This is a genomic window from Fulvimarina thalattae, from assembly GCF_040239565.1.
Lineage (GTDB): Bacteria > Pseudomonadota > Alphaproteobacteria > Rhizobiales > Rhizobiaceae > Fulvimarina.
On the sequence record NZ_JBEHWS010000003.1, the window covers coordinates 229,639 to 339,285 of the forward strand.

The 109,647-nt window shown below is 62.0% G+C and carries 105 protein-coding genes, 1 tRNA gene, 1 rRNA gene, 1 other RNA gene and 1 pseudogene (1 of these 109 only partly in view); 40 read left to right on the forward strand and 69 right to left on the reverse strand.

The genetic code is table 11. From position 1 onward, the window contains the following. Both ABRA89_RS05810 and ABRA89_RS05815 read right to left on the reverse strand, forming a co-directional pair. A protein-coding gene (locus ABRA89_RS05810; protein ID WP_349940503.1) for a sodium:solute symporter family protein crosses the window boundary here: on the reverse strand, nucleotides 1-381 show its 5' end (the start). The gene continues 1,386 nt to the left of window position 1, outside the view; 381 of the gene's 1,767 nt are visible here — the first part of the coding sequence; the start codon lies at nucleotides 379-381; its stop codon lies beyond the left edge, outside the window. 24 nt (nucleotides 382-405) lie between these two features. Beyond that, nucleotides 406-690, reverse strand: coding sequence for a DUF4212 domain-containing protein (locus ABRA89_RS05815; RefSeq protein WP_349940504.1), 285 nt, complete (start codon nucleotides 688-690; stop codon nucleotides 406-408). 462 nt (nucleotides 691-1,152) lie between these two features. On the opposite strand from ABRA89_RS05815, the gene ABRA89_RS05820 reads away from it, so the two are divergent. Further along, nucleotides 1,153-1,659: a GNAT family N-acetyltransferase gene (locus tag ABRA89_RS05820; RefSeq protein WP_349940505.1), complete on the forward strand. Its 507-nt coding sequence runs from the start codon at nucleotides 1,153-1,155 to the stop codon at nucleotides 1,657-1,659. A gap of 33 nt (nucleotides 1,660-1,692) precedes the next feature. Continuing rightward, nucleotides 1,693-2,625 (forward strand): alpha/beta hydrolase, encoded by a 933-nt coding sequence (locus ABRA89_RS05825; RefSeq protein ID WP_349940506.1) that lies wholly within the window; start codon nucleotides 1,693-1,695, stop codon nucleotides 2,623-2,625. 21 nt (nucleotides 2,626-2,646) lie between these two features. Here the strand turns inward: ABRA89_RS05825 and cobT are convergent, their stop codons facing one another. From cobT to choX, 12 genes are all read right to left on the reverse strand, one after another. Further along, nucleotides 2,647-3,666, reverse strand: a complete 1,020-nt coding sequence (gene cobT / locus ABRA89_RS05830; protein ID WP_349940507.1) for a nicotinate-nucleotide--dimethylbenzimidazole phosphoribosyltransferase — start codon at nucleotides 3,664-3,666, stop codon at nucleotides 2,647-2,649. 65 nt (nucleotides 3,667-3,731) lie between these two features. Further along, the gene (cobD, locus tag ABRA89_RS05835; RefSeq protein WP_349940508.1) at nucleotides 3,732-4,790 is read right to left on the reverse strand and encodes a threonine-phosphate decarboxylase CobD; all 1,059 of its coding nucleotides are present in this window, start codon (nucleotides 4,788-4,790) and stop codon (nucleotides 3,732-3,734) included. Next, a complete protein-coding gene (locus tag ABRA89_RS05840; protein WP_349940509.1) occupies nucleotides 4,787-6,085 on the reverse strand; it encodes a cobyrinate a,c-diamide synthase in 1,299 nt (432 codons plus the stop codon). The genes cobD and ABRA89_RS05840 overlap by 4 nt, the downstream gene beginning before the upstream one ends. A gap of 8 nt (nucleotides 6,086-6,093) precedes the next feature. Further along, a complete protein-coding gene (cobM, locus tag ABRA89_RS05845) occupies nucleotides 6,094-6,870 on the reverse strand; it encodes a precorrin-4 C(11)-methyltransferase (RefSeq protein WP_349940510.1) in 777 nt (258 codons plus the stop codon). 23 nt (nucleotides 6,871-6,893) lie between these two features. Then, nucleotides 6,894-7,259: an HVO_A0114 family putative DNA-binding protein gene (locus ABRA89_RS05850; protein ID WP_349940511.1), complete on the reverse strand. Its 366-nt coding sequence runs from the start codon at nucleotides 7,257-7,259 to the stop codon at nucleotides 6,894-6,896. Then, the gene (locus ABRA89_RS05855) at nucleotides 7,222-7,539 is read right to left on the reverse strand and encodes a toxin-antitoxin system TumE family protein (RefSeq protein ID WP_349940512.1); all 318 of its coding nucleotides are present in this window, start codon (nucleotides 7,537-7,539) and stop codon (nucleotides 7,222-7,224) included. The genes ABRA89_RS05850 and ABRA89_RS05855 overlap by 38 nt, the downstream gene beginning before the upstream one ends. Beyond that, entirely contained in the window at nucleotides 7,536-9,365 is a 1,830-nt protein-coding gene (cobJ, locus tag ABRA89_RS05860) for a precorrin-3B C(17)-methyltransferase (RefSeq protein WP_349940513.1), read from the reverse strand. The genes ABRA89_RS05855 and cobJ overlap by 4 nt, the downstream gene beginning before the upstream one ends. After that, complete coding sequence (cobI, locus tag ABRA89_RS05865) at nucleotides 9,362-10,138, reverse strand: precorrin-2 C(20)-methyltransferase (RefSeq protein WP_349940514.1); 777 nt, start codon at nucleotides 10,136-10,138, stop codon at nucleotides 9,362-9,364. Before cobI ends, cobJ begins: the two co-directional genes overlap by 4 nt. An 11-nt stretch (nucleotides 10,139-10,149) precedes the next feature. Continuing rightward, entirely contained in the window at nucleotides 10,150-11,307 is a 1,158-nt protein-coding gene (locus ABRA89_RS05870; RefSeq protein WP_349940515.1) for a sirohydrochlorin chelatase, read from the reverse strand. 265 nt (nucleotides 11,308-11,572) lie between these two features. Further along, on the reverse strand, nucleotides 11,573-12,622 hold the full coding sequence (gene choV / locus ABRA89_RS05875) for a choline ABC transporter ATP-binding protein (RefSeq protein ID WP_349940516.1): 1,050 nt from the start codon (nucleotides 12,620-12,622) through the stop codon (nucleotides 11,573-11,575). Next, nucleotides 12,619-13,461 (reverse strand): choline ABC transporter permease subunit, encoded by an 843-nt coding sequence (gene choW, locus ABRA89_RS05880; RefSeq protein WP_349940517.1) that lies wholly within the window; start codon nucleotides 13,459-13,461, stop codon nucleotides 12,619-12,621. Before choW ends, choV begins: the two co-directional genes overlap by 4 nt. An 88-nt stretch (nucleotides 13,462-13,549) precedes the next feature. Next, a complete protein-coding gene (gene choX / locus ABRA89_RS05885) occupies nucleotides 13,550-14,488 on the reverse strand; it encodes a choline ABC transporter substrate-binding protein (protein WP_349940518.1) in 939 nt (312 codons plus the stop codon). A gap of 138 nt (nucleotides 14,489-14,626) precedes the next feature. Between choX and betI the strand changes: the two genes are divergently transcribed. From betI to betA, 5 genes are read left to right on the forward strand one after another with little or no spacing between them, the layout of a single operon-like run. Then, a complete protein-coding gene (betI, locus tag ABRA89_RS05890; RefSeq protein WP_349940519.1) occupies nucleotides 14,627-15,217 on the forward strand; it encodes a transcriptional regulator BetI in 591 nt (196 codons plus the stop codon). Next, nucleotides 15,214-16,731: a choline-sulfatase gene (gene betC, locus ABRA89_RS05895; protein WP_349940520.1), complete on the forward strand. Its 1,518-nt coding sequence runs from the start codon at nucleotides 15,214-15,216 to the stop codon at nucleotides 16,729-16,731. Before betI ends, betC begins: the two co-directional genes overlap by 4 nt. Before the next feature lie 2 nt (nucleotides 16,732-16,733). After that, nucleotides 16,734-17,381: a glutathione S-transferase family protein gene (locus tag ABRA89_RS05900; protein ID WP_349940521.1), complete on the forward strand. Its 648-nt coding sequence runs from the start codon at nucleotides 16,734-16,736 to the stop codon at nucleotides 17,379-17,381. Further along, nucleotides 17,378-18,841 carry a betaine-aldehyde dehydrogenase gene (gene betB, locus ABRA89_RS05905; protein WP_349940522.1) on the forward strand — a complete coding sequence of 488 codons (1,464 nt, stop codon included), beginning with the start codon at nucleotides 17,378-17,380 and terminating at the stop codon, nucleotides 18,839-18,841. Before ABRA89_RS05900 ends, betB begins: the two co-directional genes overlap by 4 nt. A gap of 3 nt (nucleotides 18,842-18,844) precedes the next feature. Next, on the forward strand, nucleotides 18,845-20,527 hold the full coding sequence (gene betA / locus ABRA89_RS05910; RefSeq protein WP_349940523.1) for a choline dehydrogenase: 1,683 nt from the start codon (nucleotides 18,845-18,847) through the stop codon (nucleotides 20,525-20,527). A gap of 21 nt (nucleotides 20,528-20,548) precedes the next feature. Here the strand turns inward: betA and ABRA89_RS05915 are convergent, their stop codons facing one another. The 19 genes from ABRA89_RS05915 to ABRA89_RS06005 form a co-directional block, all read right to left on the reverse strand. Beyond that, complete coding sequence (locus ABRA89_RS05915) at nucleotides 20,549-21,865, reverse strand: TRAP transporter large permease (RefSeq protein WP_349940524.1); 1,317 nt, start codon at nucleotides 21,863-21,865, stop codon at nucleotides 20,549-20,551. Then, on the reverse strand, nucleotides 21,858-22,460 hold the full coding sequence (locus ABRA89_RS05920; protein WP_349940525.1) for a TRAP transporter small permease subunit: 603 nt from the start codon (nucleotides 22,458-22,460) through the stop codon (nucleotides 21,858-21,860). Before ABRA89_RS05920 ends, ABRA89_RS05915 begins: the two co-directional genes overlap by 8 nt. Before the next feature lie 63 nt (nucleotides 22,461-22,523). Continuing rightward, nucleotides 22,524-23,537 carry a TRAP transporter substrate-binding protein gene (locus tag ABRA89_RS05925; RefSeq protein WP_349940526.1) on the reverse strand — a complete coding sequence of 338 codons (1,014 nt, stop codon included), beginning with the start codon at nucleotides 23,535-23,537 and terminating at the stop codon, nucleotides 22,524-22,526. A 143-nt stretch (nucleotides 23,538-23,680) separates the two neighbouring features. Beyond that, nucleotides 23,681-25,195 carry an aldehyde dehydrogenase (NADP(+)) gene (locus tag ABRA89_RS05930; protein ID WP_349940527.1) on the reverse strand — a complete coding sequence of 505 codons (1,515 nt, stop codon included), beginning with the start codon at nucleotides 25,193-25,195 and terminating at the stop codon, nucleotides 23,681-23,683. Nucleotides 25,196-25,261: 66 nt separating this feature from the next. Beyond that, nucleotides 25,262-26,197: a dihydrodipicolinate synthase family protein gene (locus ABRA89_RS05935; protein ID WP_349940528.1), complete on the reverse strand. Its 936-nt coding sequence runs from the start codon at nucleotides 26,195-26,197 to the stop codon at nucleotides 25,262-25,264. Then, nucleotides 26,197-28,002, reverse strand: a complete 1,806-nt coding sequence (locus ABRA89_RS05940; RefSeq protein ID WP_349940529.1) for an IlvD/Edd family dehydratase — start codon at nucleotides 28,000-28,002, stop codon at nucleotides 26,197-26,199. Before ABRA89_RS05940 ends, ABRA89_RS05935 begins: the two co-directional genes overlap by 1 nt. Nucleotides 28,003-28,089: 87 nt before the next feature. Then, on the reverse strand, nucleotides 28,090-29,025 hold the full coding sequence (locus ABRA89_RS05945) for a Gfo/Idh/MocA family protein (RefSeq protein ID WP_349940530.1): 936 nt from the start codon (nucleotides 29,023-29,025) through the stop codon (nucleotides 28,090-28,092). Continuing rightward, entirely contained in the window at nucleotides 29,022-30,152 is a 1,131-nt protein-coding gene (gene mmsB / locus ABRA89_RS05950) for a multiple monosaccharide ABC transporter permease (protein ID WP_349940614.1), read from the reverse strand. The genes ABRA89_RS05945 and mmsB overlap by 4 nt, the downstream gene beginning before the upstream one ends. Before the next feature lie 133 nt (nucleotides 30,153-30,285). Beyond that, on the reverse strand, nucleotides 30,286-31,821 hold the full coding sequence (gene mmsA / locus ABRA89_RS05955; protein WP_349940531.1) for a multiple monosaccharide ABC transporter ATP-binding protein: 1,536 nt from the start codon (nucleotides 31,819-31,821) through the stop codon (nucleotides 30,286-30,288). A gap of 96 nt (nucleotides 31,822-31,917) precedes the next feature. Further along, nucleotides 31,918-32,994, reverse strand: a complete 1,077-nt coding sequence (chvE, locus tag ABRA89_RS05960) for a multiple monosaccharide ABC transporter substrate-binding protein (protein ID WP_463671254.1) — start codon at nucleotides 32,992-32,994, stop codon at nucleotides 31,918-31,920. A 25-nt stretch (nucleotides 32,995-33,019) separates the two neighbouring features. Beyond that, nucleotides 33,020-33,814, reverse strand: coding sequence for a FadR/GntR family transcriptional regulator (locus ABRA89_RS05965; protein WP_349940532.1), 795 nt, complete (start codon nucleotides 33,812-33,814; stop codon nucleotides 33,020-33,022). Nucleotides 33,815-33,915: 101 nt separating this feature from the next. Continuing rightward, a complete protein-coding gene (locus tag ABRA89_RS05970) occupies nucleotides 33,916-34,521 on the reverse strand; it encodes a 2-dehydro-3-deoxy-6-phosphogalactonate aldolase (protein ID WP_349940533.1) in 606 nt (201 codons plus the stop codon). 11 nt (nucleotides 34,522-34,532) lie between these two features. Beyond that, a complete protein-coding gene (locus tag ABRA89_RS05975; RefSeq protein WP_349940534.1) occupies nucleotides 34,533-35,465 on the reverse strand; it encodes a 2-dehydro-3-deoxygalactonokinase in 933 nt (310 codons plus the stop codon). A gap of 140 nt (nucleotides 35,466-35,605) precedes the next feature. Continuing rightward, nucleotides 35,606-36,523: a hydroxymethylglutaryl-CoA lyase gene (locus ABRA89_RS05980; protein WP_349940535.1), complete on the reverse strand. Its 918-nt coding sequence runs from the start codon at nucleotides 36,521-36,523 to the stop codon at nucleotides 35,606-35,608. Further along, on the reverse strand, nucleotides 36,520-38,475 hold the full coding sequence (locus tag ABRA89_RS05985; protein ID WP_349940536.1) for an aconitate hydratase: 1,956 nt from the start codon (nucleotides 38,473-38,475) through the stop codon (nucleotides 36,520-36,522). Before ABRA89_RS05985 ends, ABRA89_RS05980 begins: the two co-directional genes overlap by 4 nt. Continuing rightward, nucleotides 38,468-38,977: a TRAP transporter small permease gene (locus tag ABRA89_RS05990; protein WP_349940537.1), complete on the reverse strand. Its 510-nt coding sequence runs from the start codon at nucleotides 38,975-38,977 to the stop codon at nucleotides 38,468-38,470. Before ABRA89_RS05990 ends, ABRA89_RS05985 begins: the two co-directional genes overlap by 8 nt. Before the next feature lie 205 nt (nucleotides 38,978-39,182). Continuing rightward, a complete protein-coding gene (locus ABRA89_RS05995; protein ID WP_349940538.1) occupies nucleotides 39,183-40,220 on the reverse strand; it encodes a TRAP transporter substrate-binding protein in 1,038 nt (345 codons plus the stop codon). A gap of 21 nt (nucleotides 40,221-40,241) precedes the next feature. After that, a complete protein-coding gene (locus ABRA89_RS06000) occupies nucleotides 40,242-41,540 on the reverse strand; it encodes a TRAP transporter large permease (RefSeq protein ID WP_349940539.1) in 1,299 nt (432 codons plus the stop codon). Nucleotides 41,541-41,591: 51 nt separating this feature from the next. Then, nucleotides 41,592-42,797, reverse strand: a complete 1,206-nt coding sequence (locus tag ABRA89_RS06005; protein WP_349940540.1) for a CaiB/BaiF CoA transferase family protein — start codon at nucleotides 42,795-42,797, stop codon at nucleotides 41,592-41,594. A 161-nt stretch (nucleotides 42,798-42,958) separates the two neighbouring features. Between ABRA89_RS06005 and ABRA89_RS06010 the strand changes: the two genes are divergently transcribed. Further along, nucleotides 42,959-43,657, forward strand: a complete 699-nt coding sequence (locus ABRA89_RS06010) for a GntR family transcriptional regulator (protein ID WP_349940541.1) — start codon at nucleotides 42,959-42,961, stop codon at nucleotides 43,655-43,657. Between the two features lie 16 nt (nucleotides 43,658-43,673). On the opposite strand, the gene ABRA89_RS06015 is transcribed toward ABRA89_RS06010, so the two are convergent. Continuing rightward, the gene (locus tag ABRA89_RS06015) at nucleotides 43,674-45,740 is read right to left on the reverse strand and encodes a M3 family metallopeptidase (protein ID WP_349940542.1); all 2,067 of its coding nucleotides are present in this window, start codon (nucleotides 45,738-45,740) and stop codon (nucleotides 43,674-43,676) included. A gap of 158 nt (nucleotides 45,741-45,898) precedes the next feature. Between ABRA89_RS06015 and ABRA89_RS06020 the strand changes: the two genes are divergently transcribed. The 3 genes from ABRA89_RS06020 to ABRA89_RS06030 all read left to right on the forward strand — a co-directional run bounded on the left by ABRA89_RS06020 (nucleotide 45,899) and on the right by ABRA89_RS06030 (nucleotide 49,147). Further along, nucleotides 45,899-46,387 carry a MarR family winged helix-turn-helix transcriptional regulator gene (locus ABRA89_RS06020; RefSeq protein ID WP_349940543.1) on the forward strand — a complete coding sequence of 163 codons (489 nt, stop codon included), beginning with the start codon at nucleotides 45,899-45,901 and terminating at the stop codon, nucleotides 46,385-46,387. A 520-nt stretch (nucleotides 46,388-46,907) separates the two neighbouring features. Further along, nucleotides 46,908-48,413 (forward strand): Ppx/GppA phosphatase family protein, encoded by a 1,506-nt coding sequence (locus tag ABRA89_RS06025; RefSeq protein ID WP_463671255.1) that lies wholly within the window; start codon nucleotides 46,908-46,910, stop codon nucleotides 48,411-48,413. Continuing rightward, on the forward strand, nucleotides 48,413-49,147 hold the full coding sequence (locus ABRA89_RS06030; protein WP_349940545.1) for an RlmE family RNA methyltransferase: 735 nt from the start codon (nucleotides 48,413-48,415) through the stop codon (nucleotides 49,145-49,147). The genes ABRA89_RS06025 and ABRA89_RS06030 overlap by 1 nt, the downstream gene beginning before the upstream one ends. A gap of 12 nt (nucleotides 49,148-49,159) precedes the next feature. Here ABRA89_RS06030 and ABRA89_RS06035 read toward each other — a convergent pair whose 3' ends face one another. Then, a complete protein-coding gene (locus ABRA89_RS06035) occupies nucleotides 49,160-50,548 on the reverse strand; it encodes an MFS transporter (protein ID WP_349940546.1) in 1,389 nt (462 codons plus the stop codon). 243 nt (nucleotides 50,549-50,791) lie between these two features. On the opposite strand from ABRA89_RS06035, the gene ABRA89_RS06040 reads away from it, so the two are divergent. The 3 genes from ABRA89_RS06040 to ABRA89_RS06050 are packed head-to-tail and all read left to right on the forward strand — an operon-like array spanning nucleotide 50,792 to nucleotide 53,185. Then, complete coding sequence (locus ABRA89_RS06040; RefSeq protein ID WP_349940547.1) at nucleotides 50,792-51,847, forward strand: MBL fold metallo-hydrolase; 1,056 nt, start codon at nucleotides 50,792-50,794, stop codon at nucleotides 51,845-51,847. Nucleotides 51,848-51,899: 52 nt separating this feature from the next. Next, nucleotides 51,900-52,382 (forward strand): low molecular weight protein-tyrosine-phosphatase, encoded by a 483-nt coding sequence (locus tag ABRA89_RS06045; protein WP_349940548.1) that lies wholly within the window; start codon nucleotides 51,900-51,902, stop codon nucleotides 52,380-52,382. Beyond that, a complete protein-coding gene (locus ABRA89_RS06050) occupies nucleotides 52,379-53,185 on the forward strand; it encodes a fructosamine kinase family protein (RefSeq protein WP_349940549.1) in 807 nt (268 codons plus the stop codon). Before ABRA89_RS06045 ends, ABRA89_RS06050 begins: the two co-directional genes overlap by 4 nt. On the opposite strand, the gene ABRA89_RS06055 is transcribed toward ABRA89_RS06050, so the two are convergent. Then, on the reverse strand, nucleotides 53,186-53,776 hold the full coding sequence (locus ABRA89_RS06055) for a phosphatase (RefSeq protein WP_349940550.1): 591 nt from the start codon (nucleotides 53,774-53,776) through the stop codon (nucleotides 53,186-53,188). A gap of 455 nt (nucleotides 53,777-54,231) precedes the next feature. Here ABRA89_RS06055 and ABRA89_RS06060 point away from each other — a divergent pair, with 455 nt between their 5' ends. Continuing rightward, nucleotides 54,232-55,113 carry a DMT family transporter gene (locus ABRA89_RS06060; protein WP_349940551.1) on the forward strand — a complete coding sequence of 294 codons (882 nt, stop codon included), beginning with the start codon at nucleotides 54,232-54,234 and terminating at the stop codon, nucleotides 55,111-55,113. A 182-nt stretch (nucleotides 55,114-55,295) separates the two neighbouring features. Here ABRA89_RS06060 and ABRA89_RS06065 read toward each other — a convergent pair whose 3' ends face one another. The 8 genes from ABRA89_RS06065 to trpS all read right to left on the reverse strand — a co-directional run bounded on the left by ABRA89_RS06065 (nucleotide 55,296) and on the right by trpS (nucleotide 62,515). Then, on the reverse strand, nucleotides 55,296-56,288 hold the full coding sequence (locus ABRA89_RS06065) for a PhoH family protein (RefSeq protein WP_349940616.1): 993 nt from the start codon (nucleotides 56,286-56,288) through the stop codon (nucleotides 55,296-55,298). Nucleotides 56,289-56,329: 41 nt separating this feature from the next. Further along, complete coding sequence (gene miaB, locus ABRA89_RS06070; RefSeq protein WP_349940552.1) at nucleotides 56,330-57,808, reverse strand: tRNA (N6-isopentenyl adenosine(37)-C2)-methylthiotransferase MiaB; 1,479 nt, start codon at nucleotides 57,806-57,808, stop codon at nucleotides 56,330-56,332. A 153-nt stretch (nucleotides 57,809-57,961) separates the two neighbouring features. Then, nucleotides 57,962-58,768: a lyso-ornithine lipid O-acyltransferase gene (gene olsA / locus ABRA89_RS06075; RefSeq protein WP_349940553.1), complete on the reverse strand. Its 807-nt coding sequence runs from the start codon at nucleotides 58,766-58,768 to the stop codon at nucleotides 57,962-57,964. 40 nt (nucleotides 58,769-58,808) lie between these two features. After that, nucleotides 58,809-59,333, reverse strand: a complete 525-nt coding sequence (locus tag ABRA89_RS06080) for a GNAT family N-acetyltransferase (protein ID WP_349940554.1) — start codon at nucleotides 59,331-59,333, stop codon at nucleotides 58,809-58,811. Between the two features lie 149 nt (nucleotides 59,334-59,482). After that, a complete protein-coding gene (gene tsaB, locus ABRA89_RS06085; protein WP_349940555.1) occupies nucleotides 59,483-60,181 on the reverse strand; it encodes a tRNA (adenosine(37)-N6)-threonylcarbamoyltransferase complex dimerization subunit type 1 TsaB in 699 nt (232 codons plus the stop codon). Between the two features lie 24 nt (nucleotides 60,182-60,205). Continuing rightward, the gene (locus ABRA89_RS06090; protein WP_349940556.1) at nucleotides 60,206-60,769 is read right to left on the reverse strand and encodes a NifU family protein; all 564 of its coding nucleotides are present in this window, start codon (nucleotides 60,767-60,769) and stop codon (nucleotides 60,206-60,208) included. A gap of 125 nt (nucleotides 60,770-60,894) precedes the next feature. Beyond that, nucleotides 60,895-61,389, reverse strand: a complete 495-nt coding sequence (locus ABRA89_RS06095; protein ID WP_349940557.1) for a universal stress protein — start codon at nucleotides 61,387-61,389, stop codon at nucleotides 60,895-60,897. 58 nt (nucleotides 61,390-61,447) lie between these two features. Continuing rightward, nucleotides 61,448-62,515 carry a tryptophan--tRNA ligase gene (trpS, locus tag ABRA89_RS06100; protein WP_349940558.1) on the reverse strand — a complete coding sequence of 356 codons (1,068 nt, stop codon included), beginning with the start codon at nucleotides 62,513-62,515 and terminating at the stop codon, nucleotides 61,448-61,450. Nucleotides 62,516-62,830: 315 nt separating this feature from the next. Between trpS and ABRA89_RS06105 the strand changes: the two genes are divergently transcribed. Further along, nucleotides 62,831-63,139 carry a hypothetical protein gene (locus tag ABRA89_RS06105; RefSeq protein ID WP_349940559.1) on the forward strand — a complete coding sequence of 103 codons (309 nt, stop codon included), beginning with the start codon at nucleotides 62,831-62,833 and terminating at the stop codon, nucleotides 63,137-63,139. Here ABRA89_RS06105 and ABRA89_RS06110 read toward each other — a convergent pair. Further along, nucleotides 63,129-64,007 (reverse strand): aldose 1-epimerase family protein, encoded by an 879-nt coding sequence (locus ABRA89_RS06110; RefSeq protein ID WP_349940560.1) that lies wholly within the window; start codon nucleotides 64,005-64,007, stop codon nucleotides 63,129-63,131. The genes ABRA89_RS06105 and ABRA89_RS06110 overlap by 11 nt on opposite strands. A 23-nt stretch (nucleotides 64,008-64,030) precedes the next feature. Next, nucleotides 64,031-64,648: a LysE/ArgO family amino acid transporter gene (locus tag ABRA89_RS06115; protein WP_349940561.1), complete on the reverse strand. Its 618-nt coding sequence runs from the start codon at nucleotides 64,646-64,648 to the stop codon at nucleotides 64,031-64,033. 244 nt (nucleotides 64,649-64,892) lie between these two features. On the opposite strand from ABRA89_RS06115, the gene ABRA89_RS06120 reads away from it, so the two are divergent. The 3 genes from ABRA89_RS06120 to ABRA89_RS06130 all read left to right on the forward strand — a co-directional run bounded on the left by ABRA89_RS06120 (nucleotide 64,893) and on the right by ABRA89_RS06130 (nucleotide 66,097). Further along, nucleotides 64,893-65,315: an NUDIX hydrolase gene (locus ABRA89_RS06120; RefSeq protein WP_349940562.1), complete on the forward strand. Its 423-nt coding sequence runs from the start codon at nucleotides 64,893-64,895 to the stop codon at nucleotides 65,313-65,315. A gap of 136 nt (nucleotides 65,316-65,451) precedes the next feature. Continuing rightward, nucleotides 65,452-65,733, forward strand: a complete 282-nt coding sequence (locus ABRA89_RS06125; RefSeq protein ID WP_349940563.1) for a type II toxin-antitoxin system RelE/ParE family toxin — start codon at nucleotides 65,452-65,454, stop codon at nucleotides 65,731-65,733. 49 nt (nucleotides 65,734-65,782) lie between these two features. Then, entirely contained in the window at nucleotides 65,783-66,097 is a 315-nt protein-coding gene (locus tag ABRA89_RS06130; protein ID WP_349940564.1) for a HigA family addiction module antitoxin, read from the forward strand. Nucleotides 66,098-66,160: 63 nt separating this feature from the next. Here ABRA89_RS06130 and ABRA89_RS06135 read toward each other — a convergent pair whose 3' ends face one another. The 4 genes from ABRA89_RS06135 to ABRA89_RS06150 form a co-directional block, all read right to left on the reverse strand. Next, on the reverse strand, nucleotides 66,161-69,169 hold the full coding sequence (locus ABRA89_RS06135; RefSeq protein WP_349940565.1) for a bifunctional [glutamine synthetase] adenylyltransferase/[glutamine synthetase]-adenylyl-L-tyrosine phosphorylase: 3,009 nt from the start codon (nucleotides 69,167-69,169) through the stop codon (nucleotides 66,161-66,163). After that, nucleotides 69,150-70,568, reverse strand: coding sequence for a sensor histidine kinase (locus tag ABRA89_RS06140; protein ID WP_349940617.1), 1,419 nt, complete (start codon nucleotides 70,566-70,568; stop codon nucleotides 69,150-69,152). The genes ABRA89_RS06135 and ABRA89_RS06140 overlap by 20 nt, the downstream gene beginning before the upstream one ends. 4 nt (nucleotides 70,569-70,572) lie before the next feature. Then, nucleotides 70,573-71,250: a response regulator transcription factor gene (locus ABRA89_RS06145; RefSeq protein ID WP_007068853.1), complete on the reverse strand. Its 678-nt coding sequence runs from the start codon at nucleotides 71,248-71,250 to the stop codon at nucleotides 70,573-70,575. Between the two features lie 430 nt (nucleotides 71,251-71,680). Next, nucleotides 71,681-73,204: a Do family serine endopeptidase gene (locus ABRA89_RS06150; protein ID WP_349940566.1), complete on the reverse strand. Its 1,524-nt coding sequence runs from the start codon at nucleotides 73,202-73,204 to the stop codon at nucleotides 71,681-71,683. Between the two features lie 347 nt (nucleotides 73,205-73,551). On the opposite strand from ABRA89_RS06150, the gene ABRA89_RS06155 reads away from it, so the two are divergent. The 4 genes from ABRA89_RS06155 to ABRA89_RS06170 all read left to right on the forward strand — a co-directional run bounded on the left by ABRA89_RS06155 (nucleotide 73,552) and on the right by ABRA89_RS06170 (nucleotide 78,062). Then, nucleotides 73,552-74,649 carry a TraB/GumN family protein gene (locus ABRA89_RS06155; protein WP_349940567.1) on the forward strand — a complete coding sequence of 366 codons (1,098 nt, stop codon included), beginning with the start codon at nucleotides 73,552-73,554 and terminating at the stop codon, nucleotides 74,647-74,649. A 177-nt stretch (nucleotides 74,650-74,826) separates the two neighbouring features. Beyond that, entirely contained in the window at nucleotides 74,827-75,990 is a 1,164-nt protein-coding gene (locus ABRA89_RS06160) for a D-alanyl-D-alanine carboxypeptidase family protein (protein ID WP_349940568.1), read from the forward strand. Between the two features lie 254 nt (nucleotides 75,991-76,244). Further along, nucleotides 76,245-77,612, forward strand: a complete 1,368-nt coding sequence (locus ABRA89_RS06165; protein WP_349940618.1) for a DEAD/DEAH box helicase — start codon at nucleotides 76,245-76,247, stop codon at nucleotides 77,610-77,612. A gap of 138 nt (nucleotides 77,613-77,750) precedes the next feature. Then, nucleotides 77,751-78,062 (forward strand): polyhydroxyalkanoic acid system family protein, encoded by a 312-nt coding sequence (locus ABRA89_RS06170; protein ID WP_349940569.1) that lies wholly within the window; start codon nucleotides 77,751-77,753, stop codon nucleotides 78,060-78,062. 47 nt (nucleotides 78,063-78,109) lie between these two features. Here the strand turns inward: ABRA89_RS06170 and ABRA89_RS06175 are convergent, their stop codons facing one another. Then, complete coding sequence (locus ABRA89_RS06175; protein WP_349940570.1) at nucleotides 78,110-78,607, reverse strand: hypothetical protein; 498 nt, start codon at nucleotides 78,605-78,607, stop codon at nucleotides 78,110-78,112. A 743-nt stretch (nucleotides 78,608-79,350) separates the two neighbouring features. Between ABRA89_RS06175 and ABRA89_RS06180 the strand changes: the two genes are divergently transcribed. Further along, nucleotides 79,351-79,683 (forward strand): response regulator, encoded by a 333-nt coding sequence (locus ABRA89_RS06180; RefSeq protein ID WP_349940571.1) that lies wholly within the window; start codon nucleotides 79,351-79,353, stop codon nucleotides 79,681-79,683. Nucleotides 79,684-79,851: 168 nt separating this feature from the next. Beyond that, a complete protein-coding gene (locus ABRA89_RS06185; protein ID WP_463671259.1) occupies nucleotides 79,852-80,937 on the forward strand; it encodes a serine hydrolase domain-containing protein in 1,086 nt (361 codons plus the stop codon). On the opposite strand, the gene ABRA89_RS20415 is transcribed toward ABRA89_RS06185, so the two are convergent. Next, nucleotides 80,890-81,432, reverse strand: coding sequence for a cell wall hydrolase (locus tag ABRA89_RS20415; protein ID WP_463671256.1), 543 nt, complete (start codon nucleotides 81,430-81,432; stop codon nucleotides 80,890-80,892). The two genes, ABRA89_RS06185 and ABRA89_RS20415, sit on opposite strands and share 48 nt — an antisense overlap. A 195-nt stretch (nucleotides 81,433-81,627) precedes the next feature. Here ABRA89_RS20415 and ABRA89_RS06195 point away from each other — a divergent pair, with 195 nt between their 5' ends. After that, a complete protein-coding gene (locus tag ABRA89_RS06195) occupies nucleotides 81,628-82,221 on the forward strand; it encodes a Uma2 family endonuclease (RefSeq protein ID WP_349940573.1) in 594 nt (197 codons plus the stop codon). A gap of 76 nt (nucleotides 82,222-82,297) precedes the next feature. Here ABRA89_RS06195 and ABRA89_RS06200 read toward each other — a convergent pair whose 3' ends face one another. Then, a complete protein-coding gene (locus ABRA89_RS06200; protein ID WP_349940574.1) occupies nucleotides 82,298-83,047 on the reverse strand; it encodes a YebC/PmpR family DNA-binding transcriptional regulator in 750 nt (249 codons plus the stop codon). Nucleotides 83,048-83,164: 117 nt separating this feature from the next. Between ABRA89_RS06200 and ABRA89_RS06205 the strand changes: the two genes are divergently transcribed. Further along, nucleotides 83,165-83,671 (forward strand): GFA family protein, encoded by a 507-nt coding sequence (locus tag ABRA89_RS06205; protein ID WP_349940575.1) that lies wholly within the window; start codon nucleotides 83,165-83,167, stop codon nucleotides 83,669-83,671. On the opposite strand, the gene ABRA89_RS06210 is transcribed toward ABRA89_RS06205, so the two are convergent. Both ABRA89_RS06210 and ABRA89_RS06215 read right to left on the reverse strand, forming a co-directional pair. Then, nucleotides 83,672-84,154: an OsmC family protein gene (locus tag ABRA89_RS06210; RefSeq protein ID WP_349940576.1), complete on the reverse strand. Its 483-nt coding sequence runs from the start codon at nucleotides 84,152-84,154 to the stop codon at nucleotides 83,672-83,674. 1 nt (nucleotide 84,155) lies between these two features. Further along, complete coding sequence (locus ABRA89_RS06215) at nucleotides 84,156-84,593, reverse strand: BLUF domain-containing protein (protein WP_349940577.1); 438 nt, start codon at nucleotides 84,591-84,593, stop codon at nucleotides 84,156-84,158. A 259-nt stretch (nucleotides 84,594-84,852) separates the two neighbouring features. Between ABRA89_RS06215 and ABRA89_RS06220 the strand changes: the two genes are divergently transcribed. Beyond that, nucleotides 84,853-85,707, forward strand: coding sequence for an MBL fold metallo-hydrolase (locus ABRA89_RS06220; RefSeq protein ID WP_349940578.1), 855 nt, complete (start codon nucleotides 84,853-84,855; stop codon nucleotides 85,705-85,707). 92 nt (nucleotides 85,708-85,799) lie between these two features. Here the strand turns inward: ABRA89_RS06220 and ABRA89_RS06225 are convergent, their stop codons facing one another. The 7 genes and pseudogenes from ABRA89_RS06225 to ABRA89_RS06255 all read right to left on the reverse strand — a co-directional run bounded on the left by ABRA89_RS06225 (nucleotide 85,800) and on the right by ABRA89_RS06255 (nucleotide 93,089). Continuing rightward, nucleotides 85,800-86,684, reverse strand: coding sequence for an SMP-30/gluconolactonase/LRE family protein (locus ABRA89_RS06225; RefSeq protein ID WP_349940579.1), 885 nt, complete (start codon nucleotides 86,682-86,684; stop codon nucleotides 85,800-85,802). A 200-nt stretch (nucleotides 86,685-86,884) separates the two neighbouring features. After that, on the reverse strand, nucleotides 86,885-88,744 hold the full coding sequence (locus tag ABRA89_RS06230; RefSeq protein ID WP_349940580.1) for a Do family serine endopeptidase: 1,860 nt from the start codon (nucleotides 88,742-88,744) through the stop codon (nucleotides 86,885-86,887). A 207-nt stretch (nucleotides 88,745-88,951) separates the two neighbouring features. Then, nucleotides 88,952-89,137 carry a DUF2065 domain-containing protein gene (locus tag ABRA89_RS06235; protein WP_349940581.1) on the reverse strand — a complete coding sequence of 62 codons (186 nt, stop codon included), beginning with the start codon at nucleotides 89,135-89,137 and terminating at the stop codon, nucleotides 88,952-88,954. A 341-nt stretch (nucleotides 89,138-89,478) separates the two neighbouring features. Next, nucleotides 89,479-90,339, reverse strand: a pseudogene (gene hflC / locus ABRA89_RS06240) (protease modulator HflC); the annotation flags it as partial. Continuing rightward, nucleotides 90,339-91,535 (reverse strand): FtsH protease activity modulator HflK, encoded by a 1,197-nt coding sequence (gene hflK, locus ABRA89_RS06245; protein WP_349940582.1) that lies wholly within the window; start codon nucleotides 91,533-91,535, stop codon nucleotides 90,339-90,341. The gene hflK and the pseudogene hflC, both read right to left, overlap by 1 nt. 223 nt (nucleotides 91,536-91,758) lie before the next feature. Further along, on the reverse strand, nucleotides 91,759-92,298 hold the full coding sequence (locus tag ABRA89_RS06250; protein ID WP_349940583.1) for a dihydrofolate reductase: 540 nt from the start codon (nucleotides 92,296-92,298) through the stop codon (nucleotides 91,759-91,761). Then, nucleotides 92,295-93,089 carry a thymidylate synthase gene (locus ABRA89_RS06255; RefSeq protein ID WP_349940584.1) on the reverse strand — a complete coding sequence of 265 codons (795 nt, stop codon included), beginning with the start codon at nucleotides 93,087-93,089 and terminating at the stop codon, nucleotides 92,295-92,297. The genes ABRA89_RS06250 and ABRA89_RS06255 overlap by 4 nt, the downstream gene beginning before the upstream one ends. Before the next feature lie 516 nt (nucleotides 93,090-93,605). Here ABRA89_RS06255 and ssrA point away from each other — a divergent pair. The 4 genes from ssrA (at nucleotide 93,606) to ABRA89_RS06275 (ending at nucleotide 95,089) form a co-directional block, all read left to right on the forward strand. Further along, nucleotides 93,606-93,981, forward strand: a transfer-messenger RNA (tmRNA) gene (gene ssrA / locus ABRA89_RS06260). Between the two features lie 56 nt (nucleotides 93,982-94,037). Further along, on the forward strand, nucleotides 94,038-94,607 hold the full coding sequence (locus tag ABRA89_RS06265; RefSeq protein ID WP_349940585.1) for an SspB family protein: 570 nt from the start codon (nucleotides 94,038-94,040) through the stop codon (nucleotides 94,605-94,607). An 18-nt stretch (nucleotides 94,608-94,625) separates the two neighbouring features. Next, complete coding sequence (locus ABRA89_RS06270; protein ID WP_349940586.1) at nucleotides 94,626-94,850, forward strand: DUF4169 family protein; 225 nt, start codon at nucleotides 94,626-94,628, stop codon at nucleotides 94,848-94,850. Continuing rightward, the gene (locus ABRA89_RS06275; protein WP_349940587.1) at nucleotides 94,847-95,089 is read left to right on the forward strand and encodes a ribbon-helix-helix domain-containing protein; all 243 of its coding nucleotides are present in this window, start codon (nucleotides 94,847-94,849) and stop codon (nucleotides 95,087-95,089) included. The genes ABRA89_RS06270 and ABRA89_RS06275 overlap by 4 nt, the downstream gene beginning before the upstream one ends. Before the next feature lie 135 nt (nucleotides 95,090-95,224). Here the strand turns inward: ABRA89_RS06275 and ABRA89_RS06280 are convergent, their stop codons facing one another. Both ABRA89_RS06280 and ABRA89_RS06285 read right to left on the reverse strand, forming a co-directional pair. Next, complete coding sequence (locus ABRA89_RS06280; protein WP_349940588.1) at nucleotides 95,225-96,775, reverse strand: peptidoglycan L,D-endopeptidase MepK; 1,551 nt, start codon at nucleotides 96,773-96,775, stop codon at nucleotides 95,225-95,227. A 384-nt stretch (nucleotides 96,776-97,159) separates the two neighbouring features. After that, nucleotides 97,160-98,596 carry a sigma-54-dependent transcriptional regulator gene (locus tag ABRA89_RS06285; RefSeq protein ID WP_349940589.1) on the reverse strand — a complete coding sequence of 479 codons (1,437 nt, stop codon included), beginning with the start codon at nucleotides 98,594-98,596 and terminating at the stop codon, nucleotides 97,160-97,162. Between the two features lie 230 nt (nucleotides 98,597-98,826). Here ABRA89_RS06285 and ABRA89_RS06290 point away from each other — a divergent pair, with 230 nt between their 5' ends. The 6 genes from ABRA89_RS06290 to hemH all read left to right on the forward strand — a co-directional run bounded on the left by ABRA89_RS06290 (nucleotide 98,827) and on the right by hemH (nucleotide 105,171). Next, the gene (locus tag ABRA89_RS06290; RefSeq protein WP_463671257.1) at nucleotides 98,827-100,656 is read left to right on the forward strand and encodes a M3 family oligoendopeptidase; all 1,830 of its coding nucleotides are present in this window, start codon (nucleotides 98,827-98,829) and stop codon (nucleotides 100,654-100,656) included. Nucleotides 100,657-100,897: 241 nt separating this feature from the next. Continuing rightward, entirely contained in the window at nucleotides 100,898-101,035 is a 138-nt protein-coding gene (locus tag ABRA89_RS06295; RefSeq protein ID WP_349940591.1) for a hypothetical protein, read from the forward strand. Nucleotides 101,036-101,293: 258 nt separating this feature from the next. Then, nucleotides 101,294-102,739, forward strand: coding sequence for a homospermidine synthase (locus ABRA89_RS06300; protein ID WP_349940592.1), 1,446 nt, complete (start codon nucleotides 101,294-101,296; stop codon nucleotides 102,737-102,739). A gap of 102 nt (nucleotides 102,740-102,841) precedes the next feature. Further along, the gene (locus tag ABRA89_RS06305) at nucleotides 102,842-103,276 is read left to right on the forward strand and encodes a nuclear transport factor 2 family protein (protein WP_349940593.1); all 435 of its coding nucleotides are present in this window, start codon (nucleotides 102,842-102,844) and stop codon (nucleotides 103,274-103,276) included. A gap of 185 nt (nucleotides 103,277-103,461) precedes the next feature. Beyond that, entirely contained in the window at nucleotides 103,462-103,827 is a 366-nt protein-coding gene (locus ABRA89_RS06310; RefSeq protein ID WP_349940594.1) for a hypothetical protein, read from the forward strand. A gap of 282 nt (nucleotides 103,828-104,109) precedes the next feature. Further along, nucleotides 104,110-105,171 (forward strand): ferrochelatase, encoded by a 1,062-nt coding sequence (hemH, locus tag ABRA89_RS06315; RefSeq protein WP_349940595.1) that lies wholly within the window; start codon nucleotides 104,110-104,112, stop codon nucleotides 105,169-105,171. Nucleotides 105,172-105,360: 189 nt separating this feature from the next. On the opposite strand, the gene ABRA89_RS06320 is transcribed toward hemH, so the two are convergent. Continuing rightward, nucleotides 105,361-106,260 carry an N-formylglutamate amidohydrolase gene (locus tag ABRA89_RS06320; RefSeq protein WP_463671258.1) on the reverse strand — a complete coding sequence of 300 codons (900 nt, stop codon included), beginning with the start codon at nucleotides 106,258-106,260 and terminating at the stop codon, nucleotides 105,361-105,363. A gap of 221 nt (nucleotides 106,261-106,481) precedes the next feature. Between ABRA89_RS06320 and cpdR the strand changes: the two genes are divergently transcribed. Further along, nucleotides 106,482-106,847, forward strand: coding sequence for a cell cycle two-component system response regulator CpdR (gene cpdR, locus ABRA89_RS06325; RefSeq protein ID WP_349940596.1), 366 nt, complete (start codon nucleotides 106,482-106,484; stop codon nucleotides 106,845-106,847). Between the two features lie 109 nt (nucleotides 106,848-106,956). Then, nucleotides 106,957-107,031, forward strand: a tRNA-Val gene (locus ABRA89_RS06330). A gap of 227 nt (nucleotides 107,032-107,258) precedes the next feature. Here the strand turns inward: ABRA89_RS06330 and ABRA89_RS06335 are convergent. The 4 genes from ABRA89_RS06335 to rrf form a co-directional block, all read right to left on the reverse strand. Further along, nucleotides 107,259-107,873, reverse strand: coding sequence for a GNAT family N-acetyltransferase (locus tag ABRA89_RS06335; protein ID WP_349940620.1), 615 nt, complete (start codon nucleotides 107,871-107,873; stop codon nucleotides 107,259-107,261). Continuing rightward, nucleotides 107,863-108,249 (reverse strand): hypothetical protein, encoded by a 387-nt coding sequence (locus ABRA89_RS06340; protein WP_349940597.1) that lies wholly within the window; start codon nucleotides 108,247-108,249, stop codon nucleotides 107,863-107,865. The genes ABRA89_RS06335 and ABRA89_RS06340 overlap by 11 nt, the downstream gene beginning before the upstream one ends. Before the next feature lie 103 nt (nucleotides 108,250-108,352). Continuing rightward, a complete protein-coding gene (locus ABRA89_RS06345) occupies nucleotides 108,353-109,228 on the reverse strand; it encodes an SDR family oxidoreductase (protein ID WP_349940598.1) in 876 nt (291 codons plus the stop codon). A gap of 341 nt (nucleotides 109,229-109,569) precedes the next feature. After that, nucleotides 109,570-109,647 (reverse strand): 5S ribosomal RNA (gene rrf, locus ABRA89_RS20420); the annotation flags it as partial.

A 109,647-nucleotide genomic window follows, 5' to 3' on the forward strand; every position in this document is an offset into this window, starting at 1 on the left:
AGCGACGATGAGGCAGAGCACACCGATCAGGCGGGCCGTCTTGGAATAGAAGCGGTCGCCGATGAACTCAGGCACGGTGAACGAGCCGAACTTGCGCAGATACGGTGCGAGCAGAAGTGCCAGCAGCACGTAGCCGCCGGTCCAGCCCATCAGATAGGCCGAAGCGTCATAGCCGTTGAAGGCGATCAGACCCGCCATCGAGATGAACGAAGCCGCCGACATCCAGTCCGCGCCGGTCGCCATGCCGTTGGTGATGGGGTGAATGCCACGATTGGCGGCATAGAAATCGTTCGTCGAACCCGCTCGGGCCCAGAACGCAATACCGATGTACAACGCGAAGGTCGCACCGACAAAGATTAGATTGAGATAATATTGATCCATCAGGTGTTCTCCTCCCGGTCCCGATTACTGTTCGTCGACATCGAATTTGCGGTCGAGGGATTTCATCCTCCACGCATAAAAGAAGATCAGAACAATGAAGACCAGGATCGAGCCCTGTTGGGCGAACCAGAAACCAAGATCGGTTCCGCCGACACTGATTCCACTAATCAGTGGCCGCAGCAGAATCGCGAATCCGAACGAAACTAATGCCCAGACGATCAGACAACCGACCATCACGCGAACATTGGCTTTCCAGTATGCGTCGGAATTACGACTCTGAGAGTCGGCCGACGAATTCGAGTTACTCATGCAAATTCCTCCCACTCACACGCTTCGTTCTTTAGCATGAGGACGCCCCAATCAGTAAAGATGGCTTTAGTCTTAATTGCGCAAATTATTCCGTCGGCGAAAAGCCGCCGAAATTCTCATCATGATTTCAATATCTTAAGTGAATTTAACCAGACCAATTGACTGCTTAGTCTCGCGCGAAAGCGAAGCGCGGGGGAGCCAGTTTGGATCAGCTGAACGACGATTCGCCTGCCCGTCCGCGACCTGACTGCGAGCGACCGCGCGTGATCTTTCAGAAACGCGACCATCCGATTCGCCAGCACGTAGAACCCGTTAAGGCGTTTGCTGCAGGGGATCGCCGAGGTTTGACGATCTTCTCGCTTTTCGCCAGACTGATAATTGGTTAATTTCCCACTACGCTCTACTTCCGCCCGCAAGAAACGTTTGGAAGCACAGCGGCCCGAAGTTGGCGCGAGAGCGACGATGACGACGACGATCACCGACATCCGATGTGCCGAGGAAATCGACGCGGCCTGCCTCGACCGTGTGCATAGTGCATCATGGCATCACACATATACGGGGATCATTCCCTTTCGCAGCCTGAACGCCATGATCGCGCGGCGAAATTCCGCATGGTGGGCACGCACGATCAATGCTGGTGCACGTGTTCTCGTATGCCGTTTCGGCGGCAGCATCGTTGGCTATGCGACCCTCGGCCGTAACAGGACGGAGGCTCTCCCTGTCGAGGGCGAGATTTACGAACTCTATCTCGAACCAAACTTTCAGGGTGTCGGCCTGGGCCGAAGACTGTTTGCGGCAGCGCGCGACCGGCTGACGCTGGATGGCGCGAAAGGATGTGCGGTCTGGACCCTCGCGGAGAACGAGCGGGCGATGATGTTCTATCACTCGCTCGGTGGTGCCGACGTCGCCCAGGGTGCCGAGATCTTCGGTGGCAAGACGGTCGGGAAGGTCGCTTTCCTCTGGACGTGAACATTTATCACCGACCGATAGGCGCCTGATTGAATGACCGAATTCGCGAGCATGACGCTCGACAGTCCGACCGGTGCTGCCCTTCACGTCTATCACTCGGCGCCGGCTGAGCCCCGCGCCGTTGTTCTTCTGTTTCATGGCCTCGCCGAGCACGCCAAGCGCTACCGCGGCTTTGCCGCGGACCTTGTAGATGCAGGCTTTGCTGTGTTCGCGCACGACCATCGCGGCCATGGCTCGACGGTGGCACGGGATGCTCCCTTCCGTCGCTTCGCCCGCCATGACGGGGCGGAGGCGGTGCTTCGCGATTGTCGCGCGGTGCTCGATCATGCGCGTGGCGAATATCCAGATCTGCCGATCTTCGTCTTCGGACACTCCATGGGCGGATTGATCGCGCTCAATTTCGTCGAAAGCCATGGCGCAAACCTCGCGGGCCTTGCGGTATGGAATTCCGATCTCCGCGCCGGTTGGCAGGTGAAGGCTGGCCTTGCCGGGCTTCGGATCGAGAAATTCTTCAAGGGCTCGGACGTCGCGAGCATGCTGTCGCGGCGCCTCGTCTTCGAACCATGGGAAAAGTCGATCGAGAATCGGCGGACAGATCAGGACTGGCTCTCGCACGACCGGCACGCCGTAGATGCCTTCGTGCAGGACCCTCTCTGCGGTTTCATCCCGACCGTTTCCATGATGGAGGATGTGGTCGCGCTGGTCCGCAGCGGTGGCAGCGTAGCGGCGATCGCGCGCTTGCCGAAGGACCTGCCGATCCATCTTCTCGGCGGGACCGAGGACCCGGCGACAGACGGCGGCAAGGCGCTTGAATGGCTGGATCACCGCCTGCGAAAGCACGGGCTTCGCGATGTCACGCTCAAGATCGCCGAGGGTGCCCGGCACGAGACGCTGAACGAGGTGCCGGCGATCCGCAAACCGGTGGTGCGTGAGTTCATCCGCTGGTTGGAACGGCGCCTCGACTGAGCCCGTAATCGCGCGGCAATCTCAAGTGCCGGCTTTATTCGAGACGGCAGCCTGATCGAAGGTCGCCATGCCGGAATGGCATTGGCAGGCGGCCTTGACGATGCCGGCGGCGAGCGCAGCGCCTGTGCCCTCTCCCAACCGCATACCGAGTGCCAGCAGAGGCACCTTGTCCATGATTCCGAGCGCCTTGATGTGTCCCGGCTCGGCGGAGACGTGGGCAAAGAGGCAATGGTCGAGCGCCGAAGGCTCCATCTTGTGGAGGATGGCGGCGGCGGCCGTCGCCACGAAGCCGTCGATAATGACGGGAACGCGCTGGGTGCGCGCGGCGAGGATCGCTCCGATCATCGCCGCGATCTCCCGGCCGCCGACGCGGCGCAATACTTCCAGCGGATCCTTCAGATGGCCCTGGTGGGTTTCCATGGCGCGGGCGACGACATCGGCCTTGTGCTTGAGGCCGGTTTCGTCGAGCCCCGTGCCGGGGCCGACCCATTCGGCCGGATCGCCGCCGAAGAGCGCGCAGTAAAGAGCGGCGGCGACGGTCGTATTGCCGATGCCCATTTCGCCGATACAGACGAGATCGGGCTCGCCCGCAAGCGCCTCCATGCCGTAGGCGATGGTCGCCGCGCAGGTTTTCTCGTCCATGGCCGGTTCGACACTGATATCGCCGGTCGGATAATCGAGCGCGAGGTCGAACACCTTCAGCCCGAGATCATAGGCCGCGCAGATCTGGTTGATCGCGGCGCCCCCCGAGGCGAAGTTGGTCACCATCTGCTGGGTGACCTCCGAGGGATAGGGCGAGACGCCCTGCTTCGTCACGCCATGCGTTCCCGCGAATACCGTGACGACCGGGCGCTGGATGGTGGCCGAACCACGCCAGCCAGCGACCCATTCCGACAGATCCTCCAGACGGCCAAGAGAACCGGGCGGCTTTGTCAGCTGCGCCTCGCGCTCGCGCTTGGCACGGATCGCCTGACGATCGGCAGAAGGCAGATTGGCGATGAGATCGCGGATGTCGTCGAAGGGAAGGCCGGAAGCAGACATGGAGCTCCTGAAGACGAAATTAAAAAGACGATCGCCGAATTGGCGATGAGAGGTCGAAGCGGGTTCTATCCCGGCTCGTCCGGGGCGTCACCCGGCGGGGCTCCGATCTCCGCGAGACTTTCGGCAAGTGCTGTTTCGAGGCGGCTTGCCACGCCATCGTCGCGCGGATTGCCGAAGCGCAGCCAATCGGGCGCATAGTCGAATGCGCGCGTCAGGATATGCCGCTCGCAAAGCGCGCGGTGCAGGCGTTGGGCATGGGGATGGTGGATCGTCTTGAAAAGCGGTGTGCCGCCGATGATGTCGAGACCTTGCGAAGCGACTACGGATACAAGACGCGCAGACTGGGATGCGATATCCCGTCTCAGTATATCGATTATTGTTTCGTTTTGGAGGACGGCGGTGCCCAGGGCGATCGCCGGCGATGAAACCGCCCATGGGCCAAGGCGCGCAGCGAGCTGTTGCGCAAGCTCGGGTGTCGTCAGAGCGAATCCAAGGCGCAATCCTGCCAGCCCGGTGAATTTGCCGAACGAGCGATAGATGACGAGCCCTTCTCGGCCGGCATGAGGCGCAAGCGAAATTTCGGTTTCGGTATCCGCGAAAGCTTCGTCGACGACGAGCCAGCCTCCTTTCGCTGCCAGACGTTCCGCAAGGGCCAGCATCGAGTGAGGCTCGAACCGGCGGCCATCGGGATTGTTCGGGTTCACAAGAACGACAAAACTGGCTTCTGACGGAATATCGGTCAGTTCATGAAAACGCCGGACATCGTGACCAGCGGCCTCGAAAGCGCGGGTGTGCTCCGAATAGGTGGGATCGAGCACGGCGACTATTGCCGGAGGCAGCAGAAACGGCAAGAGCGAAATAAGCGCCTGCGAGCCGGGAGCGATGGCGATCCCGGCCGCGTTCCGCGCTCCATAGAAGGAGCGTGCTGCATCGACCAGACACTGCTCGGCTCCCGCTTCCGGCAGGCGCGCCCAGGAGGATGCGGTCAGTATCGGGATATCCGGTGGCGACGGGTTGATGCCGGTCGAGAGGTCGAGCCAGTCTTCCCGCTTCCCACCGAAACGCGCGATAGCGGCATCAAGCGCACCTCCGTGATCCATCGAACCGGGTGAAGTGTCGCTCATGACGTCGCCAGATCGATGAGATGCAGGAAAGAGCCGAAAACATTTCCCGTGATTTGGCCGTGCCCACCGAGCACCTCGTTCCTCGCATCCTGTGCGTCGAAAAGCGCGGGGCCGCCGCCCTGTTCGAGAATGGTCGCGTAGTGAAACTCGTGGGCGGTCATCGGCGCAGAAAAAGGCGAGCTTCCGAACGGAGTAACGCGGCGATAGCCGAGATGGAGTTTACGGGTCTCGAAACTTGTGGCCAGCGGCAGGATGCCGAGCATTTCGTGACGTGTTCCAGCGGCATCTACCAGCCCCGAACCGAGCGTCATGTAGCCTCCGCATTCACCGTAGACAATTGCTCCGCGCTCGGCAGCAGCGGTCGTGCCAGCCTTGAAGCGGGAGGCGGATGCCAGCTTGCCAGCATGGAGTTCAGGATAGCCGCCCGGAAGATAGACCGCATCGGCGGTCTCGTCAGGCGCTTCGTCTGCCAGCGGCGAGAAGAAAGAGAGTTCGGCTCCGGCCTTTCGCCAGCCGACGACAAGATGGGGGTAGATAAAGGCGAACGCCTCGTCGCGTGCAATAGCCATGTGTTGGCCGAGAGGCGGCAAGCGCGCGGGTTCGATCGTGGGTCGAATCTTGGGCGGACGAGCGAGATCGATCAGCGCATCTAGATCGGCGTTTTCAATGAAAATTTCGGCTGCTCTCTGCAGAAACGCGGGAAGATTGCCGTGCTCGCCAGCCTGAACGAGACCGAGATGGCGCTCCGGCAGGACCAGCTCGGGCTCTCTTGGAATGCAGGCGAGGACAGGAATATCGAGAGGCGCAAGTGCCTCTCGCAACAGGGCATCGTGGCGGGGTGAGCCGACGCGGTTGAGGATGAGACCGGCGATCCGTGTCGATGAGCGAAAGTTTGCGAAGCCCGAAACGAGCGCCGCGACGGAATGGCTCTGTTTGGCGCAATCAACGACGAGGACGGTCTTGAGCCCCAGATGGTTGGCGAGATCGGCGGCAGAGCCCGTGCCGTCCGCCGCACCGTCGAAGAGCCCCATCATCGCCTCGACCACGAAGACATCCGCCGTTTCGCTGGCATCGGCCGCGAGAGCTTGCAGGAGGTCAGGGCGCATAGCCCAGGGATCGAGATTGACGCACGGTTGGCCGGAAGCGGCGGCGTGAAAGGCGGGGTCGATATAGTCGGGGCCTGCCTTCGCCGACGCAAGCTTAACGCCACGCTGCTTCAGCGCCGCGAGAAGCGCCAGCGTGATCGTGGTCTTGCCGGCACCGGATGATGGCGCGGCTATGAGGAGCCCGCTCATGCCCTGCGTCAGGCCAAAGACTTGCGCTTCGGGCGCAGGAGGTGGACCTGGTTTCCGTCATAAAGCTTGGAATCGATGAAATCCTTCGCGCCGAGCGCGCGGCCGACGAGGATAAGCGCCGTGCGGGTGAGCTTGGCTTCCCGAGCCCTCTGATGAAGTTCGCTCAGGGGCGCGCGGATAAACGTCTCGTCAGGCCAGCCCACCCGATAGGCGATGATCGCGGGACAATCCGCGCCATAGGCTGCGAGCGGCGTCAATTCGCGCTGGATATGCGGAATGTTGCGGATCGAAAGGTGGATCGCCAGCGTCGCACCGCTCTTGGCGAGTGTCGAGAGCTCTTCGCCCTCAGGCATCGATGAGGACTTCATCGCCGTGCGGGTAAGGATGATGGTCTGGCAGACCTCGGGTATCGTCAGCTCGGTCTTCAGAGCCGCCGCCGCCGCCGAGAAGGCCGGCACGCCGGGCGTCACGTAATAGGGGATTCCGGCGGCATCGAGCCGACGCATCTGTTCGGCCGTCGCACCGTAGAGGGAAGGATCGCCGGAATGAACCCGCGCAACATCGAGACCGGCGGCGTGGGCTGCCTCGATCTCGGCCATGATCTCGTCGAGCGTCATCGGCGCGGTGTCGAGGACACGGGCGTCCTCAGGCGCTGCCTCGACGACCTCCTTCGGCACCAGCGAACCGGCGTAGAGGCAGACCGGGCAGGCCTCGATGAGACGCAGGCCGCGAACAGTGATGAGGTCCGGCGCGCCTGGCCCGGCCCCGATGAAGTGGACTGTCATGGAAATCCGTTTGGCTGGTTGTCTCAGGCGGCGTTCCGGTCGAACACCACCTCCGTCGTGATCTTCGCCCAAGGGACAGAGAGAAGCCCTGCCTCGTCCTCCTCGACGAGGCCGATCGGCAAGAGCTTCTCCAGATCTTTTGCCAAAAGAGCCGGACCTCGCTCCAAAGCGGTCGACAATTCAGCTCTCGTCGACGGCCCCATGCGGCGGAGCGTATCCAGAAGTCGCCACCGAAACGGATCGAGCGTCTGGTAGAGATCTTCGAGCGAATGGAAACTCAGCCGCGGCGTTTGCGGTGTCAGATCGCCCTCATCGATCCGTCTTGCGCTAGCGATCGCCTCGTCGAAGAATTCATCGACGGTCTTCACGCTCAAGATGATCTCGTTCATGGGAAATCTCCTTCGCGACATCGCGGCGAAATTCAATCAAGAGCGTCTGGATATCGACAAACGTATATGGCTCTTCGTGATCGCGGTAATGGCGATGATCACCTTTACCGCGCTCGTTGTCGTACCCGATTATACGCTCTCCGGACTTTCCGTAAAACAGCGAATATTTGAGGCCATGTGGCCTTTCAGCCGTCAGGTGCGGAAGCTGCCAGATACGGATGTGAATAATGCCGTTGTTTGGCGCGCTTTCCTTGGTTTCAAGCAGGAGGCGCGCTCTCATCCAGCGATCCCCGTGCCATCCTTTCGGGCATAGCCTCTAGGCGTGTAGACCCAGTCTTTCCCGTCGCCGGTCCGCACGACCCGCGAATTCGACGAGCCAACGAGAACCACGGTGAGCATATCCACGTCGTCCACCTGTAGCTCGCCGAGCGGAACAATACGGATCGTCTCCTGGGGGCGGCCAAGATTGGTGCCGAGGATAACCGGCGTATCGGCCGAGCGATGTTTCAGGAGTTCGTTGCGGGCGTAGGCGAGCTGTGTTCTGCGCTTCTTCGAAACCGGATTGTAAAAGGCGACGACGAAGTCGCCCTCCGCTGCGGCCTTTACCCGGCGCTGGATGTCTTCCCAGGGCGTCAGAAGGTCGGACAGGGAAATCGTGCAGAAGTCGTGGCCGAGCGGGGCACCGGCCCGCGCGGCGGCAGCTTGCAATGCGGAGATGCCGGGCGAACATTCGATGGCGATGCGCTTGGCCGCATCGGTGAGGTCGCCCCTGTCGAGAAGCTCGAAGACGAGGGTCGCCATGGCGTAGATGCCTGCATCGCCGGAGCAGACGAGCGAGACAGCCTTACCCTCGCCGGCCAGCTCCATTGCGTGGCGCACGCGTTTCTCTTCCGCGCCGAGATCGAAGTCATGGCGCGTCTTCGAGATCGCCAGCGGGCCAAGGATATCGAGATAGAGCGAATAGCCGACGAGATCGGTGGAGGCAGCGATCATCCGGCTCACCTCCGGCGAGCGCCATTCTTCCTGACCGGGTCCGATGCCGACGACGAAGAGTGTGCCTCTAGCTCGACCGGTCGTAGCCGAATCGATAGGCCTCGGAGCTTCAGCCAGCGCGGCCGTGACTCGCTTCGATTTCTGCTTGGGACAGACGAGCTTTCCCTCCCCGCCGACGCTCGCCAGCGCGGCGCCTTCCGCGACGCCGTGGCAGCCGATCTCCGCGAAGACGATATCGGACGGACTTTGAAGGCGGTCCCGCTCGGCTTCCAGCCTTTCGGCGGTGAAGAAGCGTGCGGAAACGCCGAAATGATCCGCGACGGCGTGAATCGCTTTCTCGTCCGCCTTAAGATCGACGCTGGCGACCGCAGCCAAAGAGAGCGGACTGACGCCGGCTTGTTCGAGGACGCTCTCGGCAAGTGCGATCGCCTCCTCGATGGGAGCACCGCGCTCCGAACCCATGCCGAGGACGAGCGTTTTCGGGCGGTAAAGAAGCTCGTCAGCACGCGGGCTTCGGCGCTCGCTCGAAACCGTCAGGCTGATCATGGCACCAGATGAGGTCGGAATCGAGGAGTCCGCGAGCCACGGCGCATCGCCAATAATCTGCGCTTTTTCGCCCGAGAGAAGCCGGGCCATGATCGGCTTGGCGTCCTGCGGGCTTTCCAAAGCGTAGCCGGGTGGCGGCGCATCGAGAGCGATGCCGAAGGCGAGATCGCCCGCCGTGGTGACGGCGGCGTGGCCGCCGATCGTAGCTGCGATTGTCCGGGCGAAATCATTCGCGCCGTGATGACCACCGAGCAGCGGCACGACGCTGGAGCCGTCTTCGGCGATGGCGAGCACCGGAGGCTCTGTCTGCTTGTCGGCGAGGACCGGCGCGAGGAGCCGGATGACCGCACCGGAGGCCATGAGCCCGATGATCGGAGTGCCGGCCTGAAAAAGGGAACGCAGATGTTCGCCGGCGTTTTCGAAGCAAACGGCCGTGCCGTTCGTGCGCCGCGACGCGCCGTGAACGTCACCTTTGACGGTCTGGGCGATCGTCTCGGCGAGATCGCGGGCGCTGTCCGACAGGATGACTACGGCCGGACGAGCGATTTCCGAAGAAGAGTTCGTCATGTCTTGGCGCCCTCCTCCTCCCGGCGAGAAAAGTGCGGGAGCGGCGCATTCACGATTGCCGGCTCCGAACCACGATAGCCGAGGATCATCGAGAAATAAGGCGCGGTTTCCGGCGCTTCGATAAGGGGCTGGACGATTTCCTCCGGTAGGGAAACCCGCTCGCAATAGCGGCACCGGTCTGTGAGTCCCATGCGATCGATCACTTGCCGGATGCGGGCGAAGTGGCGGCCGAGCTTCATGATGGAGAAAGCCTCGGCGCTTTCGATGCGCGCGATCAGTTCCTCGTCCGGCAGCGGGCCGGGGATGACGGTCAACCGGTCGTTCCGCGCGGCCAGCGGGCGCGCCGATGCAGCGCTCGCCGCCATGATCGAGGAAACGCCGGGAACGACGATTGTCTCGAAACGGTCGGCAAGGCGCTCGAAGAGATACATGAAGGAGCCATAGAAGAACGGATCACCCTCGCAGAGAACGGCGACGTCATCGCCCTGTTCGAGGCATGTCGCGATTTCCTCGGCCGCGCCATCGTAAATCTCCGCCGCTGGAAACCGTTCGACGCGCATTGGCACTTCGATGGCGATCTCCCGTTGGTGGGGCTTGATGAAGTCCGCGACGATGGCGCGAGCGAAGCTCTCGCCGGTGTCGGGCTTCGGGTAGGCAATGACGGGGGACGCGGTCAGGATGCGGTGGGCCTTCAGGGTGAGAAGTTCGGGATCGCCCGGCCCGACCCCGAGGCCGTAAAGTGCGCCTGTATTCGGCGGATTGTCTTCGGTCATCGGGCCAGACTTCAGCGCATCGATTTCGGGCCGAGGGGATGGTCGGCGTGCGGATAGGGATGGTGATGATGGTCGTGCCCACCATGGGCATGGCTGTGCCCGTGAGAATGCGAGTGGCCATGCTCGCCGGCATCATGAGCGTGACCGTGGGAATGGCCCGGACTGCTCTCGTGTGAATGAGCGTGTCCATCCCCATGATCGTGCGTGTGCGCGTGCCCTGCCCCCGGCACGGGTCCCGGTTCCGGTACGGCGCGGCATGCTCCGGTGCAGACGTCGTCGCAGAGCTGACAGTCGGCGGATGAGCCTACGCCCTCGACGTGATGATGGTGGCTCTCCTGCGCGAGGCCGACCTCCGCCTCGAAGCCGAGCACCTGTTCGCGGTACTTGCACATCTGGCAGTTCATGTTGTTGACGCCTTCGAGCACCTCGTGGAGCCGCTCGACGAAGGTCTCGACCACAAGATCGTGCGCACCGAGATAGGGGGCCTTCAGGAACGCGATGTCGGGATGATTCCCCGCAACCTTGTCGGTCTGGTCGTAGATCCGGCGAACGAGAACGCCGGTGAAGAGAAAATACGGGAAGACGACGATCCGCTTGTAACCGAGGCGCGCGGCATGGGTGAGGCCCGGCTCGACCAGCGGGAAGGTGACGCCCGAATAGCAGGTTTCTCCCCAGCCGAAACCCATGCCCTCCCAGAGCATGCGCATGACCTTGGACACGTTGGAATTGGCGTCGGGGTCCGATGCGCCGCGGCCGACGACGACCAGCATGGTGTCATGGAGGGGATCGCCCTCCTTCCAGCCGTCTGCGCGGAGGGATTCCTTGATGCGCTCTGCGGCGGCGCGGATCATCTTCAGATCGATGCCGAGTTCGCGGCCGTAGCGGATCGTGACGCCGTTCGCGGCGGCATATGTGTTGAGAACGGACGGGATGTCGTTCTTGGCGTGGCCGGCGGCAAAGAGCATGCCGGGCAGCGCAACGATGTCGCTCGCGCCCGAATCCTTCAGCTTGTTCAGGCCGTCGCGGATCACAGGCTTGGTGAATTCGAGATAGCCGTGCTCGGTCGTCCAGTCTGGAAGCTTGTCACGCAGCTTTTCGGCGAGACCGCCGAATTCTTCCATTGCGCCCTTGTCGCGGCTGCCATGGCCGCACAGCATCAAGGCTTTCATTCCCGTCCTCCTGGCGCGGCTTTTCGGGCCGCGATGAATGCCGGAGGATCGGAGGCGCGCTCGTTCGCGCGGCCGTAAGATGCAGTCCGACAGCTCCGTCTTGGCCCCCTGATTGGGTCGGCCGCACCGGAATGCGTTTCAGCCCGGTCCGGCCGGGCACCGTCGTTAGATTGACTGCTTGGTTATCGGCAAAGATTGTCTGCGTCAAACGCGAGGCGCGGCCTTCGCCAGAACTAGCGAAGGCCGTCGATTGGCGCTTGATTGCTCAGGCGGCAGCCTGCTGATTTTCGCTCTTCGGAGAAACCGCAGCCACGACATCGGTCGGGCGGATAAGCCCGACAGTCTTGCCGCCGTCTTCCACCCGGATGATCGCACCTTGGCCAAGCCGGCCGAGGAATTCGCGGATCGGCGTGTCCGGATGAACGGCACCGCCTTCGGAGGCCGGCGTGCCGTCGTCCTCGCCCATCACATCGCGCGCGCGAAGGATTTCGAGGAGGTTGGTCTGGGCCACGAAGTCGGCGACATACTGATCAGCCGGGTTCTGGATGATATCCGACGGCGTGCCGCACTGGACGATCCTGCCGCCTTCCATGATCGCGATCCGGTCGCCGAGCTTGAAGGCCTCGTCGAGATCATGGCTGACGAAGAGGATCGTGCGTTTCAGATTCTGCTGGAGATCGAGGAGTTCGTCCTGCAAGCGGTTTCGGATCAACGGATCGAGCGCGGAGAACGGCTCGTCCATCAGGAGAATCGGCGCGTCCGTCGCAAAAGCGCGGGCAAGGCCCACGCGCTGCTGCATGCCGCCTGACAGTTCGCCCACCTTGCGCTCGGCCCAGTCGCCCAGGCCGACCAGTTCGAGCTGCTGGCGGACCTTTTCCTCGCGCTCCTTCTTCGACATACCGGAGAGTTCGAGGCCGAGCGCGACATTGTCGATGACATTGCGCCAGGGCAGAAGCCCGAACTGCTGGAACACCATCGAAACACGCGACAGGCGCATATTGCGCAGCTTCTTCGACGACGCGTTGGTGACGTCGGCCATCTCCGAGCCGTCGTTGACGAGTACGCGGCCGCGACAAACGGGATTGAGACCATTGACCGCGCGCAGAAGTGTCGACTTGCCGGAACCGGAGAGCCCCATGAGGACGAGGATCTCAGCTTCCTTCACTTCGAGCGAGCAGGCATGGACGCCGAGGACCTGGCCAGTTTCGGCCTGAACCTCGGCACGGGTCTTGCCCGCATCCATCAGAGGCAGCGCACTTTCGGGACGATTGCCGAAGACGATATTCACATCGTCGAATACGATTGCCTGACTCATGCCTTCTTCCTCTGACCGACCCTGAGCACGCGATCGAGGATGATCGCGACGACGACGATGATGAATCCGCTCTCGAAACCGAGCGAGGTGTTGACCTGGTTCAGCGCACGAACGACCGGCACGCCGAGGCCGTCGGCGCCGACGAGCGCTGCGATCACGACCATCGAGAGCGAGAGCATGATGGTCTGGTTGAGACCGGCCATGATCTGCGGCAGGGCGTAGGGAAGCTCTACCTTCCAGAGCTTCTGCGATCCCGTCGCACCGAAGGCGTCGGCTGCTTCGAGCAGGGATTTGGGCGTCGAGGAAACGCCGAGATAGGTCAGGCGGATCGGTGCCGGCAGGACGAAGATGACGGTCGCCAGCAGACCCGGCACCATTCCGATGCCGAAGAAGACGATCGCCGGAATAAGATAGACGAAGGTCGGGAGTGTCTGCATCAGGTCGAGGACCGGTTGCAGGAAGGCGTAGAGCTTCGGCCGATGGGCGGCGGCGATGCCGATTGGCACACCGATCGCCATACAGACGATACAGGCCGACAGGACCAGCGTGAGGCTCTCCGTCATCTCCTCCCAATAGCCTTGGTTGATGATGAAGAGAAAGCCGAGAACGACGAAGAGAGTCAGCTTCCAGCTGCGCTGAAGCCAAAAGCTGAGCGCGCCGAAGATTGCGACGATGATCAAGGGATTGGGCGTCTGGAGGATCCAGAGCAGCCAGTCGATCAGCCAGCCACCGACATCGGCCATGCCGTCGAAGAACCAGCCACCATTCGATTGGAGCCAGTCGAACACATCCTCGGCAACACTGCCGATCGGAATCTTGTAATCAGTCAGCCAGTCCACGACCCCGCGCCCTCACCCCTAAGCTGTTGAAGAAAAGCCCCCGCCGGGTTCGGCGGGGGCTGGATAGTTTCGATATCGCCTTTGGGGCTTACATCCCCAGCGATTCTTTGACGGCTGCAAGACCAGGTTCGCCTTCGACGGTGGTCACACCTTCAAGCCAGCCTTCCCACTGGTCCGGATTGGCCTTGAGCCAGGCTTCCGTCGCCACACCGGCTTCCTCGCCCTCGTCGAGGATCTGGCCCATGATCTTGTTTTCCATGTCCAGCGAGAACTTCTGGTTCTTCAGGAAGGTCGTCACATTCGGGCACTCTTCCATGTAGCCCTGGCGTGCGACCGTGTGGACCGTACCCTCGCCGCCGAAGAAGTCTTCACCGCCTGTGAGGTATTTCAGGTCGTAGTTGGCGTTCATCGGATGGGGCTCCCAGCCGAGGAAGACGATGGGCTCTTCCTTGGAATAGGCACGGCCGACCATGGCCAGCATGCCCTGCTCTGAACTCTCCACGACTTCGAAGCCGGAAAGGTCGTGCTTGTTTTCCTCGGTCAACGAGACGAGGTAGGCGTTACCCTCATTGCCCGGCTCGATGCCGTAGATCTTCTCGTCCAGCTCGTCGCGGAACTTCGCGATGTCAGCATAGGTCTGGAGACCCTCTTCATAGAGATAGGTCGGGACGGCGAGCGTGTATTTCGTGCCTTCGAGATTGGTCGAGACGTCCTCGATCTCGCCGGATTCGAGATAGGGGCCGATTGCCGCATTCTGGGCTGGCAGCCAGTTGCCGAGGAAGACATCGACGTCGTCGCTCTCGAGCGATGCGAAGGTCACCGGAACCGAGAGCACCTTCACGTCCACCGAATATCCGAGACCTTCCAGAACGTGCTTCGTGGCCGCGGTCGTCGTTGTGATGTCGGTCCAGCCCACATCAGACATGGTCACCGTCTGGCAGGCTTCGGAGACCTGCGCGCTCGCGGTTCCAGCGAGGGCAGTGGTGCCGAGAAAGGCGAGTGCAATCGTTCCGAATGTCTTGCGCATGAATGCTCCCTGTCCAGGACCGGCTCGTTGGCGCCGGTTGTTTTTGATTGATCAGTCAATTAAAACTCATCGAGAGACTGATGTAAACAGTGGCACCCTGATTGGGGTGCCCAGATTTGTATCAGCAGCGGAGCAAGGATGCCGAAGACGGGAATGGAGGCAGTGCGTCGCGAGGCGCTGATCTCAGCCACGATCGCCGAAATCGGCGCTTCGGGCTCTCTCGACGTGACCGTTGGGCGGATCGCCAATCGCGCCGGCGTCTCCTCAGCTCTCGCCCACCACTATTTCGGGTCGAAGGAGAGGATCTTCTACGCCGCCATGCGGCGAATCCTCGACGATTTCGGCAAGTCCGTGCTGGACCGGTTCCGGTCGGCGAAGGGCCCGCGCGCCCGGGTCGAGGCGATCATCAGCGCCTCCTTCGAAGCCGAGCAGTTCGATCCGGCCATCGTTTCAGCGTGGCTCGCATTTTATGTCGAGGCCAATCGTTCGACCAACGCCCAGCGGCTGCTCAGGGTGTATGCGCGCCGTCTCGATTCGAACCTCGTCCACTCCTTACGCGAGCTGATGAATGAAGACGCGGCACGTCGCACGGCCCAGGGCCTCGCCTCGCTGATCGACGGCCTCTACATCCGCGCCGCCCTTCAGGAGCGGGCGCCCAAACGCCGAGACGCGGCGGCGCTGGTCATGGACTACCTCGACAAAGCCCTCAAGACGGAGAACGCCGTATGACGAAGAAGCCGAACATCCTGATCCTGATGGTCGATCAGCTGAACGGAACGCTGTTTCCGGACGGTCCGGCGGACTTCCTCCATACGCCCAATCTGAAGAAGCTCGCGGCCCGCTCCACGCGGTTTCGGAACAGTTACACGGCCTCGCCGCTCTGCGCGCCGGGCCGGGCGAGCTTCATGTCGGGTCAGTTGCCGGCACGCACGCGGGTCTATGACAATGCGGCCGAATTCGCCTCCGACATCCCGACCTACGCCCACCACCTGCGGCGCGCCGGCTACCAGACGACGCTGTCCGGCAAGATGCACTTCGTCGGCCCCGACCAGCTGCACGGCTTCGAGGAGCGGCTGACGACGGACGTCTATCCGGCAGACTTCGGCTGGACGCCGGACTATCGCAAGCCGGGCGAGCGGATCGACTGGTGGTATCACAATATGGGCTCGGTGAAGGGCGCCGGGATCGGCGAGATTTCCAACCAGCTCGAATATGACGACGAGGTCGCCTACGAGGCGAGGCGCAAGATCTACGATCTCGGCCGGCGCGGCGATGACCGGCCCTGGATGCTGACCGTCTCCTTCACCCATCCACATGACCCTTACGTGGCGCGCAAGAAGTACTGGGACCTTTACGAGGACTGCGAGCACCTTCTGCCGGAGGTACCTGCGATTCCCTACGAGGAACAGGATCGCCATTCCAAGCGCATTCTCGATGCGAACGACCGCTCGAACTTCGAGATCAGCGAAGACGATATCCGCCGCTCACGCCGGGCCTATTTCGCCAATATCTCCTATCTCGACGACAAGATCGGCGAGATCTTCGAGGCACTCGAAGGCACCGAGCAGGACGAGGATACGATCATCCTCTTCCTTTCCGACCATGGCGACATGCTCGGCGAGCGCGGCCTCTGGTTCAAGATGAGCTTCTACGACGGTTCGGCGCGCGTACCGCTGATGATCGCCGCGCCCCAAATGCCGGCAGGACGGATCGACACGCCGGTCTCGACGATCGACGTGACGCCGACGCTTGCCGATCTCGCCGGGATCGATCTCGGCGGCATCATGCCGTGGACCGACGGGGAAAGCCTCGTTCCGGTGGCGAACGGTGAGGACCGCACCAATCCAGTCCGCATGGAATATGCCGCCGAAGGCTCCGAAGCTCCTCTGGTGTCGCTGCGCGAAGGCCCGTGGAAGTACAATCACTGCGAGATTGATCCTCCGCAGCTCTTCGATATGGGCGCCGATCCGCACGAGCTGAAAAATCTGGCCGAGAACACCGACTACACCGATGTGGTGCAGCGCTTCGCGAAGGAAGTCGGCGAACGCTGGGATATGGCGCGCTACGACGCCGATGTGCGCGAAAGCCAGGCCCGCCGCTGGATCGTCTACCCGGCACTTCGAAACGGCGACTACTATCCGTGGGATTTCCAGCCGCTGAAGAACGCCTCCGAGCGCTACATGCGAAACCACATGGATCTCAACGTGCTCGAATCCTCCCAGCGCTATCCGAGGGGAGACTGAACATGATCACGGTCTACGAACGGTCCGACTCCAACAATGTGCAGCCTGTGATGTGGCTGATCGCCGAACTCGGGCTCGAACACGAGCGGCTGGATGTTGGCCATCGCTTCGGCGGCAACCGTTCGCCCGAATATCTCGCGATGAACCCGATGGGTCTGGTGCCGGTGGTTCGCGACGACGATGGCGAGGCGATCTCCGAGATGGGCGCGATCCTGCGCTATCTCGCAGCCCGCTACGGTAAGGACGACGCGTTCTGGCCCAGCGACCCGGCAGCCCGTGCGCAGGTCGACCGCTGGGCCGAATGGTCGAAGATCGAGATCATGGGCACATTCCAGGCGCCGGTCTTCTTCGCCAAGGTGATCGCGAAGCCGGAAAGCCGAAATCCGGAGGCGATCGAACGCGCCCTCGTCCACTTCCACAAGCGGATGGACATCGCCGAGGCCCGTCTCGGCGAGGCCGATTATCTCGCGGGCAGAGACTTCAGCCTTGCGGACATCGTCTTCGGCTCGGTGCTCTACCGCTATTTCGCGCTCGACATCGAGCGCCCCGACTATCCGAACATCACGGCCTATTACGAGCGCCTTCAGGCGCGGCCGGCCTATGCCGAGCATGTGATGGTCTCCTACGACGCGCTGGAAGGAACAGTATGAGAGCCCAGCCCAAAGCAAGCCACTTCATCGACGGCGCCTATGTCGAGGACGAGAACGGCGAAGCGTTCGACTGCATCTATGCCGCGACAGGCGAGACGATCGCAAAGCTTCACGCGGCGACGCCGGCAATCATCGACGCTGCGATGACATCGGCGGCCAAGGCACAGGCTGAGTGGGCGGAGTGGACGCCGGTCCAGCGCTCGCGCGTGCTTCGCAAGGCAGCCGACATCATCCGCGAGCGTAACGAGGCGCTATCCGAGCTGGAAACCCTCGATACCGCCAAGCCGATCCAGGAGACGATCGTAGCCGATGCGACGTCCGGCGCGGACGCGCTGGAATGGTTTGCCTCGATCGCCGCGACGCTCTCCGGCGAGAGCGTGCCGCTCGGCGCCGACTTCGCCTACACGATCCGCGAGCCGCTCGGCGTCTGCGTCGGCATCGGGGCGTGGAACTATCCGACCCAGATCGCCTGCTGGAAGGCAGCGCCGGCGCTCGCCTGCGGCAATGCGATGGTCTTCAAGCCGTCGGAACTGACGCCGCTCTGCGCTCTCAAGGTCGCCGAGATCATGCACGAGGCGGGCGCGCCGGCGGGTCTTCTCAATGTGGTTCAGGGCTTCGGCAAGGTCGGCGCGGCGCTGACCGGCCACGACCTCTGCGCCAAGGTCTCGCTGACCGGCTCGGTCGAGACCGGGCCGAAGGTCTATGCGGCAGCCGCCGAGGGCATGCGGCATGTGACGATGGAGCTGGGCGGCAAGTCGCCGATCCTCGTCTTCGACGATGCGAGCCTCGAAGACGCGATTTCCGGCGCGATGCTCGGCAATTTCTATTCGACGGGGCAAATTTGCTCGAACGGCACGCGCGTCTTCGTCCAGCGCGGCATTTACGAACGGTTCTTGGAACGGCTGGCCGAGCGCACCAAGGGGATCAAGCTGGGTGACCCGCTCGATCCGGAGACGCAGATCGGACCACTCGTCTCCTTCGCGCAGCGCGAAAAGGTGCAGCATTATCTTAAGAGCGCCGGCGAGGAAGGTGCGCGGCTCGTCATCGGCGGTGGTTTGCCGGACGGCGATGGCTTCGCCGATGGCGCCTATATCGCGCCGACGGTCTATGCCGACGTCACCGACGAGATGACGATCGCGCGGGAGGAGATTTTCGGACCGGTCATGTCCGTCTTCCCGTTCGACACCGAGGAGGAGGCGCTGTCGCGCGCCAACCGGACGCCGTTCGGTCTGGCGGCAGGCGTATTCACCAGCGATCTGACGCGCGGGCACCGGGTGGCGAAGAAGCTGCAAGCCGGCATCTGCTGGATCAACACGTACAATCTCACGCCCGTGGAAGTGCCCTTCGGCGGCGTGAAGAAATCCGGCCTCGGCCGCGAGAACGGCAAGGCAGCAGTGGAATATTATTCTCAGCTGAAGACCGTTCATGTGGGCATGGGCCCGGTCGAGAGCCCGTACTGAGCCATGGTCACGGATCGCAACGTTCTGGCCGAGGCCGATTACGTCATCATCGGGTCGGGCTCGGCGGGTTCGGCGCTTGCCTATCGCCTGTCGGAAAACGGCAAGCATTCGGTGATCGTCCTGGAATTCGGCGGCACCGATATGGGGCCGTTCATCCAGATGCCGGCGGCCCTATCCTATCCGATGAACATGAAGCGCTACGACTGGGGCTTCGTTTCCGAACCCGAGCCCCATCTCGGCGGGCGCCGTCTGGTGACGCCGCGCGGCAAGGTCATCGGCGGCTCCTCCTCGATCAACGGCATGGTCTATGTGCGCGGCCATGCGAAGGATTTCGATCACTGGGAAGAAACCGGCGCGAAGGGTTGGGGGTTTGCGGATGTCCTTCCCTATTTCAAGCGGATGGAGCGCTGGCACGAGGGTGGCCATGGCGGCGATCCCGAATGGCGAGGTCAGAACGGCCCGCTCCATGTCAGTCGCGGCCCGCGCATCAATCCGCTGTTCCACGCCTTCGTCGAAGCGGGAACCCAGGCCGGATTCGAGGAGACGGCTGACTACAACGGCGAAAAGCAGGAGGGCTTCGGCCCGATGGAGCAGACCGTCTGGAGGGGCCGGCGCTGGTCGACCGCCAACGCCTATCTGCGCCCTGCCCTCAAGCGCGGAAATGTCCGGCTAATCCACTGCTTCGCCAACAGGATCGCCATCGAGAACGGCCGCGCGACCGGCGTCGAAGTGACCAAGGGGCGCAAGACCCAGCTTGTGAACGCCAAGCGCGAGGTGATCGTCGCAGCCTCCTCCATCAACTCCCCGAAACTGCTGATGCTCTCAGGCATCGGACCGGCCGCACATCTTTCCGAACACGGGATCGATGTGGTCGCGGACCGGCCGGGAGTCGGCGGCAATCTGCAGGACCATCTGGAGGTCTACATCCAGCAGGCCTGCACACAGCCGATCACGCTCTACAAGCACTGGAATCTCTTCGGCAAAGGATTCTCAGGCGCACAGTGGCTATTCACCAAAACCGGTCTTGGTGCCTCGAACCAGTTTGAAAGCGCCGCTTTTCTTCGAAGCCGGGCCGGCGTCGAATATCCCGATATCCAGTACCATTTCCTGCCGATCGCCGTGCGCTACGACGGCAAGGCGGCAGCAGAGGGACACGGCTTCCAGGCCCATGTCGGGCCGATGCGCTCGCCTTCGCGCGGACGCATTTCGCTTCGTTCGTCCGATCCGATCGAGCCGCCGAAGATCGTCTTCAACTATATGTCGACGGAGGAGGACTGGACCGACTTCCGCCGCTGCGTGCGACTGACGCGGGAGATCTTCGCCCAGAACGCATTTGACGCCTATCGCGGCAAGGAAATCCAGCCTGGCGCTTCGGCTCAGTCCGACGAGGCGATCGACGATTTCATCCGCGAGGAAGCCGAAAGCGCCTATCATCCCTGCGGCACATGCCGAATGGGCGATGCGGAGGACCGGCACGCCGTGGTCGATCCTCAGTGCCGGGTCATCGGCGTCGACGGCCTTAGGGTCGCCGACTCCTCGATCTTCCCGCGCATTACCAACGGCAATCTCAACGGACCGTCGATCATGGTCGGAGAGAAAGCCTCCGACCATATCCTTGGCGAGACATTGCCGCGCGACGAGGCCCAGCCGTGGATCAACCCACGCTGGAAGACCTCGGATCGCTGATACCCGAGGTCGGTCCTTCTCCTATCGATACCAGAGCGCGATGCTCGGGAATGCGATGACGATGCCGAGGGCAAGCGCCTGAAGACCGATGAAGGGCAGCAGCGACTTGAAGATCGTCCCGAGGGATATCTCCGGAGGCGCGACGCTCTTCAGGTAGAAGGCGGCCGGCCCGAAGGGCGGCGACAGGAACGATATCTGCATGTTCAGCGAGAAGAGAACGCCGAACCAGATCAGATCGTAGCCAAGTGAGTCGACGATCGGCGCAAAGATCGGGATTGCGAGCAGCGCGATGCCGACCCAGTCCAGGAACATGCCGAGGATCGCCAGGATCACCATCATGACGAGAAGGACGACGATCGGCTCGTCGGAAACACCGGTCAGCAGGCTCTCGATGAAATCAATGCCGCCCATCAGGTTGTAGACACCGATAAGAGCGGTCGCGCCGACGCCGATCCATACGATCATGCCGCAGGTCCGAAGCGTCTGGATCGAACTGTCGATCAAGAGCTTCATGGTGAACTCGCCGCGCAGCACGGTCGACAGGACGACACCGAAAACACCGATGGCCGAGGCTTCGGTCACCGAGGCGATGCCCGCGTAAATCGAGCCGAGCACGAAAACGACGACGATGAGCGGAAGTATCAGACCCTTGAGGAGGGCAAGCTTTTCCGAAAGCGGGACCTCTTCTTCCTCTTCCGGCACCGGCGCCATACTTGGATTCAGATAGGCACGGATCAGCACATAGCCGGCATACATGGCCGCGAGCATCGCCCCCGGAACGAAGGATGCGGTGAACAGCTCGCCGATCGAGACGTTCGCCGAGAGGCCGTAGATGATGAGGACGATCGAGGGCGGGATCATCGTGCCCAGCGCACCGCCGGCGCAGACGATGCCGATCGCAAGGTGCTTGTCGTAGCCGAGCCGGAGCATCTGCGGCAGGGCGAGCAAGCCGAGAAGGACGATCTCGCCGCCGATGATGCCAGACATTGCCGCAAGGATCACCGAGACGATCAGCGTCTGGACACCGACACCACCGCGGACGCGGCCAGCGACGAGCTTCATGGCGTCAAACAGGTCTCGCGCGATTCCGGATCGATCGAGAACCGATGCCATGAGCACGAACATCGGAACCGAGAGAAAGACGTATTGGGTGATGAAGGAATAGATGCGCGTCGTAACGATCGGCACGGCCATCGGACCGAACCAGCCAAGCGCGAAGATGAGCGCAACAAGAATGGTGACGAATGCCAGCGGCATGCCCGTGACGAGGAGCGCGAGCAGCATGGCGAACATCGCGATGCTGCCACCGCCGATGCCCAGAGCCTGAAGATCAAACATCGAGGGCTCCGTGCTCGGAGCCGCCGTGGTGCAGCTCGTCGGTTGGCTTCCGCCGGAAATGACCGATCCCCTGCAAGGCGAACTGGATCGTCATGGCGCAAAGAGTGATGAAAAGGAACGTCTTGACGATCGCAGGGGTCGGCGGGTTCCAGGCACTTCCACTCGTCTCGAGCCGGAAGCTGCCGCTCGGCGTGAAGAACGCCTTGTAGGACAGGCCGTAAGCCGCCCAGGCCATCAGGGCGCAGGCAGCGGTACCGACGATCGAGATGCAGATATCGAGAATGCGCCGGAAGCGCGGACTGACTGCTTCATAGATAAGGACGACGCGAATGTGCCGGTCGGTCCCGAGGCAATAGGCTCCGCCGAAGGCGAAGCAAAGCGCCGTCATCGCTGTGGTCGTCTCGTGCACCCAGAAAGTGGGCGCATTGAACGCGTAGCGCATCAGGACTTCGTAGAGGGTAAAGGCCGTCACGAACAGGAACATGACCGCAAAGAGCCACCCGGCCGGCGTAAGAAGCGCCGAGAGCGGATCCTGCGGAATATCCTTCTGCTCCGGGCGTTGTTCCTCTAGTGGCTGCTCACTGGTGTCGGCCATGTCGTCTCCTCCCTTAAATCGTCGCCCAGGCCCTCAGGGCCCGGGCGACGGCTAGACTTGGCCTTAGAGCTTGCCTTCGCTCTTGAGGAACTCAGTCATGGAATCGAAGACTTTCTGGGCATTCTCCGAGCGTCCGGCATATTCCTGCCACTGATCCTGCGCGATCTGGCGGAATTTCTTCTTTTCTTCTTCCGACCAGCTGTGGATCGTGACGCCTTCCTGCTTGGAGAGCTTGTCCGCGACTTCCTGGTCACGCGCCTTAATGCGCTCGGCCAGTTCGTCGGCATACCAGGTCACGGAGTCCTTGAAGATCTTCTGATCCTCTTCGGACATCGAGTCCCAGGTGCTCTTGTTAATCGAAACCTCGTTCAACGGCAGGGAGTGGAAACCCGGCCAGATCGGGTTCTTGGCAACGTCATGCAGACCCATGGAATCATTGGTTGCAAGCGTCGTCGCGTCGGCAGCTGAGATGACGCCCTTGTCGAGCGCGGTGAAGACCTCCGACTGCGGCAGGTTCACGGGCGAGGCTCCAGCGGCGGCAAAGGCGGACTGCACCATGCCTTCCGGCGCGCGCATCTTGACGCCCTTCAGATCCTCGACGCTGTCGATCGCGATCTTGGACGGGATAGCTTCGGCGGTCTGAGCGGCAGCACCGACGAAATGGACGCCGTAGGGCTCGAGAATCTCGTTATAGAGGTCCTCTCCACCGCCACGGTCGAAGAACGCCCGCAGCTCTTCCGGCGAAGAATAGGCACCGACCGGGTTGCCGATCAGAGCGAAGGCCGGGTCCTTGCCGGTAAAGTAGGATGCGTCGGTTACGTGGCCGCCGAGGATGCCCGAGCCGACGGCGTCGAGCGTCTCGTTGTATTCAACGATCGAGCCGGCGGGCAGCATCTCCACGTCAATGCGGCCATCCGACATCTCGCGGAGATGATCGGTCCATGCGTTCTGGACTTCGAAAGCGGCTGTGCCGGAGTTATCGCTCGACTGGAACTTCAGATCGTAGCTTTCCTGGGCAAAGGCTACCGAGGTCAGCGCACTGAAAGCGGCGATGGCGATAGTCAGACGTTTTAGCATCAGGTTTTCCTCCCGTTCGATGCGATTGACGGCCAAGGTTCAGCGGAACCTTGACCGTCTCGAATTTGGTGTCCCCGCCATAACGGAGCGCACGTTTCGACGATGGCAAGCGAGCTTGCCTTTGTCAAAGCCTTCCGATGGCTCTACTGCAAATCTCCCGGAAGAACCGAACTTGGCAGGTTCTGGTAGCAGACCGGCCGCAGGAAGCGCCGGATGGCCAGCGTACCCACCGAGGTCGCGCCGAAATTGGTCGAAGCCGGATAGGGTCCACCATGGACCATGGAATCGGCAACCTCGACACCCGTCGGGAACCCGTTGGCAAGAATACGTCCGGCCTTGCGTTCCAGGATCGGCACGAGCTTACTCGCGGCCGGGGCATCGCCCTCGTCCATTTGCAGCGTGACCGTCAGCTGGCCATGCAGCTTGCGCGCAATCCGCTCCATCTCGGCCTCATCCTTCACGCGAACGACGATGCCGAGCGGGCCGAACACCTCTTCGGACAGCGCTTCATTGCTTTCGAAGACTTCGCCGGTGGTTTCGAGAATGAAGGGCGAGGCGTGGCGGCTGGAATTGGCCTCGCCGAGCAGTGCTTTCACGCCCTCCGTCTGCGACACCTTCTCGGCGCCGGAGCGATAGGCGGCGGCAATGCCATCAGTGAGCATCACCTGCTTGTCGCCGCCTTTTGCGGCTTCCACAGCAGACGAGACGAATGCATCGGCTTCCGGACCGTCCTTGACGAAGACGAGACCGGGATTGGTGCAGAACTGCCCTGCCCCCATGGTGAGCGATCCAACCCAGCCCGAGCCGATCGCTTCGCCACGCGCCTTGAGAGCCTCAGGCATCGCAAAGACCGGATTGACCGATCCGAGCTCGCCGAAGAAGGGAATCGGTTCGGGGCGCTGGGCGCAGAGATCGTAGAGCGCTCGCCCCGCGCCGAGGGAACCGGTAAAGCCGACGGCCTTGATCAGCGGATGGGTGACAAGGCGTTCGCCGACCGCACGGCTGCCGCCCTGAACCAGCGAGAAGACGCCGGGATGCAGATCATGCGCCTTGATCGCGGCGTGGATCGCCTGGGCGACGATTTCGCCCGTTCCTGGATGAGCTTCATGCCCCTTCACGACAACGGGGCAACCGGCCGCGAGTGCCGCCGCCGTATCGCCGCCGGCTGTCGAGAAGGCGAGCGGGAAATTGGACGCTCCGAAGACGGCGACCGGGCCGATGGGGCGCTGGAGCATCTTGAGTTCGGGACGCGGTCCAGCAGCACGATCAGGCAAGGCCGGATCGGTTCGCCGGTCGAGATAGTCGCCTTCGCGGATATGCTTGGCGAACAGCTTGAGCTGGCCGGTCGTACGGCCGCGCTCGCCCTGAAGGCGCCCTGCGGGCAGGCCCGATTCTTCGGTGCCGATTTCGGTGATCTCATCACCGCGTTTTTCGATCTCTTCGGCGATGGTCTCGATGAACGCGGCGCGGGCTTCGCGCGACGTATAGGCGTAGGTCCAGAACGCCTCTTCGGCGGCTTCCGCCGCCCGGTCCACGAGCTCCGGCGTGCCGGCGGAAAAATTCCGCGGCTCGGCCGAAAGCGGCTGGGACTTGAAGGTCTGGTCGGAGCCGACCCAATCGCCGGCGATGAGATGTTTGCCTGTCAGTTCGAGTGTCATGGATATGTCCAGTTCTGTCTCGTGTCTGCGGGCCTTCGCCCGCTTTCATGCAACGCATCGAGGCCGTTATCGGCCCCAGCGAAGCACCATGGGGTCGAGAGAGCGCGCCAGTTCGATCAGCCCGGCGCGCGTATCGGGATGGGCGGGCATGATCGGCCGACGGACGGTATCGCTGGCGATGACGCCGCCCTCCTTCATGAGGATTTTGGCAGTGGCAAAACTCGTCTGCCTGTTCTCGAAGTTAATGAGGGGCAGCCAACGCGCATAGGCCTCCATCGCCCCTTTTCGATCGCCGGCAAAGAATGGGTCGAGAATCTGGCGGATGCCATCGGGATAACCGCCGCCCGTCATCGTACCCGTCGCGCCGGCATCGAGATCAGGCATCAGCGTGATTGCCTCCTCGCCGTCCCAGGGGCCTTCGATCGCTTCTCCGCCGAGCGAGATGAGCTCGCGCAGTTTCGAGGCGGCGCCCGCCGTCTCGATCTTGAAATAGGCGACGTTCTCGATCTCGCTAGCCATGCGGGCGAGAAGCGCCGGCGGAAGAGGCGTGCCGGAGATCGGTGCGTCCTGGATCATGATCGGGATCGAGATCGCATCCGAGAGTGCCCGGAAGAAGGCGATGATCTGGCCTTCGCCAACACGCATGGTGGCGCCGTGATAGGGCGGCATGACCATGATTACGGCTGCTCCGGCGGCCTCGGCGGCCTTCGCGCGGGCGATGGTGATATCCGTCGAGAAATGGCTGACCGTCACGATGACAGGCACCCGGCCGGCGACATGCTCCATCGAAAGGGCGAGCTGCTCATCCCGCTCGGCATCGGACAGCAGGAACTGCTCGGAAAAGTTCGCGAGGATGCAGATGCCGGTGGACCCGGCATCGATCATGAAATCGAGCGCGCGCTTCTGGCCCTCCAGATCGGGCGTCCCGTTCTCGTGGAAGATGGTCGGCGCCACCGGGTAGACACCCCGGAAAGGCCGGACGGCTGAAAGCGAAAGATTCATCAGTGATTATCCCGTGGCAGGCCCTTGGTCTGGGCGATGGCTCGGTAGCTGGTCGCCATTTCGAGGCACATGCCGGATTCCATCTGGCCGACGATGCCGCGCTGGATTTCCTGCCAGGGAGTCTGGTGCTCGGGATAGGGGAAGCCGCCCTCGGCTTCCAGCTTGAGCCGGCGCTCGTCGAGCTCCTCCTTGGAGATGAGAATGTCGGCCGTGCCCTTGCCGAGATCGATGCGCACCTTGTCGCCGGTCTTTAAGAGCGCGAGACCGCCGCCGGCGGCGGCTTCCGGCGAGGCGTTGAGGATCGAGGGCGAACCGGAGGTGCCGGACTGGCGGCCGTCACCGACACAGGCGAGCGATTTGATGCCCTTCTTTATGAGGTAGTCCGGCGCGCGCATGTTCACGACCTCGGCCGCGCCTGGATAGCCGATCGGCCCCGCGCCGCGCATGAAGAGGACACTGTGCTGGTCGATGTCGAGTGAAGGATCATCGATCCGATGGTGATAGTCCTCGGGTCCGTCGAAGACGACGGCCTTGCCCTCGAAGGCCATCGGATCATCCGGATTTTCCAGATAGCGTTTCCTGAACTCGTCGGAGATGACCGAGAGCTTCATGATGGCGGAGTTGAAGAGATTGCCCTTGAGGACGCGGAAGCCGGCGCGCGGGCGCATGGGCTCGTCATAAGTCTTGATGACTTTGGCATCTTCGATCACCGCGTCGCGGCAGTTCTCGCCGATCGTCTTGCCGTTCGCGGTGATGACGTCCTCGTGAATGAGGCCCTTATCCATCAGCTGGTTGACCACCGCCGGAACGCCGCCGGCATGGTAATAGTCCTCGCCAAGATATTCGCCGGCAGGCTGGAGGTTGACCAGAAGCGGGATGTCCTCGCCCAGCTCCTGCCAGTCGTCGATCGAAAGTTCGACGCCGAGATGGCGGGCGATGGCATTGAGGTGGATCGGCGCATTGGTGGAACCGCCGATCGCGGAATTGACGCGGATGGCGTTCTCGAAAGCCTTGCGCGTCATGATGTCGGTGGGCTTCAGGTCCTCATGGACCATGTCGACGATGCGCTTGCCGGTCCGCCAGGCGACCTCCTGTCGGTCGCGATAGGGCGCGGGGATCGCCGCCGAGCCGGGGAGCTGCATACCGAGGGCTTCGGCGAGCGAGTTCATCGTCGTCGCGGTGCCCATCGTGTTGCAGTAGCCGGTCGAGGGGGCGGACGAGGCGACGAGCTTGATGAAGCCGGCATAGTCGATCTCGCCGGCGGCCATCATCTCGCGGGCCTTCCAGACGATGGTGCCCGACCCCGTGCGCTCGCCCCGGAACCAGCCGTTCAGCATCGGGCCGACGGAGAGCGCGATCGCCGGGATGTTCACGGTGGCAGCTGCCATCAGGCAGGCCGGCGTGGTCTTGTCGCAGCCGATGGTGAGAACGACGCCGTCGAGCGGATAGCCGTAGAGAAGTTCGACGAGGCCGAGATAGGCGAGATTGCGGTCGAGCGATGCCGTCGGGCGTTTGCCGGTCTCCTGAATGGGATGTACCGGGAACTCCAGCGGAATGCCGCCGGATTCGCGAATGCCGTCACGAACGCGCTTGGCGAGCTCCATATGGTGCCGGTTGCAGGGCGAGAGGTCCGAGCCGGTCTGGGCGATACCGATGATCGGCTTTCCGGACTGAAGCTCTTCCTGGCTGATACCGTAGTTCAGGTAGCGCTCCAGATAGAGCGCGGTCATGTCCGGATTGTCCGGATTGTCGAACCATGCGCGCGAGCGCAGCTTATTATCGGATGAGTTCGAACAGTCGGACATGGAGGTCCCTTCTCGGTGTTGGCCGGAGGCGGCCGATCTCGCCGGCGTACCCTCCGATATATGCGTGACCCGGCAGACGCTGCGGGCCTATTTGGTTTCTTCGTGGAACGCGTCCACAGTTTCGCGCCGTCCGAGCATGAAGGCGTCGGCGACGTGGCGCAGCGGCGCAATATCCACATCGCTCTTTCCGGAGCCGACGAGATCGACGAAGTGCTGGTAGATGCCGCGATATTCCGCATCTGGCTGGTCGATGACCTGTTCACCGTCGAGCTTCAGTTTCTTGCCGCCTTCGGAAAGTTCGAGACGGCCACCGTCTTCAGTCTCGACGTCAATGTTCCAGGTCTGCGGACCTTCCTGCCGCCAGTCGAAATCGGCGGTAAGATCGAGGCCATGGGCATCGGTGAAGGCGAGCCGCGCGGCAATCGGGGCCTGCCGGTTCTCGGGAAAAGAGAGCGTCGAGCCAGTGAGGAAGAAGGCCGTCGGCAGAATATGCGTCGTGATCGAAAGCGCATTGATGCCGGGGTCGAACACGCCGAGACCGCCCGGCTCCCAGATCCATTCCTGGCCGGGATGCCAGCGGCGGACATCCTCCTTCCAGGTAATGACCGCGCGCTTCACCTTTCGCTTGGACAGCCAGTCCTTCGCCGGCTCGACGGCCGGTGCGAAGCGCGAATGCCAAGTGGCGAAGAGCGTGACGCCTTTTGCTGCCGCGACCTCGGCAAGGTCCTCGACCTCGCTCAAGGTCGCGCCCGGCGGCTTTTCGAGGAGAACGTGCTTGCCGGCTTTGAGGGCTTGGAGCGCCAGAGCGTATCGCACCTGCGGCGGAGTGCAGAGGGCGACGGCGTCGATCTCGGCCCCGTCCAGCATCGCGGTGAGATCGGTGAAATTCGTCACCCCGTCGACGCGTGCCGAACGGCTGGCGGCGGCGGCGAGCACGATCCCGTCGGTCGCTTCGATCGACGGGAAATGCTGGTCGCGGGCGATCTTGCCGACGCCGACGAGGCCGAGACGAATATCGCTCATGACGCGCGCGAACGGTTCACGACGTCGAAGATCACGGCGAGGAGAAGGACGAGGCCCTTGATCACCTGCTGATAGTCGATGCCGATGCCGAGGATCGACATGCCGTTGTTCATCACGCCCATGATGAACGCGCCGATGACCGCGCCGACAATGGTGCCGACGCCGCCGGCCATGGACGCGCCGCCGATAAAGACCGCCGCAATCACGTCGAGCTCGAAGGCAAGACCCGCCTTCGGCGTTGCGGTGTTGAGACGGGCCGCAAAGACGAGGCCGGCGAGAGCTGCGAGCATGCCCATGTTCGCGAAGGTAAGGAAGGTCAGGCGCTCGGTGTTGATACCGGAGAGCTTCGCCGCCTTCTCGTTGCCGCCGATCGCGTAGATGCGACGGCCGATGGTCGTGCGCGAGGTGACGAAGGAATAAGCCGCGATCAGCACCGCCATGACGATGAGGACGTTCGGAAAGCCCCGGAAGCTGGCGAGGAGCCAGGTGAGATAGAGGATGGCGACGGCGATCAGTATGTTCTTCGCCATGAAGAAGCCGAAGGGCTCGTCGTCATGGCCTGTGCCGCGCGATGCAAAACGATGCTTGAGGGCGAGCGCGAGGATAAAGGCGGCGACACCCGCGCCGATGACGAAGGAGACGAGGTGGAAGCCACGCACGTCGATCACGTCCGGCAGGAAGCCCGAGGCGAGGAGCTGGAAGTTGCTGGGGAAGGGTCCGACCGACTGTCCGGCGAGCAGCCAGAGGGTCAGCCCCTTGAAGACGAGCATGCCGGCGAGCGTCACGATGAAGCTCGGGATTTTCCAGTAGGCGATCCAGTAGCCCTGCGCCGCGCCGATGATGCCGCCGACCGCAAGGCAGATGATGCTCGCGATGAAGAAGTTCATGTCCCACTGGACGATCATCACGGCGGCGAGCGCCCCGACGAAGCCGAGCACGGAGCCGACCGAGAGATCGATATGGCCGGAGACGATGACCAAGAGCATCCCGAGCGCCATGATGACGATATAGCTGTTCTGGAGCACCAGATTGGTCAGGTTGATCGGCTTCATCAGGATGCCGTCGGTGGCGATCTGGAAGAAGGCCATGATGACGACGAGCGCGATGAGAATGCCGTATTCGCGCATGTGACGGCGGAGGAACGACCAGTGGCTGGCGCTTTCCGTTTCTGAGCCGACTGCGCTGTCGGTCGTTGCTTGCTGCGACATGGTTCCTCCCTTGGGATGCAACGGCGTCGGCGTCGGTTTCAGCCCCCGCGCCCTACGCCTTGCCTGACGACCGGATGATGGCCGCCATGATCTTTTCCTGAGATGCTTCGGACGTCGGCATCTCGCCGACGAAGCGCCCTTCGTTCATAACGTAGATGCGGTCGGAGATGCCGAGCAGTTCGGGCATTTCCGACGAGATCACGACGACGGCCTTGCCCTGGGCGGCAAGCTCGCCGATGATCGAGTAGATTTCGTATTTCGCCCCGACATCGATGCCGCGCGTCGGCTCGTCGAGGATGAGAACCTCGGGCCCGGCAAAGAGCCATTTGGCGAGAACCACCTTCTGCTGGTTGCCACCGGAGAGATTGATCGTCTCCTGAGCGATCGACGACGATTTGATGCGCAGCCGGTCGCGATAGTCGTTGGCGACCTTCGCCTCCTTGCGATCGCTGACGACGATGCCGCCATTGGCGATACCCGGCAGATTGGCGAGCGGCACATTGCGCCGGATAGTCTCGTCGAGGACGAGCCCATAGCCCTTGCGATCCTCGGTGACGTAGCAGATGCCGGCATCGATCGCCCGGCCGACCGTCGACGTGTCCACCGGCTTGCCGTGAAGGAGAACCTCGCCGGAGACGTAGTTTCCGTAGGACCGGCCGAACAGGCTCATGGCAAGTTCCGTGCGCCCTGCCCCCATCAGGCCGGCGATGCCGACGACTTCGCCTGAGCGCACGTTGAAGGACACATCCTTCACCACCTTGCGGCTCGAATGCTGCGGATGGGTCGCCGTCCAGTTCCTTACCTCGAAGATCGTCTCGCCGATCTTCGGTTCGCGCGGCGGGAAGCGGTCGTCGAGCGAGCGGCCCACCATGTCGCGGATGATATCATCCTCCGAGACGTTGCCGCCCGAACAGTCGAGCGTCGAGACCGCCGCGCCGTCGCGCAGGACCGTGATGGAATCGGCGATCTTCGCGATCTCGTTCAGCTTGTGCGAGATCATGATCGAGGCGATGCCGCGCTGCTTGAATTCGAGCAGCAGGTCGAGCAGGGCCTGGGAGTCCTTCTCGTTGAGCGAGGAGGTCGGCTCGTCGAGGATGAGAAGCTTCACCTCCTTCGAGAGAGCCTTGGCGATCTCGACGAGCTGCTGCTTACCGAGACCGAGATTGGTCACAAGCTCCTGCGGGCTTTCCTTGAGGCCGACGCGCTTCAGAAGCTCGCCCGTGCGCTCGAAGGTGCGCTTCCAGTCGACGACGCCCCGCTTGGCGCGTTCGTTGCCGAGAAAGATGTTCTCGGCGATCGACAGGAGCGGGATCAGCGCCAGCTCCTGATGGATGATGATGATGCCGAGGCTTTCTGAATCGCGGATTCCGGAGAACTTGCACTCCTCGCCGCGGAAGACGATCTCGCCCTCGTAGGAGCCGTGCGGATAGATGCCCGAGAGCACCTTCATGAGGGTCGACTTGCCGGCACCGTTCTCCCCGCAGAGCGCATGAATCTCGCCTTCGGCGACCTTCATGGACACGTCGTCGAGCGCTTTCACGCCGGGGAAGGTCTTGGTGATGCCCCGCATTTCGAGAATGGGCTGCATGGATTGTCTGGCTCGCGGCTGGTACCGGAAAGGGTCGATGGTCTGATTGGTTTGAGAGGCGGCACGCTAAGGCACCGCCCCTCGTCCCGGGAGGGATTATTGCAGCTGATCGGCCGTGTAGTAACCGGATTCGACGAGCATCGACTCAATGTTCTCTTTGGTCACGAGCTCGGGCTTCAGAAGGTAGGACGGGACCGTCTTGACGCCGTTGTCATAGGTCTCGGTGTCGTTGATCTCCGGCTCGCCGTCGTTGAGCACGGCCTCGACCATGGAGACGGTGACTTCCGCGAGCTTGCGGGTGTCCTTGAAGATCGTCGAATACTGGTCGCCGCGCTGGATCGCCTTGACCGAAGGCACTTCGGCATCCTGGCCGGTGATGATCGGCATGGTCAGATCGCCCGAGCCATAGCCGACGCCCTTCACCGAGGAGATGATGCCGATCGACAGGCCGTCATAAGGCGAGAGGACGCCGTGGACCTGATTGTCGCCGGTGTAGTTCGCCGAGAGGAGGTTATCCATGCGGGCCTGGGCGACCGAGCCGTCCCAGCGTAGGGTGCCCACCGTGTCCATTCCCATCTGGCCGGACGGGATGGCGATCTTGCCCTCGTCGATCAGCGGCTGGAGCACGCTCATCGCACCGTCGTAGAAGAAGTAGGCGTTGTTGTCGTCCGGCGAGCCGCCGAAGAGTTCGACGTTCCATGTCTCGGCATCTGGGAAGCGCTCTTCGAGACCCGACACGAGCGACTCGCCCTGAAGGACGCCGACCTGGAAGTTGTCGAAGGTGGCATAGTAGTCGACATCACCGGAATCGCGGATCAGGCGGTCATAGGCGATGACCGGAATGCCGGATGCAGCGGCGTTGGCCAGCGCGTTGGAGAGCGTCGTGCCGTCGATCGCCGCGATCACCAGCGCGCCGACGCCCTTGGTGATCATGTTCTCCACCTGGGAGAGCTGGTTCGGGATATCGTCTTCGGCATATTGCAGATCGGCGCCGTAACCGGCTTCCTCGAACTGCTTGACCATGTTGTTGCCGTCGTCGATCCAGCGGGCCGAGGACTTCGTCGGCATCGCGATGCCGACCGTGCCCTTGTCCTGCGCAAAGGTCGCGGACGGCTGCGCCGCCAGGATGCCGACCGCGGCTGCGGCGAGCGTCAGTGTCTTCATGAATTTCATCGAGTTTCCTCCCTTGGATGAACTGTCATGCACCCGCCACCGGGGCGGATGCGGTTTTCTCACCAGCCTGTGCGCGATCCTTCCAGGTATCGTTCATGGCAGTGTGGGTCTGGTCTTCCGCGTAGAGCGCGGTTGTCACGTCGTCGAAGGCGCTTTCGATGAGGCGGCGCATGAACAGTTCGGCCGCCTCGCCGTCGCCTGCGATGATCGCGTCTGAGACACGCTTGTGCTGGCGCAGGGTTTCCTCCTGCGGATTCTGGCGCCAGGAAAGCGAGAACGAGATGGACAGGCTCTTCTCGATCATCGCGCCAAGAGAGCGCAGGATCGGATTGCTCGTCGCTTCGAGAATGATACGATGGAAGGCGAGATCGGCGGCGATCAACGCGTCCGAGCCACGCGGGTGACGCCCCATCGCTTCGAGAGCCTCGCCGAGACGTGCCTTGTCGGCGGCACCGATCCGCGCGGCGGCCATGCGGGCGGCCACCGGCTCGTTGATCAGCCGCATTTCGTAGAGCGATTCGACGAATGTGCGCCGCTCGTCGGCAAGGAGATGCCAAGCCATCACGTCGGCATCGAGCATGTTCCATTCGTCGAAGGGAAGGACGCGCGTACCCACTTTCGGGCCAACGCGAAGCAGGCCCTTGGCCGCGAGAAGCCGCATGGCCTCACGGACGACGGTGCGCGACACGCCCCATTCGGTAGCGAGCTGACCCTCAACCGGCAGGTTGTCGCCGGGTTTGAGGATGCCGGCGGTGATCCGCCTGCCGTATTCTCCGGCGAGATCCGCCGTTCTGCTTGTCTTGCGAGCTGGGCTCGACATCGACACGAGCCTCCCACCCGAGTTCAATAATCATACCATTACAGAAGACGAGAGGCTGTTCAAGAGTGTTCGCGGGGGCTGTTCGCTTATTTGTGTGATGATTAACCAAAAGCCGCGTCATAGGCGGCGACGATCTCCTTCGCCCGATCCGCGACGTCCGAGGGGCTCATTCCGGGCTTGTAGATCGCCGTTCCCATGCCGAAACCGGTGATGCCGACATCGCGCCAAGCCTTGAAATCGGCAGGGCCGACGCCGCCGACGGCGTAGGTTTTCGTGTTGGACGGAAGGACGGCGGAGAGTGCGGCGAAGCCATCCGTGCCGAGCTTGAAGGCCGGAAAGAACTTCAGACCATCGGCGCCGGCCCGGAGTGCGGAAAACGATTCGCTCGCCGTGAAGACACCTGGATAGGAGAGCATGCCGGCGTCCTTGGTGGCGCGGATCACATCCGGGAAGGCGTCCGGCGAGACAACCATCTTGGCGTCGATCGCCGAGAGTTCGGCGACGGCTTCGACATCGAGCACGGTGCCGGCGCCGACGATCGCGGCATCGCCCGCTCGCTTCACCATCGTCGCGATGCTCTCGAAGGGTTTCGGCGAATTGAGCGGCACCTCGATCTTTGTGATGCCGGCTTCCAGAAGAATGTCGAGCACGGCTTCGGCCTCGTCCGGCTTGATACCGCGCAGGATGGCGATGATTTCCCTGTTCATCCGTCGAGCCTTTAACGTTTCAGGTTTCGATAGGCGGCGGTGAGGCCGGCCAGTGTCAGTTCGTCTCCGGGTACGGTGCGAACGGTGCCTCCCGCGAGATCGAGCGCGCCGCGATAGGCCCTCGCAAGCGCGCTTTCGCCGATGATCACCGTCTCGCCCTCTTCCCAGAACGAGCGAGCGGCGGCGAGTTCGGCGCCGATTAGGAGACCGGAGAGACGGGCGCGCGCGGCATCGGGGTTCGCATCGGTGAGGAGCGAGGCGGCGCGGATCGAGAAGAATTCGCCCGTGAGCGCGGAGGGCTGCCGAAGCACATGCGATACGGCCTCGGAGAATGCCGCTTCGTCTAACCCGTCGACTCCCACTGAATGACGCAGGATCGACTGTTTGGACATGAGCGCGAAGAGTTCGCCGGTCATGAAAGTGCGGAAGGTTTCAATACGACCGCTCGCGATCTTCGCCCATTTGGAATGAGTGCCGGGCAGACAGACTGCGCCCTCGAACTCGGGCGAGTCTGCGAGAAGACCCGCGATCTGGGTCTCCTCCCCACGCATCACGTCCGGCGGGTCGATCTGTTTCACGCCCGGCAGGATGTTGACCGCGAGGCGCCTGTCCGCGGCCTCAAATGTCACGGCCTGACTAGTGCCGGACGGGCTGCACGGACAGGCGGCATAGGGCGCCTCGACCCAACCCTGACGCGCGCCGACCATGCCGCAGCAGACCACCGGCAGGGACCCGTCCTCAGGCAGGACGTCGGCGAGAAGATCGGTCAGGACGGTTTCGAACTGGTCTTTCTGGAGAGACCCCATACCGCGATTCGAAGTGCGGTGGTCGAGCACCTGATCGTCCGTCCCCATCAGCCAGAGGCGAAGATTTGTTGTGCCCCAATCGACCGCGACCCAGACGGTTTTGGCCGGAGCTGGCCCGCTCGGACTGACTTCGTCCATCGATTGATCGTTCGCCACGTCCGCCATTCACCTGCACCTGAATTCCGATCTCCGCTCGAATAGATCGAAGCGGAAACGAGGCATAGACGATCGCCCGCGCTCTTGCACGTCGCGGTGCGGAGCCGTGCCGTCTTCGAATATCAGGCGGCGCGTTGGCGAGGGACGATGCGAAGATGGCTTGCGGTCTTGCCGCCGGGCAGATCGGCGATGCGGTCTGCGGCCTTCAACAGCTTTTCGCGATCGATGCCGGTGGTAATACCGCCCTGTTCGAAGGCGAAGTGAAGGTCCTCGGTCGCCGTGTTGCCGGTCGCACCGGGCGCGAAGGGACAGCCCCCCAGCCCAGCCGCCGCGCCTTCGATGATCGAGACGCCGACAGTGTAGGCGTAGAGCGCGTTGGCAACGCCCATGCCGAACGTGTCGTGGCCGTGGAAGGCCCAGACGGCGTCGTCGGGTCCGTCCGCCATCACTGTCTCGAAGCGCCTGGCGACTGTCATCGGATCGGCGCGGCCCGTCGTGTCGCAAAGGGCGAACTCGGCCTTCGGCGCGATCGACAGCGCCTCGGCGAAGACGCGGCGCACATCGTCGAGGGGCACCGTGCCATTGAACGGGCAGTCGAATGAAGTGGCAAGATCCACGCGCAGGCCGGAGCCATCATTTCCGGCTTCGGATACGATGGCACGGAGCTGATCGAACGACTGAGCCACTGTCTGGCGAACATTGTTCTTGTTGTGCGCCTCGGAAACCGAGACCACGAAAACGAGATCGGGATAGCCGGCTTCGAGGGCGAGGCTCGCGCCTTTGGCGTTCGGCACGAGAACGGACATGCGGCAGCCGGTCCGGCCTTTGAAATGCGCAGCGATTTCCTTCATGTCTCCCATCTGCGGGATTGCCTTCGGGCTGACGAAGGAGCCGAGCTCCATGCGCGTGACGCCCGCCGCGACGAGATCCTCGATGATCGAAATCTTCTGGTCGGTCAGCAGCGGATCGGAGATCGACTGGAATCCGTCGCGCGGAGCGACCTCGAGTAAGGTGACGGTGCCGGATTGCGCTTTGCTCATGCCGCGCCCTTTTCGATCGAGTTGTCGCGGCGCCTGGCGATCCAGTTGATGACGCCGCCGAGTTCCATGATCTCAACCTGTCTCGGTGTGAGATCGTGACGAAGGTTCAGTTCTTCGGTCGAACCGTCCTCGCGCCGGACGGTCGCCTTCACCTGCGGACCGGCCTCGATCTGCCCGCGGACGTCATTGATGGCGATCACGTCGCCGGTCTTCATGACCGGGATCTCGCAGTCGAAGACGAGCGGGAGAACGCCGAAGCTCGACAGGTTCTGCCAGTGGATGCGCGCGAAGCTTTCCGCGACCACCACGCGCAGCCCCATGATGCGGGGCACAAGGGCCGCGTTCTCGCGGCTGGAGCCCTGGCCGTAATTCTTGCGCGCGACGATAGCATGCCCGGCTTCGGCTGCTTTTGCGCGCTCCGAGTAGGTGTCGTCAACTTGCTCGAAGGCGTGTTCGGCGGTGGCAAAGACGTTCGACCAGATCGGAAGGAGCTGTCCGGCCGGGATAATGTCGTCGGTCGAGACATCGTCGCCGAGCGAGAGAAGCACCGGCACCTCGATGCGATCGGGATAGGCGTCGAAACCAGGCAGCGAGGGCGTGTGCCTGGTGCGGTAGAGTTGCGGCCGCTGGTTGCGATCCGGAAAGACGAAGCCGGCGATGTTCATCGGCATCTCGTCCGGCTCCAAGACCTGCGGATAGGCCATGTCGAGCGTCCGAGGGTCGGTGATAACGCCGGAAAGAGCGGATGCCGCGCAGGTCTCCGGACTGGCGAGGAAGACCGAATCTTCCCGCGTGCCGGAGCGGCCGGGGAAGTTACGCGGCACGGTGCGGATCGAATTTCGCCCCGTCGCCGGAGCCTGCCCCATGCCGATGCAGCCATTGCAGCCCGCTTGATGGAGCCGCGCGCCGGAGGCGATCAGCAAGCCGAGCTTGCCCTCCGAAACAAGGGTTTGAAGCGCCTGCCGGGATGACGGATTGATGTCGAGAGACACGCCCTCGGCTGCCCGCTGGCCCGCAACCATGTCGGCCACCATCGCGAAATCGCGATAGCCCGGATTGGCCGAAGAGCCGATATAGGACTGATAGACCGGCTCACCCGCGATCTCCGAAACCGGAACCACATTGCCGGGGCTCTGGGGCTTGGCGATCAGCGGTACAAGGCCCGACAGGTCGATCGTGTCGTGCCGATCGTAGGTACAGCCATCGTCGCGTGAGAGCGGCTTGAAATCATCGCCACGGCCCCGAGCTTTCAGGAAACGCTCCACGGCCTCGTCGCTCGGGAAGACGCTCGTCGTCGCGCCGAGTTCGGCGCCCATATTCGCGATGACGTGGCGGTCCATCGCGGAGAGGTTCTTCAGCCCGTCGCCGTAATATTCAATGATGCAGTTGGTGCCGCCCGAAGTGCCGTGCCGGCGCAGCATTTCGAGGATGATGTCCTTGGCGGAGACCCAGTCCGGCAGTTTGCCGGTCAGCTCTACGCCGAAAACCTTCGGACAGGAAATGTAGAAGGGTTCGCCGGCCATGGCGAGCGCCACTTCGACGCCCCCGGCCCCGATCGCCAGCATGCCGAGGGAACCGGCCGCCACAGTGTGGCTGTCCGAGCCGATGAGCGAGGCGCCGGGCACGCCAAACCGCTCCATATGCACCGGATGGCTGATGCCGTTTCCCGGGCCGGAATAGATGACGCCGAAGCGCTCGCATGCGCTCTTGAGGAATAGGTGCGAGTCGGCGGCGATCTCGTCGGACTGGACAAGGCCATGATCGATATATTGGACGGACGGATTAATGACGACACGCTCGACGCCCATGGCTTCGAGTTCGAGCATCACCAGCGTACCGAGGACGTCCTGCAGCAGCGCCTGCTCCATGTTGAGCGCGATCTCGGTGCCGGCTTTCAACTCGCCCGAGACGAGATGGCGCTTCAGCAGCTTCGTCGCGAGATTGTCAGACAACGGCTGGGGCTCCATCCTGATTGTCTTTCTGCGGCCTGAAGAGGTTCAGCATGAATTGCAGGCCGAGCATGGTGAAGCCGATCGGCAGCATGGCGTAGGGGATCCAGTTCGGCGTCCCGAAGGCAGAAGAGACGCGCTCGTTGTAGATCCAGGCGTCGTGGGTCATCAGCCAGCCGCGCCAGGCGAGGATCGCGCAAAGAGTGATCCCGACAATGCTCACGATGAAGGTCAGAACGCGCTTGCCTTTCGGGTTCATACTGTCGCGCAAGAGCGTGATCCCGATGTGCTCGCCGCGCCGCTCGACATCGGCGGCCGTCATCAGCGCCAGATAGACGACGAGAAAGGAGTTGATCTCCAGGCTCCACGAGGTCGGTGCCGCAAAAATGTAGCGCATCAGAGCGTCGTAGCTAACCGTCAGGGCCATGAAGGCGAGCGCGATCACGCCGCCCACCTGCAGCACCCAGGAGATGGCATCGATCGGTTTGAAAAGGGCCGATTTCATGGGTTTGACATCCTGCTTGTCAGGTTACTCTTCCGCTTCCTATCCCGCAGCACCGTCGTTCTCGGGCTCCGTCCCGACAATCCAGAGGCGTCGTGCGCCGAAGCGAGCCGAGAGTTCGACTGGCTCCTCGGCCCGGAGGCCGAGGATGACGACATTGGGGAGGCGGGGTGAGGAGCCGAAGCCCCACACCCAATCTCAAAACGTCTTACGCGCCTTCGCCCATTGCGAGTGCGATGGCCTTCTGGCCGACTTCCTCGCCCACTTCCTGGGTCCAGGCTTCGCGCACGTTCGCGCTCACCTCGGCGAAGCGGTCGAGAGCCGCCTGATCCGGCTCGACCACTTCCAGTCCACCCTCCTTGAACTTCGGCCAGTACTGCTTCTCGTAGTATTCGACATTGGCCTCTTCGGCGCTGTGCTCGTCGAACCACTCGACGCCGGCCATCATCGCGTCCTTGATAGCCGAATCCATTGCCTCCCAGCGCTCGGTCTGGACGAAGATGCCGATGCCGAAGGCCGTGACCGGAACCCGGTAGACCTGTTTGACCTGTTCCTGAATGGAACGGCCGTTGATGGTGGAGATGTTGGCGACCGCCGCGTCGACAGTGCCGCGCTGGAGAGCGAGATAGAGTTCGGATGACGGTATACGCACGGCCGCGCCGCCGAAATCCTCGATCGCCTTCGTCGCCTCGAAGGACACGACGCGGATCTTCTTGCCGTCGATCGCGTCGAGGTCGCGGATACCCGGATCGCCCGCCGACCAGATATATTCCGGCTCCATGATGCCGCCGCCGAGGCTGAGGCAGGTGAGGCCCTGCTTCTGGAGTTCGGTGTTGACGAGTTCGAAGAGCGGCGAACCGCGCTTCAGGCGGTCCGGGTTTTCATAGAGCGGCCCCACGACACCCGGCAGACCGGTGATGCCGAGGATCGGCAGGGATCGGGTGATGTAGCTCGTCGTGTGGAACATGAAGTCGATATTGCCGGAGCGCAGCGCCGGCAGCTGCTCGTCCGCCGACAGGAGACGGCCGGAATCGTAGAAATCGATCGTGACGGCATCGCCGTGGTTATCGTTGACGAAGTCGACGAAGCCCTGCGAGCCATAGGCGAGATCGGCGTAGGACGGCGGCAGATAGGTGACGCCCGTGAGGGTCGTCTGGGCCCGTGCCGGCACGCTCGAAAGGCCGAAGGCGGCACCGGCCGAAAGGGCGGCGGTGCCCGCGAGAACGGAACGTCTGTTGATGTTCATTTTGTCTTTCCTCCCATTGGTTTATCGCATGAGATTGGGCAGCCAGAGGCTGATGGAAGGCACCAGAACGAAGAGTGCCAGCATCAGGAACTGGATGACCACGAAGGGTAGCACCGAGCGGACGATCTCCTCGATCTTCAGCATCGGCGCCACAGCCTTGAGGGTGTAGAGATTGAGCCCGACCGGCGGCGTGATGACCGCGATCTCGAGATTCATCACGAGAATGATGCCGAACCAGAGCGGGTCATAGCCGAGCGTCGTGATGAGAGGCAGAAGGATCGGCGTCGTCACGACGATGAGCGAGACGGCGTCGACCAGCATGCCGAGCCCGACGAGGATCAGCATGATCAGCATGAGGATCACCTCGGGCGGCAGGTCGGTGCCGATGAGGAGGCTGGTGATCGAGTCCGGCACGCGCACGAGGTTCAGGTAGTCGCCGAAGATGCGCGCGCAGCCCATGATGATGAGGATGGCGCCGGAAATGCGCGCGCTCTGGCCGACGACGCGGACGACGCCCTTGAAATCCAGGCATCGGAAGATGCCGACAGCGACGAGGAAGGAGCCAACCGCGCCGAAGGCGGCCGCCTCGCTGGGTGTCGCGATGCCGGAATAGATTGCGCCCAGAACGACGACGATGAGGAGTACGGCGTGCCAGATCCCGCCGAGCGCCCTCAGCCTGTCACCCCAAGAATAGTCGATCTGTTCGGACTGCGGCGCTTCCTCCGGATTGAGACGCGCGCGGATATAGATGTATACGGATAGCGCCAGCGCGAGCGCGATTCCTGGGACGATGCCGCCGATGAAGAGATCGGCGACCGAGACCGAGGACACCGCGCCATATATAATGAGCGGCACGCTCGGCGGGATGAGCATGGCGAGGGCGCCAGACGCCACGACGCTGCCGGCGGCAAGCTGGCGGGAATAACCGCGCTCCAGCATCTGCGGCACGGCGATCGACCCGACGGCGGCGACGCCGGCGATCGAAACTCCGCTGACCGCCCCGAAGACCGCCGACGCGCCGACGGTGGAGATGGCGAGGCCGCCGCGCAGCCATTGCAGCCAGATAACGGCTGCCTTGAAGAGGTTTGCCCCCACCGGCGTCGCGGCAAGGAAGGCGCCCATCAGCACAAAGAGCGGGAGGGCCAGGAGTTCGAACGAATTCAGCTGGCCAAACAGCGAGGTGGGGCCGAAGAAGAAGGCCATCGACCCGCGCGCCATGTAAAGGCCGGTGAGGCCCGCTGCGCCGAGCGCCAGAAAGATCGGCGCGCCGAGCGCGATCAGCCCGAGCAGGATGAGGACGACGATGATAGGCTCGATCATCGATCGCTCTCCTTCGGGTGGGTGGCGGTCTTCGAGTAGATGAACTGACAATCAGACGACATTCGTCGACCTCAAACGTTCAATGGCGCTTTCGTCGTAGCCGAGCCAATCCCTCAGGACCGCATCCGTGTGCTCACCGAGCTTGGGACCGGTATGGGCGATGCCGCCCGGCGATTCTGAAAGTTTCGGGAAGACGTTCTGCATAGCCGTCGGGCCGAGGTCCGGGTCCTCGATGCGAGTGATCGATTCCCGCGCCTGAAAGTGCGGATCGTCCAGCATGTCCGGCGCGCGATAGGTGAGCCCCGCGGGTACGCCCGCATCGGAGAGCATGTCGACGATATCCGTCGCCTTATGCTGCGCGGTCCACTCGCCGATGATCCCGTCGATCTCTGCCTGGTTGCGGCCGCGCGCACGATGGGTCGCATAGCGCTCATCGGTGGCAAGTTCGGGTTGGCCCATCACCTTACAGAGGCGCTGGAACAGGCTGTCCTGATTGGCGCCGATGATGACGGACTGGTCTTCCGCTGTCGGATAGGCGTTGGAGGGCGCGATGCCCGGCAGGAAGCTGCCCGAGCGCTGGCGTATATGGCCGCCCTTGTCGTATTCGGTGACGACCGCTTCCATGACGGAGAGTACTGCTTCGAAGATCGAGGCGTCGACCATCTGGCCCTGCCCCGTAACGTTTCGATGCTGGAGCGCAAGCAATGCGCCTTGGAAGCCGCTCTGGCCGGCAAGCGTGTCGCCGATCGAGATGCCGGCACGCACGGGCGGACGATCGGGGTAGCCCGCGATATAGCGCATACCGCCCATCGCCTCGCAGACGGAGGCAAAGCCGGCACGCTCGCGGTAGGGCCCGGTCTGGCCGAAGCCGGTGACGCGAACCATGATGAGGCGCGGATTGATCTCTTTCAGTGCTTCGTAGCCGAGGCCCCACTCCTCCATACGCCCGACGCGGAAGTTCTCGACGAGGATATCCGCCTCGCGGGCAAGTTCGCGGACTACGTCCTGCGCCGCCTTCTCCCGCAGATTGAGGGTGATCGACTTCTTGCCGCGAGCGATGACGGGCCACCAAAGCGGGCGACCCTCCTCGTCGGCCTGGCCCCACTGGCGCATGGCATCGCCTGATTTCGGAGGCTCAACCTTGACGACCTCCGCGCCGAAATCGGCCAGAAGCTGGCCGCAGAACGGGCCCGCGATCAGCTGGCCCATTTCCAGCACTTTGATACCGTCGAGCGGTTTCCGCGCGGATGCGCTCATTCATGCTCCTCCCTGGCGGGGACGCTCCCACATCCCCTCCGCCGTTGAAGCGGCGGCATTTGCCTCTTTGCCGAAAGTGAAACCTATTGTATCCAATTCGTCAAGCAATCGACAGTTTATAACCGCAATCCTCCTGTTATTGTATCCAATGAGGTTTCGAGATGTCGGCCAAGGGAGAAGACGGGAAGCCCGGATTGCGGGCGGCGGACCGGGTCTATGAGGAAATCCGGCAAAACATTCTCATCGGCAAGCTGCGCCCCGGCGAGCGTTTGACGGAAGAACTGCTGGCGGAACGTTTCGGCGCGAGCCGGACCCCGGTCAGATCGGCGATCGTGCGGTTGGCGGGCGACGGCTTCGTGGACATGACCCCGCGCTCCGGCACGGTCGTCAGACAGCGCTCGATGAGGGAGATCGCCGACATCTACGATGTCAGGGCCCTTCTGGAGAGCGCGGCCGCGGGCCTCGCGGCGCAATTGCGGACGAGCGCCGATCTCGATGAACTCGAGCGCCTTCAGGATGAAATGGAGGCCGGGTTTGAAGAGGCAGATGTCCGGTCGAGCGAGAGCATCGAGAACCTGTCGCTGCTCAACAAGGCGTTTCACCAGCGCATTCTCGACGCCTCGCGAAATGCGACACTGACGGAATCCGCAAGCCGGCTCATGGATATCGGCTTCCTGATCAACACCTATACGAGCTTTTCACCCGGCGAGATCGGCCGAAGCTTCCATGAACATCGCAAGCTCCTCGATGCCATTCGCTCGCGCGACGTCCATTGGGCGGAGGCCGTGATGCGCGCGCATATCCTTGCCGGCCGAAATTCACTTGTAAGCTCGGTCGAAGCGGGAGAATGCAGCCGATAGCGGTCTGACCAACCGGTCAGGCCGCCTTGTCCGAAAAGCCCCGCTTGCGCATCAGCGCGGCCGGATCGGGCTCGCGTCCACGGAAGCTGCGATAAAGGGCGTCTGCATCCTCGCTGTCGCCAGCCGAATAGACATGGCGGAGGAGCCGCTCTGCGGTTTCGGCGTGAAACGGATCACCCGCTTCGCCAAAGGCCTCGAAGGCGTCCGAGTCCAGAACTTCCGACCAAAGATAGCTGTAATAACCGGCAGAATATCCCTCGCCCGAGAAGACGTGGGCGAAGTGCGGCGTCCGGTGGCGCATCACGATTGCCTCCGGCATGCCCAGCTCGCGCAAGGTCTGGCGTTCTGTTTCGAGTGGTTTCGGCTCGTCGCCGGCCTTCTCGTGCAGATCGAGATCGACGATGGCAGAGGCGGTGTATTCGACCGTATCGAAGCCCGCATCGAGTTTGCGCGCCGCCAGCAGCTTGCCGACGAGTTCGCTCGGCATCGGCTCGCCGGTATCGATATGGGTGGCATGCCGGTCGAGAATCTCCGGCACCGTCAGCCAGTGCTCGAAGAGCTGCGAGGGCAGTTCGACGAAATCGCGCGAGACGGACGTCCCCGAAAGGCTCGGATAGTCGACATCGGACAGGAGGCCGTGCAGCGCATGACCGAATTCGTGGAAGAGCGTCGTCGCATCGGTCAGCGACAGCAGCGCCGGCTCGCCCGCATTCGGCTTGGAGAAATTGCAGACATTATAGACGACGGGAGTCTGCCCCTCGCCCATCTTGTGCTGGGGGCGCAGAACACTCATCCATGCGCCCGACCGCTTGCCTGACCGGGCGAAATAATCGCCAAGAAAGAAGCCCTGTAGCGTTCCGTCGGCGCGCCGCACTTTCCAGGCGCGAACATCGTCGTTCCAGACAGAAAGATCGTCGATGGGCTCGAAAGTCAGGCCGAACAGCCGGTTCGCGACATCGAAGGTCGCCGCGATCATGCGATCCAGCGAGAAGTACGGCTTGAGCGCGGTCTCGTCGAAATCGAGCTCTGCCTTGCGGCGTTTCTCGGAATAGTAACGCCAGTCGGATGGCGCGAGCGGGCGATTGACGCCGTCCTCCCCGGCGATCGTTTGCAGGATCACTGCATCGGCTTCGGCGCGAGCCCGCGCCGGCTCCCAGACGCGCATCAAAAGGTCGCGGACCCGGTCCGGCGACTTCGCCATCTGGTCGTCCAGCTTGAAGGCGGCGTAGGTATCGAAACCGAGGAGCTTGGCCTTCTCGCCTCGCAGCTTGAGAATCTCGGCCATGATAGGGCGATTGTCGGACAGCCCGTCGTTTTCGCCGCGCTGACTCCACGCCTTGAAAGCGGTCGCACGCAGGTCGGCACGCTCACTCTGTTGAAGAAAGGGCACGATCAGCGAGCGCGACAGGGTGAGGACTGGCCCGTCCTTTCCGCGCTCCGATCCGGCGCTGCGAAGGGAGGAGACCAGCCAGGCCGGCAGGCCAGCAAGGCCGTCTTCCGTTAGTTCGAGGAACCAGTCGTTTTCGTCGGCGAGAATGTTCTGCGCGAAGGCTGTGAAGAGTTCCGAAAGCCGCGCTTCTATATCGGCAAGCCGCGCGCGCTGCCCGTCGTCGAGCTTGGCGCCCGAGCGCGCCATGCGCTTGAAAGTTCGTTCGGTGAGCCGTCGGGCCTGTGGAGAGATTTGCTTCATCTCTCCTCCATTGGTCGCAACCGCTTCCACCCGAGCGAAAAGTTCGGGATCCAGCGAGATCGCGGAAAAATGGCGCGACAATCGCGGATAGATCGACCGCTCAAGCGCCTGAATTTCCGGCGTAGTCGAAGTCCCTGCGATAACGGCAAAAGCGCGGGAGATCTCCGAAAGCGCGTTGCCGGATTCTTCCAAGGCGATGATCGTATTAGAGAAATCGGCCGCATCGGGCCTCTTCACGATTGCCGCGATCTCCTCTGAGTGAACCGAGATCGCACCAAGGAAGGCCTCTTCGAATCGCTTGGCGTCTCGCGACGTCGTCAGCGAAAGGAGATGGCGAAGACGCTCCTCATCCTGGGCCATGTCGTGCTGACGGGACGATTTATATTCACTCATGAACGAAATCCGCTCTTTTTGCGCGCAGCGCCCTTAAAGGCGACCTCGCACTTTCTAACCTTAACGTGGGAAACAGGCTTCACAGAGAAAATGTCAGTTGATATTGCATTTGTTACGAGTTCCCCACGGCCCCGTGCCGCCTCACGACTGAGTATTCGATGTCCAGTAACGAAGCCGGCAATTCCCTTGGTTTTCTCCTGACAGATGTCGCCCGGCTTTTCAGGCAGCAACTGGAGAAAGCAGTCATCGAAGCAGGCCTCGAACTCACCCCGGGAGAGATACGTGCTCTTTCGCATGTGGCGCGGCACGAGGGCAGCCGTCAAGCCGTGCTGGCCGAGCGGATGGGTGTCGAGCCAATGACCCTTTCGGCCTATCTGGACCGGCTCGAGATGCGGGGTCTGGTCAAGCGTTCGCCCGACCCGCACGATCGTCGCGCCAAGGTCATCAATACGACGAACAAGGCAGGGAACGTCTTTGCAAGTGCCCGGCCGATTGCGATCGAGGTCTACGATCGGGTGACCCGCGGGCTCTCCGACAGCGAACGCAAAGAGATCGAGCGGCTGCTGACACATGTTCGACAGAACATGACATCCGAGCCGGTAATCGTTCCGGACAGCGTCGAGCAAAAGGCCGTCCCACTCGCCTGAGGGAGGCTTTAACAAATCGCAGGATCTCCCAGCACGTCCGCTTGGAAACGAAGAGAGCCAGCTCCGCGCGGCTTGGTCTGGCCAATCATGACACGAGCGTGACGCCATAACGGGATGCCATACAGGCACCCGGACTTTCACAACACACTGCATTTGCCCGGTTCGCGACCGTGTCGCCAGACTTGCCGCGCCGTGATCCTACTCCCTTGTTTCACGGCCATGGCTTGGTACACTCCACGTCGACACAAGAACAGTTGAGGCGCCCTCCGTGATCTTCGGGGTAACGCGCCGGAGAGAACAGTTGGATAGCGGGAAGGAAGGGAACCGCCACAGTCGATCGTCTAATTTGAAATCGAAACGGGACAGGAAGCCTTCCTTCGACCCGTACACGAAGCAAACCGGAGCGGCAGAGCGCGATCATCCGCGCGCACCGCCCCGACTGGACGATTCCGATCGGCGGCGAAGCTCGACGCCAGACGGGTGGTCGGCTGACGCTCAGCCGCACCCGAACGACGGGACTATGACTGCGTCGCTCGATGCCAAGCGGCGACCTGATCATAACTCGACGGGTTCTGCGCAGGCAGGCGCTAAGACCGATCATCGAAACCGCAATCACCAATCACCGGGCACTTCCTCGAGCGACGGAGCAGCGGGCGGTGATGCAGCGCGGCTTTCCAAGCGCCAGAAGCGGCGTCGACGCAAGCGCGCGGCCGCAAAGAATCGATCGGCGACCGAAGAAGCAGCCGGCGAGACGACGCAGAAAGCGACCGGTTCAACCGCGTCCGAACCGTCTCGCGAACAATCGGCGAAAAAGAGCGAACCGAACCAGCGTGGCATGCGCAAGATAAGGCGCCGCAAGCCGCGCTCGCCCGGGAAGCAAGGCAACACACCCGATCAGCCGACCGATCGCAAACCTGCGGAACGTGGAAACGCGCCTCCCAAAGTCGCACGCACGCGCAACGGTGACGGCCGGAAACCGGCCACCAACGATCAGAATGTCAACGGCGCACGCGCTCAGGCCGGCCCACCGCCTGTCTATGCAGCACTGGATCTTGGAACCAACAATTGCCGCCTCCTGATGGCGGTGCCGACACGGCCCGGCCAGTTCCGAGTCGTCGACGCTTTCTCGCGGATCGTGCGCCTTGGCGAGGGGCTCGGTCGGACCGGCTCGCTGTCGCGCGACGCAATGGACCGGGCGGCCTCGGCCCTCGCCGTTTGTGCGCAGAAGATCGCGGCGCGCAACGTCACCCATATGCGTCTGATCGCGACCGAAGCCTGCCGCGCTGCGGCGAATGGTGCAGAGTTCCTCGAACGCGTCGAGCGCGATACGGGGCTCAAGCTCGAGATTGTCAGCCAGGAGGCCGAGGCGCGGCTCGCCGTCTCGGGCTGTGGTTCGCTGATCGAGCCGAGCACGCGCGGTGCCGTTCTCTTCGATATCGGCGGAGGATCTTCCGAGATCGCTCTTCTTGATCTGAGAGACGGGCCGACGCGCAAGCTCGCGAGCCGGATCGTTGCCTGGACCTCCCTCCCCATCGGCGTCGTCTCGATGGCCGAGCGCCATGGCGGGCGGAACGTGACGCCCGAGGTCTTCGAGAAGATGATCGTCGAGACGACCGAGATGATCTCCGATTTTCCCGGCCGCGACCGACTCGACAAGCTGATCGACACGCCGAAATTCCACCTTCTCGGAACGTCCGGCACGGTCACGACGCTCGCCGGTATCCATCTCAACCTCGAGCGGTACGACCGTCGTCAGGTGGACGGGCTGTGGCTTACGCAGCAGGAGGCCGACGAATTGGTCCAGCGCATTCTCGGATGGAGCTTCGAAGAGCGCGTCGCCAATCCGTGCATCGGCAGCGACCGGGCCGATCTTGTGCTGGCGGGCTGCGCGATCCTCGAAGGCATCCGCCGGGTATGGCCCGCAAGAGCCTTGCGCGTTGCCGATCGCGGCCTCAGAGAAGGCCTTCTGATCGAAATGATGATCGCCGACCGGGTCTGGGACCGGCAGGGCAGACGGAGCGCCTGATGACCAAGACCAACAATCCCCGCGGCCTCCACGTGAAGGTGAAGAAGAAGCGCGGGCTAAAGGCATCCTCCCGCCGCTGGATCGAGCGGCAGTTGAACGACCCCTACGTGCGGCAGGCAAAGGCTGACGGCTATCGGTCGCGCGCGGCCTACAAGCTGATCGAAATCGACGATCGCTACAAGCTGCTGAAGCCCGGCCAGCGCGTCGTCGATCTCGGCGCCGCGCCGGGTGGCTGGTGTCAGGTTTCGGTGGAGCGGGTTGGCTCGGCCAACGACGATATCCGCGTCGTCGGCATCGATTTTCTGGAGGTCGATCCGGTCTCGGGCACCGAGATACTGTTGATGGATTTTCTGGAGGAGGATGCGCCCGACCGGCTGATCGAGACGCTTGGCGGCGCACCCGACATCGTGCTTTCAGACATGGCCGCGCCGACCATCGGCCATCGCCAGACCGATCACCTGCGGACCATGCATCTTTGCGAGGTCGCGGCAGATTTCGCGGTGCGGACGCTGAAGCCCGGCGGGCACTTCCTGTGCAAGACATTTCAGGGCGGCACGGAGCGGGACCTTCTCGACCTGCTCAAACGCAACTTCAAGGCGGTTCATCACGTCAAGCCACCAGCGAGCCGGGACGGTTCCGTGGAGCTCTACATCCTCGCCAAGGACTTCAAGGGCCGGCGCGGGACGCAGGACGCCGACGAAATGGAAGACCCGGAGGCCGGGCCGCTCGGCTGAGGTCTGCCCGCCCTACTCGGCCGGAATCGAACGGCCCGCCACCTCGTCGCCTGCTTCCGATGAGAGCGAGAGAAACGGCAGGGCCGCCGTCATCATCAGCGCTCCCGAAACCATGAAGGCCAGTGCGAAATCGGTGATTTGAGGCGTCGTCGTTCCCATGACCGCCATGCCGGCTTCAAGCACGATGCCCGCGATCGCGACTCCCATGGCGATCGATACCTGCTGGGTCGCGGCCATCATCGCGGTGGCATCGCCTGTCTGCTGCGTTGAGAGATCGGCAAAACCCAGCGTGTTGATCCCGGTGAAGAAAAGCGAGCGGAAGAAGCCGCCGACGAGCAGAAGCCCAATCAGCGCGATGATCGATCCCGAAAGAGCCTCCAAGCCGATCGCGACGATGAGAGCGCCGCCGACCAGCGTCGAGCACATCAGCGTGGAACGGAAGCCGAAGCGCCGCAGGATCGGCTTTGCAAGCACCTTCATGACGATCGCCCCGCCCATCGAAGCGCTTGCGACAAGACCCGATTGGAGGGCGGTGTAGCCATATCCGATCTGAAGCATCAGCGGCAGCAGGAACGGCACGGCCCCGGTGCCGACCCTGAACAGGGTGCCGGCGACGACGCTTACCCGCAGCGTCGCGATCCGCAGAAGCGTCAGCCGGACGATGGGCGTCGGTGCGCGCCGCGAATGGCGGACGTAGAAGAGAGCCGAAACCGCCCCCGCAAGCACCAGAAACACGCCGAACACCGGCGGAAGGGCCGGCAGAGAGATGATCGAGAATCCGAAGACGAGGCCGGCACAGGCAAAGCCGGAGAGGAGAAAGCCCGGCGCGTCGAAGGAGACCCCACGTACCCGCTCGACGAAGGGCAGGAATCGTGTCGCAAGCAGAATACCGATCGCCCCGATGGGCAAGTTGATAAGGAATATCCAGCGCCAGTCCGAATAGGTCGCGATCGCGCCACCCAGCGGCGGACCGATAAGCGGGCCGATGAGCGCCGGGATGGTGAACCAGGCCATGGCGCCTACGAGATCGGCCTTCGGCACAGCCCGCACCAGAAGCAGCCGGCCGACCGGCGTCATCATCGCCCCGCCCACGCCCTGCAGAAAACGCGAGGCGACGAATCCTTCGAGTGAGGACGCGGCCGCACAGGCGAGAGATCCCGCCATGAAGACGGCGATGGCGAGGCGAAAGATGTTCTTGGCGCCGAACCGGTCGGCAAGCCGTCCCGATACCGGAATGAAGATCGCCAGCGACACGTAGTAGCTGGTCAGAGCCAACTTCAGCGCGATCGGGCTCGTGTTCAGGTCAGCGGCGATAACCGGCAAGGACGTAGCGATAACGGTGGCGTCCATCGTCTCCATGAAGAGCGCGACGGCAAGCACGATCGGAACGATCCGGTTCAATCCTCATCTCCTGGCGGTCGGAAGGCAGTCTGCGATCGCGACGCTGAAAAGCGCCGCGAAACCCGAGCGGGAACCGAAACATAGGTGTTCATCCGCCGCGTCGTAGGGGCGACCGAGCGTTGAACGGTTGAAGACGGCTCGACAGCGCCCAATCACGATCGCCTTGACGCATCTTGCCGACGGGCGGCCGCGACCACATTCTTCTCCCAACACCATTCGAGGATCGAACGGAGCCGTGGCGCGATGACCGACAGACAGAACGAGCGGATGACACGCAGACAGGCGCTCGCGGCAGGTTCAGCCCTGGGGCTTGCCGCTGCGGGTCTTTCCGGCAGCGCCCGCGCACAGGACTCGGATGCAGCGGAAAATGCAGCGGTGGAGGCCGATATCGCCAGAGCCCAGATGATGACGCCCGGCTGGACGCGGTTTGACCTCGGCTATGCGCGAATAACCACCGTCCTCGACGGCGAGCGGCCGGGCGACGGTCCCTACCCCACCTTCGGCATGGAGCAGAGCCAGGAAGCGATGGCCGAGCTGATGCGGGCGAATTTCCTGCCTGAAAGCCGGATCGTCTCGACCTTCACGCCGACACTCGTCGAGCTTGACGACAATCTCGTCCTCTTCGACACCGGCTTTGGCGAAGGCGGACGGGAGAACGGCCTCGGCCAGCTCGTCGAGCGCATGGAGGCGGCCGGCTACGGCACCGATTCCGTTACCATCGTCGTGCTGACCCATTTTCACGGCGATCATATCCAGGGGATCGTGACCGGCGACGGCAGCCCCGTCTTCCCGAACGCCCGCTATGTCGCTGGGCGTGCGGAATGGGACTACTGGACATCGGAAGAAGCCAAGAGCGGACCGCAGGCCGGCAATGCAGAGCTCGTCGCCAAGCTCCTCATGCCGCTGGAAGACCAGTTCACCTTCCTGAGTGACGGCGATGAGGTCGTAACCGGCATCACGGCACTCGCCGCCTTCGGGCACACGCCGGGCCACCTGATCTTCGAGATCGAATCGGAGGGCCAGCGGCTGATGCTGACCGCCGACACGGCGAACCATTTCGTCGCCTCGCTGCAAAAGCCCGAATGGCATGTGAAGTTCGACCTCGACAAGGAAATGGCGGCAGAGACCCGCAAGCGCGTCTTCGACAGGATCGCCGAAGAGCGCGTCCCTTTCATCGGCTACCATATGCCGTTCCCGGCGGTGGGTTATGTCGAGAAATTGGACGGCGGTGGCTACCGCTTCATCCCCGAGACCTATCAGCTGGAAGTCGCTGCCAACGATTCCGAAAGCGCGCAGTAGCGGGCGGCCGAACGCCACCACACCATTACGATAACGTCAGAGAGGAAATCGAATGGCGGACAGACCGGCCGTACTCTTCGTTTGCCTCGGTAATATCTGCCGCTCACCGCTAGCCCAGGCGGCGTTCGAGACCGAGAGCGAACGGCTCGATCTCGATTTCGCGATCGACTCGGCAGGGACCGGCGACTGGCATGTGGGCAACCCGCCGGACGAGCGTGCGCAGGCCGTCGCCAAACGCTACGGCGTCGACATTTCACACTATGCCGCGCGGCAAGTGACGCCGGACGATTTCCGCCGCTTCACCCATATCGTCGCGCTCGATCGCCAGAACCTCGCAAATCTGGAAAGGCTGCGGCCGGTAGATGGAACGGCGGCGCTCAGCCTGCTGCTCGATCATGTCGAAGGACGGAGCGGACAGCCGGTCGCCGATCCCTATTACGGCGGTGCCGAAGGCTTCGAGACGACGTGGGCCGATGTGACGGCAGGCGCAAAAGCTCTTGCGCAAACACTGGCGGCGAACGGCCGCACTTCATGAACGCGCTTGCGGAAGAAGGGGCGAGACTGCTTGGCGGGGCGCTCGCCGGCTATCGCTCGTTCGGCGGTGGCAGTCTCTCACAACTGATGTCGATCGAACTTGAGGACCGTCGCATTGCGATCGTCAAAGGCGGACCGTCGCCCCAAGCGGAGGCGCGGATGCTGAAGGCGATCGGTGAAAGTGGTGCCCCGGCACCGACCGTTTTCGGGGCCGGCGATACAGCGTTTGTCATGGAGGTCATGTCCGCCGGCGGGAGCCTCTCCGATGCATGGGGAAGCATCGGTTCTGCTGTCAGATCGCTCCATGCAGCGACCGGCGATCGCTATGGCTGGGATTGCGATTTCGCCTTCGGTGCGGTCGAGATCAAAAATGCCCGGTCGGACGACTGGCCGCGTTTCTGGGCAGAAAACCGGCTTCTCAACAACTGCCCGCATATTTCCACCGAACTCGCACGACGGCTGGAACGGCTTTCTGACACGATCGCCGATCGTTTGCCAACCAAACCGAAAGCGTCGCTGCTTCACGGCGATCTCTGGTCGGGCAATGTGCTGGTGTCAGGCTCCGAGATCAGCGCGCTGATCGATCCGGCCTGCTATTACGGCCATAACGAAGTCGATCTGGCCATGCTGCATCTCTTCGGGTCGCCGAGCGCTGCATTCTACGAGGCCTATCGCGAACTGGAGCCCGGTTACGAGGAGCGGCGGGCGATCTATACGCTCTGGCCGGTGCTCGTCCATCTGCGCCTCTTCGGCAGCGGATATCGCGGACATGTGGAGCGTTTGCTCGATGAGCTGGGCATCTGATCAGTAGCCGGAAACACGCCGCCGGATCGCACCGCGTCCCTGAACGAAACGCATCGCGGCGGCCTCGCAGAGGGCTCCATTCAGCTCCAGCGCCTCATCGAACAGCTTCAGGACCAGCGGATGGGGATCGGGCGGCTGGGTACAGAGCGGCGTGAGAGCCTGTGCCGCTTCGGTAGGCGGCAGCCGGTCCGCCAGAAGACCGAGCGCGACAGCCGCCGAGCGGCGGACCCCTAGCAACCCATGGACGAGAAGCTTGCCATCCTCAGGCACGGTGCGCGCAAAGGCGAGGATACGCTCGACCATCGCCGCATCGGGGGCATTCGGGGCCCTCAGATCATCGACGTCGTCGAAGCTGACGAAGAGCTGCTGTTCGGGCGGAAGCCCGCGCGGCCCGAGATAGGAATGTCCCGGCAATTTCAGCGATATCACGTGGGTCGCGGCAAGTTCCGCAAACTTGCGTCTGGCCTCGGACTGTCCCCGGACCAGGAGCGCGGCCGAGAAACGAAGGCTCTGCTCTCCAGCGGCAGTCGTCTCGTCCGCTTCTTCCAGCGCCTCATGATCCTCGATCAGGGATGTATTCAATGCTGGCATTCGCAAGTTCCGCACCCATTGTCCCCTCACCCTGATTAGCAGAAATCTTGCTGTCGCAACACAGTTCGGGCAGCGACCTTCGGTAACGTTTCCAATAGTGCAAAATGGAGATTTCCGATGAGATCCGAAAACGATGGCAACGGCTCGACGTCGCGCGTTTCAAAAAAATTTGGTTCAGTACGATTTTTTTCGCCGGCGCAGGAACCAAACCTCAAGCGGCGTGTTTTCAGGATACCCCAAGCGATCATCCCCCTCGATCGCAATACCCCGCAGATGAAAAAGGACGGCTTCCCCTCGCCGTCCTTTTTCATGTCTGGCGTTCGAAACGCTCCATCCCCCCAAAAACGCAAGCTTGCGGATGCGATCAAGCCTTCGTGTAGGGTGGAGCGCTTCTGCCGCAGTGCGGAAACCGATATTCAGAGGCAGAATCACCTCGCTTTCGGCCTCGTCCTCCCATGCAGATCGGTATTCTCATCGCCTTCGCGGGCTATTTCGCCTTTGCCTGCGGCGATGCGACCATAAAGGCAATCGGAAGCGGCCTGCCGATATTCGAGATCGGCTTCTTCACCTCTCTCTTCGCTTTCCTGCCGGCGCTCTTCACCAAGCGTCCCGAAGACAACTGGCGCAATGTCTTCATTCCGAACGGGCCACTCCTCGTGGCCCTACGCGTCTTCTTCGGCGTCGTCGGCATGCTGAGCGCCGTTGTCGCCTTCACGACGCTGCCCCTCGCTGAGGCCTATGCACTCATTTTTCTCTTGCCGATCGTCGTGACGATCTTCTCAGCGGTGTTCCTGAAGGAGACGATCGGCTGGCGGCGCTGGAGCGCCGTCATCGCCGGGCTCGCCGGCGTAATCCTCGTCGTCCGCCCGGGCTTTCAGGAGCTCGTACCCGGCCATTTCGCCGCAATCGCCGCGGCCGTCTGCGGCGCCGGAACGGTAATCGTACTTCGCAAGATCGGGCCGAGCGAACGGCGTGTGACCCTGATCGGCAGCGTGCTGCTGGGCGCGGTCATATTCAACGGGATTCTGATGCTTCCGAATTTCGCCGATCCGATGCCCTTCATGCCGCTGCTCGCCTTCGGCGGCCTCTGCATCGGGCTCGGACAGACGGGGCTGGTCTTCGCCACCCGGTTCGCCCCCGCATCCTATGTCGCGCCGGTCCAGTATAGCCAGATCGTCTGGGCTGCGATGCTCGGCGCCCTGTTCTTCGGCGAGTTTCCAGACACTATCGCCTATGCCGGCATGACCCTCATCGGCACCTCCGGCCTCTTCACCTTCATCCGCGAGCGCAAGAAGACCCGCTGGTGGCAAAAGACTCCGCTCATTCGGAACCGCTGAGGAAACGTCCTCGCGAGAACCCATTGCAGGTTTATCGCGATCGCGCCGTCGAAAGTACGGATAGCCTGATGGAGATGAGCCGTACAAAGCGAACCTAAGCGGACCCGAGCGCCAAGCTGATCGAAGGAGCTATGGCAGTCGTCAGTCAAAGAGCTTTAGACGAAACTTTCACGCCGATCGGATCAGAGCTTACTCGCGGCAGGTGCACGCTTGGTTGCGTCATCCTCATAGGCCTCGACGATCGACTGGACCAGCGGATGGCGCACGACGTCGGCCGCCTTGAAGCGGACGGTGACGATCTTGTCGACACCGTTGAGGACCCGCAGAGCCTCGACCAGACCCGAAACCTGGCCGGGCGGCAGATCGACCTGGGACGGATCGCCGGTCACGACCATCCGGGCGTTCTCGCCCAGGCGCGTCAGGAACATCTTCATCTGCATGGATGTCGTGTTCTGCGCCTCGTCCAGAATGACGGCTGCATTCGACAACGTGCGGCCGCGCATGAAGGCGAGCGGGGCGATCTCGATGGCTCCAGCGGCGAGCGCGCGCTCGACCTTCTCGGCCGGAATCATGTCGTAGAGTGCATCGTAGAGCGGGCGGAGATAGGGATCGACCTTCTCCTTCATGTCGCCCGGGAGGAAGCCCAGGCGCTCACCGGCCTCGACGGCGGGACGCGACAGGATGATGCGGTCCACCGCTCCGCGTTCGAGCAGCATCGCGGCATGGGCGACGGCGAGATAGGTCTTGCCGGTACCGGCCGGGCCGACGCCGAAGACGAGCTCGGCCCGGTCGAGGGCGCGCATATAGGCGTCCTGCGTCGGCGTTCGGGCGTGGATCGTGCGGCGGCGCGTCGAAATCTGCGCCAGTGACATCTTGCCCTTGGTCTCGAGGGTGGGCAGGTCGAGCTGGTCGTCCTGGGCGACAGCCATGCGGATCGCGCCTTCGACGTCTTTTCCACCAATCTCCGCGCCGGATTGCAGCCTCTCGTAGAGGCTTTCCAGCGTGCGGCGGGCCTGCTCGGCCGCCATCGGCTCACCGCGGATCTCGACCTGATTGCCCCTGGCCGCCGCTTCGAGCTTCAGTTTCTGTTCGATAATCGCCAGATGCTCGTCGAACTGGCCGAACAGCGCGCCGGCCAGACGGTTGTCTTCGAAAGTCAGCAGGATGTGCGCCATGTCGGACGCGCCAGCTCTGGCCGACTTCTCGCGGGTATAGCTCAAGCAACGGACCTCATGATGGGAGCCTCGGAGGAAGAGGTAGGCATGGCGGCGGGCTTTGTCATGCCCTCGGCAAGAAGCGAGTTCGGGCCGGTCGACGTGATTTTGGCATCGACGATATCGCCGATCGCGCCCATGCCCTCGGGCAGGACGACCGGCTGGAGATAAGGCGAGCGGCCTGCAATCTGACCGGGATGACGGCCTGGCTTTTCGATGAGAACGCTCAAGGACTTGCCGACTAGGCTTTCCGCGAATTCGGCCTGATGCTGGCGTAGCAGTGCATTAAGCTCCTGAAGCCGGGCGTCCTTCACCGCTTCCTCTATATGGCCATCCATTTGCGCGCCGGGCGTCCCGGGACGCGGGGAATATTTGAAGGTGAAGGCCGAGGCGTAGCGAACCTCTCTGACGAGCCGCATGGTCGCGTCGAAATCGGCATCCGTCTCACCCGGAAAACCGACGATGAAGTCGCCGGAGAGCGCGATATCGGGCCGGGCCTCGCGGATCGTGTCGAGCACGCGGAGATAATCCTCCGCCGTGTGCCTGCGGTTCATCGCCTTCAGGATCGAGTCTGAGCCAGACTGCACGGGCAAATGCAGATAAGGCATCAGGCTCGGCAGATCGCGGTGGGCGGCGATCAGTTCGCCATCCATGTCGCGCGGATGGGACGTCGTGTAGCGCAGCCGGGCGATGCCAGGAATGTCAGCGAGGCGATGGAGAAGACCGCCGAGACCGATCGGACGTCCGGCCTCGTCCTCACCGTCCCAGGCATTGACGTTCTGGCCGAGCAATGTGACCTCGCGGACGCCTGCATCGGCAAGAGCCTTCGCCTCGTCGATGATCTGTGTGAACGGCCGCGATACCTCGGCTCCGCGGGTGTAGGGCACGACACAGAAGGTACAGAACTTGTCGCAGCCTTCCTGCACCGTGAGGAAGGCCGTCACGCCCCGCCCCCTGATCTGGCGAGGTTCGGATTGCGGCAGCGCCTCGAACTTGTCCTCGACGGCATAATCCGTCTCGACGACCTTTTCGCCGCTGGCGGCGCGAGCGAGCGCCTGCGGCAGGCGATGATAGGTCTGCGGACCGATGACGAGGTCGACCACTGGCGCGCGGGAGATAATCTCGCGGCCTTCCGCCTGGGCAACGCAGCCGGCGACCGCGACCTGTGTCTTCAGCCCCCGCTCGGCACGTTCGGCCTTGAGATCTCGGATACGGCCGAGCTCGGAATAGATCTTCTCGGCCGCCTTCTCGCGGATATGGCAGGTGTTGAGCAGGACGAGATCCGCGTCCTCGAGTACCGAGGTCGGCTCATAGCCCTCGCCGGAGAGAGCATCGCCCATGCGCTGGGAATCGTAGACGTTCATCTGGCAGCCATAGGTCTTCACGAAGACCTTGCGCGTGTTCGGGCGTGCCGTTTCAGGCTCGCTACCGTCCGCATTGGCTGCATGGATATCGTTCGTCGTCAGTGCGCCGTCGTCCATATTGTTTTTTCGACCGTATCCGGCCTCGATCGCCCTCAACGGGCAAACTGCCAAAAACGATCCAAACCCTTGTCCGATCCTTCGATTTCCGGCCGTCTTAGTCTTGTTGTCCCCTGCCGTGCAAGCCGCCCGAACAGTGCCGCCGAAAGCCGATCACCGTCGCTTCGTTTCGAGCTTGCCCGTGAGGGCGTCCGCAAGCAAGCGCCTCGCTTCGACTTCGCACTGTTTTGCGACGATCTTGCGATTGCTTTCGGCCGCGAAACGGATCGGATGACCGAAGGCGACGGTCGCGTCGATGCGTCCTTCCACGAGGAAGCGGGTGAGATGCGGCATCAGCTCGACGTCGCCGGGCCATGCCGCCAGAGGCCGACCGGAGCGCCCGAGCGGAAAGCCGCCCGAATGGGTATAGGCGATTACAACGGGTTGAACCTGCACGCTTTCGCTCTCCGAGTTCTTCAGCGAGGCCTGCGCGGCGCCGAAAAGCGCGGTCTTGTAGGGCAGAATTTCATTGCCGTCGGAGGTTGTGCCTTCCGCGAAGAGCACCATCACGTCGCCGGCCGTGAGGCGGGTCGCGATCGCATCGGTCTGCCTGCCGGTCTCGCCTCGCGCCTGACGCTTCACGAAGACCGTGCGTTGAAGAATGGCGAGCCAGCCGAATATCGGCCACTCCTTCACCTCGGATTTGGCGATGAAGGAGAGCGGCAGAACGGAGCCGAGAACGACGATATCGAGCCAGGAGCAATGATTCGCGATGAGGAGAAGCGGCCGCTCGCGCGACGGCGTGCCGGCGATATGGACGCGAATGGCCGTCACCTTTGCCGCCACCCGCTGCCAGACCATCGGAATGCTATTGGCGAGTTTCCAGCCGCAAACCATGGCGAGCGCCTGTAGCGGCAGCAGCACGAGGGTCGTCGCCAGCAATACGGCGATCACATACGCAATGCGGAGCCTTGCGATCATCGCCGCCCGGCGGTTGTCGGAAAAACCATCGGACGGATCGTCAATCGAGCTTGCGGCTGAGGGTCAGAGCGCTCGTACGCTTGCCATCGGCCTGCGCGTAGTAGGCGGGCCGACGTCCGACCTCCTCGAAGCGTAAGCTTCTATAGAGTGCCAGGGCGGCGGTGTTGATCTCGTCGACCTCGAGATGAATCACCTTGGCGCGCTCGGCATAGAGATGGGCGAGGACCGTATCCATCAGAAGTCGCCCGACGCCGCGGCCGCGGGCCTCCCTCGACACAGCGATCGTCAGAATTTCCGCCTCGCCCTCGATCAGCCGCGCAAGCACGAAACCGAGCGGCGGCGTGCCGGGTGCGCCGACACGGCGTGCGGCGAACCCGAACGAGCCCTTCTGGTAAAGCAGGGAACCGAGTTCGTCGCCGGACCAGGGCTGCGAGAAGGCTTCGGCATGGAGCGTCGCCGCGTCGTCGAGGTCTTCGTCGACCAGCGGTGTCGCCACGGTTTCACCGCGCTGAATCAAACCGTTCATGAAGGAAACGGACCAAATCCACGGCAGCATCCAGTACATCGCACGTCCTTTCGACCGGCAGATTCGAGTGGGGGGAGACGGGCCACGTCATCCGACACGAATCCTTTTGATAGAATGTCCGCTAAAGCCTCTTGTCCGCAAGAGCCGCAAATGAGGAGAAATCCGACAGGCCAAGATTGTTCGCCTGTTCAGGCCGTTTCGGCAAAGAGGCTGAAAGGACGCGAGGGCGCTTTGGCGTCGGCGCTTCGAAGATAAAGCGGTTTGACCGGTTGAAGGGATCTCCCTTCCGCGACAAGCCGCGCGACGGTTTCGATATCGATTTCGCTAGTGGGGTTCACGACAGCTGCCCGGTCCGCACCGAGAATGCCGACGGCGATGCCGGCGGCAGAGCCGGTCAAGCGGAGGTGTCCTGTGCCGGGGCCGACGAAGTCGACGAGATGGCCAGGTTCGATGGCCGCTGGCGATTTGAGAATGCCGCCATGAGTCTGCATCAGCAGGGCATAGACTTCACCGCGCTTGGCATCGTGGACGGCTAGAACAGGCGCTTCACAGCGCACGGCCTCTGCCATCGCCTCCAGTGTGGTGACGCCAGCTGCTGGAATACCGAGCGCCAGCGCATAGCCGCGCGCCGCCGCAACACCGACACGGACGCCGGTGAATGATCCCGGTCCGATGGTGACGGCGATGCTGGCGATATCGGGAAAGCCACAGCCGGCCTCCGCAAGAACTGCGTCGATGACAGCCGGCAGACGTTCGGCATGGCCACGACCGATTCGTTCGGTTCGGGAAGCGAGAAGGCGATACTCGCGGGCATCGAAAACGGCGACCGAACAATCGTCCAGCGCCGTGTCGATCGCAAGGATCAGACGGTCGTCATGCCCTGACATTGGATGAAAGGAAACGGCCCGCAATCAGGCCGCTTCGACTTCCTCGACCTCGGGCACGAAATGGCGAAGCAAGTTCTGGATGCCGTGCTTCAGGGTCGCCGTCGAGGACGGGCAGCCCGAGCAGGCGCCGCGCATGTTGAGGTAGACGGTGCCGTCGCGATAGCCGCGGAAGGTGATGTCGCCGCCATCCTGAGCAACCGCCGGACGCACGCGCGTCTCGATCAGCTCCTTGATGGTCGCGACCGTTTCCTTGTCGCCTTCGTCGAAGAACTCCTCCCCGGGCTCCAGATCGTCAGCCGAGGTTTCGGCCATGACGGGCCGGTTGGCGACGAAATGCTCCATCAGCCCAGCGAGGATCGCCGGCTTCAGATGGGCCCAGTCACCCTGATCCTTGGTGACGGTCACGAAATCAAAGCCGAAGAAGACGCCGGTAACGCCGTCAACTTCGAACAGCCGTGCCGCCAGCGGAGAGCGCTGGGCCGCCTCGTCGAGAGACGTGAATTCTTCGGTGCCCTGCTCCAGGACGACTCGACCGGGCAGGAACTTCAGGGTCGCCGGGTTCGGCGTGACTTCAGTCTGGATGAACATCGCTCGATCCTCTTGCCGCCATCCGCTCTGGAGAAGTGCGGCATCTCTTTGGAATTATTCTAAACTTAGTACCGGCGCGCTTTCCACGCAAGCGGCGCTCCGGCTCGTCAACTGCTCGTTCGCGATCACGTCAGGCTGTCGATCTCATCATCGTCGAGCGAAGCCGGGATGATCGTGACCGGGATCGAGTACCCTGCACCCTTGCCGACCGCGCCCATGACCAACGGTCCGGGACCATCCTTGCCGTCGGCCGCCGCGAGCACGAGAATGGCGATCTCCTTGTCTTCCTCGATCGCCTTGCCGATTTCGTCGACGACTTCTCCCTCGCGCACCAGCGTTTCCGGCTCGACACCAACCTTCTCACGCAAGGTTTCGGCAATCCGGTCAAGCCGCGTACTTGCCTCTTCCATCGCCTCGGCGCGCATGATCTCTTCGACGCCGAGCCATTGTCCCTCGAATTCGCCGGACTGGACGACATAGAGGAACACGGCTGCACCGCCGGAAGTCTTGGCGCGCCATGCGGCATATTCTGCTGCGCGCAGGCATTCCGGCGTATCATCGATGATCGCCAGAAACTTGCGTTTGCCGCCTTGGCGGGGACCTATGCGTCTCGATACCATACTTTGCTAGATGGCAGCCTTGGCGGGCAAGGGCAAGCGGTTCTGCAGCATGCCCGTATCAGTCGTGAAGCATACCGATGATGTCCTTGACGTCGCACATCGTCTTGGACGCGATCTCGTTGGCCTTCTCTCCGCCGGCTTTCAGCACCGCATCGATATGGCCGGGATCATCGAGAAGCCGGCGCATCTCGCCGGTCACCGGGCCGAGCGAGGAAACAGCGAGTTCGACCAGCGCCGGCTTGAATTCCGAGAACGGCTTGCCGCCGAACTGCGACAGAACCTGATCGCGCGTCTCGCCCGATAGCGCGGCATAGATGCCGACGAGATTATCCGCCTCGGGACGGCCCGCGAGACCGGCTGCCTCGGAGGGCAGCGCATCCGGATCGGTCTTCGCCTTTTTCACCTTTCGCGCGATGGCGTCGGCATCGTCGGTGAGATTGATGCGCGAGAGATCGGACGGGTCCGACTTCGACATCTTCTTCGCACCGTCCTTGAGGCTCATGACGCGGGTCGCCGGCCCTTCGATGATCGGATCGGTGATCGGGAAGTAGCCGTGAACGACCTCCTCGCCCATGCGAATCTCGCGGCCAAGACCGGTTTTCTCGATGCGCTCGGAGAAATCGTTGTTGAACTTGATCGCGATGTCGCGGGTCAGCTCCAGATGCTGCTTCTGGTCGTCGCCGACCGGCACATGGGTCGCGCGGTAGACGAGGATGTCGGCCGCCATCAGCGAGGGATAGGCGAGAAGGCCGAGCGAGGCGTTTTCGCGATCCTTGCCGGCCTTGTCCTTGAACTGGGTCATCCGGTTCATCCAGCCGATCCGGGCGACGCAGTTGAAGATCCAGGCGAGCTCGGCATGGCCGGTGACGCGGCTCTGGTTGAAGATGACCGAGCGCTCGGGGTCGATGCCTGCGGCGAGATAGGCCGCCGCGATCGAGCGGGTTTGGCCCGCGAGATCGTCCTGCACGAGCTTGGCGGTGATGGCGTGAAGATCGACCACGCAGAAGAGACAGGGCATCTCCTCCTGCATGGCGACGAACTTCTTGATCGCGCCCAGATAGTTGCCGAGATGAAGATTGCCGGTCGGCTGGATGCCCGACAGGACGCGCGGCGCGAAATCGCTCATTCCGGCATACTCCCGATGACGAAAAGCTGTGGAAGATCAGTTCTTCAAAGAACGCGGCGCTTATGGACGAGCGGGCGCATGCGATCAAGTCGCCCAGTGCCGCGTCCTATCGCGGGCAGACCAAGGCGTCTTTCGCTCAATGGCGCTGCCATGCCTAAGGACCGGAACGACTTAGAACCGGTGACCCGGGCGAGAACCGACCCGATATCGAGGGATTGCCGAACCCGGAAGATTGAGCCGTTCGATCTCGCCTTCGTCTTCACCGTCTTTGTCATCAAGCATATCCTGGCCGATTTCGTTTTCCAGACCGAATGGATGGCGCTCGGCAAGGGACGCAAGATCGGCCGAATCGAACCGCTGGCTGCCCATGCCGGTGTTCATGCGCTGCTGACGCTGGTCGTCGTGATGACCGCAGCACCCTGGCTCTGGTGGCTGGCACCTATCGATTTTCTTCGTTCATTTCGCGCTCGACCGGATGAAAGGCGTCATCTCACGCGACCACGAAATGAACGGGAAGCGGTGTTGGACGGCCTTAGGTCTCGACCGAGCCGTCCATCAGATCACCCATTTCGTCGATGTGCTCGTGATCGTAAACGGCTGAGAATTGCCGCCTTCAGATGGTGACTGACCACACGAAACTTTCGGATGCGCCGGGGGCGAGCTTGAGGATTCCCGGCTTATCGAAGATGTCGCCGTCCCAGCCCTCCGGGCTCGCCATGGAATACCAGGGCTCGATGCAGACGAAGGGCGCACCGCCGGGTTTCGACCAGATACCGAGGTCCTTGTAGCCGTCCCAGGAGACGGTCAGCGCGCGTTTGAGATCGCCTGCTTCGGACAGCGCCTCATAGGTGACCGATCGACTCGCAACGTCTGGCATCACGAGAGCATCTTTCTCGAAGAGCTTTTCCGAAAGCGGCAGGATCGCGCCGTCAAAGGGCAACGGATGGGCTTCGGTCAGAAGTCCGCCCTCGACGCCCCTCGCCTTGCCCGTCTCGCGATGCTCGAAGACGATGCGGTGGTTTTCCTTTGAAACGCCGTCCGCAAGCGGCCAGGCAAAGCCCGGATGGGCTCCGACGCCGCAAGCGATCGGCATCTCGCCGGGATTGGTGACCCTCGTCCGAAAGGAGAGCGTTGTACCGATCGCTTCGACATGAACATCGAGGACAAACGGAAACGGGAATTGCTTGCGAGATTCCTCGTCGTCGGTGAGGCGCAAGGCAACGCTTTGCTCGGCTTCCTCGATCACCTCGAACGCCATGTCCCGGGCGAACCCGTGCTGAGTGAGCGGATAGGATTTCCCATCATGATGGAGCTTGTCCCCCGTCAATCGCCCGACGATGGGGAACAGCAGCGGGGAGTGACGCGGCCATTCGGGGCCGGCCTGCCAGAGCAATTCGTGCCCTTCCCTGTCCTTCAGGCTGCGGAGCTCCGCGCCGATGCGGCTGACGACGGCAGTGACGCCGGTGCTTGCGATTTCGAACGTCCGGCTCACCGGTTATTCCTTCTAGAAAAGCTTCAAGGGCTCGCGACGAGCGCGAAAGCGATCGCGAGCATGGTCAGTCCGATAACGCCATCGAGAACCCGCCATGCCGCCGGTTTGACGAAGAGCGGGCGCAGCAGACGCGCGCCATATCCGAGCGAGAAGAAGAACACGAAGGAGCTCGTCACCGCACCGAGACCGAAGAAGAACGCACGACCCTCGAATTGGCTCGCGATCGATCCCAACAAAATCACCGTGTCGAGATAGACATGCGGATTGAGGAAGGTGAAGGCGAGGCAGGCAAGGATTGCGGTCTTCAGGCTCGACGTCGTGTCTCCCTCGGCCTTCATCGCCTGCTCACCGCCGCGATAGGCCGCCCAAAGTCGCGTCGCCCCGTACCAGACGAGGAAGGCCGCACCGAACCAGCGCATGTAGATTTCCACGCTCGGCAGAATGCGCGAAACCGCCGTGAAGCTCGTGACGCCAAGGGTGATCAGGGCCGCATCCGCTGCGGCGCAGGTCAGCACGATCGGCAGGACGTGCTCGCCGCGCAGGCCCTGGCGCAGCACGAAGGCATTCTGCGCCCCAATCGCAAGGATCAGGCTGAAGGCCGTCATGAAACCGATAAGCGCGGCTGACAAACTGGGAAGCAAGCGGAGAGATCCGATGAAGATGCCGGAAGATTCGTTGTGGCGCTTCTAACCGCAAGGTTCGAACATCGCCACCGGTTCGCCACCCTCGGGAAAGCGTTCCGCGATTATAAGTTCTTGGAAGAAAGGATTGATTCCGCCTTAACCGCGCCGTTTTGTTCCACTATCGCCTCGCCGTGGCGGGGCCGGTTTTCAGCGTCGTCATTTCCCGACAATTTTTCTCACCCGGACCGATCCCAGTCGAATCATGCCCAAACGCCGGAGACAGATAGCAGCCCTGCCCTACCGCCGGTCTCCCGAAGGCGCGCTGGAGGTTCTCCTCGTGACCTCGCGCGATACCGGCCGCTGGGTGCTGCCCAAGGGCTGGCCGATGCCGGGCAAGCAGCTGCGCCGGGCCGCCGAGATCGAGGCTTACGAGGAAGCCGGCGTCGTCGGCAAGACCGCGAAGAAGCCGATCGGCACCTACGACTACGACAAGATCGAAAGCCGCAAGAAGCGCACGCCGTGCCGCGTCCACGTGTTTCCGATGCCGGTGGAGGACCTCCTCGACAAATGGCCGGAGCACGACCAGCGCCGCCGCGAATGGTTCGCCTTCAAGGAAGCGGCGAAGAGCGTCGACGAAAAGGACCTGCGCTCACTGTTAGGCAAGCTGGATAACGTTCTGGGCTAAGAGGTTTGACCTGTGACCGTTGGAAGCTGGGCAGAGCCCCTGGGCGAAGAAACGCCCGGCAACTTTGTATCATCGATTGATACTTTTTTCGAAATCCCCTATTTGTATCCCTGATTGATACAGATCGCGGCCCAGGATGATCGTTTCGTTCAAAGGAAAGGAGGTCCAGTTCGTCGCTGCGGGCCGATGCCCAAAGGGATTTCCGGCCGACCTCGTGGCTCGGGCCGAAAGACGCCTTCGCGCTGTCGACAATGCCGTCGACCTCAAAGATCTGAGGTCACCACCGGGAAACAGACTGGAGAAGCTTTCGGGTGACAGGGATGGCCAGCATTCCATCCGTATCAACGATCAATGGCGGATTTGCTTCAGATGGACAGATGCAGGGCCCGAAGACGTCGAGATCGTTGATTACCACTAGGCGGCAAAAACAAATCCGTCGTTTTCCCAGAACTCAAAGGAAACGCCCAATGACACTTAGATTTTCGCGACCGATCCATCCGGGCGAATATCTGCGGGAGGAGTACCTGGTTCCGCTGGAGATGAGCGCCGGAGCTCTTGCGAAAAAGCTCGGCGTACCGAGGACGCGGATCGAACGCATCGCCAAGGAACAAATTGGTCTGACGCCGGACACTGCCTTGCGCCTCGCACGCTTCTTCAACACAACGCCACAGTTCTGGATGAATTTCCAGCAGGCATTCGAACTGGAAACCCAGGCAGCCGCGCTTGCCGATGTGCTTGCCAATATCGAGCCCATTTCGGACGAGGCAAATGAGGCCGCCTGAAGTTTCCAGCTCCTCAGCACGGATTTGTTGAGCGGTTCGATACCATTCTGTCGTGCACGAGCCTCAACCGCTCGACGTTTTTTCTCCATCCGCTTTGGCCGCGTCTGGATTGCCGAGGAGCGCGACGAACCTTTCCCTCACCTCAGCTGTGATCCGGTCGAGAGCGTCGGCGATCTCCGTCGGTCCATCGACATCGAGGGCCTGGGCAATGCGGTCGATGAGACGCGAGGGGAGAGCTTCGATATCGTTGGTATCGGCAGGCGCAAGCCGTGCGAGCTGAGTGACCGAGGATAATTGCTGCATGGCGTCGGCGAGGGTAATTCCGTCGCCCACTCCGTGCTCGCTTTCGAAAGCAGCCAGAACATCGGCCGTTTCTCGCCCGGGAATAGCTTCGGTGCGGCCCGCCAGTTGAGCCCATTGGGCGATGAATTCCAGATCGACCAGACCGCCCGGTCGGAGTTTCAGGTCGAGCGCGCCACGAGCTGGTTTTTCGCGCCCGATCCGGCCGCGCATACTGACGACATCGTCCGTCACGGCCGCTGGATCGGTCTCCCGCGACAGCAGTTCGGCAATCATCTCCATTACGAATTTCTGCATCTCGCCGTCGCCGGCGATCGTACGCGCCCGAGTCAACGCCATGCGTTCCCAGGTCCAGGCGTCTTTCTCCTGATATTTTCGGAAGGCCGCGAGGCGGGTCGCCAGCGGCCCGGCATTGCCGGAGGGCCGAAGACGGAAATCCACGTCGTAGAGCGTGCCTTCGCGCATCGGAGAGGTCAATGCTGCGATGAGGCGCTGGGTGAGCCGGGTGAAATAGACCTGAAGCATCAGCGGGCGCCCGCCATCCGATTTCTCGGCGTCCTCGTCGTGATCGTAGAGGAGGATGAGGTCGACATCTGATGAGGCAGTCAACTCGCGGCTGCCAAGCCGGCCCATGCCGAGAAGCGCGAGCCGCATACCGGCGACGCGGCCGTGGGTGCGGAAGAACTCCTCGACCACCGCGATCAAAAGCGCGTTCAGGACCACATCGGCTATGTTGGAGAAGGCCGGGCCGGCTTCCGCCAGATCGACGACACCGGAGAGCATACGCGCGCCCACCAGAAAGCGCTGTTCGGAGGCGAAGATACGCAGACGGGCAAGAATGTCCTCATAGCCGTCGGCATCTTCGAGAAAACCGTCGAGGCGCGCCTTCATCAGATCACGGTCGGGCACCTCGTCGAAGAAGGCCGGGTCGAGCAGCGCGTCGAAGACATGCGGGCGTTGGGCAAGCGTTGCGCGCATCGCTGGAGCGGCCGTGAGGATAAGCAGGAGAAGGTCGAGGGTTTTCGGGTTCGAGGCAATTAGCGAGAAGAATTGGATTCCCGAGGGAAGCCCGGCGAGAAAGCCATCGAAGGCGGCGACCGTGCCGTCCGGATCGGGCGCATCGGCGAAGGCCTTGAGGAGCGCAGGCAGGACATCGGACAGGCGCTCGCGGGCCTTCTCGGTGCGGGTCGCTCGGTAGCGTCCGTAATTCCATGACCGCACGACCCGCGCGACATCTTCTGGACGCTTGAAGCCCATGGACTCCAGAGCGCCGAGCCCTTCCGGATCCGCTTCGTTGACGAGGAGACGCAGCACCGCTTCGGGCTCGCCACCCCCGCCTTTCTCTCGTGAACGACCTTCGTTGAAGAGATCATTGAACTGCTGGTCGACGAAGCGAAGGGTGTCGAGCAGTTCGCGCTCGAAGTCTTCGAAGCTTTGAAAGCCTAGAAGGCCTGCGATCGAAGCCAGGCCGTCTTCGTTCTCGGGCAGTTCGTGGGTCTGCTCGTCATCGATCATCTGGATGACGTGCTCGACCCGGCGCAGGAACCAGTAGGCTTCGAGGAGCTTGACCTCTTCGCTACCAGTCAGCCATTCGTATTTCGCAAGAAGCGACAGCGCCTCATCGGTACGGCGGGTTCTGAGCGCCGGGCTTCGCCCGCCCGCGATCAGCTGCTGTGTCTGAACGAAGAACTCGACCTCGCGAATGCCGCCACGGCCGAGCTTCACGTTGTGGCCGGGAATGGTGATCTCGCCGAATCCGCGATGGCGATCGATGCGGGTCTTCATGTCCTGAATGTCGGCGATCGCGGCGAAGTCGAGATATTTGCGCCAGACAAAGGGGGCGAGCTCGGCGAGGAAGGCTTTGCCGACCTTCAGGTCGCCAGCGATCGCCCGCGCCTTGATCATCGCCGCGCGTTCCCAGTTGCGGCCCGAGCCCTCGTAGTAGGTCATGCCCATATCGGTGCTGATCGCGAGCGGCATCGCACCCGGATCAGGACGCAGGCGCAGATCGGTGCGGAAGACATAGCCGTCTCCAGTACGCTCGTTGAGGAGGCGCACGATGCGGCGGACGATCTTGGAGAAGGTGCCGACCGCTTCCATCGGGTCGGCTGCAATTTCGAGGTCGTCGTCGAAGAAGACTATGAGATCGATATCACTCGAATAGTTGAGCTCGCGCGCTCCGAGCTTTCCCATGGCCAGGATGAAAACGCTCGATCCGTCTTCGGGCTGTTCCGGGTTCGGCAGCCTGAGCTTGCCCCCCTTGTGCGCCTCGCGCAGGCAGAAGCGCAGAGCCGCGCGGATCGAACCCTCCGCAAGTTTCGAAAGCGCCTCGGTGGTCTCGGCGGGAGATGAGGCACCGAAGAGATCGCAAAGAGCCAGAAGCAGAGCGGCCTCGCGCTTGATCTCGCGCAGCCGCTTCATGATGGCGCTCTCTCCCATGTCGGGCTCGGGAAGCGCGTCGAGGTCGGCGATCAGGGCGTCAAAGCTGGAGCCCGCTTCTTCGGTCATCAGGCGGTCGAGGATCGCCGGACGCCAGAGGATCGAGGCGCGAAGATAGGGCGAGAGGGCCATCACGGCGTGCAGCCGCTCGGCGTCGTCGGAGCCGGATGCGCAGAATTCCGCCAGATACCCGAGCCCGGCGTTATTGGCTGCTTCACCGAGTTCCGCCAGCCAGTCGCGGTCGCCATCTGCGGGCCTAAGAATTCGCGGGCAACGGTCACCGCCGATCTTCAGCGACTTCACGTCCGGGCTGTCAGGTGTCGCTGTCGTCATGTCCCGCGCCGTCCTTGGCCTGTTTTGGCAGTTCCAGAACGACTTTAAGACCCGGCGCCGCATCCTCAAGCCTCAGACGCCCGCCATGGACGCCCGCAATCGCCTGAACGAGGGAAAGACCGAGACCGGAGCCCGGCATCGTCCGGCTTTCGTCGAGCCGGTAAAAACGCTCAAGGACGCGGGCGCGCTTGTCCTCCGGGATGCCGGCGCCGTTATCTGAGACGCAGATGCGAGCGGCGTGCGAGGTTTCCTCAATTGCGATCGTCACCTTCGTCGTACCGTCCAGCGAGCGACCGTATTTGAGCGCGTTGTCGACAAGATTGGAGATACCCTGCGCGACAAGCTCCCGGCTCGCCTCGATCTCGACCGGTCCTTCGGACTTGAAATGCAGCTCCGCACCCGCCTCTTCCGCGAGCGGTTCGTAGAGCTCGGTCACATCGCCTGCGATAGCGTTGAGATCGACCTTCGCCTTCTGGATCGGATGGGAGCCCGCCTCCACCCGCGAAATCATAAGAAGCGCATCGAAGGTGCGGATCATCTGGTCGGCGTCGCCGATGATGCTGTCGAGATTGTCCTTCGTTTCATCGGATTTCGCGGCGGCCTGCGCCGCTTCCGCCTTTGACCGCAGGCGCGCAAGCGGTGTCTTCAGATCGTGCGCGATGTTGTCGGAGACCTGCTTCAAGCCTTCCTGAAGAAGCGCGATACGGGCAAGCAGCGTGTTGAGGTTCTCCGATAGCCGATCGAATTCGTCGCCGGCGCCGAGAACCGGAAGCCGTTCGCCAAGATCGCCGGCAAGAATGCGGCTCGACGCTGCCGACATGCGGTCGAGGCGGCGAAGCGCCCGGCGGCCGATGATGAACCAGGCGATCAGCGCCAGCGCGCCCATTGCCGCGAGCGCGAGGATGAGCGCGGACCGAACGACCTCCCTGAAACGAAGTGCGTCGCTCTGGTCGCGGCCGACAAGGACCCGCATGCCGTTCGGCAGCGAGACGACGTCGGCGATCGCCTTGTGGTACACGCCGGTCTCGCCATAGCGCGAATAGCCGAAGGCATCGGGTGTCGAACCGGCTTCGTCGAGCACGCCCGCCTGGATGCTTTCCACATTGCCGGCGATGATCCGGCCAGTCGCATCGGTCGCGAGGTAAAGGCCCGCACCCGGCTGGCGCGCGCGCCGATCGATCGACCTAACGAGGCCGACAATGCCGGTCACCCGGTAGATCTGGGCGAGTTCCGCCTTCTCCTCCTCGATGCCGCTGCGGGCCTGGGTCTCTATGATGTCGCTGGCAGTGTTGGTGACGTAGAAGACGAGGCCGGCGGCGCCGAAGGCGAAGATGAGGAAATAGACGGCGGAGAGACGCACCGCCGTCATCTTTAAAAGGGCCTTGAGGCGGCGCACGATGCCGTCAGCCGCCGGCGCGCATGATATAGCCGGAGCCGCGGACGGTGTGCAGAAGCGGCCCGTCGAACTCGCGTTCGATCTTCGAGCGCAGGCGCGAGATGTGAACGTCGATCACATTGGTCTGCGGGTCGAAGTGATAGTCCCAGACGTTTTCAAGAAGCATCGTCCGCGTGACGACCTGACCGGCATGCTTCATGAGATATTCGAGCAAGCGGAATTCGCGCGGCTGGAGGATGATCGGCTTTCCGGCGCGGCGCACTTCGTGGGACAGGCGATCGAGTTCCAGATCGCCGACCTGATAGCTGGTCTCGACCTCGCCGGTCGCCCGGCGCCGGCCGAGAACCTCGGCGCGCGCGAGAAGCTCGGACATCGCATAGGGCTTGGTCAGATAGTCGTCGCCGCCGGCCTTCAGGCCTTCGACGCGGTCGTCGACCTGACCGAGCGCGGAGAGGATCAGCGCCGGCGTGTGCGTGCCGCTCTTCCTTAGATCGGCGATAACGGAAAGGCCGTCGCGCTTCGGCAGCATCCGATCGACGATGAGAAGATCGTAATCGCGCCCCTCGGCCATGTTGAGGCCGGTCTCGCCGTCACCGGCATGATCGGCGACATGGCCGGCCTCCTTCAGTGCCTTCGTCAGGTAGGAGGCGGTCTCACGGTCGTCTTCAATGATCAAAATGCGCATTGCGCCGTCGCTTCGTCCTGATTCTCGCGGGTCGGAAACCGTCGGTTTCATGCCTTCGCGAAGCGCTTCCTTCGGGTTCCCTATAGGATGATGTCCATACATGCTTTTTCCAACCCCGGATCGACCAGAGTTCCTTCCGGTTCGTCTTTCGGATGTCAGGGGTGGCGGCGGCGCGGCTACGCAAATCCTGGAGGCGTCACGCGCCGCCGCCCGCGCTTCGAAAACGGAAGACAAGATACGCAGTCTCCAAGCCCCTTCGAAGCGCTAACGGTTCGAGCGTCGCAGGCCGCGCCGAGCCTGTGGGGATGTGGCGGTCGAACCGAAATGAGATGCGAACGCCAGTTCTGCCTGGCGTTCGCTGTTCGCGCGGAGAGGACGAAGCGCGATAAGTGCGAGGAGCCCGCGGGCCCGCTCGCTATCTTGGTGTGCCTCAGCTCTTCTCGATCGGAAGTGCAACGAAGCGGTTCTGACCGTCGGCGTTGCGCAGCTGGAACAGCGCGGCGCGGCGGCCGTTCTTCGAAGCCGCCTCGATCGCCGCACTTACCTCACTCTGGGACGTTACGTCCGAGCCGTTGACAGCGACGATCGTATCGCCGGGCTCGAAGCCCTTCTCGGCGGCAGAGGAATCCGGATCGACATCGGTGACGACGACGCCCTCACCATCTTCAGACGGGGTCACAGTCATGCCGTAGCCCGAGAGCGAGGACGGATCGACCGGAGAGCCCTGTCCGCGCGGAGCGTCGAGCGAAGCAGCCTCGTCGAGCGAGTTCAGGTTGCCGAGCGTGACATCGATCGTTTCGCTGCTGCCGTCCCGGAAGACGGTGATCTCGACATCGGCACCGGGGCTGTAGTTCGCGATCATCCGCGCGAGTTCACGCGGGCTTTCGACAGTCTCGCCGTTGACGCCGGTGATGACGTCGCCGGTCTCGATACCAGCCTTGGAGGCCGGCGTTTCGTTATCGGGCAGGGTGACGATCGCGCCTTGCGCATCCGAAAGTCCGAGAGCCTCGGCGATATCGTCGGAGACCTCACCGATCTGGACGCCGAGCCAGCCACGCTCGACCGAGCCGTTCTCACGCAACGAGCGGACGACGTCCTTCGCAACGCTCGCCGGAATCGCGAAGGCGATGCCGACATTGCCGCCGGATGGAGAGAAGATCGCGGTGTTGACGCCGATGACCTTGCCGTCGAGGCCGAAGGCCGGGCCGCCGGAGTTGCCGCGGTTCACCGCCGCGTCGATCTGGAGGAAGTCGTCATAGGGACCCGCGCCGATGTCGCGGCCGCGCGCCGAGATGATGCCGGCCGTAACCGAACCGCCGAGACCGAACGGGTTACCGACCGCGACCACCCAGTCGCCGACACGCACCGCGTTGTCATCGCCGAACTCGACATAGGTGAACTTGGTGTTCTTCGCATCGACCTTAAGGAGGGCAAGGTCGGTGCGCTCGTCGGTGCCTATCAGCTTGGCGTCGTATTCCGACCCATCGTCCATCACGACCGTGTAGTTCGCGCCGTTGTCGACCACGTGGTTGTTCGTCACGACATAGCCGTCTTCGGAGATGAAGAAGCCCGATCCCTGGCCGATAGAAGGACGATCCCGGCGCGAACGCGGGTCGAGGCCACGCGGCATCTGGTTGCCATCCGGCGCACCGAAGAAGCGGCGCAGCGGATGATCTTCTGGAAGATTGTCAAAGGGGCTCGCCATGCCGCCGAAATCGGCAGCCGGCTCGGCAGACTGGGTCACCCGCACCGAAACGACAGCCGGAGAGACCTTCGATACGACGTCGGCGAAACCGAAGCTCTGCTGCGGGGCCTCGACCTTGACCGGTTCGGCATAGACGGCGGGGGTGTTCGACAGAACGCCGGCGGACAGGGCGCCACCGGCAACGCCGGCCGCGAGAATGGCTGCAAGAAACTTGTTGCGCTTGGGCTGGGAGGGTGTCTCGGTGCGCATCGGAACTCCAATGATCGTGTTCGAAATCCGTGGCGGGGCTGCGTTGCGCAATCCCCGTCGATGCCTCGCAACATGCCAGCGGCAAGATTACTGCGCGTTTTCGAGCGGGTGAAACTTTCGTAAGCTCCGGTTCGGCACGAGGTTCGCGCCAGCTTGCGCCGACCGCAAAGCTTCTGATGACGGTGCGTTCGCCAAGTTCACACGCGCGAAACCTCAACCTTTTCGAAAGGATGTCCGCGCGTGTCTGGCGGTCTCCGCCAGCGCCATGGATCGGTCAAACAAAGCTTTAAACCTTTGGCCTAGAACGCGAAGACGACCACGAAAATCGCGACAGAAGCGAGATTGAAATGCGCAATGCGCTCATCGCCAAAGCCGATGCCATCTGCGACAGGCTCTATGGCATAGCCCTGAGCCTGCCCCTCGTCATCATCGCTCTCATGCTGCTCGGCGCTCTTATCGGGCCGGCGGCCGCCCAGGATCAGGACTTTCCGCCCGAAACGACGCTCGCCTCCTGCGGAAAGGATTTGAGGACGACGCTTTCGTCGGAGCAGAAAGAGAGGATCGCCGAAAGGACGGACCAAACGATCGCCGGCGAAGGCCTGTTCTGGAAAATCGAGAAGGAGGGTGTCGAGCCCTCTCATCTTCTCGGCACGATCCATCTGCCCGATCCGCGCGTCGTCGCGCTTCCAGAGAATGTCGCGGAGGCTGTGGACAACGCCGACCGGACCGTTCTGGAACTTGCGGAGATCGCCGATCCGACGGCGATGGCGGGAATCATGTTCTCGATGTCGGACATCATGATGCTTCCGGAGGACAAGACGCTCAAGACCATCCTCTCGGAAGACGACTACGAGACCGTCTCGGAGGCTCTTGCGAAGCGATCCATTCCGATTTCGACGATGAACAAGATGCAGCCTTGGTTCATCAGCGTCAGCATGTCGATGCCCGATTGCGCCGCACTGCCTCAGGAAGACCCGGCGGCGGCGCTCGACCCGAGTATTGCAAAGCGCGCCATGGCCAATGGCCAGGAGGTGCTTGGTCTCGAAACGGTCGAGGAGCAGCTCTCCGTTCTGGCCTCCATGCCGCTCGATACACAGATCGTGCAGCTGGTTGCGGCGATGGAATATATCGACGCCGTCAACGACATGATGGAAACGATGGTGGGCCTCTACGAGGACGAAGAGGTCGGCGCCATCATGCCGACGCTCCAGGCGCTGTTTCCGGATGCCGAGTCCTTAGTCGGTGGCAATGCGGCCTTCGCCGCCTTCGAAGACGCCATTCTGGACAAGCGCAACCTTCTGATGACGGAGCGGATGATCCCCATGCTCGAAGACGGTAACAGCTTCATCGCCGTCGGCTCGCTGCACCTTATCGGCGAGACGGGCATCGTGAACGGTCTGCGCGAGAAGGGCTGGACGGTGACCCGGCTCGACCGGGGCGAATAGGCCACACGTCTTCAAGCAAGTGCCTCAGAATGTCAGCGAGCGCCTTCTGACGTTTCGCGATTGAACGAAAAGGATTTATTCTGCCGACGGGGCTCTTACCTGACGTCGGCAGGAAGCCGGAACGGCAGTTTATCCGTTTGCGCCAACGGCCGGATTGAATGAATTGAGGCACCGAGAATGATCCCATATGCGCGCCGGTTCTGGCTGGTCCTCTGCGCCGTTTCGTTTCTCCTTGCCGCGCCGCACCTGGCGGCCGCGTTCGAAACCTCGGCGCCGACCGCCTTCATGAAGGACTTCTCGACCGGACGGGTCCTGTTCGAGAAGAACGCCGATCTGGAGATCGAACCGGCCTCGCTCGCCAAGCTGATGACCATCGCCGTCGTTTTCAACGAGCTCGAAAAAGGGACGATCACCCGCGATCAGACCTTCGAGGTCTCAGAGAACGCATGGCGCACGGGCGGGGCGAATTCCGGCGGCTCCACCATGTTCCTGCCGCTGGGCGGTGAGGTGAGTGTCGAAGATCTGATCAAGGGCATCATCATCCAGTCCGGCAACGATGCGACGATCGTGATCGCGGAAGGCATGGCAGGCTCCGTCGATGCCTTTGCCGAGCAGATGAACCAGCGGGCCAAGGAGATCGGTCTTATCCATTCGCGCTTCGGCAATTCCTCCGGCCTGCCCCATCCCGACAGCCATGTCACGATGCGCGACCTCGTCACGCTCGCCGAGCATCTGATCCGCGAATATCCCGAGGAATATCCGACCTTCTCCGAGGATTCCTTCGAATACAACGGCATCACACAGAACAACCGAAACCCGCTTCTCGACTTCGGCGCCGATGGTCTCAAGACCGGCCATACCCAGGCCGCCGGCTACGGTCTCGTCGCATCGGCGGAAGCCGACGGTAGGCGGATCGTCTTTGCGCTCTCGCGGATGGGCTCGGCCAACGAACGAGCCCGCGAGTCGCGGCGGATGATGGAGTTCGGCCTTCAGGACTTCGAAGAGGTTACGCTTGCTGAGGAAGGCGAGACGGTCGCGACGGTCCCCGTCCGCGGCGGAGAACTCGAAGAGGTCGCACTGCGCTCCCCGGAGCGGGTCTCCCTTCTGGTGCCGACAGGAAGTCTCAGCGATGCCGAACGCGTGGTGGTCGACAACGGCCCGGTCGAAGCGCCGGTTGCAGAGGGTCAGAGGCTCGGCTGGCTTCAGATCAAGCGCGGCGACGAGACGATCCGCGAAATCCCGCTTCAGGCTGCTGAAGCCGTGGAACGGTCAGGCTTCTTTTCCCGCGTCTTCGGCTCGATCGCCGACCACTTCACCTGGCAGTCTTCGGAAACACAATAAGAGAGGCGGGCTTGACCGCGAGGCGCGAAACGCCGATATGAGCGTCATCGCGCCGTGAAAGCGCAGCGCCCGCCGAAGCCCGAACTCAAAGTTCGACAAGATCGGCTCGCGCCTCGGAAGTCTGCATCGTCCCATAAAGGCGGCTCAAAGCTTTCGGCACGGCCCTCCGTTTCCCTTCTCTGCGCGAAGGCGGACCGGGCTTATAGCGGCCTGATCATATGGCCGCACCACTTCAAGGCATCTCATTGACCTCTATGACATTTGACGGGTTCGGCCTCGCCGAGCCCCTGACGCGCGCTTTGGCGCGCCTTGAACTCACAAACCCGACTCCGATTCAGGAGCGGGCGATCCCGCACGCTTTGAACGGGCGGGACATGCTGGGCATTGCCCAGACCGGCACCGGCAAGACCGCCGCGTTCGCCCTGCCCGTTCTGCATCATCTGATGACGGCTGGCGGCAAACCGACGACCCGCACGGCCAAGGCCCTCATCCTCTCGCCGACCCGCGAGCTGGCGGTCCAGATCGCTGAAACCATCGCCGATCTTTCCGAAGGTACGCCGATTTCGCATAGCGTTATATTCGGCGGCGTCTCTGCGCGTCCGCAGATTCAGGCGTTGGCCCGCGGTGTCGACATTCTTATCGCAACGCCGGGCCGCCTCCTCGATCTGATGGAGCAACGGGCGATCGATCTCCGTGAGACACGGCACCTGATCCTCGACGAAGCCGATCGGATGCTCGACATGGGCTTCGTTCGCGACGTGATGAAGATCGTCGGTAAATGTCCCGCCGAACGGCAGTCCATGCTGTTTTCCGCGACCATGCCGAGGCCCATCGAGGACCTTTCCAAGAAGATCCTGACCAATCCTCAGAAGGTGTCGGTGACGCCGGAAGTGGTCACGGTGGAAAAGATCGCCCAGAGCGTCTTCTCCGTACCGCAAAAGGCCAAGAAGCACTGGCTGATCGATTTCGTCTCCAAGAACGAGACCGGCCGGATCGTGGTCTTCACGCGCACCAAGCATGGCGCGAACCGCCTGACCTCGGATCTCGAAAAGGCCGGCATCCAGGCGCTCGCGATCCACGGCAACAAGAGCCAGTCGGCCCGCCAGAAGGCGCTTGGCGCCTTTCAGGATGGTGAGATCGATGTGCTCGTCGCGACCGATATCGTCGCCCGCGGCATCCACGTGGATGATATCAGCCATGTGGTGAACTTCGATCTGCCGGAAGAACCCGAAAGCTACGTCCACCGCATCGGCCGCACAGCGCGTGCCGGACGTTCCGGTCAGGCGATCGCGCTCGTCGATCCAAGCGAGCGGGCGAAGCTCAAGCAGATCGTCAAGCTGACCGGCATAGACCTGACGCCGCAGGCGACGGAATACGCCGTGAATGTTCCAGCCGGCGAAGCCGATGGGGACGACGGCAAGAGCCGTGGACCGCGCAACCGGCCGCCGCACAACGGCCGTCCTCGCAACCGCGGCAAGAACGGCAATGGTGGTCGGCCGGGTGCCGGTGCCAAGCGCCAGAACGCTGGTGGGGGCGACAATGCCAACCGGTCGTCGCAACGCCCCTCCGGCAAGCCGCGGCGCAGCCGTCGGTCCGGCGACCGTTCAGCAGCGAACGCCTGATCCCGTCGATCCGACAATCAGAGAACATGCGAGCCGGTCCTTCAGGGCCGGCTTTCGTTTGTCCGGGATCGGCACTTCGATTGCGGCAGAGCTCCGCAATCGCCATATCTGCTGCAAAGACATTCAACGGAGAGATTGATGGCCGAAACGATCAAGGTCGACATCCCGCACAAGCTCGGGCGCGCGGGCGCCCGTCAGCGGATCGACGAGGGCTTTGCCAAGCTACGCCAGGACATGATGGGCGGGATGGTGAAGTTCGAGGACACCTGGACCGGCGACCATCTCGACTTTCGGGCGCGTGTCATGGGCCAGTCGGTGACCGGACGGCTCGAAATTCTCGACGAGCATGTTCACGTCGAAGTCGATCTGCCGATGATACTCGCCTCGATCGCCGAGAAACTCAAAGGCCGCCTACGCAAGGAAGGTCAGGTCCTTCTGGAAAAGAAATGACGGCGCAGACGGGCATCGCTCCGGGATGCCCGTCGACCGGAGCGTGACTACCGGGGCATACCCGTCAGCACCGCTTTTTCGGTCTTGATCGTGCCGCCGTTCTCGGTCTCCTCGATGGAGAGAACCTTGCCGAGGCCCGGTACGATCATGCCGGGCTTGACCCGCCAAAGTTCGCCGGGCGAGGCAAGATGCGCCTCCTCACCGAAAACCATGACGATGGCGAAATCCTGCGGCTGAAGTTCGTGCCGGCGCACCACACGCTGGGCCGGCATCGCATCGACCTGAATGTCGTCAGTCGACTTCGACGTCGATCCGACCATCATGGGATCGAGCGACACTCTCTCGATATCAGCGATCAGCATACGCTCGAAGAAATCGGGATCGATGTAGGAAATCGTCGAAACGATCGAGAAGAAGGCAACCGAAAACGAAAAGACGCTGAGGGAAATGATCCGGACTACTCGGTCCGATCCGCTCTCGTCGATACGCTTGGCGGGGGCATTCTGGTCGGCATTCGCAAAAAACGCGCGATCTGTCGTACTCATGGGTTACTCGGGACTTTCGTTGCCGCATTCCAGCAATCCCGGAAGAACGCCCCGGTATCGCCGTGAGACGGACAATGCCACGGCTTGCTTTAAGGAAAGGTTCCCGCAAGCTTTGTGATTCTGCCTGGGTGACTCGGCGCGCTTAACGCTTGTTTCACCATGCCTGGCTTAGGCTCGACGGCATGCCAGTACCGTCACCCGTTCGGCCCACAATCGAGAGGAGAATTCAGCGACGACGCCGCACGCGGCTGCGGCCGATCAAGCTCGTGACCCGCGGCAAGCGCTTCTTGGAAGACGGATCGGCGATCGATCTTTCCGACAGTGGCGCACGCGTTCGCCGCTTCGGGAACGGACAGGTCCCCGCGACATTGTATTTTTACGACGAAGGCGAAGACACTCTGCGTCCCGCGGCGGTCGTGTGGAAGGTGCGTGACGAAATCGGCCTTCGTTTTACCGGCGCAGCCCAGGCCATCGAGCGAGCGGACAAGGCTCGGCTTTCAGGTCGATATTACGCAGCGTCATAAGCTTGACAATCATGCGGCCTCACCAAGGCCTATCCAGGCAAATTGCTGAAATGGAAAAGACATTCGGCTGGCAGATTGCGACCAAATTGTGCCGGCCTATGATCGACTTTTATCCGGTAGTGCAAACGTTGTTTTTCGACATTCGCTAAAAATATTCCGAATGAAACGCAACTTGTTCGCCAACCAACCATTGACCTTGAAATGAAGGGAGCCGGACAGATGCGTATTCTGATCTTGGAAGATGAGCCTCTGATCGCCCTCGATCTCGAGGATACAGTTCGCGAAAAATGCGGCGCTGAAGTGTGTCTCGCCCACACAGTGGCCGAGGCTGAAGAATATCTTGGCGAAGGCGACGTGGATTTCGCACTTCTGGACGTGCGTCTCGAAGGCGATCATGAAACATCGCTGCCAATCGCTCGCAAACTTGCGCGTGCGGACGTGCCGTTCTGTTTCGTATCGAGCGCGGTCGACAGGCTGCCAGCACAGTATAGCAGGGTGCCGCACGTGAAAAAGCCGTTCGAGCTTTCTCAGATTCAGGCAATTCTACCCTGATCTTGCCTGCAAGCACGGACATAATCCAGCGCCGCATGTTTCCGGGAAACATTGCGGCGCTTTTCATGTTCATTCGACTGTCGCGTTTCAGCGGCGCTGTCGATCAGGTCTGCGTCATTGAGCAGTGATCATCTTTCATCGATCTTTGCTGATCCCCATTATCCTGGGATGGCAAGCCGCATCCAACACATTATCACCCTGTCCGCAGCATCGTTTCTTGGACTGGCGCTCGTTTCGTCTGCCTACGCGCAAACCGGAACGCCCCAAGGCCCCGACTTCGAACCGGCCATAGAACGGGCCGAAAGCTTCGAGACGATCGAAACGCTCCTCATCGCCGTCGACGGCGAGACTTTGGTTGCGGAAGGCTTCTCCGGCCATTCGCCGGATCGACCGGAGAATATCAAATCCGCCTCAAAATCGATCATCTCGGCACTTGTCGGCATCGCGATCGAGAAAGGTATTCTCGAAGGGCCGGATCAGCCGATCGCGCCGCTTCTGGAAGACAAGCTGCCGACCAATCCCGATCCGCGCATCTTCGACATCACGATCGGCAACCTGTTGTCTATGCAGGCGGGGCTGGAACGAACTTCCGGCGGTAATTACGGCGAATGGATCGCAAGCCGGGACTGGGTGAAAAATGCCCTTTCGCGACCATTCGAAACCGATCCGGGCGGCCGGATGCTCTATTCCACCGGCTCGACCCATCTCCTTTCAGCAATCCTGACACGCGAGAGCGGCCGATCGACGCTCGATCTCGCCAATGACTGGCTCGGGCCGGCAGGCGTTCAGATCACCAGTTGGGAACGGGATCCGCAGGGGATCTATCTCGGCGGCAACCAGATGGCGATGACGCCAAGATCGTTGCTCGCCTTCGGCGAACTCTATCGCAATGAAGGCCTAACCGCGGATGGCGAACAGGTGATCCCGCAAGGCTGGATCGAAACCTCCTGGACTGCAAGAACGACCTCTCGCTGGCACGATGGCCGCTATGGCTATGGCTGGTTCATCGACGATTTCGGCGGTGAAGAAGTCGCCTATGGCTGGGGCTATGGCGGACAGATGATCTATGTCGTGCCGGAACTCGACCTGACCGTCGCAATAACCTCCGACGAGACCCGCCCGTCGGGCGGTTCGGGCTATGTGCGTGACCTGCACAGGCTACTCGGCGAGGAGATCATCCCCGCCGTGCGCGAACGTGCCAGCGGATCAGAAGAGGTCGAACGGGTCGAGGAAGCTGAAGAACCCATCCTGTGATCGGTTGCGCGCTTCGCGCTGGCGCTCGGCCACCATGTCCTGCGTCATCCAGGCATCCCGGCGTTTCTCGTAGAACGAGTTGCCGCCGAGTATCGCCACATAGTGCATGTTCCGATACGGGAAGCTGTAGCCGGCGGTGTGGAAGAACATCGCGCGTTCTCCGACCCAGCCATGGCGCGTGCCGTTCAGAACCTTATCGGCGGTCGCAAAGGCGAGATCGCGCCCTTTTTCCATCCGCTTCGTGAGAACACCCGGTGCAAACTGGTTTTTCTGGCCGACGACACCGCAGACGGTGTCCGGAAATTCGCGCGATTCGACACGGTTCATGACGACGGTTCCGACCGCCACCATGCCCTCCTCACTCGACCGGTTGGACTCGAAGTACATCGCCCGCGCCATGCACTCCTGCGCACTCATGCGCGGCGCGAAGGACGCGCAACCCGACATGACAAGAAGCGTCAGCAGCGCGGCGGAGGTCTTGACTGGGATGCGCATAGCGGCGCTCCTCGAACGAAAAAACAACATCCGCCGAAGATGACATGTCGCAATGAATCAACCGTTGAAAGGAATGGTTAACCGCTTGCAGGAGCTGATTTTTCGATGAGTTTGTCCATCTCGCCGACTGTTCGGCTCACCAATGGCGCGGACCCTAAAACCGCGATATCCTTGGAAGTGAAACCGGAGACGTACATGAGCGAAGCGCGCGATACACCTCATCGGATGACGCCGGACGAATTCTTCGAATGGCAGCGCGAGCAGGACCGCAACTATGAACTGGTCGACGGGATAGCAGTTCTCGCGCCCAAGGCGATGACGGGTGCCTCGCGACGGCACGACACGATCACTGTCAACATTCTGAGGGTCCTCGGAAACAAACTGGTCGGCGGGCCCTGTGAGCCGCACACGGCGGACATGACGGTCCTCAATCCGAATGGCAATGTGCGCAGACCGGATGTGACGATTGACTGCACGTCGGGTTCAGACGAGTCCATGCAGACCGAGGAACCTCGCGTCATCGTTGAGGTGCTCTCGCCTTCGACCATGAACTTCGACCGGTTCCGAAAGGTCGAGGAATACAAGACCAACGAGCACATCCAAGTGGTTCTTCTCGTGGCTTCGCAAAGCGCAGAAGTCATCGTCTGGCGGCGCGGTGGGGCGGAATGGCGATCGGAGATCGTCGAAACACTGGACGCGATGATCGCGCTTCCGGAAATCGGCTGCGAATTATCCCTGTCCGATATTTATCGGGGGTCGGGCGTCGCGGACAAACCCACCAATTGGTAGCCACCGATATCTGCTAGGCAAGCATGCCGGGATCACCTGACCCCCGGCATGTGCACACGGGATAGAACAATCCCCCTCAAGCCGCCGAGAGCTTTGCCATGGTCTCGTCATCGACCTCGTAATTGGCGTATACGTTCTGAACGTCGTCGTCGTCGTCGAGATTGTCGATGAGGCGCATCACGCTCTGGGCCTTTTCCTCATCGACCGGCGCGTTGGTCTGCGGGCGCCAGATCGCCTTGACGCTCATCGCTTCACCAAGAGACTCTTCCAGCGCTTTCGAGACGTCGTTGATGTCCTCGAAGGCCGTGATGATGACGTGGTTCTCCTCGTCGGAGATTACATCGTCGCCACCGGCCAGGATCGCTGCTTCGAGCACGGCATCCGGCTCGCCGACCGAGGCCGGATAGACGATTTCGCCGACATGATCGAACATGAAGGCGACCGAACCGGTCTCACCGAGCGAACCGCCGGACTTGGTGAAATAAGAGCGGACGTTCGAGGCGGTGCGATTGCGGTTGTCCGTCAGCGCCTCGACGATGACGGCGACGCCAGCCGGACCGTAGCCCTCGTAGCGAACCTCTTCGTAGTTTTCCGAGTCTCCGCCGGAGGCCTTCTTGATCGCCCGCTCGATATTGTCCTTTGGCATGGACTGGGCCTTGGCGTTGTTCACGGCAAGGCGCAAGCGCGGATTCATATCGGGGTCGGGTAGGCCGGACTTTGCCGCAACGGTGATCTCGCGTGCGAGCTTGGAGAACATCTTGGAGCGGACGGCATCCTGCCGGCCCTTGCGGTGCATGATGTTCTTGAACTGTGAATGGCCGGCCATCGGGACCCCGTCATAAGGCTGGAATGTCTGAAAGTGCCCGTCATATAAAAAATCTGAAGCGGCACGTCCATAACCCGGCGGTGTGGCGTCTCGCTAAATGACGAAGAGGACAGCCTGTTGGCAAACCCGATAAAGCCTGTGACCATGCCCAATCTGCCGCTGACAGGCGGCTGCTCCTGCGGCGCGGTGCGCTACGAGATCAACGCCGTTCCGCAGGCTTTCTACCTGTGTCACTGCACGGAATGCCAACGTCACACGTCGAGCGCTTTCGGCATGAGCCTTCGATGCGATCCCGCGAAGGTGACCGTATCGGGCGAGTTGAAGACGATCTCACGGATGTCGGAAAGTGGCACGAAACGGTTCGGCGATTTCTGCCCTGAGTGCGGTGTTCGCATCCAGCACCGATCCGAGAACGACCCGGGCCGCCTCAACATCAAGGCGGGAACGCTGGACGATACTTCCTGGCTCATCCCGGCAGGCCATATCTGGGTATCGTCCAAGCAGCCTTATGTCGTCATCCGCGAGGACGAACTCGCCTATGCCAGGCAACCAGAGGACAAGTCCGCCGCGATGAGGGAACGCTGGCGCGAGATGCTGAAGGCCGGTGGCACACGGATCGATTGACTATTCGTCTCCAGCGAGCTCGAACGTCGCTTCCGTTATAATCTCGCATTTCACCGAATTGGCCAGGAAGCAGGCGTGATGCGCTTTCTCGTGAAGCGCATCGAGATCAGACTGCGAAAAGCCCGTCGATGCGTCGAGGATCGTGTGCGGGCGCAGCACCACGCGGCTGATCCACTGGGTCTTGTCCTGCCGAGTTTCGAGAAGGCAGGAAGCCTCGTCGGTATAGCGATCGACGCGAACACCAGCGCGTGCAGCCAGTTCCAGAAACCAGAGCATGTGACAGCTCGCGAGAGACGCTACAAACGCCTCCTCTGGATCGACATTGGCGCGATTGGAATAGGGCGAAGGAACGATCTCGGGCGAACTCGAAGCAGGCACCACGACGCCTCCGTCGAATCGCCATTCGTGAGCACGCGAATACCGACGCTCCAGAAATCCGGCGTCGCTGCGCTGCCATTCGATCACCGCACTGGATGTTACCACCTCAATCTCCTGCGGAGGTCGCGTTCGCAGCCGCCCCCGCACCATCACGGATGGCAGCTTCCCTGTTCATCTCGGCAAGCGCCTTCAGGGCAGCCTGCTGTAGCACATCACGCTCCTTCGCTTCATCGTCCGTCAGATCACCGCCGACATAGTCCGACCACATCGCCCAGCGCTCGAAACTGCGCGTCGAGCCAGACTGCTTGAGAAAAATATGGATGTCGGAATGGCGCTTGTCGCGCACGATCGCCTCCATCACTGTCTCGATCGACGAGGCCGGCCCCTCCAGCAACTGGATGAACTGCCCGAAGACGTGCATCAGGACGCCGGAAATCTTCAATTCGGCGTTTCGCGACCGCGCGACCTTGAGAATGGCCTCCAGATCCTCACTGGTCAGCGTCGGCTGCGGCGTTGAGTAATACGCTATCCGGTGGATCGGCATGCCGCGCTCCAATCTTGTCCAGATGGCCGATACGGGTGCGGCAATCGGCCGACCCGCATGCGACGGGGCCCTTACGAACCAAGGTTTCGAAGAACGCGGAGCGCCTTCCATAGGTTTGAAAATAACGCGACTTTGAAGCGCGCAAAGGTTTCAATCGCTTCGGATTTCGTCAAGCTTGGTGAAGCGCCGTCAGTCATTGGCCGCCCTGCCCCTGGCGAACGCCGCTCCGACCGTAGCTGAACCTTCGCGAGCGCTCGCCATGAAGACGTCCACCGTCCGCCTCACAGCAATCCTCGCCATTCTGGCCCCACCGGGCATTGGCCTGTCGCATGCGTTCGCCCAGAGCGAGGCAGAGCAACAGTCGCTGGAAGAACCGCCGAGCCAATGCCGTGCCATTGCAGGCCTCGTGCCCGACGCGACCTTTGCCCAGATCGAAGGGCAGAGCCGGGGCCTGTTCGACAGCCGCCCACCCATCGGTGAGACGACGATCACCTACATCACACATTCGACCTATGTCATCGAGACGCCGAACGGGGTGACCATCGCAACCGACTATTCGGGCTATTCCGGCGAATTCGTGCCGGACATCGTCACCATGAACAAGGCCCATGGCAGCCATTTCACCAATTTTCCAGATCCAGCGATCCCGAATGTTCTGCCCGGCTGGAACCCGGCGGGCGGACCGGCGCGCCACCGGCTGGTCGAAGACGATGTCTATGTGCGGAATGTGCCGACGGATATTCGCGCTTTCGGCGGCATGGAACCCGACGGGAATTCAATCTTCATATTCGAGACCGGAGGGCTCTGCATCGGCCATCTCGGCCATCTTCATCACCAACTGACGGACGAGGATTTCTCGGCGATCGGCCGGCTGGACATCCTCATGGTGCCGGTCGATGGCGGCCTTACCATGAGCCAGCGCGGCATGGGCGAGATCGCCGACCGGCTGCGCTCCTCCATCGTCCTGCCGATGCACCGCTTTCGTGGGCCGATCGAACGGTTTCTGGACGAGATGCCGGAGTTCGCCGTGGAACGGCGCGCGGAACGCAGTCTGACAATCTCTCCCGCGACGCTGCCGCGTCAGCCCACGGTCATCGTGCTGGCGGGGGTTTGAATGCCGCTCACCTCCAACGAAGCCCCTGGACATTTTTCAAAACGGCTGCGCTACGAGACCGATTGCTGGAACACCCACGAGAGCCTTCGAATTCAGACGATCATGACGGGAGGCGCGTGGCGCCCGCGCGTGCCGGGCTCAAGGACGAACGTCATTCCCGCCTCTTTGTCGATCGCCCGGCGCTCCGGTGCCATGTGCTCCCAGGCCGTGGTGACGAGAAGGCGATCGGCCTCCCGCCCGATGAATGCAGTGCATGTCGGCTGACGTGTCGGCACATCGAGACTGCGGCTTACCGCGCCCTCCGGCGAAAGGACGATGACGCCACCGCCGCCCCAGCAGGCGATCCAGAGATTACCGTCCTCATCGACGGACGCGCCGTCGAGAACGCCCTTCCCGCCGGTCTGATCGAAAAAGACCTCCGGCTCACCGGCCGGCAGCCCGGTCTCCGGGTCCAGCGCAACGCGCATCAGCCGGTTGACGACGGTGTCGCAGAAATAGCCGGTCGCGCCATCGGCGGAAAAGCAGATGCCGTTGGGAATCGAAATCTTCTCATAAAGCCGCGTCACCACACCCGCGCGATAATGATAGATCGCGCCGGCCTCCCGTGCGCCGTGCTTGCTCATCGTGCCGATCCACAGCGCGCCTGCCGGGTGGATACCACCATCGTTCGACCGCGTGTCCGGGTTATCGGCTTCGAGCGGACGGTGCAGTTCTAGGTCGCCGCTCTTGCGGTCGCGGAAATAAAGACCGTCTTCCATCGCGACGAGTTGGCGTTCAGAATCGATACCGGCGATCTCGCTCGCCATACGGGGCATCTTATGAGCCGTGACCGCTTCGCTCGCGCAATCCATCTCGTAAAGCGTCTTGCCGAGGATATCGAACCAGTGGGCCTTGTCCGTCAGGGGATCGTAGCTTGGCCCCTCCCCGAGCTCCAGGTTGCGATCGTCGACGATCCGAACCGGCGCGTCTTCCGTCATAGGATTTTCTCCTCCTCGTAATTTCGAAACCGAGAATAGAGGCGACGCGCCGCCGACGCACGAAAAAACCGGCGCCTTTCGACGCCGGTTTCGTGCTGGGTCCAGGTCAGGATTGGCCAGCAGGTCTCAGTTGGCAGCGTACGAAATCCTTGCCGTCACCATGGGCAAACTGAAGTCCCAGAAAATGTGCTGAAGCACATTCAGTCTAGCGGCAGAACGATGAAGCGCAGATCGCCGTTCGGTTCGGCGATCAGCATCAGGGCGTTCCGGCGACCTTCCTCGCGCAATTCGCTGAGCTTCTCCTCGACATCCTCAACGGACGAGACGCTTTCCTGCGCCACTTCGCGGATGAGCATACCGGCTTCGATGCCTTTTTCGGCCGCGTTTGAACCTGCGGCAACATCCTCGATAAGGACGCCTTCGGCATCATTGGGCAGATCGAACTCGGAGCGGGCGTCCTCGCTAATCTCGCTGAGCGTCAGACCGAGGATCGGCTCGACGGCATTGCTTTGATCCTCACCCTCTTCGCCCTGTTCCCCCGAGCTCTCCTCGGCAGCCTCTGCATCGTCTTCGCCAGGCCCTTCCGCGATCAGCCGTTCGCCGTCCTCCAGCCGGCCGAGTGTGACGGTCACCGTCATCGGTTCGGCATCGGCTTCCCGAGACGTCTTGCGGAGGATTTCGACCTCGACCTCCTTGCCGACGGGCGTTTCCGCCACGATGCGGGGAAGATCGCGGGAGGACTCGACCGCCTTGCCGTCGAACGAAGTGATCACGTCGCCGGCCTTGAGAACGTCCATCGAAGGCCCGCCGTCGATCGTACCGACGACGACCGCGCCCCGTGCCTCGCCAATTCCAAGACCGCTGGCAATATCGTCCGTGACTGCCGACAGACGGATGCCGAGCCAGCCGCGCCGGGTTTCCCCAAACTCCCGCAGCTGATTGACCACGTTGACCGCGAGATTGGCCGGAATCGAGAAGCCGATGCCGATCGAGCCGCCGGTCGGCGAGATGATAGCCGTGTTGATGCCGACGACATTGCCGTTCATGTCGAACAGCGGGCCGCCGGAATTGCCCCGGTTGATGGCTGCGTCGGTCTGGATGAAATTGTCGTAGGGCCCGGCATTGATGTTGCGGCCGCGCGCCGAGACGATGCCGAGCGACACCGAGCCTCCGAGGCCGAACGGATTGCCGATCGCCATCACCCAATCGCCGATCTTGATCGTTTCGGAGTCGCCGAATGCAACGGATGCAAGCGGTTCGTCCGACTCGACCTTGAGAACCGCGAGATCCGTCTTCGGATCTCGTCCCACAAGCTCGGCTTCGAGTTGCGAACCGTCGGCGAAATTGACGGTGATCTCGTCGGCGTCCTGAATGACGTGGTTATTGGTAACGACGACGCCCGACGGATCGATGACGAAGCCTGATCCAAGCGATTGAACGCTACGGCCGCTTGGATTGTCGTCGCCGCGCAGAAGATCGTCGAAAAAGTCCTGAAGCGGCGAACCCTCGGGCGCTTCGAGCGGCGGGATGCCGCCACCGGGCCGCTCGACGCGCTGCGCTGTAGAGATGTTCACCACGGCATCGAGCAGGCTTTCGGCGAGTTCCGAGACCGATTCCGGACCCTGACGGGATGCGGGCGGCGTAACTGTCGACTGGCTGACATCCTCGGCATCTGAACCGGGCGTCTCGTTTTCTCCGACAGGCGGAGCCGGCAATACCGGAACCGCCGCCTCGGCATCGGCCTCCGGATCACTCGGCAGTGCTGGCTCGGCATTTTCGGCCGGCGCATTGTCTTGAGCTGGATCAGGAGACGGCTCAGACTCTGCCGCCGGTGAATTCTCTCGTTCGTTCGGGCTATCGGCAGGAGGTGTTTCGGCGGGCGCCTCTGGAATTTCCGGAATCGCATCCGGCTGGGGGTCCGGTGCCGTTATGCCTTGTTCGATGGCACCGTTCTGCCCTACGCCCTGGTTTTCGTCGGACGTCTGCGCAAAGGACGGACAGGCCGCGAAGGACGCCATGAATGCGGTCGTGAGAAAGAGGCGCGGCAGGAGAGAATTCATCGGCAGGGTCTTCTTCCCTATTCATCGGACATCCGGATCGGCTTCGGGCGCGCATCGAGCGCCGCCCTGCGCCGCAAACCCAAGCTTTCACGCCCAGGCCTTATCGCGCAAGTAGGGCGAAGTGCTCCCACCGGGTTCAATCGTAGAATCAAACAAATGTGCGAAGAAAGCGTGGCGGCATGTCACGCAAGGCGTGCGGGCAATCGCTTAGTGGCGCAGGAGCCAGACGATGCCGAATCCGACGACGGCTGCGCACAGGCCGCCGATGCGAAGCGAATGTTCTGGCGATTGCGATGCCTCGGCTGCGAGTCGCTTCACCAGTGAGGGGAACGCTGCATAGACGACGCCCTCGATCACCAGAAGGAGACCGAGGGCGGTAAGAAAGTCCGTCACTGAACGGCACTATCCTGGGGCGCGGACGCCGGTTCGTCACTGGCCGAACCGGACGCGCCGGTCTCAGCAGTCGCGGCATCGTCACCGCTTGACTCGGCGGCGCCGGGCGTCGTCGACCCCTCGTCCGGCGTGGTGCTGTCAGTCGGGATCGACACCGCGCCGGTCTGTTCTCCGCCGGCGGCATCTTCAGGCTCGGAGGCCGGCTGGTTCGTTTGAGCCTGCTGATCCTCGTCGGCAGCAGCGTCGTCGTTCGACGACGACTCCTGCTCAATCTCGGGCAGTTCCGGCAGATCGCTCGGGCTGACTGAATCACCGGAGCCTGATTCCTGAACGCTATCGCTCTGGAAGTAACGGAAAAATTCCGAGTCCGGCGAAAGCACCAGCGTCGTGCCAGAATTTTCTAGAGCCTGACGGTAAGCGCTCATCGAGCGATAGAAGTTGAAGAATTCCGGGTCAGCACCGTAGGCCTCACCGAAGACGCGATTGCGTTCGGCATCGCCTTGACCCTGAAGGATCTCGGCGTCGCGACGCGCCGCGGCAACCGTCTCGACCACTTCGCGATCCGAGCCAGCCCGGATCTCGCGGGCAGCAACCTGACCACGCGCCCGCAGACGTTCGGCCTCGGCCAGACGCTCGGCCTGCATCCGCTCATAGGTCTGTTCGGAGACCTCGTCGGTCAGATCGGTACGCCGAATGCGCACGTCGGTGAGCTGGATACCGAGAGATGCGGCGTCCTCGACGATCTCGTCGCGCACCTGCCGCATCATCTCGCCGCGCTCGTTGGAAAGCGCTGCTTCGAAACCACGCAGACCATAGACGCGGCGCAGCGTTGCATCGAGACGGGTCCGCAGCCGCTGTTCTGCCTGCGGGATCGAGCCCGACACGGTCTGCCGGAAGCGCGCCGCATCGGCGATGTTGTAGACCAGGAAGGCATCGACCACGTAGAAGCGGCCGCCGGAGACCTGGACGCGAATATCGTCGAGATCGAAGCGAAGCAGACGATCCGGCAGCATCTGGACGTTGTCCGCACCGGCAAAGCCGAAGGGCAGCTTGAAATAAAGGCCCGGTTCTTCAGCGACACGCTGGATCTCGCCGAAGCGCAGGACGATCGCCTGCTCCTTCTCGTTGACGATGAAGATCGAATTCCAGACCAGCAGGACGACGACCGCCACGACGGCGATCAAGGCATAAAGTCGGTTCATCAGTTGGGCCCTCCCGACACCGAGCGGCTGTTCGCACTTGTCCGCGGTGTCGAAGTATTCGTGCCGTTATTCTGGCCGTTGCCGTTCGAATTGGCGTTCTGGCGCTGCAATTCGTTGAGCGGCAGATAGGGAACGACGCCCTGGCCGCCGGCATCGCCTTCGAGGATGATCTTGTTGGAGTCGCGCAGGACGCCTTCCATGGTCTCCAGGAAAAGACGCTTGCGGGTCACGTCCGGCGCCTTGGCATATTCCTCAAGAATCGAGGAGAAACGCTGGGCCTCACCCTCGGCCTCCTGAACAACACGGCTCTTGTAAGCAGCAGCATCCTCGCGAATCTGAGCCGCCTCTCCGCGAGCCTGACCGACCTGCTGGTTGCGATAGCGATTTGCCTCTTCGATGAAGCGGTCCTCGTCCTGTTCGGCGCGCTGAACCTCATCGAAGGCGTCGGCGACCTGTGGTGGCGGAGCGGCGTCCTCGATCGAAATTCCGTTGATACGGATACCGGTCCCGTATTCGTTCAGCGTGCTCTGGGTGATCTCGCGGACCTCTTCGGCAATACCGGCACGATCGTCGCGGAAGACATCCTGCACCGGCCGACGCCCGACGACTTCTCGCATGGCGCTCTCCGAGACCTGCTGCACCATGGAGGTGGGGTCCTGGACGTTGAAGAGGAAATTCTGCGGGTTATCGACCTGATAAAGAACGGCGAACTGGACATCCACGATGTTCTGGTCGCCCGAAAGCATCAGACCGGAGTCCTCTCCGCGCTGGCTCGAGCCGAGCGTGATCTGGCTCTCCACCACCGGAACGGTATCGACAGTCTCGAATGGCCACATGATGAAATGCAGACCAGGCTGAGCGAGCTCCTGCTTGGGCTTGCCGAACAGCATTTCGACCCCGACCTCATCAGGCTGGACCGTGTAGACGGCCTTGAAAAGCCAACCGATGCCAAGGAGGACGACAACGAGAAGCACGATCGCGGCCGCACCACCGCTCGTACCGCCACCACCGCCAGGCATCACCCGCTTCAACCGGTCGCCGCCGCGGCGCAGAATGTCTTCAAGATCGGGGCTGTTGTTCGGGCCGCCGCCACCGCCGCCGCCAGGGCGTGGGCCTTGCGGACGCTGACCCCAAGGGCCGCCGCTCCCGCCGCCACCTTTCCAACCGCCGTTACCGGTCTGATTGCTCCAAGGCATCGAAGTCCTTTCAATTGATGAAAAGTGCGAAGGGGCTGGACGCGCCGCTCGCTCTAAACCGTCTGTTGGTTCTTATAAGAGTTGCATATTCTGCTTTCAACGCGCCCGCGACCGTTTTGCGCGTCGGATGTGGTGGAAGATCGAAGACCTTCGGGGCACGATTGCGGCCGGGAAGCGGCCGATCGTCTTGTGGAGACTTGCCGATAGACTTGATTGCAAATCATTAATCTTGATTCACGACATGTCTTCGCGCGTAGGACTTGAAGCGGGTCGCCGCCGAGTCCCGATCGCCGCGCATCCATTCTTCTTCTGACAAAAGCTTGAATTCATCGTCATCGATGGGCGGAAACACCGCATCGCCTTCCGGTTCGGCGTCGACCTCAGTCAGGGCGATCCGGTCGATACGGTCCCAGAACAGGCGATAGATCTCAGCACCGCCCACGATGGCGATCTCGTTGGCGCGCCTGTTCATGGCACACTGGATCGCCTTCGCCATCGCGTCTTCGGGCCCGTTTGCAATGATCGCGCCTTCGACCGGCAAGCTGTCTTCGCGCGTGAGAACGATCGAGTCGCGTCCGTCGAGCACCTTGCCGATCGATTCGAGGGTCTTGCGCCCCATGATCATCGGCTTGCCCATGGTGAGCTGGCGATAGCGCTTCAGATCGCTCGGGATCGACCAGGGCATACCGCCATCGGCACCGATGACACCGTTCCTGGCGGCCGCGACGACCGCGACGAGTTCGGTGCGATATTGAAAGCTCATACGGCGATCGGCGCCGCGATATGCGGCTGCGCTTCGTAGTTCTCGATCTCGATATCCTCGAAGGTGAAGCTGAAGAGGTCGCGGATTTCGGGGTTCAGCTTGAGTATCGGAAGCGGACCAGGCGTTCGTGACAGCTGCAACCGTGCCTGCTCGAAATGATCGGCATATAGATGCGCATCGCCGAGCGTATGGACGAAATCACCGACGGCGAGATCACACGCCCGGGCCATCATATGCGTCAGCAGCGCATAGGAAGCGATGTTGAACGGCACGCCGAGAAAGATATCCGCAGACCGTTGGTAAAGCTGGCAGGAGAGCTTGCCGCCGGCGACGTAGAACTGAAACAGGCAGTGACACGGCGGCAGCGCCATGTCGTCGACGAGGGCGGGATTCCATGCCGTGACGATGAGCCGTCGCGAATTCGGATTGTTCCTGATCGCGTGAAGGACCCCGGCAATCTGATCGATCGTGCCGCCGTCGTAATCAGGCCAGGAGCGCCACTGGGCTCCATAGACCGGACCGAGATCGCCGTTCTCGTCGGCCCATTCGTCCCAGATGCGAACGCCGTTCGCCTTGAGATAGGCGATGTTCGTGTCCCCCTTCAGGAACCAGAGAAGCTCGTGGACGATCGAGCGGATGTGCAGCTTCTTGGTCGTCAGCAGCGGAAACCCCTCTTCGAGGTCGAACCGCATCTGATGGCCGAAGACCGAACGGGTGCCCGTTCCGGTTCGATCGGGCCGATCGGTGCCCTCGTCGAGCACACGGGCCAGAAGATCAAGATATTGCCGCACGGCGACGCTCACTCTCGTCCAGACGAAACGGGACGCGCCCGCGATCGATCGTGAGGGTTTTGCCGACTATGGCCGCGCGAGTCCAGACGGGCGCCGGCGGAATTCGCGGTCAGATCTGGTCGAATTTTCCGAGATTCTGCGAGCTTTTCCGCAGCGGGATAGTAGACCACGAGCCGGTTCTTGTTCCGTCGTTTTATCTCCTTCAGCGTCTTTTCGACGGAGTTGTGGGTATAGTCCTTAAAGGATCAACAGGTCTTCTAAGCCAACGCACGGCCCGATGGACCTCCTTTTTGTCGGCGGCGAAAACCATCGACGTATCGGGTTTTCTCAGAATGAGAGCGAAGCGCTTTTCCAACCACTCGATCTGCTCTTCCTCAGGGCCCGCTACGTAAAGCTTAAGTTTTTCGTCGTATTCCGCATGCGCCCCTCTTCCAGCGCCCATACAATGCTTTGGAGTGGAGTGAGCGCCAAAGAATTTCCTTGCGGAACAGGGTCGAAAATTCAGCGCCGGCTTTTGCCCTTTTCACGCTGGAGGTTCCCTCTTATATTCCCCGGTGCCGGACTTGCTCCGGCTATGGCGATAAACGTTCGATGCAATAAACCTTTCGGACCCGGGGGCGGTACCCGGCGCCTCCACCACGTCTCATGAGTGACCGCCGACCAGGCGGGCTTGATGAGACGTGGCGGGGGCGAAATAGGATCGACGAGGGCGTAAAGATCGAATTTTTGCTCGGAATGGTTCCGCCGTTATCGGGCCGTATCAATAGTTGCAAACGACAACTATGCGGAAGCACGTCTCGCCGCGTAAGCGGTGCGATAGCTTCGAATCAAGCCCTGGGGGTTCGCACTCCTAGGCGGGGCTCGGAGGCGCCTGGCAACAGAAGCCTCCACTTTTCTTTCGGCGCCTGCTAAGGCGTCACGGACGACTTTCGAGACCGGGACCATGGCATGAGCCAAGACCTCATCCGCTACGACGTACTTGCACAGGACGCCCTTCGCGGGGTGATTCGGAAAGTGCTCGGGGAGGTGGCGAAAACCGGCCTGCCAGGCGAGCACCACTTCTTTATCACCTTTCTCACATCCGCGCCGGGTGTGCGCATCTCCTCGCGTTTGCGCGAGAAGTATCCGGATCTGATGACGATCGTGGTTCAGCATCAGTACTGGGATCTGAACGTCACGGACAACTCGTTCGAGATCGGGCTCTCCTTCTCCGATATTCCCGAGAAGCTGCTCGTACCATTCTCTGCCGTGCGCGGCTTTTACGATCCCTCGGTCAATTTCGAGCTGGAATTCGACGTGCGCGGCGCGGAAGCGGCCAATTCCGACGACGCCGAAGAATTGGTGGCGCAGGACGAAGACAAGCCATCCGGCGGCGCGCTTTCGGCGACACCACTTCCGATGCGCGAGAAGGCCGGCACGGCCTCATCGGCGGTTGACGGCACGAACGACGACGAGGGCGATGAGGAACGCGCGGATGCCCAGGTCGTTTCGCTCGACGCCTTCCGTAAGAAGACCTGATCTCATGCGGTTTGAGCAATGGGCGACATCGTCAATCTGAGACGCGCCCGCAAGGCAAAGGCCCGCGATGACCGCGAGGCTGAGGCAGCAGACAATCGCGTGAAATTCGGAACACCGCCCGCCCTCAGATCACTTGAGGAAGCCCGCAAGACTAAGGCGGAGAAGGCGCTCGACGGCCACAAGCTTTCCACGGACAAGACCTGCGGTCGGGACGAAACCGATTTGCCGGATGATCCAGCGTGACCGTCAAGCGATCTTTGTCGATCCGTGGTCACCGCACGTCCATCACCCTTGAAGAAGCCTTCTGGCGAAGGTTGAACAATCTCGCCGAAGAACAAGCCATGAGCATTGCCGAGCTCGTTGCTGAAATCGACGAGACGCGGAATGCGACCGTCAATCTCTCATCGGCTCTTCGCGTCCATATTTTGGAAGAAGCGCTCGGGCGGCTGGAAAAAGACGTCGGCGAAGCGCCCCGACCTTGAGATTGCATTCTGGGTCAGTCCGACTGGGCCATCGCTTCTATCTGGGACATCGACATAAAGAAAAACGGCGCTCCCGGAGGAACGCCGTTTTTCTTTTGAACCTTCAGATTTCAAGCCCGATCGGGGGTCTCGGATTTATTCAAAAGAGACCGCAGCTTCGATGCGAGCGTTGATGTCTTCCTCGCTCTCGATCTTGACGAGCGGAGCGCGGCTCTTCGTGCGGTCGGGGCCGGATCGCAGCGAGCGAAGCGGCCATCCGCCCTTGTCGGCGATCGGCGACTTCTTTTCCAAAGCTGCCGTCACGGCGCTCACAGCCTTGTTGTCGACCGCAACGGGTCGAGTCGCATTCGACTCCTGCGCGGCGGCTTGCTGTGCCGGGCGAACTTTGGGCTGCGGCAGAGAAACCTGGCGCATCGCAGGCGGCGCCTTCGGCGCGTCCTTCGGGACAACGGCCGCGACCTGATCCTTCAAGACGGAGTTGAAGGCGGGCCGTCCACTCGGTGTCGGAACCGCGTAGGCAAGTTCCGAGCCTATCCGTTTTTCGTCCTCTGCTTGGTTTTCGAGCGCAGCAATCATTGCGGCGGTGGCGTCAGGCGAAGGCGCAACCCGTTCCGGCGTGTCGTTCTCGACGGTCGCCGGAACCGCGCGTGAAGGTGCCCAACGCGGCGACGGGATATTGCTCGGTTCGAGAGAGGCGAGCTGGCTCTCTTCGAGTTCTCCGTTGACCGCGGCGGACGGGTCATTACGCCGGTCGCGGCTGGTGTCGAAGCCCGCATCGAGCATGGCGACGGCTGCTGGCTGAGGTGCCGGACGGTTCGGCCTGGATGTCGGAACGACGCTGGCTACGACGGGAGCCTGTGGCTGCGGCTGTGCGCGGGCAACCTGGGTGGGTGCCTGATAGGCTTCGGCGTTATCCTCTTCCTCGTCGGCACCTCCGCCGAAGAGCATGGAGAGCAACGTCTTGCCGCCGCCCGAAGACGAAGAGGCGTTCGCGACCTGAAGATCGCCCGCCGCCCGGCGCTGCTTGTAGGAGGCGAGTGCCTGCTGATAGCCCGGAAGCGGCTTGCCGTCGGAGGGAACGTGGACGGTTCCGCCGTTCGGGAAGACGGACGCCAGTTCGCGGCGGCTCATGCGCGGCCAGTGACGGGCGTTACCGGTGTCGAAATGGACGAAGGGCGACCCGGATTTCGGATAGTAGCCGACGCCACCGACCTGCATCTTCAGGCCGATCGCGCGGAGCGTTGAGAGCTTCACACCCGGAATGAAGAAGTCGAGCGCGCGGCCGACCATGTGCTGGCTTTTCTTGGCCTGCCCACCACGTGTCCGGCGCAGCATGCCGTTGGTGGCTGGGGAGCGATAGCCGCTGACGACGTTGATGTAATCCCGCGCACCAGCCTGCCGATACGCTTCCCAGAGAAGATCGAGGAGCTGCGGGTCCATAGTCGTGGCCTTGCCCTGACGCCAGTCGCGCAGGAACCAGTTGATCTTCTTGACCTCGCTCTGCACGTAGCGACCGTTTCGCTTGTAGGCGAAGCTGCCGCGCTCCTTGGTGTGCAGATTGTAGAATTTGAGCGTTCGCGTCTCTGCGGATGCCGTCGCAGGCCCGAAGGCGGCGAAGACTATGGCGCATGCGATTATGGCGAATGCCCAATGGCGCACGCGCACGGCGGTGGTTGCAAATTTCAAAGCCCATCCCCTTCCGATCGAGCGTTCCGGTGTCTCGTATCCCCCAAGACACCGTTACGTCAGCGGATTGCCGCGATCCTTAGCGACACAGTTCGCTGTGAACTGCGGCATAAGAATGACACCTTGGCCGCATTTTTGGACTTTATTGGAGAAGAGTTAAGGTCGGGTAAAGGTTAAAATATCCCGAACATCCCGAAATCATGACAATACGGATGACAGCCGGCGGCGGCGGAATTTATTTTTCGCGTCGCAGCAAAAATTTACTCGCACATGCCCCATCGAGAGACCGGCCGGAAAAGCCGGATTCTCAGCTGGAAAGCGATAAAATCTGTCCTGCTTGAAACGCAAGATTGGCCTTGAGCAGGAGGATCGACGAGACCGCTTTCAAGGCGCGGTGATCTTGTACTCGCGCAGCTTGCGGTAAAGCGTCGAGCGCCCGATTCCCAGCCTTCGCGCGACCTCGCTCATATGTCCGTTGTACTGGTCGAGAGCGATGCGGATGATGTCGGCTTCGATCTCGTCGAGCTTTCGCAGTTCACCTCGCCCATCGCGCAGGAGGTCGCTGTTTCCGTCGGGAATCGGCAACGCACCTTCCGTTGCGTCGATCGCCAAAGGACGGGCGGGCGCGCTTTCCTTGTCGGTGGCCTGTCGGGCCTCGTTCGCGAGAAGCAGCGCACCGAAGTCACCCGGTTGAAGGGTCTCGTGTTCCGCCATGACGACGGCGCGGTGAACCGTGTTTTCAAGCTGGCGGATATTCCCGGGCCAGTCAAAGCCCTCCAGCAGGTCGAGCGTGGCCGGCGAAAACCGTCGGGCGGGCGACTGGGGCTCGCTTTCGGAAAAGCGCTGGAGAAAGTCTAGCGCCAGACTACGAATCTCCTTGCGCCGCTGCCGAAGCGGCGGAACATTCAGCTCGAAAGCGTTCAGCCGGTAAAAGAGATCCTCCCGGAACCGCCCTTCAGCGACGGCGGCTATCAGCGACTGATTGGTCGCGGACAGGATGCGGACATCCACCTTGACCGGCCCGTCGGCACCGACCGGGTCGACGAGCCCTTCCTGGATCACGCGCAGCAGCTTGACCTGGGCCGCGGGGCTGAGTTCACCGACCTCGTCGAGAAAGAGCGTACCCGTATCGGCCTCGCGAAACTTGCCGATATGCTCTCGTGCGGCGTCGGTGAAGGCGCCTTTCGCGTGACCGAACAGGATGCTTTCGACGAGATCGGACGGCAGGGCGCCGCAGTTGACTGTGACGAAGGGCTTGTTCTCGCGCGGGCCCCAGTTCTGGATGGCCCGGGCGATCCATTCCTTGCCGACGCCGGTTTCTCCGCCGATGAGCACCGGTATGACAGATCGCGCGGCCTTGGCCGCGCTTGCCACTACCGAGGCCATCGGTTCCGGCAGATTCGCCTGTTGCAGATTGGCGGGAACACGCATCGGATTCGGACGCGTATCGAGCATGCGCAGGGCGCTGGTGAGCGCTGTCCGCAGGCGATCGGGTGATACGGGCTTCACTACGAAGTCGAAGGCGCCGGACCGCATCGCCGCAACGACGGTCTCCACCGAATCCTTGGCTGTCTGCACGACGACGGGGATTTCGATGCGCCGCTTGCGCATCTCCGCCATCACCTCCGAGCCGCTCTTGTCCGGCATGAGGAGATCGAGAACGACGACCGCGACATCACGCGCCTTCGGGCCTGTGAGAACGTCGAGCGCCGCTCGTCCGCCGTCGCAATGGATCGGCTGAAGGCCGATGCGCGAGATCTGGGCGTCGAGAAGCCGCCGCTGGATGGGATCGTCGTCGACCACCAAAACCTGTCGTGCCATTGTCGATGTCCCTGTTTGACTGTCCCCTTCTGGCGCGGGGTTGCCCCAAACTGGCACGCAGGCCCTGAAGGCCCTCTCAAGAAACGCGGCAAACTTTGACTGAGAAAATTCGCTCGAATTGAAGGAAATTCGGAACTGGCGAAAAACATGGGAGCCGTTATCTAAGGGCGACGCGCGCGAAGAGCCTTGGCTTTTCGCCGAACTTCATACGAAACGATCAGGCTCTGCCCATGACGCACCGCTTCTCCATGTCCGTTAGCTCCGCCGCCGAGACGGTATCCGTCGGCACGTCGGATCTTCCCGAATGGAGCCTCGACGATCTCTATCCGTCGATGGACTCGCCCGAGCTTCAGAGCGATCTCAATCGGTCCCGGCAGGACGCGGCACTTTTCAAGGAGAACTGGAAGGGCAAGCTGACCGAGCTTGCAAAGAGCGACCCCGCCGCCCTTGCGCAGTCCGTTCGCGATTATGAAAAACTGGAGGAGCTGCTCGGGCGAATCATCTCCTATGCCGGACTGATCTACGCGGGCGATACCTCCGATCCGGTGCGCGCGAAGTTCTACGGCGACATTCAGGGGACGGTCACCGATATCTCGACCAACCTCCTTTTCTATACGCTCGAACTGAACCGCATCGAGGATGCGGTGATGGACAATGCCATGGAGGCCGAGCCTCAGCTTGCCCATTACCGCCCGTGGCTGGTCGACCTCAGGAAGGACAAGCCGTTCCAACTCGAAGACCGGGTCGAGGAGCTGTTCCACGAGAAGGGCATCACCGGCGCAGGAGCCTGGAACCGTCTTTTCGACGAAACGCTGACGAGCCTGCGCTTCACCGTCGACGGCGACGATCTCGCCCTCGAGTCGACTTTGAACCTTCTGCAGGACGACGACCGTGACAAGCGCCGCAAGGCCGCTGCCGCGCTCACCAACGTCTTCTCCCGCAACCTGCGTACCTTCACGCTGATCACCAACACGCTTGCCAAGGACAAGGAGATTGCCGACCGCTGGCGTGGGTTCGAGGATGTCGCCGACTCCCGCCATCTCGCGAACCGGGTGGAGCGGGATGTGGTCGATGCCCTGACGACGGCCGTGACCCAAGCCTATCCGTCGATCTCACATCGCTATTACGCCATGAAGGCGGAATGGCTGGGGCTCGACGCGCTCGATTTCTGGGACCGCAACGCGCCGTTGCCGAATGCCAAGCGCCGCGACATCTCCTGGAACGACGCACGGGAGACCGTTCTTTCGGCCTATTCGGGCTTCTCGCCGGATATGGCGGAGATCGCCAAGCGATTCTTCGACAGAAGCTGGATCGACGCTTCGCTGCGGCCGGGCAAGTCGCCGGGCGCCTTCGCCCATCCGACCGTCCCGAGCGTCCACCCCTATGTCCTGCTCAACTATATGGGCAAGCCACGCGACGTGATGACCCTTGCGCACGAGCTTGGCCATGGCGTCCATCAGGTACTTGCGGGCGATCAGGGAGCGCTTATGGCTGCAACTCCGCTGACGCTTGCTGAGACCGCCTCCGTCTTCGGCGAGATGCTGACCTTCCGTTCGCTTCTCGCGCAGGCGAAGACCCCGGAAGAGCGCAAGACGCTTCTCGCCTCGAAGGTCGAGGACATGATCAACACGGTGGTCCGCCAGATCGCGTTCTATCAGTTCGAGCGCGCCCTTCACGAGGAACGGCGCTCGGGCGAGCTCACCTCCGAACGGATCGGCGAGATCTGGTTGTCGGTGCAGAGCCGCAGTCTCGGACCTGCCGTGCGCCTCGGCGACGGCTACGAGACGTATTGGACCTACGTGCCCCACTTCATCCACTCGCCGTTCTACGTCTATGCCTACGCCTTCGGCGACTGTCTCGTGAACTCGCTCTATTCGGTCTATGAGAACGCCCAGACGGGCTTCCAGGACAAGTATTTCGAGATGCTCAAGGCGGGCGGCACCAAGCATCATTCGGAGCTTCTGGCGCCCTTCGGCCTCGACGCCTCGGACCCGGCATTCTGGTCGCGCGGTCTCCAGATGATCTCCGGCTTCATCGATGAACTGGAAAAGATGGACTGAAGCAACCTGACCAGTGAGACTGGTCGGATGAAGAGCGGCTGAAACTCAAAGGTCACTTAATTCGACGGGCTGGCGATCGCGGTCTTCGCGAGCGGCGGCTTGGCGCCTCTCGCCGCTTATCTTTATGGCACCTCTCCCGAAGCAGCACCAAGTTCGATAGCGCTGGGCCTCGTTGTTTGTACGGCGGTCAGTTTTGCACCAAATGATTCGGGAAGCCGAACACTGAAAGGCTTGGATAAAGATGACGATTGAAACGCTTTTCTACCTGACGACCATGCCTATCGCAGCGCTGATCCTTTCGTTCTTCGTCCACCTCGACACACGCCGGATGATGGCTCGGATCATGGCCGAAAATCGCGAGCGAGATGCGCACTCGTAAGCGGGGCTTTGCGCGACTGGAAGCTCAAGCAATCCGTCGCCTCGACGACGCGCCTTCCTAGCTGGGCCTGCGTTGAGAGATGGACGCACCTCTGACGGCATTCGTACGCATCACGCCCTTCCCCTTACAGTAATGCGAAGCTGCAATGCGGCCTTCCACTCTTCCCTTCTCTACGAAAACCCGTTAGCCGGGCCGCTAGAAAACCGTGCGGTCTCCCCCGCATGGCTCGACAGGACGCGATGAGAGGAGCCTTACGCGATGGCCCATCCCGATTACCCGACCCACGCCTCTATCTCCGGCCCCATCGTGATGATCGGCTTCGGCTCGATCGGCAAGGGCACGCTCCCCCTCATCGAGCGTCACTTCAACTACGACCCGTCGCGCTTCATCGTCGTCGATCCGAACGACGCCGATCGGCAACTGCTCGATCAGCGCGGCATCCGCTTCGTCAATCAGGCGGTGACCAAGCAGAACTATCGCGAGCTGCTCAGCCCGCTGCTCACCGAAGGCGAAGGCCAGGGCTTCTGCGTCAACCTGTCGGTCGATACCTCCTCGCTGGACCTGATGAAGCTCTGCCGGGAGCTGGGTGTCCTCTACATCGATACCGTCGTCGAGCCTTGGCTCGGCTTCTACTTCGACAAGACGATGTCGAACGCCGACCGCACGAACTATGCCCTGCGCGAGACCGTGCGCAAGGAAAAGAAGAGAGCGCCGGGCGGCACGACAGCCGTTTCCTGCTGCGGCGCAAATCCGGGTATGGTCTCGTGGTTCGTCAAGCAGGGTCTGGTCGATGTCGCGAACGCAGTCGGCCTCGAATTCGACGAGCCCACCGCCGACGATCGCAATGGCTGGGCCAAGCTGATGAAGAAGGCTGGGGTCAAGGGCGTCCACATCGCCGAGCGCGACACTCAGCGCGCCTATAATCCGAAGCCGATGGACGTCTTCTGGAACACGTGGTCCGTCGAGGGCTTCCTCTCCGAAGGAATGCAGCCCGCGGAACTCGGCTGGGGTACACACGAAAAGTGGAAGCCGAAGAACGCCAAGAGCCACAAGAAGGGAAATCAGGCGGCAATCTATCTGGAGCAGCCCGGCGCCAACACGCGCGTCCGCACCTGGTGCCCGACGCCCGGCGCCCAGTATGGCTTCCTGGTGACCCATAACGAATCGATCTCGATCGCCGACTACTTCACCCATCGCAACAAGAAGGACGAGGTCACCTTCCGGCCGACCTGTCACTACGCCTACCATCCGGCGAACGATGCGGTTCTGTCGCTGCACGAACTCTTCGGCGCGGCCGGCAAGACGCAAAGCCAGCTGCATGTTCTCAACGAAAACGAGATCATGGACGGCATCGACGAACTGGGCGTCCTCCTCTACGGCCACGACCGCAATGCCTACTGGTACGGTTCGCAGCTTTCGATTGGCGAGACGCGGCAGATCGCGCCCTATCAGAACGCGACCGGACTCCAGGTAACGTCGGCGGTCCTGGCCGGCATGGTCTGGGCGCTGGAGAACCCGGAAGCCGGCATCGTCGAAGCCGACGAGATGGATTACAAGCGCTGTCTCGAAGTGCAGACGCCTTATCTCGGGCCGGTCAAAGGTTATTACACCGACTGGACGCCGCTCACCGATCGGCCGGGTCTTTTCCCGGAGGATATCGACGAAAGCGACCCTTGGCAGTTTCGCAACATCCTGGTCCGCTAGGAACCGCACAAGACGCCGGGAGTTTCTGTGTGGCAGCCGTGCCGGCGTTTAATGAAAACAACAGCGGAGCGGTGTATCCCAGATTGCTGAAGTGTGGAGTCGATGGCTGATCTGAACGAACGCAGACGCGCCGCTGAAGACGTGATGCGCGCAGTGATGACCGGCGAGATCGGCTCCATTGCGAGGCGATTCTATCCGGGTGCCGTCTTTCTCCAGCGAAGCAATGCGGGCGTGATCGACGCACCCTGGTTCGAGCGGATGGAAGGTGAATTCCATTTGGCGGGTGAGGAGGAAACGAGCGCGTTCCTCCAGGAACTCATGAAACGCGCGAGCTACATGTCTTACGAAACGCGCGGCCTCGTCTGCGAAGACGACGAAGCCGCGAGCCGTTGCGACTGGTCGCGGCGTGACGAAAACACCAAAACCATCGTCACCGGCACAACAATGTATTGGTTCAGCTTTGCGAGCGACGACCGCATCAAGTCGCTGGAGACCGTCAGCGCGATCCACTCGGTGCTACCAAGGCGGAAGAGCTGAAAAGGCGCGCGCTCAATCTCGCGTCAAAATTCGAGTCCACGGACTTCAGCTTGATTCGTTAACCACAATTGTGGAGCCGCGGCATTTCCTCTTCACGCGATTGGAAAGAATTGCTTAAGATTGTCCGGAATTGCGGAGCCGCGTTTCGGACGCACCGCCCAATAGACATGAGGGGTTCATAGTTCATGCGTCGTATCGCGCTCTCCGCAGCACTCGTCTCGACCGTTTTCGTCTCGGCTTGTCAGCTAGGAGGTGGGGAAGATTTACCGCCGCAGGGCCCGCAGGGTGTTGAGGGTCGCTGGAGCTCGGTTGGCGGGGCTGTAAATTACACGGCGAACTTCAACGCGGGCCGCTTCACTTCGACAGAACAGGGCACCGGCGCCGTTCTTGCGCAGGGCACCTATTCCAATCTCGGACCGGGCCAGATCAGCATCGTCTATTCGCCGACGACGCGCGACACGCAGGTTGCCGCCAACTGCAACCAGACCGCCCCGAACACGCTCTCCTGTGCGACCTCGACAGGAAACCGGTTCCAGCTTCAGCGCGCCTGATCGCCCAGATATCAAGTAGTTTTCGAGGCACGCCAGATTCAATTCTGGCGTGCTTTTTTCATGCAGTACCGCTTTTGGTTTGCGCAATGCCTGCCGTTCACGGAAACACTGGACGGACTTTTCAAGCCTTTGCGCGACTTCGCCACGTTTCATCGTGCGGCGAATTGATTATATCGGGCTGGCTTAATGCTCTGGATCGACTCCAGATTTCATGAATTCCGCTGCATCCCTGACGGGATACCACCAGGCAGCTTTCGACCAGCATGCGCAAAGGCTGATGTGATGAACGCGTTGACGAAAACCATGGCCGATCGGGCCATCGGCCCCCTCCCCGCAGACCATCCCGTGGTCCGCACGCCGAAAGTGGGGGTTCTGCTCGTCAATCTCGGCACACCGGACGGCACCGACTTCAAGCCGATGCGCCGGTATCTGAAGGAATTCCTGAGCGATAGCCGGGTCATCGAATGGCCCAAGATCGCCTGGTACCCGATCCTCTACGGCATCGTTCTCAACACGCGGCCGAAGAAATCCGGCGCGGCCTATGCCGAAATCTGGAACAACGAGAAGAACGAGTCGCCTTTGCGCACGTTCACCCGGGCCCAGGGCGAAAAGCTCGCGCAGCGTATGGCGATGAATCAGAACGTCGTCGTCGACTGGGCGATGCGCTATGGCCAGCCCTCGATCGCCGAGCGCACCGACGCGCTGATGGAACAGGGCTGCGAGCGCGTTCTGGTCTTCCCGCTCTACCCGCAATACTCTGCCTCGACCACGGCGACGGTCAACGACAAGTTCTTCGAGCACATGATGGCGCAGCGCTGGATGCCGGCTGTGCGCACAGTGCCGGCCTATCACGACGAGCCGGTCTATATCGACGCGCTCGCCAAATCGATCGAGAGCCATCTTTCGACCCTCGACTTCGTGCCAGAGCGCGTGATCGCCTCCTATCACGGTATTCCGCAGAGCTACTTCAGGAAGGGCGACCCCTATCACTGCCACTGCCAGAAGACGTCGCGTCTTCTGGAAGCCCGGCTCGGCTGGGAACCCGGACGGCTGATGACCTGCTTCCAGTCTCGCTTCGGCCCGGAGGAATGGCTCCAGCCCTATACGGACAAGACGGTAGAAGCGCTCCCCAAGGAGGGCATCAAGAACATCGCCGTCTTCAATCCGGGCTTCGTATCGGACTGTCTCGAAACGCTGGAGGAGATTGCAGGCGAAGCGGGCGAAATCTTCCACGAGGCCGGCGGCGAAAACTTCACGCACATTCCCTGCCTCAACGACTCAGAACCCGGCATGGACGTGATCGAATCGATGGTCCGCCGCGAACTCAAAGGCTGGGTGGACTGATCGACCGTCCTCTCACAACGCCCGACCGCCGGGACACATAGCAGGTTGTCGAATCGCTTCTCGAGAAATCGGGAAGCATTGGAAAGCGCTTTGCAGTCCCTCGGCCGAGGTTTCACCCGAACCATGCGTTCAGCGCTTCATGGCATCCTCCACGCCTGGCGGACGTGGCGTGCAGTCTCGTGGTTCGCGCTATTCTGCCGCGATCGAGCCGGGATAGGTTTCGCGCACCTTTTGCGACACCCAGGAAAAGATCGTCTTGAGATCGTGGGCCAGCTTCGGAAACTCGCCGCTTTTGCTGAAATCGGCTTCGTCAGAATAAAGCGCGCGCGAGATCTCCACCTGCAGCGCATGCTCCCCGATCGCCGGCCTCCCGTATCGCTCGGTAATGTATCCGCCAGCATAGGGCTTGTTCCGCATGACGTCGTAGCCGGCTCTGGAAAAGCTCGATGTAACGAAGGAGACGAGCCGCGCTGCGGCGCTCGTTCCATAGCGGTCGCCAATGACGATATCCGAGCGCCGTGCGCCCGGAATCGGCTTGATATTCGACGGCATCGAATGGCAGTCGACGAGGATCGCAATGCCATGAATGCGTTTCGTCTCAGCGATCAGCCCCCCGACTGCATCGTGGAAGCTGCGATGATATGTCTCGATACGGTCGAGCCCTTCATCCACGCTCATCAGGCCCCGATAGATCTCCGTGTTCTCCGCGACGATCTTCGGGACTGTTCCGAGACCGCCCGCGACGCGAACCGAGCGCGTGTTGACGTATTCCGGCAATGGCCCATCGAACATCACTGGATCGAGCTCGTATGGCTCGCGGTTCACGTCAAGAAAGGCCCGCGGGAACTGCGCGGCAATCATCGGCGCCCCGAGATCGGTGACGAAACCGTAGAGATCGTCGACGAACAGGTCTTCCGAACGCCGGATCAGATGGGTCGGCAGCCGGGAGTTCTCGACGAAGGAAGAGGGATAGTCCCGTCCGCTGTGCGGCGAACAGAATATCAGCGGCGTCGTCACCTGGTCCGGCCTGCGGATCACAAAGGCGGGCTTTTCGCCTTCGCGGGTAGTGATGGTCGGAATGGAGTTCAACTAAGCCTCTTCAGACGAACGTCTGATCTCGTCGGCAGACGCGGATAGGTGAGCGGTCGCTTCCGTTTTCGCGGCCGCCCGTGGAGCTTGCGTGAAAATAGCCTTTTAACCGTAGAGTTCCAATCTCTTTAGGTTTTAGGTCGGCGTTCTGTTATATACGCGGATCGAGGACAAGGCACGCTTTCGCAGGCGCTGCCGGCTGAATAACCTGGAACGAGACGATGACTAAAATCCTTCTGGCGGAAGACGACAACGACATGCGCCGTTTCCTGGCGAAGGCTTTGGAGCGCGCCGGCTACGACGTCATTTCCTTCGACAATGGCGGCAGCGCTTATGAGCGACTTCGCGAGGAACCGTTTTCTCTTCTCCTCACCGATATCGTGATGCCGGAAATGGACGGCATCGAACTGGCGCGCCGCGCCACCGAACTCGACCCTGACCTGAAAGTGATGTTCATCACTGGCTTCGCGGCGGTCGCGCTCAATCCCGATTCGAAGGCTCCGAAGGACGCCAAGATCCTTTCCAAGCCTTTCCACCTGCGCGAACTCGTCGACGAGGTCGGCCGCATGCTGGAAGACGCGGCCTGATCTCAGGCTCCACGGGAGAACAATTTCTCTATCGTCCGGCGGACCACAATTTTCCCGCCGGACCCTATTGACCGGGACTAAGGCCTATGGTCTATCGCCTGCGTCGGATGGGCGTGTAGCTCAGCGGGAGAGCACTTCGTTGACATCGAAGGGGTCACAGGTTCAATCCCTGTCACGCCCACCATCCTTCACTGACAAAGTCTGATGAGACCGAAACCGGTCGTGCCGGTCGAACCTCATATGGTTCGGCGAAGACATTTCTGTTTACTGCGAGTTGAAAGAAGCGCTGGTTGAAACGGGCCGGGTGGCGTGTCTGACATCACCATGCCGATGAAGGCGATTTCAGGCGAAGATTTTATCTGAGATCATCAGGTTCAGTTGGTACCCAGTGCAGAATAGACGACAGGCTTATCAGTTCGAATCGAGCCGCCGCAGCCAGAACTGCATGGGCTTTTCCGTTTCGGTTTCATCGCCGATATCACGCCAGGACATCGGCGCTTCGATCCCTTCGACACGGCGATAGCCGCGCTTCATCCAGAAGCCATCCAGCGGCTGGTAATCATCGGGCTTCATCGGGTGGTCGTCGGGCCGCACGACGCCGCAGAACGAAACGGTGGAATAGCCCTGCTCCCGCGCGGCCGCCTCTCGCTCGTCGAAGAAAGCGTGTCCGATTCCATAGCCGCGCCATTCGGGAAGCAGCACCGATTCGGCACAATAGAAGACTTCGTCCGGATCGATGCCGTGTTCTGCGAAGGCCTCGGCCAGCTGTGGCTGATGGTCGGACAAAGGTGCAGCCGTCGAAGCGCCGACTATCGTCCCTTCTGGCGACCTCGCCACGATCACCACGGCGCCATCGGACTCGGCGTATGTTTTCAGATATTCGGTCTCGTAGTTGAGATCGCCATCATAGAGATACGGATAGGCCCGAAAGACCGCGATCCTCAGCCGTGCGACGTCGTCGAGAACGTCGAGCACAGCATCGTCTGCGAGGCGCCGAATGGTTGGATTTTCGCCTTTAGGCGGCATCGGCACCGAATGCACCCTCACAGGAAGGCGTCTCGTCGTCGCGGATCTTGGAATTGCGGGTGGCACCGATCGACTGGATGCGGTCGTTGGCGTCGGTCAGAAGATCGATCTCGCAGACACGCACCTCGGAAGCCTCACCCGCGACAGCTGACGAAACGACATAGCGCTTGCGCCATGTGTAGCGCACGCCGCCATTGCGCTCGCCATACTCGGCGAAGGGGCTGCCATATTGGTTGAAGAAAGCATCGGCCTCTTTGCCGGTCCAGCGCTCGGAGAGGCTCTGCGGGCTCGTGTCACCACTGCCCGCAGTCACGCAGGCGGAAAGACTGGAGAGTCCGGCAAGGCCAAGGACGATGAGAAGGAAATTCCGGGCCAAAATCAGTTCTCCGAGCGTCAAGAGTGCTTGCATTGCTGATTGAAGGCGATGGAACGCTGCGTCAAGGCTTATCACTCGCGTTTCGGTAGCAGCCGGGGACGGCTCACAACATTTGCCGAACCTTGGTCGGCAGGCTGTCGAAAACCGCGTCCGGCACGAAGAAATCGGCAACAGGATCGCTGCCGCCCTCAGGTCCGTAGCGCGAGAAATCCGTCACGCCCTCCTCGCGAAGGAGCACCTCGTCAATGAAGAAATTTCCGGTGGTCTCCCGCGATGGACGGGTGAGAATGGCATGGGCGGCATCTGCAACGATCTCGGGGCTCCGACTCATCTTCGCCATCTGATCGCCGCCGAGAACATTACGGACCGCCGCTGTGTCGATCGCCGTGAGCGGCCAGAGCGAATTGACGGCGACCCCCTGCTCCTTGAACTCGGCCGCCATGCCAAGCGTGCACATGGACATACCGAACTTCGCCATCGTGTAGGCCGTATGGCTGGCGAACCATTTTGGATTCATGTCGAGCGGCGGCGCGAGATTGAGAATATGCGGATTATCCGCCTTCAACAGATGTGGCAGGCACGTCTTCGAGACGAGGAACGTCCCTCGCGCATTCACCTCGTTCATCAGGTCGTAGCGCCGCATCTCGGTTTCGAGCGTTCCTGTCAGCTGAATCGCGGAGGCGTTGTTGATGCAGATATCGATACCGCCGAAGCGCTCGACGGCCTTCTCGACGGCGGCCTTGACCTGATCCTCGTCCCGAATGTCGCAGACGGTCGCGAGCCCCTGCCCGCCGGCGGCCTCAATGTCTTCCACTGCGCTGTGGATCGTCCCAGGCAATTTGGGATGCGGCTTGTCGGTCTTTGCAGCGACCACAACATTAGCCCCATCTCGCGCGGCTCTGAGCGCGATCGCATAGCCGATGCCGCGCGATCCGCCAGACATGAAGATCGTCTTGCCGTTAAGACTTGATGGCGCCATCGCTCGTTCTCTCCGATCCGGTATCACCCACAACCTGGATCGGTCGTGATCCTACGGCAAGACCGAAAGCACCAAGGCGAGTCTGGGCCGCGAAAGGTCAAATGGATAGGGTATGGCTTCTTGAGGCAGTATGAGGCCTCTGAACTCGTTGAGTTATTATCCCCGTATAGGCTCACGCTCCGTTCGTGCGTGTCGCCGCATCATGTTTCGGCGCGAATGATCACGGTTAACCTGCCCCCCGAACGCATAGAAGCCCCCTCCGTTTTTGCGGCGGGGCGTTTGCATGCGGTGTGGTGTGTTGTTGTTGTTGTGAAGAAGGTTTTTTGTTCTGCGTTTGGCGGACCTGGCGGCGACCGACTTTCCCGCGTCTTGAGACGAAGTATCATAGGCGCTGGCGCGTTTCACGGCCGAGTTCGGAA

Excerpts from the sequence above, each read along its gene's own strand:
- ABRA89_RS06250 (WP_349940583.1), bottom strand. The coding sequence starts at position 92,298 with ATGAGCTTTCAATATCGCACCGAACTCGTCGCGGTCGTCGCGGCCGCC.
- ABRA89_RS06265 (WP_349940585.1), top strand. The coding sequence starts at position 94,038 with ATGAGCCAAGACCTCATCCGCTACGACGTACTTGCACAGGACGCCCTT.
- ABRA89_RS06300 (WP_349940592.1), top strand. The coding sequence starts at position 101,294 with ATGGCCCATCCCGATTACCCGACCCACGCCTCTATCTCCGGCCCCATC.
- ABRA89_RS05935 (WP_349940528.1), bottom strand. The coding sequence starts at position 26,197 with ATGAATCTTTCGCTTTCAGCCGTCCGGCCTTTCCGGGGTGTCTACCCG.
- ABRA89_RS06225 (WP_349940579.1), bottom strand. The coding sequence starts at position 86,684 with ATGACGGAAGACGCGCCGGTTCGGATCGTCGACGATCGCAACCTGGAG.
- ABRA89_RS06335 (WP_349940620.1), bottom strand. The coding sequence starts at position 107,873 with ATGCCGCCTAAAGGCGAAAATCCAACCATTCGGCGCCTCGCAGACGAT.
- ABRA89_RS06155 (WP_349940567.1), top strand. The coding sequence starts at position 73,552 with ATGCGCAATGCGCTCATCGCCAAAGCCGATGCCATCTGCGACAGGCTC.
- ABRA89_RS06120 (WP_349940562.1), top strand. The coding sequence starts at position 64,893 with ATGCCCAAACGCCGGAGACAGATAGCAGCCCTGCCCTACCGCCGGTCT.
- ABRA89_RS06045 (WP_349940548.1), top strand. The coding sequence starts at position 51,900 with ATGGCGGACAGACCGGCCGTACTCTTCGTTTGCCTCGGTAATATCTGC.
- betB (WP_349940522.1), top strand. The coding sequence starts at position 17,378 with ATGAGAGCCCAGCCCAAAGCAAGCCACTTCATCGACGGCGCCTATGTC.
- ABRA89_RS06180 (WP_349940571.1), top strand. The coding sequence starts at position 79,351 with ATGCGTATTCTGATCTTGGAAGATGAGCCTCTGATCGCCCTCGATCTC.
- ABRA89_RS06230 (WP_349940580.1), bottom strand. The coding sequence starts at position 88,744 with ATGAATTCTCTCCTGCCGCGCCTCTTTCTCACGACCGCATTCATGGCG.
- ABRA89_RS05840 (WP_349940509.1), bottom strand. The coding sequence starts at position 6,085 with ATGAGCGGGCTCCTCATAGCCGCGCCATCATCCGGTGCCGGCAAGACC.
- ABRA89_RS06055 (WP_349940550.1), bottom strand. The coding sequence starts at position 53,776 with ATGCCAGCATTGAATACATCCCTGATCGAGGATCATGAGGCGCTGGAA.
- hflK (WP_349940582.1), bottom strand. The coding sequence starts at position 91,535 with ATGCCTTGGAGCAATCAGACCGGTAACGGCGGTTGGAAAGGTGGCGGC.
- mmsA (WP_349940531.1), bottom strand. The coding sequence starts at position 31,821 with ATGCAGCCCATTCTCGAAATGCGGGGCATCACCAAGACCTTCCCCGGC.
- ABRA89_RS06030 (WP_349940545.1), top strand. The coding sequence starts at position 48,413 with ATGACCAAGACCAACAATCCCCGCGGCCTCCACGTGAAGGTGAAGAAG.
- betI (WP_349940519.1), top strand. The coding sequence starts at position 14,627 with ATGCCGAAGACGGGAATGGAGGCAGTGCGTCGCGAGGCGCTGATCTCA.
- ABRA89_RS05995 (WP_349940538.1), bottom strand. The coding sequence starts at position 40,220 with ATGAACATCAACAGACGTTCCGTTCTCGCGGGCACCGCCGCCCTTTCG.
- ABRA89_RS06165 (WP_349940618.1), top strand. The coding sequence starts at position 76,245 with ATGACATTTGACGGGTTCGGCCTCGCCGAGCCCCTGACGCGCGCTTTG.
- ABRA89_RS05815 (WP_349940504.1), bottom strand. The coding sequence starts at position 690 with ATGAGTAACTCGAATTCGTCGGCCGACTCTCAGAGTCGTAATTCCGAC.
- ABRA89_RS06195 (WP_349940573.1), top strand. The coding sequence starts at position 81,628 with ATGAGCGAAGCGCGCGATACACCTCATCGGATGACGCCGGACGAATTC.
- ABRA89_RS06010 (WP_349940541.1), top strand. The coding sequence starts at position 42,959 with ATGTCGGCCAAGGGAGAAGACGGGAAGCCCGGATTGCGGGCGGCGGAC.
- ABRA89_RS05930 (WP_349940527.1), bottom strand. The coding sequence starts at position 25,195 with ATGACACTCGAACTGACAGGCAAACATCTCATCGCCGGCGATTGGGTC.
- ABRA89_RS06170 (WP_349940569.1), top strand. The coding sequence starts at position 77,751 with ATGGCCGAAACGATCAAGGTCGACATCCCGCACAAGCTCGGGCGCGCG.
- choV (WP_349940516.1), bottom strand. The coding sequence starts at position 12,622 with ATGAGTCAGGCAATCGTATTCGACGATGTGAATATCGTCTTCGGCAAT.
- ABRA89_RS05855 (WP_349940512.1), bottom strand. The coding sequence starts at position 7,539 with ATGAGAGCGCGCCTCCTGCTTGAAACCAAGGAAAGCGCGCCAAACAAC.
- ABRA89_RS06125 (WP_349940563.1), top strand. The coding sequence starts at position 65,452 with ATGATCGTTTCGTTCAAAGGAAAGGAGGTCCAGTTCGTCGCTGCGGGC.
- ABRA89_RS06145 (WP_007068853.1), bottom strand. The coding sequence starts at position 71,250 with ATGCGCATTTTGATCATTGAAGACGACCGTGAGACCGCCTCCTACCTG.
- ABRA89_RS06065 (WP_349940616.1), bottom strand. The coding sequence starts at position 56,288 with ATGGCGCACATCCTGCTGACTTTCGAAGACAACCGTCTGGCCGGCGCG.
- ABRA89_RS06060 (WP_349940551.1), top strand. The coding sequence starts at position 54,232 with ATGCAGATCGGTATTCTCATCGCCTTCGCGGGCTATTTCGCCTTTGCC.
- ABRA89_RS20415 (WP_463671256.1), bottom strand. The coding sequence starts at position 81,432 with ATGCGCATCCCAGTCAAGACCTCCGCCGCGCTGCTGACGCTTCTTGTC.
- ABRA89_RS06160 (WP_349940568.1), top strand. The coding sequence starts at position 74,827 with ATGATCCCATATGCGCGCCGGTTCTGGCTGGTCCTCTGCGCCGTTTCG.
- chvE (WP_463671254.1), bottom strand. The coding sequence starts at position 32,994 with ATGAAATTCATGAAGACACTGACGCTCGCCGCAGCCGCGGTCGGCATC.
- ABRA89_RS06130 (WP_349940564.1), top strand. The coding sequence starts at position 65,783 with ATGACACTTAGATTTTCGCGACCGATCCATCCGGGCGAATATCTGCGG.
- ABRA89_RS05920 (WP_349940525.1), bottom strand. The coding sequence starts at position 22,460 with ATGGCCGACACCAGTGAGCAGCCACTAGAGGAACAACGCCCGGAGCAG.
- cobM (WP_349940510.1), bottom strand. The coding sequence starts at position 6,870 with ATGACAGTCCACTTCATCGGGGCCGGGCCAGGCGCGCCGGACCTCATC.
- ABRA89_RS06290 (WP_463671257.1), top strand. The coding sequence starts at position 98,827 with ATGACGCACCGCTTCTCCATGTCCGTTAGCTCCGCCGCCGAGACGGTA.
- cobD (WP_349940508.1), bottom strand. The coding sequence starts at position 4,790 with ATGAGCGACACTTCACCCGGTTCGATGGATCACGGAGGTGCGCTTGAT.
- ABRA89_RS05870 (WP_349940515.1), bottom strand. The coding sequence starts at position 11,307 with ATGAAAGCCTTGATGCTGTGCGGCCATGGCAGCCGCGACAAGGGCGCA.
- ABRA89_RS06185 (WP_463671259.1), top strand. The coding sequence starts at position 79,852 with ATGGCAAGCCGCATCCAACACATTATCACCCTGTCCGCAGCATCGTTT.
- ABRA89_RS06200 (WP_349940574.1), bottom strand. The coding sequence starts at position 83,047 with ATGGCCGGCCATTCACAGTTCAAGAACATCATGCACCGCAAGGGCCGG.
- ABRA89_RS05925 (WP_349940526.1), bottom strand. The coding sequence starts at position 23,537 with ATGCTAAAACGTCTGACTATCGCCATCGCCGCTTTCAGTGCGCTGACC.
- ABRA89_RS06005 (WP_349940540.1), bottom strand. The coding sequence starts at position 42,797 with ATGAGCGCATCCGCGCGGAAACCGCTCGACGGTATCAAAGTGCTGGAA.
- ABRA89_RS06175 (WP_349940570.1), bottom strand. The coding sequence starts at position 78,607 with ATGAGTACGACAGATCGCGCGTTTTTTGCGAATGCCGACCAGAATGCC.
- ABRA89_RS06040 (WP_349940547.1), top strand. The coding sequence starts at position 50,792 with ATGACCGACAGACAGAACGAGCGGATGACACGCAGACAGGCGCTCGCG.
- ABRA89_RS05820 (WP_349940505.1), top strand. The coding sequence starts at position 1,153 with ATGACGACGACGATCACCGACATCCGATGTGCCGAGGAAATCGACGCG.
- ABRA89_RS05975 (WP_349940534.1), bottom strand. The coding sequence starts at position 35,465 with ATGGACGAAGTCAGTCCGAGCGGGCCAGCTCCGGCCAAAACCGTCTGG.
- ABRA89_RS06135 (WP_349940565.1), bottom strand. The coding sequence starts at position 69,169 with ATGACGACAGCGACACCTGACAGCCCGGACGTGAAGTCGCTGAAGATC.
- ABRA89_RS06095 (WP_349940557.1), bottom strand. The coding sequence starts at position 61,389 with ATGGTATCGAGACGCATAGGTCCCCGCCAAGGCGGCAAACGCAAGTTT.
- miaB (WP_349940552.1), bottom strand. The coding sequence starts at position 57,808 with ATGGACGACGGCGCACTGACGACGAACGATATCCATGCAGCCAATGCG.
- ABRA89_RS05900 (WP_349940521.1), top strand. The coding sequence starts at position 16,734 with ATGATCACGGTCTACGAACGGTCCGACTCCAACAATGTGCAGCCTGTG.
- ABRA89_RS06150 (WP_349940566.1), bottom strand. The coding sequence starts at position 73,204 with ATGCGCACCGAGACACCCTCCCAGCCCAAGCGCAACAAGTTTCTTGCA.
- ABRA89_RS06270 (WP_349940586.1), top strand. The coding sequence starts at position 94,626 with ATGGGCGACATCGTCAATCTGAGACGCGCCCGCAAGGCAAAGGCCCGC.
- cobJ (WP_349940513.1), bottom strand. The coding sequence starts at position 9,365 with ATGACGAACTCTTCTTCGGAAATCGCTCGTCCGGCCGTAGTCATCCTG.
- choX (WP_349940518.1), bottom strand. The coding sequence starts at position 14,488 with ATGCGCAAGACATTCGGAACGATTGCACTCGCCTTTCTCGGCACCACT.
- ABRA89_RS06215 (WP_349940577.1), bottom strand. The coding sequence starts at position 84,593 with ATGCCGATCCACCGGATAGCGTATTACTCAACGCCGCAGCCGACGCTG.
- tsaB (WP_349940555.1), bottom strand. The coding sequence starts at position 60,181 with ATGTCAGGGCATGACGACCGTCTGATCCTTGCGATCGACACGGCGCTG.
- ABRA89_RS06105 (WP_349940559.1), top strand. The coding sequence starts at position 62,831 with ATGGCGCTCGGCAAGGGACGCAAGATCGGCCGAATCGAACCGCTGGCT.
- ABRA89_RS06345 (WP_349940598.1), bottom strand. The coding sequence starts at position 109,228 with ATGGCGCCATCAAGTCTTAACGGCAAGACGATCTTCATGTCTGGCGGA.
- mmsB (WP_349940614.1), bottom strand. The coding sequence starts at position 30,152 with ATGCGCGAATACGGCATTCTCATCGCGCTCGTCGTCATCATGGCCTTC.
- ABRA89_RS05850 (WP_349940511.1), bottom strand. The coding sequence starts at position 7,259 with ATGAACGAGATCATCTTGAGCGTGAAGACCGTCGATGAATTCTTCGAC.
- ABRA89_RS05915 (WP_349940524.1), bottom strand. The coding sequence starts at position 21,865 with ATGTTTGATCTTCAGGCTCTGGGCATCGGCGGTGGCAGCATCGCGATG.
- ABRA89_RS06080 (WP_349940554.1), bottom strand. The coding sequence starts at position 59,333 with ATGTACTGGATGCTGCCGTGGATTTGGTCCGTTTCCTTCATGAACGGT.
- trpS (WP_349940558.1), bottom strand. The coding sequence starts at position 62,515 with ATGAGCGATTTCGCGCCGCGCGTCCTGTCGGGCATCCAGCCGACCGGC.
- cobI (WP_349940514.1), bottom strand. The coding sequence starts at position 10,138 with ATGACCGAAGACAATCCGCCGAATACAGGCGCACTTTACGGCCTCGGG.
- betC (WP_349940520.1), top strand. The coding sequence starts at position 15,214 with ATGACGAAGAAGCCGAACATCCTGATCCTGATGGTCGATCAGCTGAAC.
- ABRA89_RS06020 (WP_349940543.1), top strand. The coding sequence starts at position 45,899 with ATGTCCAGTAACGAAGCCGGCAATTCCCTTGGTTTTCTCCTGACAGAT.
- ABRA89_RS06285 (WP_349940589.1), bottom strand. The coding sequence starts at position 98,596 with ATGGCACGACAGGTTTTGGTGGTCGACGACGATCCCATCCAGCGGCGG.
- olsA (WP_349940553.1), bottom strand. The coding sequence starts at position 58,768 with ATGATCGCAAGGCTCCGCATTGCGTATGTGATCGCCGTATTGCTGGCG.
- betA (WP_349940523.1), top strand. The coding sequence starts at position 18,845 with ATGGTCACGGATCGCAACGTTCTGGCCGAGGCCGATTACGTCATCATC.
- cpdR (WP_349940596.1), top strand. The coding sequence starts at position 106,482 with ATGACTAAAATCCTTCTGGCGGAAGACGACAACGACATGCGCCGTTTC.
- ABRA89_RS06305 (WP_349940593.1), top strand. The coding sequence starts at position 102,842 with ATGGCTGATCTGAACGAACGCAGACGCGCCGCTGAAGACGTGATGCGC.
- ABRA89_RS05965 (WP_349940532.1), bottom strand. The coding sequence starts at position 33,814 with ATGTCGAGCCCAGCTCGCAAGACAAGCAGAACGGCGGATCTCGCCGGA.
- ABRA89_RS05980 (WP_349940535.1), bottom strand. The coding sequence starts at position 36,523 with ATGAGCAAAGCGCAATCCGGCACCGTCACCTTACTCGAGGTCGCTCCG.
- ABRA89_RS05825 (WP_349940506.1), top strand. The coding sequence starts at position 1,693 with ATGACCGAATTCGCGAGCATGACGCTCGACAGTCCGACCGGTGCTGCC.
- ABRA89_RS05940 (WP_349940529.1), bottom strand. The coding sequence starts at position 28,002 with ATGTCCGACTGTTCGAACTCATCCGATAATAAGCTGCGCTCGCGCGCA.
- ABRA89_RS06015 (WP_349940542.1), bottom strand. The coding sequence starts at position 45,740 with ATGAGTGAATATAAATCGTCCCGTCAGCACGACATGGCCCAGGATGAG.
- ABRA89_RS05970 (WP_349940533.1), bottom strand. The coding sequence starts at position 34,521 with ATGAACAGGGAAATCATCGCCATCCTGCGCGGTATCAAGCCGGACGAG.
- hemH (WP_349940595.1), top strand. The coding sequence starts at position 104,110 with ATGAACGCGTTGACGAAAACCATGGCCGATCGGGCCATCGGCCCCCTC.
- cobT (WP_349940507.1), bottom strand. The coding sequence starts at position 3,666 with ATGTCTGCTTCCGGCCTTCCCTTCGACGACATCCGCGATCTCATCGCC.
- ABRA89_RS06050 (WP_349940549.1), top strand. The coding sequence starts at position 52,379 with ATGAACGCGCTTGCGGAAGAAGGGGCGAGACTGCTTGGCGGGGCGCTC.
- ABRA89_RS06295 (WP_349940591.1), top strand. The coding sequence starts at position 100,898 with ATGACGATTGAAACGCTTTTCTACCTGACGACCATGCCTATCGCAGCG.
- ABRA89_RS06025 (WP_463671255.1), top strand. The coding sequence starts at position 46,908 with ATGACTGCGTCGCTCGATGCCAAGCGGCGACCTGATCATAACTCGACG.
- ABRA89_RS06310 (WP_349940594.1), top strand. The coding sequence starts at position 103,462 with ATGCGTCGTATCGCGCTCTCCGCAGCACTCGTCTCGACCGTTTTCGTC.
- ABRA89_RS06000 (WP_349940539.1), bottom strand. The coding sequence starts at position 41,540 with ATGATCGAGCCTATCATCGTCGTCCTCATCCTGCTCGGGCTGATCGCG.
- ABRA89_RS06220 (WP_349940578.1), top strand. The coding sequence starts at position 84,853 with ATGAAGACGTCCACCGTCCGCCTCACAGCAATCCTCGCCATTCTGGCC.
- ABRA89_RS05990 (WP_349940537.1), bottom strand. The coding sequence starts at position 38,977 with ATGAAATCGGCCCTTTTCAAACCGATCGATGCCATCTCCTGGGTGCTG.
- ABRA89_RS06090 (WP_349940556.1), bottom strand. The coding sequence starts at position 60,769 with ATGTTCATCCAGACTGAAGTCACGCCGAACCCGGCGACCCTGAAGTTC.
- ABRA89_RS05945 (WP_349940530.1), bottom strand. The coding sequence starts at position 29,025 with ATGAGCGATATTCGTCTCGGCCTCGTCGGCGTCGGCAAGATCGCCCGC.